Source organism: Pseudomonas mendocina (genome assembly GCF_003008615.1).
GTDB classification, from domain to species: Bacteria; Pseudomonadota; Gammaproteobacteria; order Pseudomonadales; family Pseudomonadaceae; genus Aquipseudomonas; species Aquipseudomonas mendocina_C.
In genome coordinates this window covers 1,977,824-2,089,292 of sequence record NZ_CP027657.1, presented here as the reverse complement: position 1 = coordinate 2,089,292, position 111,469 = coordinate 1,977,824, and the positions used below count along the sequence as shown (strand labels likewise).

At 63.7% G+C, this 111,469-nt stretch carries 109 protein-coding genes and 1 pseudogene (2 of these 110 cut by a window edge); 75 read left to right on the top strand and 35 right to left on the bottom strand.

Features of this window, described 5'->3' with window-relative positions:
- The 3 genes from C7A17_RS09700 to purE form a co-directional block, all read right to left on the bottom strand.
- Positions 1-170, bottom strand: the start of a protein-coding gene (locus C7A17_RS09700) for a substrate-binding periplasmic protein (RefSeq protein ID WP_106737842.1). Its footprint begins 598 nt before the window's first position; the window shows 170 of its 768 coding nt (coding positions 1-170); it begins with the start codon at positions 168-170; its stop codon lies beyond the left edge, outside the window.
- Between the two features lie 54 nt (positions 171-224).
- Positions 225-1,310: a 5-(carboxyamino)imidazole ribonucleotide synthase gene (locus C7A17_RS09695; RefSeq protein ID WP_106737841.1), complete on the bottom strand. Its 1,086-nt coding sequence runs from the start codon at positions 1,308-1,310 to the stop codon at positions 225-227.
- Positions 1,311-1,457: 147 nt separating this feature from the next.
- Complete coding sequence (gene purE / locus C7A17_RS09690) at positions 1,458-1,949, bottom strand: 5-(carboxyamino)imidazole ribonucleotide mutase (RefSeq protein ID WP_003242109.1); 492 nt, start codon at positions 1,947-1,949, stop codon at positions 1,458-1,460.
- Positions 1,950-2,225: 276 nt separating this feature from the next.
- On the opposite strand from purE, the gene adhP reads away from it, so the two are divergent.
- The 3 genes from adhP to C7A17_RS09675 all read left to right on the top strand — a co-directional run bounded on the left by adhP (position 2,226) and on the right by C7A17_RS09675 (position 5,234).
- Entirely contained in the window at positions 2,226-3,248 is a 1,023-nt protein-coding gene (gene adhP / locus C7A17_RS09685; protein ID WP_106737840.1) for an alcohol dehydrogenase AdhP, read from the top strand.
- Between the two features lie 118 nt (positions 3,249-3,366).
- Positions 3,367-4,161, top strand: a complete 795-nt coding sequence (locus tag C7A17_RS09680; RefSeq protein ID WP_106737839.1) for a hypothetical protein — start codon at positions 3,367-3,369, stop codon at positions 4,159-4,161.
- 80 nt (positions 4,162-4,241) lie between these two features.
- Entirely contained in the window at positions 4,242-5,234 is a 993-nt protein-coding gene (locus tag C7A17_RS09675; RefSeq protein ID WP_106737838.1) for an AraC family transcriptional regulator, read from the top strand.
- A gap of 268 nt (positions 5,235-5,502) precedes the next feature.
- Here the strand turns inward: C7A17_RS09675 and C7A17_RS09670 are convergent, their stop codons facing one another.
- From C7A17_RS09670 to C7A17_RS09650, 5 genes are read right to left on the bottom strand one after another with little or no spacing between them, the layout of a single operon-like run.
- Positions 5,503-7,539 (bottom strand): LTA synthase family protein, encoded by a 2,037-nt coding sequence (locus C7A17_RS09670; protein WP_106737837.1) that lies wholly within the window; start codon positions 7,537-7,539, stop codon positions 5,503-5,505.
- Positions 7,536-8,123: a hypothetical protein gene (locus C7A17_RS09665; protein WP_106737836.1), complete on the bottom strand. Its 588-nt coding sequence runs from the start codon at positions 8,121-8,123 to the stop codon at positions 7,536-7,538. Before C7A17_RS09665 ends, C7A17_RS09670 begins: the two co-directional genes overlap by 4 nt.
- The gene (locus C7A17_RS09660) at positions 8,116-9,396 is read right to left on the bottom strand and encodes a sialidase family protein (RefSeq protein ID WP_106737835.1); all 1,281 of its coding nucleotides are present in this window, start codon (positions 9,394-9,396) and stop codon (positions 8,116-8,118) included. The genes C7A17_RS09665 and C7A17_RS09660 overlap by 8 nt, the downstream gene beginning before the upstream one ends.
- 10 nt (positions 9,397-9,406) lie before the next feature.
- Positions 9,407-9,709, bottom strand: a complete 303-nt coding sequence (locus tag C7A17_RS09655; protein WP_106737834.1) for a PepSY domain-containing protein — start codon at positions 9,707-9,709, stop codon at positions 9,407-9,409.
- A 53-nt stretch (positions 9,710-9,762) separates the two neighbouring features.
- Entirely contained in the window at positions 9,763-10,032 is a 270-nt protein-coding gene (locus C7A17_RS09650; RefSeq protein WP_106737833.1) for a PepSY domain-containing protein, read from the bottom strand.
- Between the two features lie 212 nt (positions 10,033-10,244).
- Between C7A17_RS09650 and C7A17_RS09645 the strand changes: the two genes are divergently transcribed.
- On the top strand, positions 10,245-11,273 hold the full coding sequence (locus tag C7A17_RS09645) for a histone deacetylase family protein (protein WP_106737832.1): 1,029 nt from the start codon (positions 10,245-10,247) through the stop codon (positions 11,271-11,273).
- A gap of 64 nt (positions 11,274-11,337) precedes the next feature.
- Positions 11,338-12,432, top strand: a complete 1,095-nt coding sequence (locus C7A17_RS09640) for a polyamine ABC transporter substrate-binding protein (protein ID WP_106737831.1) — start codon at positions 11,338-11,340, stop codon at positions 12,430-12,432.
- A 116-nt stretch (positions 12,433-12,548) separates the two neighbouring features.
- Here the strand turns inward: C7A17_RS09640 and C7A17_RS09635 are convergent, their stop codons facing one another.
- Entirely contained in the window at positions 12,549-13,454 is a 906-nt protein-coding gene (locus tag C7A17_RS09635; RefSeq protein ID WP_106737830.1) for a LysR substrate-binding domain-containing protein, read from the bottom strand.
- Positions 13,455-13,632: 178 nt separating this feature from the next.
- Here C7A17_RS09635 and C7A17_RS09630 point away from each other — a divergent pair, with 178 nt between their 5' ends.
- Positions 13,633-15,057, top strand: a complete 1,425-nt coding sequence (locus C7A17_RS09630; protein WP_106737829.1) for an aspartate ammonia-lyase — start codon at positions 13,633-13,635, stop codon at positions 15,055-15,057.
- A gap of 11 nt (positions 15,058-15,068) precedes the next feature.
- Positions 15,069-15,197 (top strand): hypothetical protein, encoded by a 129-nt coding sequence (locus tag C7A17_RS27195; RefSeq protein ID WP_267895736.1) that lies wholly within the window; start codon positions 15,069-15,071, stop codon positions 15,195-15,197.
- 300 nt (positions 15,198-15,497) lie between these two features.
- Here the strand turns inward: C7A17_RS27195 and pdxR are convergent, their stop codons facing one another.
- The gene (pdxR, locus tag C7A17_RS09625; protein ID WP_106737828.1) at positions 15,498-16,964 is read right to left on the bottom strand and encodes a MocR-like pyridoxine biosynthesis transcription factor PdxR; all 1,467 of its coding nucleotides are present in this window, start codon (positions 16,962-16,964) and stop codon (positions 15,498-15,500) included.
- A 99-nt stretch (positions 16,965-17,063) separates the two neighbouring features.
- Here pdxR and C7A17_RS09620 point away from each other — a divergent pair, with 99 nt between their 5' ends.
- From C7A17_RS09620 to C7A17_RS09610, 3 genes and pseudogenes are all read left to right on the top strand, one after another.
- Entirely contained in the window at positions 17,064-17,696 is a 633-nt protein-coding gene (locus tag C7A17_RS09620) for an FMN-binding negative transcriptional regulator (RefSeq protein WP_106737827.1), read from the top strand.
- Positions 17,697-17,715: 19 nt separating this feature from the next.
- Positions 17,716-18,156 carry a GNAT family N-acetyltransferase gene (locus tag C7A17_RS09615; protein ID WP_106737826.1) on the top strand — a complete coding sequence of 147 codons (441 nt, stop codon included), beginning with the start codon at positions 17,716-17,718 and terminating at the stop codon, positions 18,154-18,156.
- Positions 18,156-18,830, top strand: a pseudogene (locus C7A17_RS09610) (GNAT family N-acetyltransferase). The gene C7A17_RS09615 and the pseudogene C7A17_RS09610 overlap by 1 nt, the downstream one beginning before the upstream one ends.
- Positions 18,831-18,884: 54 nt before the next feature.
- Here C7A17_RS09610 and C7A17_RS27385 read toward each other — a convergent pair.
- Positions 18,885-19,181, bottom strand: coding sequence for an alanine:cation symporter family protein (locus C7A17_RS27385; RefSeq protein ID WP_463604510.1), 297 nt, complete (start codon positions 19,179-19,181; stop codon positions 18,885-18,887).
- A 211-nt stretch (positions 19,182-19,392) separates the two neighbouring features.
- On the bottom strand, positions 19,393-20,211 hold the full coding sequence (locus C7A17_RS09600) for a helix-turn-helix domain-containing protein (RefSeq protein WP_106737825.1): 819 nt from the start codon (positions 20,209-20,211) through the stop codon (positions 19,393-19,395).
- Between the two features lie 161 nt (positions 20,212-20,372).
- Here C7A17_RS09600 and C7A17_RS09595 point away from each other — a divergent pair, with 161 nt between their 5' ends.
- The 8 genes from C7A17_RS09595 (at position 20,373) to C7A17_RS09560 (ending at position 28,850) form a co-directional block, all read left to right on the top strand.
- Positions 20,373-21,818 (top strand): alanine/glycine:cation symporter family protein, encoded by a 1,446-nt coding sequence (locus C7A17_RS09595; protein WP_106737824.1) that lies wholly within the window; start codon positions 20,373-20,375, stop codon positions 21,816-21,818.
- Between the two features lie 67 nt (positions 21,819-21,885).
- Complete coding sequence (locus C7A17_RS09590; RefSeq protein WP_106737823.1) at positions 21,886-22,875, top strand: asparaginase; 990 nt, start codon at positions 21,886-21,888, stop codon at positions 22,873-22,875.
- A 25-nt stretch (positions 22,876-22,900) separates the two neighbouring features.
- Positions 22,901-23,344: a GNAT family N-acetyltransferase gene (locus C7A17_RS09585; protein ID WP_106737822.1), complete on the top strand. Its 444-nt coding sequence runs from the start codon at positions 22,901-22,903 to the stop codon at positions 23,342-23,344.
- Between the two features lie 83 nt (positions 23,345-23,427).
- Positions 23,428-23,874, top strand: a complete 447-nt coding sequence (locus C7A17_RS09580; RefSeq protein ID WP_106737821.1) for an Lrp/AsnC family transcriptional regulator — start codon at positions 23,428-23,430, stop codon at positions 23,872-23,874.
- Positions 23,875-24,265: 391 nt separating this feature from the next.
- Complete coding sequence (locus C7A17_RS09575) at positions 24,266-25,372, top strand: TRAP transporter substrate-binding protein (RefSeq protein WP_106737820.1); 1,107 nt, start codon at positions 24,266-24,268, stop codon at positions 25,370-25,372.
- Positions 25,369-25,887 carry a TRAP transporter small permease subunit gene (locus C7A17_RS09570; RefSeq protein ID WP_106737819.1) on the top strand — a complete coding sequence of 173 codons (519 nt, stop codon included), beginning with the start codon at positions 25,369-25,371 and terminating at the stop codon, positions 25,885-25,887. Before C7A17_RS09575 ends, C7A17_RS09570 begins: the two co-directional genes overlap by 4 nt.
- Positions 25,884-27,209, top strand: coding sequence for a TRAP transporter large permease (locus tag C7A17_RS09565; RefSeq protein WP_106737818.1), 1,326 nt, complete (start codon positions 25,884-25,886; stop codon positions 27,207-27,209). The genes C7A17_RS09570 and C7A17_RS09565 overlap by 4 nt, the downstream gene beginning before the upstream one ends.
- Positions 27,210-27,266: 57 nt before the next feature.
- The gene (locus C7A17_RS09560; RefSeq protein ID WP_106737817.1) at positions 27,267-28,850 is read left to right on the top strand and encodes a gamma-glutamyltransferase family protein; all 1,584 of its coding nucleotides are present in this window, start codon (positions 27,267-27,269) and stop codon (positions 28,848-28,850) included.
- A gap of 36 nt (positions 28,851-28,886) precedes the next feature.
- On the opposite strand, the gene C7A17_RS09555 is transcribed toward C7A17_RS09560, so the two are convergent.
- Complete coding sequence (locus C7A17_RS09555; protein WP_106737816.1) at positions 28,887-29,282, bottom strand: RidA family protein; 396 nt, start codon at positions 29,280-29,282, stop codon at positions 28,887-28,889.
- A gap of 66 nt (positions 29,283-29,348) precedes the next feature.
- Positions 29,349-30,257: a glutaminase B gene (glsB, locus tag C7A17_RS09550; protein ID WP_106737815.1), complete on the bottom strand. Its 909-nt coding sequence runs from the start codon at positions 30,255-30,257 to the stop codon at positions 29,349-29,351.
- Between the two features lie 142 nt (positions 30,258-30,399).
- Between glsB and C7A17_RS09545 the strand changes: the two genes are divergently transcribed.
- Positions 30,400-31,329: an AEC family transporter gene (locus tag C7A17_RS09545; RefSeq protein ID WP_106737814.1), complete on the top strand. Its 930-nt coding sequence runs from the start codon at positions 30,400-30,402 to the stop codon at positions 31,327-31,329.
- Here C7A17_RS09545 and C7A17_RS09540 read toward each other — a convergent pair.
- Entirely contained in the window at positions 31,319-31,960 is a 642-nt protein-coding gene (locus C7A17_RS09540; protein ID WP_106737813.1) for a hypothetical protein, read from the bottom strand. The two genes, C7A17_RS09545 and C7A17_RS09540, sit on opposite strands and share 11 nt — an antisense overlap.
- A gap of 406 nt (positions 31,961-32,366) precedes the next feature.
- Here C7A17_RS09540 and coxB point away from each other — a divergent pair, with 406 nt between their 5' ends.
- From coxB to C7A17_RS09520, 4 genes are read left to right on the top strand one after another with little or no spacing between them, the layout of a single operon-like run.
- Positions 32,367-33,491, top strand: coding sequence for a cytochrome c oxidase subunit II (gene coxB, locus C7A17_RS09535; RefSeq protein ID WP_106737812.1), 1,125 nt, complete (start codon positions 32,367-32,369; stop codon positions 33,489-33,491).
- Between the two features lie 4 nt (positions 33,492-33,495).
- The gene (gene ctaD / locus C7A17_RS09530; RefSeq protein WP_106737811.1) at positions 33,496-35,079 is read left to right on the top strand and encodes a cytochrome c oxidase subunit I; all 1,584 of its coding nucleotides are present in this window, start codon (positions 33,496-33,498) and stop codon (positions 35,077-35,079) included.
- Positions 35,080-35,089: 10 nt separating this feature from the next.
- Positions 35,090-35,638: a cytochrome c oxidase assembly protein gene (locus C7A17_RS09525; RefSeq protein WP_106737810.1), complete on the top strand. Its 549-nt coding sequence runs from the start codon at positions 35,090-35,092 to the stop codon at positions 35,636-35,638.
- 11 nt (positions 35,639-35,649) lie between these two features.
- Positions 35,650-36,537, top strand: a complete 888-nt coding sequence (locus tag C7A17_RS09520) for a cytochrome c oxidase subunit 3 (protein WP_106737809.1) — start codon at positions 35,650-35,652, stop codon at positions 36,535-36,537.
- Between the two features lie 17 nt (positions 36,538-36,554).
- On the opposite strand, the gene C7A17_RS09515 is transcribed toward C7A17_RS09520, so the two are convergent.
- Positions 36,555-36,758: a twin transmembrane helix small protein gene (locus tag C7A17_RS09515; RefSeq protein ID WP_106737808.1), complete on the bottom strand. Its 204-nt coding sequence runs from the start codon at positions 36,756-36,758 to the stop codon at positions 36,555-36,557.
- Positions 36,759-36,828: 70 nt separating this feature from the next.
- Between C7A17_RS09515 and C7A17_RS09510 the strand changes: the two genes are divergently transcribed.
- From C7A17_RS09510 to C7A17_RS09490, 5 genes are read left to right on the top strand one after another with little or no spacing between them, the layout of a single operon-like run.
- Positions 36,829-37,557 carry an SURF1 family protein gene (locus C7A17_RS09510; RefSeq protein WP_106737807.1) on the top strand — a complete coding sequence of 243 codons (729 nt, stop codon included), beginning with the start codon at positions 36,829-36,831 and terminating at the stop codon, positions 37,555-37,557.
- Positions 37,532-38,110, top strand: a complete 579-nt coding sequence (locus C7A17_RS09505; protein WP_106737806.1) for a hypothetical protein — start codon at positions 37,532-37,534, stop codon at positions 38,108-38,110. The genes C7A17_RS09510 and C7A17_RS09505 overlap by 26 nt, the downstream gene beginning before the upstream one ends.
- 55 nt (positions 38,111-38,165) lie before the next feature.
- On the top strand, positions 38,166-39,233 hold the full coding sequence (locus C7A17_RS09500) for a COX15/CtaA family protein (RefSeq protein ID WP_106737805.1): 1,068 nt from the start codon (positions 38,166-38,168) through the stop codon (positions 39,231-39,233).
- A gap of 19 nt (positions 39,234-39,252) precedes the next feature.
- On the top strand, positions 39,253-40,152 hold the full coding sequence (cyoE, locus tag C7A17_RS09495) for a heme o synthase (RefSeq protein WP_106737804.1): 900 nt from the start codon (positions 39,253-39,255) through the stop codon (positions 40,150-40,152).
- Between the two features lie 12 nt (positions 40,153-40,164).
- The gene (locus C7A17_RS09490; RefSeq protein WP_106737803.1) at positions 40,165-40,797 is read left to right on the top strand and encodes an SCO family protein; all 633 of its coding nucleotides are present in this window, start codon (positions 40,165-40,167) and stop codon (positions 40,795-40,797) included.
- A 151-nt stretch (positions 40,798-40,948) separates the two neighbouring features.
- Here the strand turns inward: C7A17_RS09490 and C7A17_RS09485 are convergent, their stop codons facing one another.
- Together C7A17_RS09485 and C7A17_RS09480 are read right to left on the bottom strand one after the other, a co-directional pair.
- The gene (locus tag C7A17_RS09485; protein WP_106737802.1) at positions 40,949-41,899 is read right to left on the bottom strand and encodes a homoserine kinase; all 951 of its coding nucleotides are present in this window, start codon (positions 41,897-41,899) and stop codon (positions 40,949-40,951) included.
- Between the two features lie 16 nt (positions 41,900-41,915).
- Positions 41,916-42,200, bottom strand: a complete 285-nt coding sequence (locus C7A17_RS09480; RefSeq protein ID WP_045733646.1) for a DUF2782 domain-containing protein — start codon at positions 42,198-42,200, stop codon at positions 41,916-41,918.
- Positions 42,201-42,275: 75 nt separating this feature from the next.
- Here C7A17_RS09480 and polA point away from each other — a divergent pair, with 75 nt between their 5' ends.
- A complete protein-coding gene (gene polA, locus C7A17_RS09475; RefSeq protein WP_106737801.1) occupies positions 42,276-45,071 on the top strand; it encodes a DNA polymerase I in 2,796 nt (931 codons plus the stop codon).
- A 432-nt stretch (positions 45,072-45,503) separates the two neighbouring features.
- Here the strand turns inward: polA and yihA are convergent, their stop codons facing one another.
- The gene (yihA, locus tag C7A17_RS09470) at positions 45,504-46,151 is read right to left on the bottom strand and encodes a ribosome biogenesis GTP-binding protein YihA/YsxC (RefSeq protein WP_106737800.1); all 648 of its coding nucleotides are present in this window, start codon (positions 46,149-46,151) and stop codon (positions 45,504-45,506) included.
- A gap of 242 nt (positions 46,152-46,393) precedes the next feature.
- Between yihA and C7A17_RS09465 the strand changes: the two genes are divergently transcribed.
- The 5 genes from C7A17_RS09465 (at position 46,394) to C7A17_RS09445 (ending at position 51,057) form a co-directional block, all read left to right on the top strand.
- Complete coding sequence (locus tag C7A17_RS09465; protein ID WP_106737799.1) at positions 46,394-46,684, top strand: c-type cytochrome; 291 nt, start codon at positions 46,394-46,396, stop codon at positions 46,682-46,684.
- A 116-nt stretch (positions 46,685-46,800) separates the two neighbouring features.
- A complete protein-coding gene (locus C7A17_RS09460) occupies positions 46,801-47,406 on the top strand; it encodes a c-type cytochrome (RefSeq protein WP_106737798.1) in 606 nt (201 codons plus the stop codon).
- 280 nt (positions 47,407-47,686) lie between these two features.
- Complete coding sequence (locus C7A17_RS09455; protein ID WP_106737797.1) at positions 47,687-48,313, top strand: thiol:disulfide interchange protein DsbA/DsbL; 627 nt, start codon at positions 47,687-47,689, stop codon at positions 48,311-48,313.
- 18 nt (positions 48,314-48,331) lie between these two features.
- A complete protein-coding gene (locus C7A17_RS09450; protein ID WP_106737796.1) occupies positions 48,332-49,204 on the top strand; it encodes an endonuclease/exonuclease/phosphatase family protein in 873 nt (290 codons plus the stop codon).
- Between the two features lie 5 nt (positions 49,205-49,209).
- Positions 49,210-51,057: a GGDEF domain-containing protein gene (locus C7A17_RS09445; RefSeq protein ID WP_106737795.1), complete on the top strand. Its 1,848-nt coding sequence runs from the start codon at positions 49,210-49,212 to the stop codon at positions 51,055-51,057.
- A 78-nt stretch (positions 51,058-51,135) separates the two neighbouring features.
- On the opposite strand, the gene C7A17_RS09440 is transcribed toward C7A17_RS09445, so the two are convergent.
- A complete protein-coding gene (locus tag C7A17_RS09440) occupies positions 51,136-52,677 on the bottom strand; it encodes a nucleobase:cation symporter-2 family protein (protein WP_106737794.1) in 1,542 nt (513 codons plus the stop codon).
- A 259-nt stretch (positions 52,678-52,936) separates the two neighbouring features.
- Here C7A17_RS09440 and C7A17_RS09435 point away from each other — a divergent pair, with 259 nt between their 5' ends.
- The gene (locus C7A17_RS09435) at positions 52,937-53,527 is read left to right on the top strand and encodes a MarC family protein (RefSeq protein WP_106737793.1); all 591 of its coding nucleotides are present in this window, start codon (positions 52,937-52,939) and stop codon (positions 53,525-53,527) included.
- Positions 53,524-54,306, top strand: coding sequence for an N-acetylmuramoyl-L-alanine amidase (locus C7A17_RS09430; protein ID WP_106737792.1), 783 nt, complete (start codon positions 53,524-53,526; stop codon positions 54,304-54,306). The genes C7A17_RS09435 and C7A17_RS09430 overlap by 4 nt, the downstream gene beginning before the upstream one ends.
- Here the strand turns inward: C7A17_RS09430 and C7A17_RS09425 are convergent, their stop codons facing one another.
- Positions 54,307-54,972 (bottom strand): DUF3313 domain-containing protein, encoded by a 666-nt coding sequence (locus C7A17_RS09425; protein WP_106737791.1) that lies wholly within the window; start codon positions 54,970-54,972, stop codon positions 54,307-54,309. It lies immediately after the preceding gene.
- Positions 54,973-55,007: 35 nt separating this feature from the next.
- On the bottom strand, positions 55,008-55,415 hold the full coding sequence (locus C7A17_RS09420) for a response regulator (protein ID WP_106742835.1): 408 nt from the start codon (positions 55,413-55,415) through the stop codon (positions 55,008-55,010).
- A gap of 148 nt (positions 55,416-55,563) precedes the next feature.
- Here C7A17_RS09420 and C7A17_RS09415 point away from each other — a divergent pair, with 148 nt between their 5' ends.
- The 6 genes from C7A17_RS09415 to C7A17_RS09390 all read left to right on the top strand — a co-directional run bounded on the left by C7A17_RS09415 (position 55,564) and on the right by C7A17_RS09390 (position 62,318).
- Positions 55,564-59,037 (top strand): response regulator, encoded by a 3,474-nt coding sequence (locus tag C7A17_RS09415; protein WP_199796410.1) that lies wholly within the window; start codon positions 55,564-55,566, stop codon positions 59,035-59,037.
- Positions 59,037-59,846, top strand: coding sequence for a CheR family methyltransferase (locus C7A17_RS09410; protein WP_106737790.1), 810 nt, complete (start codon positions 59,037-59,039; stop codon positions 59,844-59,846). The genes C7A17_RS09415 and C7A17_RS09410 overlap by 1 nt, the downstream gene beginning before the upstream one ends.
- Positions 59,843-60,454: a chemotaxis protein CheB gene (locus C7A17_RS09405; RefSeq protein WP_106737789.1), complete on the top strand. Its 612-nt coding sequence runs from the start codon at positions 59,843-59,845 to the stop codon at positions 60,452-60,454. The genes C7A17_RS09410 and C7A17_RS09405 overlap by 4 nt, the downstream gene beginning before the upstream one ends.
- Entirely contained in the window at positions 60,448-61,635 is a 1,188-nt protein-coding gene (locus tag C7A17_RS09400) for a hybrid sensor histidine kinase/response regulator (RefSeq protein ID WP_106737788.1), read from the top strand. The genes C7A17_RS09405 and C7A17_RS09400 overlap by 7 nt, the downstream gene beginning before the upstream one ends.
- A gap of 176 nt (positions 61,636-61,811) precedes the next feature.
- Complete coding sequence (locus C7A17_RS09395; RefSeq protein ID WP_106737787.1) at positions 61,812-62,114, top strand: hypothetical protein; 303 nt, start codon at positions 61,812-61,814, stop codon at positions 62,112-62,114.
- An 18-nt stretch (positions 62,115-62,132) separates the two neighbouring features.
- Complete coding sequence (locus C7A17_RS09390; RefSeq protein ID WP_106737786.1) at positions 62,133-62,318, top strand: PA3371 family protein; 186 nt, start codon at positions 62,133-62,135, stop codon at positions 62,316-62,318.
- 147 nt (positions 62,319-62,465) lie between these two features.
- Here C7A17_RS09390 and C7A17_RS09385 read toward each other — a convergent pair whose 3' ends face one another.
- Complete coding sequence (locus tag C7A17_RS09385; RefSeq protein ID WP_106737785.1) at positions 62,466-64,262, bottom strand: ATP-binding protein; 1,797 nt, start codon at positions 64,260-64,262, stop codon at positions 62,466-62,468.
- 13 nt (positions 64,263-64,275) lie between these two features.
- Positions 64,276-65,628: a sigma-54-dependent response regulator transcription factor AlgB gene (gene algB, locus C7A17_RS09380; RefSeq protein WP_106737784.1), complete on the bottom strand. Its 1,353-nt coding sequence runs from the start codon at positions 65,626-65,628 to the stop codon at positions 64,276-64,278.
- A 210-nt stretch (positions 65,629-65,838) separates the two neighbouring features.
- On the opposite strand from algB, the gene C7A17_RS09375 reads away from it, so the two are divergent.
- The 17 genes from C7A17_RS09375 to C7A17_RS09295 all read left to right on the top strand — a co-directional run bounded on the left by C7A17_RS09375 (position 65,839) and on the right by C7A17_RS09295 (position 83,279).
- Complete coding sequence (locus C7A17_RS09375) at positions 65,839-66,669, top strand: BON domain-containing protein (RefSeq protein ID WP_106737783.1); 831 nt, start codon at positions 65,839-65,841, stop codon at positions 66,667-66,669.
- 65 nt (positions 66,670-66,734) lie between these two features.
- Positions 66,735-67,169 (top strand): PA2169 family four-helix-bundle protein, encoded by a 435-nt coding sequence (locus C7A17_RS09370; RefSeq protein ID WP_106737782.1) that lies wholly within the window; start codon positions 66,735-66,737, stop codon positions 67,167-67,169.
- A 549-nt stretch (positions 67,170-67,718) separates the two neighbouring features.
- The gene (locus C7A17_RS09365; protein ID WP_106737781.1) at positions 67,719-68,687 is read left to right on the top strand and encodes a PstS family phosphate ABC transporter substrate-binding protein; all 969 of its coding nucleotides are present in this window, start codon (positions 67,719-67,721) and stop codon (positions 68,685-68,687) included.
- A gap of 168 nt (positions 68,688-68,855) precedes the next feature.
- Positions 68,856-71,141, top strand: a complete 2,286-nt coding sequence (locus tag C7A17_RS09360; protein WP_106737780.1) for an ABC transporter permease subunit — start codon at positions 68,856-68,858, stop codon at positions 71,139-71,141.
- A 34-nt stretch (positions 71,142-71,175) separates the two neighbouring features.
- Positions 71,176-72,831, top strand: a complete 1,656-nt coding sequence (gene pstA, locus C7A17_RS09355; protein WP_394337070.1) for a phosphate ABC transporter permease PstA — start codon at positions 71,176-71,178, stop codon at positions 72,829-72,831.
- Between the two features lie 70 nt (positions 72,832-72,901).
- Positions 72,902-73,735: a phosphate ABC transporter ATP-binding protein PstB gene (gene pstB / locus C7A17_RS09350; protein WP_106737779.1), complete on the top strand. Its 834-nt coding sequence runs from the start codon at positions 72,902-72,904 to the stop codon at positions 73,733-73,735.
- Between the two features lie 99 nt (positions 73,736-73,834).
- Positions 73,835-74,563, top strand: a complete 729-nt coding sequence (phoU, locus tag C7A17_RS09345) for a phosphate signaling complex protein PhoU (protein ID WP_106737778.1) — start codon at positions 73,835-73,837, stop codon at positions 74,561-74,563.
- A 136-nt stretch (positions 74,564-74,699) separates the two neighbouring features.
- The gene (locus tag C7A17_RS09340; protein WP_106737777.1) at positions 74,700-75,602 is read left to right on the top strand and encodes a response regulator; all 903 of its coding nucleotides are present in this window, start codon (positions 74,700-74,702) and stop codon (positions 75,600-75,602) included.
- A gap of 270 nt (positions 75,603-75,872) precedes the next feature.
- Positions 75,873-76,769 (top strand): peptidoglycan DD-metalloendopeptidase family protein, encoded by an 897-nt coding sequence (locus C7A17_RS09335; RefSeq protein ID WP_106737776.1) that lies wholly within the window; start codon positions 75,873-75,875, stop codon positions 76,767-76,769.
- A gap of 375 nt (positions 76,770-77,144) precedes the next feature.
- Complete coding sequence (fliD, locus tag C7A17_RS09330; RefSeq protein WP_106737775.1) at positions 77,145-78,440, top strand: flagellar filament capping protein FliD; 1,296 nt, start codon at positions 77,145-77,147, stop codon at positions 78,438-78,440.
- On the top strand, positions 78,440-78,838 hold the full coding sequence (fliS, locus tag C7A17_RS09325; RefSeq protein ID WP_106737774.1) for a flagellar export chaperone FliS: 399 nt from the start codon (positions 78,440-78,442) through the stop codon (positions 78,836-78,838). The genes fliD and fliS overlap by 1 nt, the downstream gene beginning before the upstream one ends.
- A complete protein-coding gene (locus C7A17_RS09320) occupies positions 78,822-79,139 on the top strand; it encodes a hypothetical protein (protein ID WP_106737773.1) in 318 nt (105 codons plus the stop codon). Before fliS ends, C7A17_RS09320 begins: the two co-directional genes overlap by 17 nt.
- Positions 79,140-79,142: 3 nt before the next feature.
- Complete coding sequence (locus tag C7A17_RS09315) at positions 79,143-80,219, top strand: flagellar hook-length control protein FliK (protein ID WP_106737772.1); 1,077 nt, start codon at positions 79,143-79,145, stop codon at positions 80,217-80,219.
- Positions 80,220-80,245: 26 nt separating this feature from the next.
- Entirely contained in the window at positions 80,246-80,716 is a 471-nt protein-coding gene (locus C7A17_RS09310) for a flagellar basal body-associated FliL family protein (RefSeq protein ID WP_106737771.1), read from the top strand.
- A gap of 16 nt (positions 80,717-80,732) precedes the next feature.
- Complete coding sequence (locus tag C7A17_RS09305) at positions 80,733-81,467, top strand: FliA/WhiG family RNA polymerase sigma factor (protein WP_106737770.1); 735 nt, start codon at positions 80,733-80,735, stop codon at positions 81,465-81,467.
- Between the two features lies 1 nt (position 81,468).
- Entirely contained in the window at positions 81,469-82,341 is an 873-nt protein-coding gene (motA, locus tag C7A17_RS09300) for a flagellar motor stator protein MotA (protein ID WP_106737769.1), read from the top strand.
- Positions 82,338-83,279 (top strand): flagellar motor protein MotB, encoded by a 942-nt coding sequence (locus C7A17_RS09295; RefSeq protein ID WP_106737768.1) that lies wholly within the window; start codon positions 82,338-82,340, stop codon positions 83,277-83,279. Before motA ends, C7A17_RS09295 begins: the two co-directional genes overlap by 4 nt.
- Positions 83,280-83,286: 7 nt before the next feature.
- Here C7A17_RS09295 and C7A17_RS09290 read toward each other — a convergent pair whose 3' ends face one another.
- From C7A17_RS09290 to glcD, 10 genes are all read right to left on the bottom strand, one after another.
- Entirely contained in the window at positions 83,287-83,754 is a 468-nt protein-coding gene (locus C7A17_RS09290; RefSeq protein ID WP_106737767.1) for a hypothetical protein, read from the bottom strand.
- On the bottom strand, positions 83,751-84,587 hold the full coding sequence (locus C7A17_RS09285; protein ID WP_106737766.1) for a winged helix-turn-helix domain-containing protein: 837 nt from the start codon (positions 84,585-84,587) through the stop codon (positions 83,751-83,753). Before C7A17_RS09285 ends, C7A17_RS09290 begins: the two co-directional genes overlap by 4 nt.
- A gap of 337 nt (positions 84,588-84,924) precedes the next feature.
- Positions 84,925-85,824, bottom strand: a complete 900-nt coding sequence (gene lafA, locus C7A17_RS09280; RefSeq protein WP_106737765.1) for a lateral flagellin LafA — start codon at positions 85,822-85,824, stop codon at positions 84,925-84,927.
- A gap of 265 nt (positions 85,825-86,089) precedes the next feature.
- A complete protein-coding gene (locus C7A17_RS09275) occupies positions 86,090-86,257 on the bottom strand; it encodes a rubredoxin (RefSeq protein WP_003242223.1) in 168 nt (55 codons plus the stop codon).
- A gap of 113 nt (positions 86,258-86,370) precedes the next feature.
- Positions 86,371-88,071, bottom strand: a complete 1,701-nt coding sequence (locus C7A17_RS09270) for an L-lactate permease (RefSeq protein WP_106737764.1) — start codon at positions 88,069-88,071, stop codon at positions 86,371-86,373.
- A gap of 253 nt (positions 88,072-88,324) precedes the next feature.
- Complete coding sequence (locus tag C7A17_RS09265; protein WP_106737763.1) at positions 88,325-90,502, bottom strand: malate synthase G; 2,178 nt, start codon at positions 90,500-90,502, stop codon at positions 88,325-88,327.
- A 73-nt stretch (positions 90,503-90,575) separates the two neighbouring features.
- Positions 90,576-90,974 (bottom strand): heme-binding protein, encoded by a 399-nt coding sequence (locus C7A17_RS09260; protein ID WP_106737762.1) that lies wholly within the window; start codon positions 90,972-90,974, stop codon positions 90,576-90,578.
- A 74-nt stretch (positions 90,975-91,048) separates the two neighbouring features.
- Positions 91,049-92,266, bottom strand: a complete 1,218-nt coding sequence (glcF, locus tag C7A17_RS09255) for a glycolate oxidase subunit GlcF (protein WP_106737761.1) — start codon at positions 92,264-92,266, stop codon at positions 91,049-91,051.
- Between the two features lie 3 nt (positions 92,267-92,269).
- A complete protein-coding gene (gene glcE / locus C7A17_RS09250; protein WP_106737760.1) occupies positions 92,270-93,325 on the bottom strand; it encodes a glycolate oxidase subunit GlcE in 1,056 nt (351 codons plus the stop codon).
- Entirely contained in the window at positions 93,325-94,824 is a 1,500-nt protein-coding gene (gene glcD, locus C7A17_RS09245; RefSeq protein WP_106737759.1) for a glycolate oxidase subunit GlcD, read from the bottom strand. Before glcD ends, glcE begins: the two co-directional genes overlap by 1 nt.
- A 225-nt stretch (positions 94,825-95,049) precedes the next feature.
- Here glcD and glcC point away from each other — a divergent pair, with 225 nt between their 5' ends.
- On the top strand, positions 95,050-95,823 hold the full coding sequence (gene glcC / locus C7A17_RS09240; RefSeq protein ID WP_106737758.1) for a transcriptional regulator GlcC: 774 nt from the start codon (positions 95,050-95,052) through the stop codon (positions 95,821-95,823).
- Between the two features lie 194 nt (positions 95,824-96,017).
- Here the strand turns inward: glcC and flgA are convergent, their stop codons facing one another.
- On the bottom strand, positions 96,018-96,722 hold the full coding sequence (gene flgA, locus C7A17_RS09235) for a flagellar basal body P-ring formation chaperone FlgA (RefSeq protein WP_106742828.1): 705 nt from the start codon (positions 96,720-96,722) through the stop codon (positions 96,018-96,020).
- A 192-nt stretch (positions 96,723-96,914) separates the two neighbouring features.
- Here flgA and flgB point away from each other — a divergent pair, with 192 nt between their 5' ends.
- The 15 genes from flgB to mdcA form a co-directional block, all read left to right on the top strand.
- Positions 96,915-97,268, top strand: coding sequence for a flagellar basal body rod protein FlgB (gene flgB, locus C7A17_RS09230; RefSeq protein WP_106737757.1), 354 nt, complete (start codon positions 96,915-96,917; stop codon positions 97,266-97,268).
- Between the two features lie 2 nt (positions 97,269-97,270).
- The gene (gene flgC, locus C7A17_RS09225) at positions 97,271-97,699 is read left to right on the top strand and encodes a flagellar basal body rod protein FlgC (protein ID WP_106737756.1); all 429 of its coding nucleotides are present in this window, start codon (positions 97,271-97,273) and stop codon (positions 97,697-97,699) included.
- Entirely contained in the window at positions 97,699-98,376 is a 678-nt protein-coding gene (flgD, locus tag C7A17_RS09220) for a flagellar hook assembly protein FlgD (RefSeq protein WP_106737755.1), read from the top strand. The genes flgC and flgD overlap by 1 nt, the downstream gene beginning before the upstream one ends.
- A 36-nt stretch (positions 98,377-98,412) precedes the next feature.
- Complete coding sequence (gene flgE, locus C7A17_RS09215; RefSeq protein ID WP_106737754.1) at positions 98,413-99,600, top strand: flagellar hook protein FlgE; 1,188 nt, start codon at positions 98,413-98,415, stop codon at positions 99,598-99,600.
- 9 nt (positions 99,601-99,609) lie between these two features.
- Positions 99,610-100,341: a flagellar basal body rod protein FlgF gene (locus C7A17_RS09210; protein WP_106737753.1), complete on the top strand. Its 732-nt coding sequence runs from the start codon at positions 99,610-99,612 to the stop codon at positions 100,339-100,341.
- Between the two features lie 191 nt (positions 100,342-100,532).
- Positions 100,533-101,318 (top strand): flagellar basal-body rod protein FlgG, encoded by a 786-nt coding sequence (flgG, locus tag C7A17_RS09205; RefSeq protein WP_106737752.1) that lies wholly within the window; start codon positions 100,533-100,535, stop codon positions 101,316-101,318.
- 5 nt (positions 101,319-101,323) lie between these two features.
- Complete coding sequence (flgH, locus tag C7A17_RS09200) at positions 101,324-101,986, top strand: flagellar basal body L-ring protein FlgH (protein ID WP_106737751.1); 663 nt, start codon at positions 101,324-101,326, stop codon at positions 101,984-101,986.
- Positions 101,987-101,996: 10 nt separating this feature from the next.
- Positions 101,997-103,091: a flagellar basal body P-ring protein FlgI gene (locus C7A17_RS09195; protein ID WP_106737750.1), complete on the top strand. Its 1,095-nt coding sequence runs from the start codon at positions 101,997-101,999 to the stop codon at positions 103,089-103,091.
- Positions 103,092-103,094: 3 nt separating this feature from the next.
- Complete coding sequence (locus C7A17_RS09190; RefSeq protein ID WP_106737749.1) at positions 103,095-104,216, top strand: lytic transglycosylase domain-containing protein; 1,122 nt, start codon at positions 103,095-103,097, stop codon at positions 104,214-104,216.
- Between the two features lie 3 nt (positions 104,217-104,219).
- Positions 104,220-105,587, top strand: coding sequence for a flagellar hook-associated protein FlgK (gene flgK / locus C7A17_RS09185; protein ID WP_106737748.1), 1,368 nt, complete (start codon positions 104,220-104,222; stop codon positions 105,585-105,587).
- Between the two features lie 24 nt (positions 105,588-105,611).
- Entirely contained in the window at positions 105,612-106,529 is a 918-nt protein-coding gene (flgL, locus tag C7A17_RS09180) for a flagellar hook-associated protein FlgL (protein WP_106737747.1), read from the top strand.
- Between the two features lie 15 nt (positions 106,530-106,544).
- On the top strand, positions 106,545-107,573 hold the full coding sequence (locus C7A17_RS09175) for a hypothetical protein (protein WP_199796444.1): 1,029 nt from the start codon (positions 106,545-106,547) through the stop codon (positions 107,571-107,573).
- Between the two features lie 301 nt (positions 107,574-107,874).
- Positions 107,875-108,657: a type IV pili methyl-accepting chemotaxis transducer N-terminal domain-containing protein gene (locus C7A17_RS09170; protein WP_106737745.1), complete on the top strand. Its 783-nt coding sequence runs from the start codon at positions 107,875-107,877 to the stop codon at positions 108,655-108,657.
- A 77-nt stretch (positions 108,658-108,734) separates the two neighbouring features.
- Positions 108,735-109,706: a GGDEF domain-containing protein gene (locus C7A17_RS09165; protein WP_106737744.1), complete on the top strand. Its 972-nt coding sequence runs from the start codon at positions 108,735-108,737 to the stop codon at positions 109,704-109,706.
- Positions 109,707-109,811: 105 nt separating this feature from the next.
- A protein-coding gene (gene mdcA, locus C7A17_RS09160; protein ID WP_106737743.1) for a malonate decarboxylase subunit alpha crosses the window boundary here: on the top strand, positions 109,812-111,469 show its 5' portion. Its footprint extends 4 nt past the window's final position; the window shows 1,658 of its 1,662 coding nt (coding positions 1-1,658); it begins with the start codon at positions 109,812-109,814; the stop codon falls past the right edge of the window.

The window sequence follows — 111,469 nt, the reverse complement described above, 5'->3', positions numbered from 1 at the left end:
CCAAGGCGCTGTGCGGCGGTTTCCAGCACGCTGATCAGTGGGCCGCTGGGGATGCCATCGACGGCGCGCATCTCGGGAGGGCGCTCGCGAAAGTCCACCCGCAGCACGTCTTCGGCGCTGGCGCAGGTCAGGCTGAAGAGCAGGGGCAGTAACGCAAGCAGGCGTTTCATGAGGGGCTCTTGGACGACCACCGTCGTCCAAGAGCTTAGCTGCAAATCGCTGTATCAGCCCTTGGCGATCAGCGCCTGGACTGCTGCGATGGCTGTGTCGAGGCCAGCCCGGTCGGCACTGCGTACGGTGGCGTGACCCACCTTGCGCCCGGCCTTGAAGGCCTTGCCGTAGTGGTGCAGATGGCAATCGGCGATGCTGATCACCGCAGCCACCGGCGGTACTTCACCGATGAAGTTGAGCATGGCGCTTTCGCCCAGCTTGGCGGTGGAGCCCAGCGGCAGGCCGGCAACGGCGCGCAGGTGGTTCTCGAACTGGCTGCACTCGGCGCCTTCGATGGTCCAGTGCCCGGAGTTGTGCACACGTGGGGCGATCTCGTTGGCCTTGAGGCCGCCATCGACTTCGAAGAACTCGAAGGCCAGCACGCCGACGTAATCGAGCTTGTCCAGCACGCGGCCGACGTAGTCTTCGGCCAGCGCTTGCAGTGGGTGCTCAGTGCTGGCGATGGACAGGGCGAGGATGCCGCTGTCATGGGTGTTGTGCACCAGCGGATAGAAGCGGGTTTCGCCATCGCGTGCACGCACGGCGATCAGCGACACCTCGCCGGTGAAGGGCACGAAGCCTTCGAGGATGCACGGCACGCTGCCCAGCTCGGCGAAGGCGCCGGTGACGTCTTCCGGCTTGCGCAGCACCTTCTGGCCCTTGCCGTCATAGCCCAGGGTACGGGTCTTCATCACCGCCGGCAGGCCGATGCTGGCCACCGCGGCGTCCAGGTCTGCCTGCGACTGGATGTCGGCGAACTCGGGAGTAGGAATACCCAGCTCGCGGAACATGGATTTCTCGAACCAGCGGTCACGGGCGATACGCAGTGCTTCCGCGCTCGGGTAGACCGGCACGAACTGCGAGAGGAAGGCCACGGTTTCCGCCGGCACGCTCTCGAACTCGAAGGTCACCAGGTCGACTTCGTCGGCCAGCTGGCGCAGGTGATCCTGATCGCCGTAGTCGGCGCGGATGTGCTCGCCGAGGGCCTGGGCGCAGGCATCTGGCGCCGGATCGAGGAAAGCGAAGTTCATGCCCAGCGGGGTGCCCGCCAGCGCCATCATGCGGCCCAGCTGGCCGCCACCGATTACACCGATTTTCATAACAAAGCCCCTTTTCAGCAGGTGGCGAGACCAAGCAGTTGAACGTTGCCCGCAGCGCAGGAAGCGGAGTTTACGCCGGTAAATGAGCATTCCGAGCAGCGCACAGCGTTCAAGTGCGCCGTGTCGCAGCCCCTGATGGAATAGGCTTCAGGCCTCGCGCGGATCCGGGTTGCTCAGCACGGTATCGGTCTGTTCCTGGCGGAACTGTTTCAGCGCCGCGTGGAATTGCGGGTGCTGGTGACCGAGGATGCTGGCGGCCAGCAGGGCGGCGTTGACTGCGCCGGCCTTGCCGATGGCCAGGGTGGCGACCGGGATACCGGCCGGCATCTGCACGATCGACAGCAGCGAGTCGACGCCCGAGAGCATGGACGACTGCACCGGTACGCCGAGCACCGGCAGGTGGGTCTTGGCGGCGCACATGCCCGGCAGGTGGGCGGCGCCGCCGGCACCAGCGATGATCACCTGAATGCCGCGTGCTTCTGCCTCTTCGGCGTACTGGAACAGCAGGTCCGGGGTGCGGTGGGCAGAAACCACCTTGACCTCGTGGGGGATGCCCAGCTTGTCCAGCATCTCGGCGGTGTGGCTAAGGGTGGACCAATCGGACTTGGAGCCCATGATCACGCCAACCAGTGCGCTCATCGTCGTGCCTCTTCTCTCGGGCGCCTCGCGGCGCGTCAAAAACCAACAAGCCACGCGGGCGGGCCAGCGTGGCTTGTCATGATTCGTTGGCCGGGTGCTGCCGGCCGAAGGCCGCGGAGTATAACGCAAAGCCACTGCTGGCGGGCAGTGGCGACGACCGTTTGTCATACAAGGTGTGGCAGCCGGGTAAAACCGCCTAAACCTTGCTCTGGAGCAATGCCGGTGTGGGCTACGCGCGCACACTGGTCAAACACTCGCATGGAAGAGGAACAGCGCATGAACCAGACCATGAAAGCCGCAGTTGTCCACGCCTTTGGCGAACCCCTGCGTATCGAGGAGGTGAGAACCCCGCTACCTGGCCCCGGGCAGATCCTGGTGAAAATCGAAGCCTCGGGCGTCTGCCACACCGACTTGCACGCCGCCGAGGGCGACTGGCCGGTGAAACCGAGCCTGCCGTTCATTCCGGGCCACGAAGGCGTGGGTTACGTGGCGGCGGTCGGCAGCGGCGTCACCCGGGTCAAGGAAGGCGACCGCGTCGGCGTGCCCTGGCTGTACACCGCCTGCGGCTGCTGCGAACACTGCCTGACCGGCTGGGAAACCCTCTGCGAAAGCCAGCAGAACACCGGTTATTCGATCAATGGCGGCTACGCCGAATACGTGCTGGCTGACCCGAACTATGTCGGCATCCTGCCGAAAAATGTCGACTTCCTCGAGATCGCACCGATCCTTTGCGCCGGCGTGACGGTGTACAAGGGCCTCAAGGAAACCAAGGCACGCCCTGGCCAGTGGGTGGCGATCTCCGGCATCGGTGGCCTCGGTCACGTGGCCGTGCAATACGCCCGTGCCATGGGCCTGCACGTGATCGCGGTGGATGTCGACGACGCCAAGCTGGAGCTGGCGCGCAAGCTCGGCGCAAGCCTGACCATCAACGCCCGCAAGGAGAACCCGGCTGAGGTGGTGCAACGCGATATCGGCGGTGCTCACGGCGTACTGGTTACTGCCGTGTCCAACGCCGCCTTCGGTCAGGCCATCGGCATGGCGCGCCGGCATGGCACGGTGGCGCTGGTCGGGTTGCCGCCGGGCGATTTCCCCACGCCGATCTTCGACGTGGTGCTCAAGGCCATCACGATCACCGGTTCCATCGTCGGTACCCGCGCCGATCTGCAGGAGGCGCTGGACTTCGCCGGCGAGGGCTTGGTCAAGGCCACGGTGCACAGCGACAAGCTCGACAACATCAATGGCATCTTCGACCAGATGCGCGGTGGGCAGATCGAGGGACGCGTCGTACTGCAGTTCTGATTCGGGCACGGCCACGGACGGGCAACTTTCCTACAGAACGGACGCGGACGGGCGCACAGATCGATGCCAGACAGCTGGCTATACTGTGCGCCCTTCATCCATACAAGGACGTGTCGTCATGAAACAGTACGTTTCGCTCGTTGCCCTCTCCCTGCTCTCCCTTCAAGCCGCTGCGCTGGATCTGGCCAAGCATCCGCAGGTCTTCGATGCCGGTCAGGGCGTCAGCCTGGCGTTGGCCCCTTCTGCCGACGGTAAGCAGGCGCTGGTGCAGGTGCGCGGCATCAATCACCCGCTCGACGAAGTGGTGTTCCTCACCGATGTCCGCGAGCTGGGCAACGAGCAGCGCGACTACGGCATCCGCCTCGATGGCCGCGACTACAATCTGCTGAACAAGCGCCGTGCCTGGAGCGGCGAGAGCTACCAGCTGAATTTGCCGAATACTCAGGGCTTCGAACTCAGCTACAACGAGCAGAAGACCGCAGCACTCAAGCCCGGCGACCTCCTGGCGGTGTATCAGAAGCAGGAGAAAGACGGCCTGCAAGCACGTCTCGCCGCCTTCGATCGCAAGCAACGCGTGGCGGACTACAGCGCTCGCCTGCAGGAGATGGACGGCGAAGCCAGCAAGGCGTGTGGCGCCCCGCTGACGACCAAGGTGGACTGGAGCGCCATCAGCGACGAACAGTTGATCGGTCTCAGCGTGCCGAGCTACTGCGGCGAGGTGGTCAACCAGATGGCCTACCTGTGCGGCAAGGATGATCGTTACAAGGCCGAAGCCAAGACCCTCAAGGGTGTCGACTGCCGCTTCGGCGATGGCCTGAAACTGAACGAGAAAGACGGCCAGTTGCTGTTCACCACCCATCCGGATGAAGCCAACCAGGGCGACTTCATCAACGCCATTCTGCGCAATCGCTGACCCTCGGTGGCGGGCCTCGGCCCGCCACTCGCGGCATGTTTCTTGCGTTCCTTTGCCTATCTGCGCACACGGAACGCATCATGCTGCACGCCTCGCTGACCACTCTGCACGTGGTTTCCCTGATCCTGCAACGCTTCGCTGACCAGCCCGAGCTGCGCCCGCAATTGCTGGCCGGGAGCGGTATTGGTGCGGCTGATCTGGACAATGCCGACGCGCGCATCACCCGGGTGCAGGAGCTGCAAGTCTGTGCCAATGCCCTGGCCCTGCGTGCCGACATGGGGCTGGAGTTGGGACGCAGCCTGCATGTTTCCTCCTATGGGCTGTTGGGTTACGCCGCACTCTCGGCTGCCACCTTTGGTGACGCCTGGCGCCTGCTGTTGCAGTACCCGGCGTTGCTCGGCACCTATTTCCGTCTCGATATGCAGGTGGAAGGCGAGCTGGCCTGGATCTGCGCCAGCGGCTATCGCGATGCCGAGGCGCTGGAAGTGTTCAACGTGGAGATGTGCCTGGCTTCGCTGAAGCTGATCGGTGATGAACTGCTGCGCCAGCCGATGCCGCTGGAGGGGGCCGAGTTCACCTATGCCCAGCCGCGCTATATGAAGCGCTATGCAAAGAGTTTTCCCTGCCCGTTGCGCTTCGAGGCGCAGCGCAATGCCTTCGCCTTTCCCGCCGCGTTGCTGGAGCGCCGCTTGCCGCTGGCCGACAGCGTCACCCACAGTGACATGGTGGAGCGCTGCCGGCGCCTGAACGCTGAGTTCAGCAGCCGCCAGGCCTGGCTGGAACGGGTGCGCCAGTTGCTCGCCGCACAGTTGGCCGAGCCGCCGGGGCTGGAGAACCTGGCGCAGCAGATGCATTGCTCGCCGCGTACCCTGCGCCGCCATCTGCAGGAGCTAGGCACCAGCTATCAGGGCCTGCTCGACGAGTTGCGCTTCGAGCGCGCCAAGACGCTGCTCAGCGACGAGCAATGGCCGGTGTACCGCATCGCCGAGGTGCTCGGCTTCAGCGAGACCGCCAGCTTCCGCCATGCCTTCCAGCGCTGGAGCGGCGTGCCGCCGAGTCGCTTTCGCGCCTGAGACGAGCGATGGCATTCGCGGCTGAAGCGGAATGCCGCCCAGCCGCTCCTACAAGAGCGGCAACTCACACCCCCGTAGGAGCGGCTTCAGCCGCGATAAAAGCTCGCCGCTGAAGCGGCTCCTACAGGTCGGGCTCATTTCTTCGCTTGTACGTTGCGGTACATCTGCAGCGCGTCGCTCGGATGCATGCGGGCTACGGGCGATCACTGTGGGAGCGGCCTCAGCCGCGATAAAGGCTCGTCGCTAAAGCGCCTCCCACAGGGGGAACTCATTTCTCTGCTTGCACGTTGCGGTACATCTGCAAGCGCGCGGCTTCATGCAAGCCACGGCTCAGCGCCAGCAGGCGCTGGAACTCTTGCGGGTGCTGCTCGGCCACATTGTCGCGCGGCGTCAGCGAGCGCAGGTCGTGCAGGGTCGGCGAGCTGCCGTCGTGCTGCATTTGCACGAGGAAATCTCGGGTCACCGCGCCGATCACCGGGAAGGTGCCTTCCTGCAGCACCAGCGGCACCACGCGCTCGCCTTCCGGGGCAGGCAATTGCAGGTCGCGACCGAGGCCGCTGTTATCGAAGGGCACGCCGACCAGCCCGGCCACCGTCGGCAGCAGGTCGGCCAGGCCCACGGCCGCGTCGAACTCGCGCGGCGCCAGCCATTTCGGCGCGTGAATCAGCAGCGGCACGTTGTTGCTCTCCAGCCCCAGTTGCTCGAAGGCCGGCGCCATGTGCGGGATCTGGCTGATGCGGGTGTTGTGGTCGCCGAAGAAGACGAAAATGGTGTCGTCGTAGAAGCCCTGCTCCTTGGCCAGTTCCATCAGGCGACCGATGTTGAAGTCCAGCAGGCGCACGGCGTTGTACTGCTCGATGCTGCGCGAGCCGGCCTGCTGCACCTGTTCCAGCGGCAGGTCGAGCGGCTCGAAGCCATCGTTGTCCTTGGGGATGGTGAAGGGGCGGTGGTTGCCGGAGGTCTGCAGGTAGGCGAAGAACGGTTTGTCCTTGGGCAGGGCACCGAGGATGCGCGTGCTTTCCTTGAAGAAATCCAGGTCGGAAATGCCCCACACGTCCACCTGTGGCGACTGCCAGTGGCGTTCCTCGTAGAGCTGCACGCCGTCGATGCTCTGGCGGATCAGCGCATTGATATTGGCCCAGCCGGCGTTGCCGCCGATCATGTAGAACTTCTCATAGCCGTCGAGCGCATTGATCAGCGTGCGCTGACGGGCGATCAGCGGGTTGCGCGTCGCCGTCTCCTGGCGCGACACGTCGGGGATGCCGGTGATGCTCGCCCACACCGTCTTGGCGGTGCCGGTCACCGGTACGTAGAAGTGGCGGAAGAACCAGCTTTGCTGGGCCAGACGATCCAGGTTCGGCGTCGGGTTCAGCGGGTTGCCGTAGGCACCCACCGCACTGGTACCGAGGGATTCGAGCATGACGAAGACCACGTTGGGCTGGCGCTCGGCCTGGATGCGATGCGCCTGCAGCGGCTGGTGACGGAAGAAGTTCAACCCCTGCGCATCACGCTCGCTGACGCCCAGGTAATCGGCCACCACCTCGTAGTGCTCGCGCGTGGCTGCCTCGTCGAAGGCGGCAGGTTCGAGCTTGAGGGTGTCGAAGAGAAATAGCGCCGGGTTGAGGCCGAGCGCGCCGATCTGGCTATTGCCGCTGTAGAAGGCATCGCTCCAGCGCAGCGGCACCGGGTTCTCCAGGTTCAGCGCGCTGGCGCGGCCGAGCAGGCCGAAGAACACCAGCACGCTCACCAGCGCCGCGCCGCCAAGGGCCGGCAGCACGCCGACACTGCCGCTGGCGGGGCGATCCAGAGTGGCGCGCTCCAGGCGCAGCAGCGCCCATGCCCATAGGGCCACGCCCACTAGCCAGGCGATGGTTATCCACAGCACCGGGTAGGTCTGCCAGAGCATGCCGGCAGAGATCTGCGCATCGCCGGCAAAGCGCAGCACCGTGGCGTTGAGGCGCACGCCCAGGTAGGCGTAGTGACCGAAGTCGACTATGTACAGCAGGCCCAGCGTTGCTACGGCCAGCAGCAGGTAGCCGCGCAGCAGCCAGCGCACGGCGCGAAAGCGCGCCAGGCGCAGCTTGGGCAGTGCCAGCAGGATGCCCACCGGCAACATCAGCAGCAGGGCCAGGCGCAGGTCGAAGCGCAGGCCGATGCCGAGGGTGGGCAGCACGTCCGGGTCACCGATGCTGTCGACGGCGGAAAAACCCAGCAGAAAAAGCCCGCGCAAGGCGGCGAAGAGCACGAACAGCAGCGCCGTCAGGCCTGCCAGGTAGTGCAGGCGGCGGGATTTCAGCCAGCTCATGCGAGGTTCCTTGTTCGAATCAGCAGCCAGCGTCCGCCTGCCAGAAGCAGCGCACCGAGGCTATAGAGGGCCAGATAGGGATCGATCAGGTAGTCCCAGTAGTTTTCCGAGGCGCCCAGGCGCAGGGCGAAAGCCAGGGTCGCCAGCACCAGCGCGAGGGCGCCGAGCCAGCTGCGCTGGACGATCAGCACCGCGCATAGCAGGCCCAGCACTAGGAGCATGGGCCGGGGTTCGAAGCCGAGCTGGTAGGGGTCGGCATAACTCAGGCCCAGCGCCGCCGGGTAGAGCAACACGGCCAGGCCGGCGAACAGCGCCAGGCTGGCCAGGCGATCACGGGCACCGGCAAGTGGAACGCCGAAGCGGCTCAGCGTCGCCCATCCGAGCAGCACCAGGCTGGCCACGGACAGGTCGCCGATATAGGTGCGCAGGTGCAGCGCCAGGCTGATGCCCTGCACCGGCACCAGGCTAAGCAGCAGGCAGCTCGCCAGCAGGATGCCGCGTTGTGTCGTATTGCGCGTCAGTCGTGTGAGGATCAGGAAAACCAGCAGGGCGAAGGCCAGGTGCGGCAGCCAGAAGTCAGTCATGCGGGCGGCGCTCCGACAGCCAGGCCTCGTTGAAGGCCAGGTGCTTGATGAACATGTCGTTCCACGAATAGACGAGGTGGTAGTTACCCTCGCGGTCGCGGGTGAAGTAGGGGTACTCGTAGTCGAAGGTGCAGCCTTCGGCGCTGCACATGCGCGCCGTTACCTGTTCGAGAAAGCGCGCCTGCTGCTCGGGCTTGCCGCCGCTGGCGCGGTATTTCTCGCTGACCACGGCGGGGAATTCATCGCGCGGAATCGGCTCGCCCCAGGGGTTGGGCGTTTCATCCAGCTCGCCCAGGGTGCGCCAGTTGCCCAGGTTGGCATCGGTGGCATAGAGGGTCAGGCGAAAACGACCGTCCTCCAGGTCATTCATTGCCACCAGCAGGCTGCCGTCGGGGCGGCCGACCGCCGCCAGGGACGAGTTGGGGTTGCTCGGCTCCACCGGTTCTGGCCGGCTCCAGCTGCGCCCGGCGTCCTCGCTGTAGCTGGCCAGCACACGGTGATGCGCTTCGCCGGCATAACGTAGCAGGGCCACGGCGCGGCGCTCGTCCAGCGCCACCACGGTCGGTTGCAAGGAATAGCGGCCCTTGCCGATGCGGTACTTGCCCAGCACTTCGCCATTCGCGCTCAGGTGCAGGTACTCGGGAAACTTGCCGAGAAACTCGTGGTACACCGGCAGGCCGATGCTGCCGTCGGCATGGAACACCGGCGCGGCGCGCACCAGGGTGCTGATGTTGAGAAAGGGGCTGGTGACGAGCTGGCGTGGCGCCGACCAGGTTTCACCGAGGTCGTCGGAGACCATGGCGTTGACCGCGCTACCAGCCCAGCCGCCCAGCGACACCGAGACGTAGAACAGCCACAGGCGGTTGTCCGGCGCCAGGCTGATCACCGGGTTGCCCAGCTTGCGAATGTGCTTGCCGACGGCGCGCTGGGTCGACTCGCGACTGGCCAGCACGCGCTCGGCGCTCCACTGGCCGCTGGCGGCATCGAAGCGCGCGGCGCGGATCTGCACATCGGCGGCGCCTTCGCGCGTGCCGGCGAACCAGGCGGCCATCAGGTCGCCGCCGGGCAGGCCGGTGATCGAGGCGGAGTGGACGAAATCCTCCAGGTCGGAGGAGGCGAAGTGTGCGGCCAGGGCCGGTGCCGTGTTGGCTGCCGGTGGCGCTGGCTGGTTGGCGAAGGGGGCCAGCGCATGGGGCGCAGCGCCGAGCCAGGCGCAGGCGAACACCGTGGCCGCGCCCAGCAGCAGGGCGCAGGTCTTGAGGGTCGAGGTCATGGTCGCGGGTTCAGGGATGGCTGGGATGGGCCAGGTGCGAGCTGGCGACTTCTTCTACCGGACGGGCATCGACCGGGTCGTAATAGATCTCCAGCTTGCGTCCTGCGTCATCGAAGCCGTAGATCTCGTAGCAGTTGCCAGGGGTGATGCGGAACTTGGTGATCTGCACGCCCTGGCGCTTCATCCGCTCGCGAAACTGCGACTCGGGCATCCAGGCGCTGCGATCGGGGCGGGCACAATCGGTGTCGGCCAGCAGCGGCGTGGCTCCGAGCAGCAGCAGGCCGCCCAAGGCGGTGCGGGCTAAAAGGGACATGGCGGGGCTCTCGTCACGGGGCGCCGGCGGTCAGGGCCGGCGCCGGGCTGCGCTCAGTCGTCGATCTCGGTCTTCACGGCCTTGCCGCTGACCGGGTCGTGATAGATCTCGACCTTGCGGCCTTCCTTGTCGAAGCCGTAGATCTCGTAGCAGTTACCTTCGGTGACCTTGAACTTGTTGATCTTGTAGCCATCGGCTACCAGCTTGGCCTGGAACTGGTCGGGGTCTTGCCAGGTGGAGCGGTCGGCCGTGGTGCACTCGGTCTTGGCGAAGGCCGGCGCGGCGCAGGCGAGCAGGGCGGAAACGAGCAGTAGACGACGCATGGTGAGGCTCCTGATGGGATTCGGAGCCGCCACCTTCGGCGCACTGGCTTAACGAAAACTTAAGGCTCACACCCCGTTACATCTTGCCCGTGAGCATCCGGGTGGCAGCGCAATTTGGCCATTTCGATCCCCTTTTGGCCGTTGCCAGCGTTCTCGACGCTGGCCGAGCAGGCGAACAATGCAGGCACAACAACGAGCCTGGAGCGCTTTGCATGCTCACCTACTACAGCGACGACCACCACCTGCACCACGGCAAATGCGAGCTGATCGACGGGCAACTGATGCCCTGCTTCGAGAAGCCGCAGCGCGCCGACCATATCCTCGCCCGTGTGAACAATCGCCAGCTTGGCGAAGTACGTGCACCCAGGGATTTCGGCCTGGCTCCCATCGAACGCATCCACAGCAAGGCCTACCTGGAGTTCTTCCAGGGCGCCTGGGCGCGTTGGCAGGAACAGGGCGGCAAGGGCGACCTGCTGCCGTTCACCTGGCCGGCGCGCACCTTGCGCAGGATGATCCCCAATGACCTGCACGGCCAGCTCGGCTACTACAGTTTCGACGGCGGTGCGCCGATTACCGCCGGCACCTGGCAGGCCGCCTACAGCGCCGCACAGGTGGCGCTCAGCGCCCAGCAGGAGATCGCCAACGGCGCCCACAGCGCCTTCGCCCTGTGCCGTCCGCCAGGCCACCACGCCGCTGGCGATGTGATGGGTGGCTACTGCTACCTGAACAATGCCGCCATCGCCGCCCAGGCCTTCCTCGATCAGGGCCGCAAGAAAGTCGCCATCCTCGATGTCGACTACCACCACGGCAACGGCACCCAGGACATCTTCTACCAGCGCAGCGACGTGCTGTTCGCCTCGATCCACGGCGACCCGGCCGAGGAGTTCCCGTTCTTCCTCGGTTATGCCGACGAACTGGGCGAGGGCGCCGGCGAGGGCTACAACTTCAATTACCCGTTGCCCATGGGCAGCTCCTGGGAAACCTGGAGCGCGGCGCTGGAGCAGGCCTGCCAGCGCATCGCCGAATACGGCGCCGAGGTTGTGGTGGTGTCGCTGGGCGTGGACACCTACATGGAAGACCCGATCTCGCAGTTCAAGCTCGACAGCCCGGACTACCTGGCCATGGGCCGGCGTATCGCCGCGCTGGGCCTGCCGACGCTGTTCATCATGGAAGGCGGCTACGCGGTGGAGGCCATCGGCGTCAACGCGGTCAACGTACTGGAAGGGTTCGAGGGCGCCTGAGAGGCGCCTCTTCAGCAATCAGAAATCTGCCAAACAAGAGCAATATTTCAGGGGTGCTAGAACGATGAAAGCCATCAAACAGATGCTCGGCGCCGCCCTGTGCGGCGCCACCCTGCTCAGCGGCGCGGTACAGGCCAAGGAGCTGCGCGTGTACAACTGGGCGGACTACATTCTGCCGTCCGTGCCCAAGGACTTCCAGAAGGAGTCTGGCATCCAGATCACCTGGGACACCTTCGAGACCAATGAGGCGCTGGAAGCCAAGCTGCTCACCGGCAACTCTGGCTATGACCTGGTGATTCCGTCCAACCAGTTCCTCGAAACCCAGATCAAGGCCGGCGTGTTCGCCCCGCTGGACAAGTCAAAGCTGCCCAACTGGAAGAACCTCGACCCAGTGCTGCTCGGCCTGCTGGAGAAGAACGATCCGGGCAACCAGTACGGCGTGCCCTACATGTACGGCACCGTGCTGATCGGCTACAACCCGGACAAGGTCAAGGCCGCGCTCGGTGACGACGCGCCGGTAAACAGCTGGGATCTGGTGTTCAAGCCCGAGTACATGGAGAAGCTGAAATCCTGTGGCGTGGCCATGCTCGACTCGCCCAGCGAGATCATTCCCATCGCCCTGCACTACCTGGGCCTCGACCCCAACAGCACCAACCCGGCCGACTATGACAAGGTCACCGAACTGCTGCTCAAGGTGCGCCCGTACGTGGCCTACTTCCACTCCGCCAAGTACATGACCGATATCGCCAACGGCGACATCTGCGTGGCCATCGGCTACTCCGGCAGCTTCTACCAGTTCGCCAACCGCGCTAAGGAAGCTGGCAACGGCGTGAAGATCAACTGGCGCCTGCCCAAGGAAGGCGCGCCGATCTGGTTCGATACCTGGGCCATTCCGAAGAGCGCGCAGAACTCTGACGAAGCGCATGCCTTCATCAACCACCTGCTCGAACCCAAGGTGATCGCGCCGATCAGCGACTTCCTCGGCTACCCCAACCCCAACGTGCCGGGCATGCAACTGGTGGGTAAGGACATCGCCGACGACCACGACCTGACGCCGACGCCGGAGCTGCAGAAATCGTTGTACGTGGTGCAGCCGCTGCCGCAGAAGATCGAACGTGTGCGTACGCGGGCGTGGACGTCGATCAAGTCGGGCAAGTAAGGCTCAGCGATTTGACTCGACCTTAGAATTTCGCGGCTGAAGCCGCTCCTACAGAGAATCACATACCCCGTAGGAGCGGCTTCAGCCGCGAATGCCTTACCCGTAGGGTGCGTTACTCAGCCACCCACCTCGCCCGTCTCCAGCTTGCGCCACAGCAGGCGCACGGCCGCCTTGCGCGACATGCCCCAGCGGTACAGGCGAATCTCCAGCGGGATATGCCAGTGTTCCTTGCCGCATATCACCAGCTCGCCACGGGCCAGCTCGGGGCTCATCGACAGGCGCGGTACCCAGGCCACGCCCAGGCCTTGCAGGGCCATGGCTTTGAGGCTGTCGGCCATGGCGGTTTCGTGCACGGTGGTCGAGCGCAGGGCGCGCTGGCGCAGCAACAGGTTCACCGAACGGCCGAGAAAGGTGCCGGCGCTGTACGCCAGCAGCGGCACGCTCTGCCCGGAGTCCAGGTCGAACAGCGGCGCGCCGTTTTCGTCCACGGCGCAGACCGGCAGCATCTCGCTGTAGCCCAGGTGCAGCGACGGGAACATGTCCGGTGCCAGCTGCACGGCGGCGTCCTGGTCGTGGTAGGCGAGTATCAGGTCGCAAGTGCCTTCGCGCAGCGAGTGCACCGCTTCGCCGACGTTGGTCGCCACCAGGCGGGTGGTCAGCGGCAAGCCATCGCGGCGCAGGCGGGCGATCCATTCGGGAAAGAAGCCGAACACCAGCGAGTGGGCGGCGGCGATCTGCAGCGCCTCGCCCTGTTGGCCTTCGAGGTGATGCAGGTGACGCACCACCTCGCCCAGTTGCTCGACCATGCTGCGCGCGGTGAGCAGGAACAGCTGGCCGGATTCGGTCAGCTCCACCGGTGTGCGTGCGCGATTGACCAGGGTCAGCCCCAGCGCCGCCTCGAGGCTGCGGATGCGTCGGCTGAACGCGGGCTGTGTGACGAAGCGCTTCTGTGCCGCCTGGGAGAAGCTGCGGGTGGCGGCCAGGGTGACGAAGTCTTCCAGCCATTTGGTTTCCAGATTCACGGGCCATCCTCCGCTTGTGTCGGTGCCGTGCACACGTTTGGTGCGCGACTGTAGTCACACCTGCATTATGCCGATTGTGCATAGGTCAGCAAACAACAGCATTGGCCAGCGCTGCGCTGAAGCCCTTAATCTATAGGCATCGCGGCACTCGCCGTTCTTCCCGAGAGTCATCTCCATCATGTCCGCTGCTGCATCATCCCGCGTCGAAAAAGACCTGCTTGGCACCCTAGAAGTCCCTGCCGATGCCTATTACGGCATCCAGACCCTGCGTGCCGTGCAGAACTTCCGCCTGTCTGGTGTACCGCTGTCGCACTACCCGAAACTGGTGGTCGGCCTGGCGATGGTCAAGCAAGCCTCGGCCGACGCCAACCGCGAGCTGGGTCACCTCAGCGCGGCCAAGCACACGGCGATCAGCACCGCCTGTGCGCGCATCATTCAGGGCGAGTTCCACGACCAGTTCGTGGTCGACATGATCCAGGGCGGCGCCGGCACCTCGACCAACATGAACGCCAACGAGGTCATCGCCAACATCGCCCTGGAAGCCATGGGCCATGAGAAGGGCGAGTACCAGTACCTGCACCCGAACAACGACGTGAACATGGCGCAGTCGACCAACGACGCCTACCCGACCGCCATCCGCCTCGGTCTGCTGTTGGGCCATGACAGCCTGCTCAATGCCCTGGACAAGCTGATCCAGTCGCTGGCTGCCAAGGGGCTGGAGTTCGGCCATGTGCTGAAGATGGGCCGTACCCAGTTGCAGGACGCCGTGCCGATGACCCTCGGCCAGGAATTCCACGCCTTCGCCACCACTCTTGGCGAAGACCTGCAGCACCTGAAGATGCTCGCCCCGGCGCTGCTCACCGAAGTGAACCTGGGCGGCACCGCCATCGGCACCGGCATCAACGCCGACCCGAAATACCAGGCCCTGGCGGTCAAGCGTCTGGGCGTGATCAGCGGTCATCCGGTCAAGCCGGCGGCCGACCTGATCGAGGCCACCAGTGACATGGGCGCATTCGTGCTGTTCTCCGGCATGCTCAAGCGCACCGCGGTGAAGCTGTCGAAGATCTGTAACGACCTGCGCCTGCTGTCCAGCGGCCCGCGTACCGGCATCAACGAGATCAACCTGCCACCGCGTCAGCCGGGCAGCTCGATCATGCCGGGCAAGGTCAACCCGGTGATTCCGGAGGCAGTAAACATGGTCGCCTTCGAAGTGATCGGCAACGACCTGGCACTGACCCTCGCCGCTGAAGGTGGCCAGCTGCAGTTGAACGTGATGGAGCCGCTGATCGCTTACAAGATCTTCGACTCGATTCGCCTGCTGACCCGCGCCATGGACATGCTCCGCGAGCTGTGCATCGACGGCATCACCGCCAACGAAGCGCGCTGCCGCGAGCTGATGGAAAACTCCATTGGCCTGATCACCGCACTGAACCCCTACATCGGCTACGAAAACGCCACGCGCATCGCCAAGACCGCGCTGGAAAGCGGCCGCGGTGTACTGGAGCTGGTGCGTGAGGAGAAGCTGCTGGACGACGCCACTCTGGCCGACATCCTGCGCCCCGAGAACATGATTGCGCCGCGCCTCGTACCCCTGCAGCAGTAAGGAGAACGACCATGCAACCGTCCACAGCTCCCAGCGTCAGGTTCCTGTTCCGTACCCTGCACCCGCCGCGTCGCTTCTGGCCGGGTCTGGGCGGTTTCTACAGCGGTGCGAGCCAGGCTCAAGCCCGTCCGCGCAGCTGAAAACCCTTTCATAGGAGGCCTTCACCAGCCTCAACCCTCAGGGATGGCCTCGGCCATCCCTTTTTTTGCCTGCCATTCAAGGATGGCTAGCGTAGGGTGCGCCACGCGCAACGCCGGCTGGCCTGCCTTAGAGCGTGTTCAAAGTCTGCTGCGCGTCGGCCATGCAGCGTTGAAATCAAGCTGGAACGCCAGCCCGGTCAGAATGCTCATTTACAGCTCGTAAAGTCGAACGCGACTCCGAGCGTTCTTCGCTCGATTTCGCCTTGCCTGGCTCTAGCTCGCGAGACTTTGAACAGGCTCTTACAGCCTCCATGCCCGGCGTAGCGTTCGTACCGCCTCGACGATCTGCGCCTCGGGTACGGCGGCGAACCCTAGCACCAGCCCGGCGCGGGAATCCTGTGACTCCTCGCTGTCCTCCAGCCAGTAATCGCTCAGACCATTCATTTCCACTCCGGCGCCGCGCGCCGCCGTGATCAGCTCGCGTTCGCGCGCCAGGCTGTCGACCCGCACGCACAGGTGCAGGCCGGCCTCGACCGCCGGCAGCGGCGCACAGCCGGCAATCGCTTGCGGCCATTCACGCAGCAGGGTGTCGCGGCGTTGTCGTGCCGCCTGGCGCATGCGCCGCACGTGGCGCTGGAAATGCCCGGCGGCGATGAATTCGGCCATTACCGCCTGGGTGCCGACCTCCGAGTGACGCATATCCACGGCGCGGCGCTGGGCGAAGGGTTCGGCCAAGGCCGCTGGCAGCACCAGATAGCCCAGGCGCAGGGCCGGGAAGGCCAGCTTGCCGAAGGTGCCGACGTAGATCACCCGCTGCTGGCGATCCAGTGCGGCCAGCGGCGCCAGCGGCGTGCCGCTGTAGCGGTATTCGCCATCGTAGTCGTCCTCGACGATCCAGCCGCCCTGGCGCTCGGCCCATTCCAGCAACTCCAGGCGCCGTGCCAGTGACAGGGTCACGCCGGTCGGGTACTGGTGCGACGGGGTCACGTAGACCAGTCGGCAATCCTCGAGGCTCGCCAGGCGGGTCGTATCCATGCCGTCGCCATCGACCGGCACGCCGCACAGGCTTGCGCCTGCAAGGGCGAAGGCGTGGGCGGCGGCGCGATAGCCGGGGTTCTCCACCGCCACGCGGTCGCCGGGTTGCACCAGCAACTGGGCACAGAGGCTGATGGCCTGTTGTGCGCCGCAGGTGATGACGATCTGCTGCGGGTCGCAGCTCAGGCCGCGGCTGCTGCGCAGGTAGGCGGCGATCAGTTCGCGCAGCACGCGCTCGCCGGCCGGGTCGCCGTAGCCCAGGCGAGCGGGTGATGGCCGGCGCCAGAAGCGTGCCTGCAAGCGTGCCCAGGTCTCGAAGGGAAACAGGTCGAACGCCGGCACGCCGATGCGAAAGGCGCGCGGTGCGCCAGTGACCGGCGCTGGCAGGTGGTGCTGGCGCAGGCGTTGCTGCGCCACGCCCTGTACCGCAGTCGTCGACACAGGCGCCGTCTGCGGCCGGGCCAGCGCCAGGTCGGCCACATAGGTGCCGTCGCCCACCCGCCCCTCGATGTAGCCCTCGGCATACAACTGGTCGAAGGCGCGCGTCACCGTATTGCGCGAGACGCCGAGCAGCGCCGCCAGGTCGCGGCTGGCCGGCAGCCGCGTATTGCCTGCCAGGCGGCCGTCGAGGATGCGTTCGCGCAACGCCTGATAGAGCTGGCGTGCCAGCCCGCCGGAAGGTTCCAGGCGAATCCCGGACAGATCGACCGGCAAGGGTGGTGGGGTGGACATGGTGGCCTCCGATTGGCTCCATGAAACTGCTGGTAAATGGATCTTACAGCGAACCAATATCCTGCCTAGCATGGGGCCATCGAATCAGGAGTCGCCTCCATGTACTGCCCCGCCGCCTTTCGTCAGGATGACCTGCCAACCCTTCACCAGCAGATTCGTGGCAGCGGCCTGGCACTGCTCAGCACGGCCGGCAGCCAGGGTCTGCAAGCCAGTCACCTGCCGCTGTTGCTGGAAGCTGACGAAGGTGAGTTCGGCACGCTCTACGGACACTTCGCTCGCGCCAACGGGCATTGGCGTGACCTGGCCGAAGGCGTCGAGGCGCTGGTGGTGTTCAGCGGCCCCGATGCTTACATACACCCCGGCTGGTACCCGGCCAAGGCCGAGCACGGCAAGGTGGTGCCGACCTGGAACTACATCGCTGTGCACGCCTGGGGCCAGGCCGAGGTGTTCGACGAGCCCGAGCGCCTGCTGCAACTGGTCAGCCGCCTGAGCGATCAGCATGAGCGTTCCCAGGCCAGGCCCTGGTCGGTCAGCGATGCGCCCGGCGAATACATCGACGCGATGCTGCGCGCCATCGTCGGTTTCGCCCTGCCGATCCGCCGTATCGAGGGCAAGTGGAAGCTTGGCCAGAACCGTTCCAGTGCGGATCAGCACGGCGTGCGCGCCGGCCTGGCCGCTTCCGCCAACCCGCGTGACCGCGAACTGGCGGCGTGCATGAATCTCAACGACTGACTGCTGAAAGGAATCCCCCATGCTCGAAATCCGTCCGCTCACCGCTGCCGACCACGCCGCCTGGCTGCCGCTGTGGCAGGGCTATCAGCGCTTCTATCAGGCCGAGATTCCGGCCGAGACCAGCGCCGTCACCTGGCAGCGCTTCCTCGATCCGGCCGAACCGATGCATGCCGCGCTGGCCTGGCAGGACGGCGTGGCGGTCGGCCTGGTGCACTTCATCTACCACCGCAGTTGCTGGACGACCGGCGACTACTGCTACCTGCAGGATCTCTACGTTGCCGAGAACACGCGGGGTGCCGGCATCGGTCGCGCGCTGATCGAGCATGTCTACGCCACGGCGCGCGCCGCTGGTGCCAGCCGCGTGCACTGGCTGACCCAGGAGACCAACTACACCGGGCGCCAGTTGTACGACCGCATTGCTGACCGCTCCGGTTTCATCCAGTACAGGAAGCTTTTCTGATGAGCGTTGATCTCACCCACTGGCAGCCCTGCCCCGTGCCCGATCAACGTCCACTGACCGGGCGCTTCGTGCGGCTGGAGGCGCTTGATGTGGCGCGCCACGGCGATGACCTGTGGGCAGCCTTGCAGGGCCCTGATCCGGCGCTGTGGGACTACCTGCCCTACGGCCCGTTCACCGAGCGTGCGGCCTTCGATGCCTGGCTTGGCGGCAACGCCGACAGCCGCGATCCGCTGTTCTACGCGGTGATCGATCTGGCCAGCGGCCGCGCCCTGGGGCTGTTCAGCTACCTGCGCATCACGGCGCAGGACGGCAGCATCGAGATCGGCCACGTTGCCTTCGGCGCGCCGATGCAGCGCACGCCGGGCGCCACGGAGGCGGTCTACCTGCTGGCGCGGCATGCCTTCGACGAGCTGGGCTATCGCCGCCTGGAGTAGAAATGCGACGCCGCCAATGCCCGTTCCATGCGCGCCGCCGAGCGTTTCGGCTTCAGCCACGAAGGGCTGTTCCGCCAGCATATGGTGCGCAAGGGCAGGAACCGCGACACCGCCTGGTTCTCGATCATCGATGGGGAATGGCCGACGCGCCGGGAAGCCTTCGAGGCTTGGCTGGGCGCTGACAACTTCGACGAGGCCGGTCGGCAGAAGCAGCGTCTGGAGGCCTTCCGCCAGGCATGAAAAACCCCGCACCGGCTGGGCCGTTGCGGGGTTTCTGACGCTGCGCGAGCTGTATCAGTCGCGGGTTTCCTTGACCACGATGCCGGACAGCAACAGCAGGCCGATCAGGTTGGGCAGCGCCATCAGGCCGTGGGCGATGTCGGAGAAGATCCACACCACACCGCTGGGCGCCCGCGCAGGCGCACCATGCAGCGCTCGCCGTAATAGCACCAGCCGAGGATGGTGGTGAAGGCGTAGACCAGCACGCTGATGGTCACGGTGTTGTTCTGGCGCCCAGCCGGGGATAACGGCCGAGTGCGAGTCTGGCAGCAGGGTGCTGATGCCGGAACGGGTTACTGCAGCAGTCGCCATGGCCAGGTCGGTTGGGCGGCTGGATCGTCATCGTCGGCAGTCAGACTGAGCGACGACTTCGAAGCGCGCGATTGTGTCCAGGCAGGTTGCTGGACGACAACAAACATCCTTATTTACGCGGAATTAACAGGGAATACCCATGCCCTGGTTTGTGAGGCGGGTATTTCCCTGATGAATACGGTTTTTGCAGCCGTATTTCCGTTCTGCGGAGTCATTCCATCTCGAACAGACCTTCACGCAGCTTGGCGCCGGCGAGGCGCTCGCGGATGTCGTCGTCGATGCGCGGATCGTCCGGGGCGTAGAGCATCAACTGGCGGTAGGCGTTGACCCGGTTGATCTCATCGCCGAGGTAGTGCCAGACCACACGGGTGCAGGCTGGTGTGCGCCGATCACCGCTGGAAACGCCGGTCTTGATGCCATTGAGGCGGTTGATACGGCTCTTGAAGCTGGGGATCAGGATGGTCTGGCTGACCTCGTTGCCGGTGAGGCTCTCGTAGTCGACCAGGAACATCCGATCCTGCAGAAAGAACGCCGCGCCCAGGTAGCGACAACGCACCCAGTCCTCGCTTCCGCCACGTGTGCGCTCTTGTCGCTCCTGGCGTTCCTGGCGCTCGAACAGGTAGTTGCCGCGCTCCTCGCGCAGATGCACCAGCGACAGCAGGATATGCCCCGGTACCGACATGCAGTTGGCGTACTCGAAGTAGTAGCCACAATAGCGGCCCATCGGGCTGGCCTGCTGGCGCAGCGGTTCGAACAGATCCAGCAGGGGGTCGTTACCGCTCTGCACCGGACTGCTGGAGCTGCGCGCTCCGATCAGGCGGGCGAATTGATCGCCCGGCATTTCCAGCTCGTAGGGCTCGACGCCGAAAAAATCGCAGATGCGCTTGAGGTTGTGCGCGGTGGGTCGGCTCTGTCCGGCGAGGTAGCGATTGAACTGTGCGCGGTTGAGCGAAAGCTTGCGGCAGACCTCGGCAATGGAGCGGTAGTGGCTGCACAGCAGTTTCAGGTTGCTGCCGAAATGATCCGACATATGGCGTTCCGAAGGTGATGCGAGTGTCGCGATTCTAGCATCAGGTCGCGTCACTTAGACGCGATCCGCGAAATTGTCCGCTGCAGGTGTCATCGCCAACCATGCGCCAGCTGCCCGGCGGGGCCGCATCCTAACTTCAAGAACAAGAGAGATAGCCTCCCATGCTCGACCTCCTCAATGATTTCATCTGGAGCAAGCTGCTGATCGTGATGCTGATCGGCCTCGGCTTGTACTTCACCATCGCCTCACGGTTTGTCCAGTTTCGCTACTTCAGCAGCATGTTCCATATCTTTCGCGAGGCTTTTCAGCGCCAGCCTGGTCAGCTCAGTTCGTTTCAGGCACTGATGCTCTCGGTAGCCGGCCGTGTCGGTGCCGGCAACATCGCCGGGGTGTCCGTCGCGATCATGCTGGGTGGGCCCGGAGCGGTCTTCTGGATGTGGGTTGTGGCCTTGGTAGGCATGGCTACCAGCTATTTCGAATGCTCCCTGGCACAGCTGTACAAGCGTCGCGAGAGCGACGGTAGCTACCGCGGTGGCCCGGCGTTCTACATCCAACACGGCCTCGGCCAGCGTTGGCTGGGCATCGTAGTCTCGATCCTGCTGCTGGTGACCTTCGGTTTCGGCTTCAACGCTGTGCAGTCCTTCACCGTAGCTAGCTCGCTGCATGACACCTTCGGCCTGCCGACCCTGGCCAGCGGCCTGGCGCTGACCGTAGTCATGGGGCTGATCATCTTCGGTGGCATCAAGCGCATCGCCAGCATGGCGGATGTGCTGGTTCCAGTGATGGCGTTCTCCTACATCGGCATGGCGCTGGTGGTGATAGGCATGAACCTGTCCGAAGTACCTGCCGTGTTCACTCTCATCTTCAAGAGCGCCTTCGGCCTGGAACCGGCCTTTGCCGGAGGTATCGGTGCAGCCATCCTGATGGGCGTAAAGCGCGGTCTGTTCTCCAACGAAGCTGGCCTGGGCAGCGCGCCGAACGTGGCAGCTGTCGCCGAGGTAAAACACCCGGCCGCGCAGGGCATCGTGCAGTCGCTGAGCGTCTTTATCGACACCCTGCTGGTATGCACCAGCACCGCCCTGATCATCCTGCTGTCCGGTGTCTACCAGCCGGGTAGCGAAATGGCCGGTGTGGTTCTGACGCAGACTGCTCTGGCTGCCGTTGTGGGTGAATGGGGCCGCGTGTTCGTGAGCATCGCCCTGCTACTGTTCGTCTTCACCACCCTGATTTACAACTACTATCTGGGCGAGAACGCACTGGGCTTCTTCACCGAGAAGCGTGCACCCGTCATGGTTTACCGCGTGTTAGTGGTTTGCCTGGTGCTCTGGGGATCGGTACAGGATCTGGGTACCGTTTTCGCCTTCGCTGACGTGACCATGGGACTGTTGGCAATGTGTAACTTGGTTGCCGTGACCCTGCTGTTCAAGGTCGGCCTGCGCCTGATGCGTGATTACGACAGCCAGATCAAGGCTGGTATAAAGTCTCCGGTACTTGATCCCAAGCAGTACGCCGACTTGGATCTCGACCCCAAGGCCTGGAAAAGTTCGGCCGTGAGCGTCACCACCGAGAGCCCGGCTGAAATGGGCGAGCGCGTTTATCAGCGCTGATTTCGACCCGCTAGGAACAGGGGGCCTCGGCCCCCTTTTTCTTGCCTGAATTTCCTGAGGAGAGCTCATGGCTACCCCTGAAAAACTGCTGGTGCTCTACACCGGCGGCACCATCGGCATGCAGATGAGCGAGTCCGGCCTGGCCCCGGCTTCCGGATTCGAAGCCCGCATGCGCGAACAGCAGGCCATCGAGAACGATCCGGCGCTGCCGGCCTGGCAGTTTCGCGAACTGTTGCCGCTGATCGACAGCGCCAACATGAACCCCGGCCACTGGCTGGCCCTGCGCGATGTCATCGTGCAGGCCGTGGAACGTGACGGGCACGATGCCGTGCTGGTGCTGCACGGCACCGATACGCTGGCCTACAGCGCGGCGGCGCTGAGCTTTCTGTTGCTCGGCCTGAATGTCCCGGTAGTGCTCACGGGCTCCATGCAGCCGGCAGGCGTGCCAGGTGGCGATGCCTGGCCCAACCTGTTCGGTGCCTTGCGTGCGCTGCACCGCGGTGTCGCGGTGGGCGTGCATCTATACTTCAATGGCCAGCTCCTGCATGGCGCGCGTTGTTCCAAGTTGCGCAGCGATGCCTTCGACGCCTTTCAGGTGCTGCCGCGGCAGCGCCAGGCCGAGCATGTCGCGCTCAATGCGCGCATCGACTATCGCCAGGTACGCCAGCCGGTGAACCTGGCGGTCATGCCATTGCACCCTGCATTGCAGGCGAGCCATCTGCGTGCCTTGCTCGACAGCGGTGTCAAAGGCGTGCTGCTGGAGTGCTACGGCAGCGGTACCGGTCCTGCCGGCGACAGCGAGTTGATGGCGCTGCTGCATGAGGCGCATGTGCGGGGCGTGGTGCTGGCAGCGATCAGCCAGTGCCCGCAGGGGCATGTCGAGTTCGGCGTCTATGCGGCCGGGAGTCGCCTGGCCGAGGTGGGGCTGGTGTCCTGCGGCGGCATGACCCGCGAGGCGGCGCTGGGCAAGCTGTTCGCCCTGCTTGGCGCCGGTCTGACGCCTGCCGAAGTCGAGCACTGGTTGGCGCGCGATCTCTGTGGTGAGATGAGCGACTGACTCATCTGCCCCAGAGGAAGGATCGATGACCCTCGAAATCCGCCCCGTAGAAGCCGCTGATCATGAAGCCTGGCTGCCCTTGTGGCAGGGCTACCAGCGCTTCTACATGACCGAAATTCCTGCCGAAACCAGCGCTGTCACCTGGCAGCGCTTCCTCGATCCGAGCGAACCGATGGGCGCAGCGCTGGCCTGGCGTGACGGCGAAGCCGTCGGCCTGGTGCACTGGGTCATCCATCGTTCGACCTGGACGACCGGCGACTACTGCTACCTGCAGGATCTGTTCGTTGCCAAGGGCCAGCGCAGTGGCGGCGTGGGGCGGCAACTGCTGCAGTTCGCTTACGAGCAGGCGCGCGCAGCCGGCTGCTCGCGCGTGCACTGGTTGACCCACGAGAGCAACAGCCAGGCCATGCTGCTGTACGAGCGCATCGGCGAGCGTTCGGGTTTCGTGCAGTACCGCAAGCTGCTGTAAAAGGCTATCCGTCGCTGTCGAGAGAGGGAGGTTGGCATGCATCGCGCATCCGCCAATGCTCCCTCGCCTTCAAGCCCACGCTCATGAACAAGCTCGACAACGCTTTGCTGAATATCCTGATCAAGGATTCGCGTACTTCCTTTGCCGATATCGCCCGACAACTCAACATCTCCCGAGCACATGCGCGCACGCGTGTGCAGGCGTTGGTCGATACCGGCGTCATTGAGAAATTCACCGCCGTGGTGAATCCGGAGAAGCTCGGCAAGGGCATCTCCACCTTCGTCGATCTCACCGTTGCGCCGCATGCCATCGAGTCCGTCGCCGAGCGCCTTTCGGCCACTGTGGAGGTGGTCAGCCTGTACATCATGAGCGACCTGAAGAGCCTGCATATCCACACGCTCACCGACAGTTACGAGACCTTCGACGCCTTCGTCCGCCAGCACATTTTCAATCATCCGGAAATCCTCACGGTCGATTGCAAGGCGCTGATGACCCGGGTCAAGCACCGCCGTGGTGGCGCTCGTTTGTAACATGTTGATACAGATGGTCATTTTGCCAATTGGCGGGATTTTTGCGCCTTAAAAAAGCGCTCTGTGCGTTCTCGTGGTGCATAGCAGCCATTCGTCAGTGAGGGACGAGTCGATCCGACCGATTGGATGCACATGTCAACGCGCTGATGACAAATGTATCGAATGCGAGGGGCTGCCTGCCGTTTCGTCTTCTTCCGCTCATCCAAGATGCTTGTTTTTTGTGCGGCGGCATTTCGCCTCGAATGCTTTGAATTTTATTTTATTGCTTGTAAATCAATAGCTTATTTTGTTTTTCCTGCTGGCATGTGTGTTGCTCTAGGCCTTCCTGACCACTTTACATCCGATAGGCCGCCTCGCCGATTGGAGCCACTGTGTAACAGGAGACCGCCCCATGAGCCTTAACCGCCGTAAATTCCTGAGTAGCGGAGCCATTGCCGCAGGTGCCGGCCTGGCACTGGGTGCCTCGAGCATCGCCTCTGCCAACACCGGCAAGACCTTCAACTGGAAGATGACCAACGCCTACGCGCCGGGCTCGCCCTTCTACGTGCAGGGCCCGGGCAGCCCCACCGATTTCTGCAAGCGCGTCGAGGAGATGTCCGGTGGCCGCCTGAAGATCCAGCACTTCGCCGCTGGCGAGCTGATCCCGGCGTTGGAAGGCTTCGATGCGGTGTCCAGCGGCATGGTGGAAATGAACGCCGCCAACGCCTTCTTCTGGGCCGGCAAGATTCCTGCGGCGCAGTTCTTCACTGCCGTGCCGTTCGGCATGAATACCCAGGGCATGAACGCCTGGCTGTACAACGGCGGTGGCCTCAAACTGTGGGAAGAGCTCTACGAACCCCACGGCCTGGTGCCAATGCCCATGGGCAACACCGGCACACAGATGACCGGCTGGTTCCGCCAGCCCCTGGAAAACGTCGACAGCCTCAAGGGCCTGAAGATGCGCATCGCCGGCCTGGCCGGCAAGGTCTACAGCGAGCTGGGCGTGGCCGTGCGCCTGTTGCCGGGCGGTGAAATCTTCCCGGCGCTGGAGCGTGGCGTGATCGATGCCGCGGAGTTCGTCGGCCCCTATCAGGATCGCCGCATGGGCCTGCACAAGGCGGCCAAGAACTACTACACCACCGGCTGGCACGAGCCGACCAACGTCACCGAGCTGATCATCAACAAGCAGGCCTGGGACAGCCTGCCGGCCGATCTGCAGGCCATCGTGCGGTTCTGCGCCCAGGCCTGCAACACCGACAGCTGGTCGTGGTGCGACGCGGTCAACGCTGAGGCCATGCAGGATCTGGTGAACAACCAGGGCGTGATTGCCCGCCCGCTGCCGACCGACATCATCAAGCGTCTGCATGAAGTCACCCACGACACGCTGTCGAGCATGGCGGCCAGCGATCCGGCGACCAAGAAGATCTACGAGCACTTCTTCGCCTTCCGCAAGCAGTACATCTCCTGGGCTTCGGTGGGCGAGAAGGCCTTCATGGAAATCGGGATGGGCGAGTCATGATGTTCGTCGTCACTCGAATCGAACAACTGGTGGAAGCCCTGGGCGCGCTCGCACGCGCCTGCGTGCTGCTGCTGGTGCTGCTGGTGTCGTTCGACGTACTGATGCGCTACCTGTTCGACTTCAGCCCGGTGGCGTTGCAGGAGTTGGAGTGGTACCTGATCTCGCCGATCGCCCTGCTCGGCATCGCCTATACCCTCAAGCACCGCCAGGACGTGCGGGTGGATTTTCTCTACGAGAAATTCGGTGTGAAGACCAAGGCGGCCGTCGACCTGTTCAGCGGCATCGCCACCGCCGCCATCGGTTTCTACATTGCCCACTTGGCGTTCAAGTACACGATGCAGTCCTACAACATGGGCGAGGGCTCGCCCGATCCGGGCGGGCTGCCCTATCGCTTTCTGATCAAGGCCTTCCTGCCGCTGGGCTTCGCCCTGTTCGGCCTGCAGGGCCTGGCTGACAGCCTGCGGGCGCTGTGCACCCTGCTGCTGCCGGCTCGATTGCAGGAGGCTCGTCCATGACGCCCAATGAATGGCTGGCCATCAGCATGGTCATCGGCTTCTTCGCCATGATGATGGTGGGCGTGCCGGTGGCCATTTCCCTGGCCGTGTCCGGTTTCGTCGCCGGCATGATCGGCTTCGGCCCGATGCTCTTCGCCCTGCTGCCGGCACGCATGTTCGGCGTGGTCAGCAACTACACGCTGTTGGCGATACCACTGTTCACCTTCATGGGGGTGATGCTGGAGAAATCCCGGGTCGCCGAGGACATGCTCGACACCATCGGGCGTGCCATGGGTGGGCTGAACGGCGGCATGGGCCTGGCGATCATCCTCGTTGGCGTGCTGCTCGGCGCCTCCACCGGCATCGTCGGCGCCACGGTGGTGACCATCGGCCTGCTGACCCTGCCCACGCTGCTGCGCCGTGGCTACAACAAGACCGTGGCCTGCGGCACCATCTGCGCATCCGGCACCCTCGGGCAGATCATCCCGCCGAGCCTGGTGCTGATCCTGCTGGCGGACATCCTCGGTCAGTCGGTGGGTTCGATCTTCGCCGCGGCCTTCATCCCCAGCCTGGTGCTGGCGCTGATCTACGTCGCCTACATGCTGCTGCTCGGCTGGCTGCGGCCGGACTGGGTGCCGGCGATCCCGGCTGAAGAGCGCGCCCTGACCAGTCGCAAACAACTGCTCAAGGACATGGCGCGTAGCGTGCTGCCGCCGCTGCTGCTGGTGATGGCGGTGCTCGGCTCGATCATCGGTGGCGTCGCCGCGCCGACCGAGGCGGCCTCGATGGGCGCGCTCGGTGCGCTGGTCATCGCCGCCTGCGCACGGCGTCTGGACTGGAAGACCCTCAAGGCGACCCTGCATGGCACCCTGACCATCAGCGCGATGATCTTCCTCATCCTGCTCTGCTCGCAGCCGTTCTCCCTGGCCTTCCGCGGCCTGGGTGGCGAGGCGCTGGTGCATGAGCTGTTCACCATGCTGCCGGGCGGCGAGCTGGGGGCGATTCTGTTCCTGATGGCGGTGCTGTTCGTGCTCGGTTTCTTCCTGGAGTGGATCGAGATTTCCTACATCGCCCTGCCGATGTTTCTGCCGGTGTTCATCGCCTACGACACCAACCTGGTATGGCTGGGCATCCTGGTCGCGCTGAACCTGCAGATGTCGTTCCTCACGCCGCCGTTCGGCTGGGCGCTGTTCTTCCTCAAGGGCGTGGCGCCGCCGGGAATCTCGACCCGTGATATCTACATCGGCGCGTTGCCCTACGTGTTCCTGCAGATGCTCGCGGTAGCGGTGGTGTTCTGCTTCCCGCAACTGGCCACCTGGCTGCCGGCTGCGATCGGCTGGTGATGACCACAGCGGCCACGCCATCACCGGCGTGGTCGCCACGACAAGAAAGGAACTGTCATGCTGAAAACTACCCATGCCACCGGCGGCCTGTTCGTCGCCCCGCACCACCTGGCCGCGCAGGCCGGGCGCGATGTACTCAAGGCTGGCGGCAATGCCGTGGAAGCGATGGTCGCCGCCGCTGCCAGCATCGCCGTGGTCTATCCACATATGAATGCCATCGGCGGCGATGGCTTCTGGCTGATCCACGAGCCAGGCAAAAAGCCCATCGCCATCGATGCCTGTGGCAGCAGCGCGGCACTGGCTGATCGTGATTTCTACGCCGGCCATACGCAGATTCCCAGCCGTGGCCCACTGGCCGCATTGACCGTGGCGGGCACCGTCGGTGGCTGGGCCGAAGCCCTGGCACAGACCGCGCACTGGCAGTCGCAACTGACCTTGCCCGAGCTGCTTGCCGACGCCATCGGTCATGCTCGTCGCGGCATCGTGGTCAGCCGCAGCCAGGCGCATCTGACCCGCAGCAAACTGGCCGAACTGCAGGACGTGCCGGGCTTCGCCGAGGTCTACCTGCCCGGCGGCCAGCCGCCGTGCGAAGGCGACCTGCTGCGTCAGCCGGCCCTGGCCGACACCCTGCAGCGCCTGGCCGACGCCGGCCTGGACGACTTCTACCGGGGCGAGTTGGCAGAGCGCATGGCCGCCGACCTCGAACGCCTGGGCAGCCCGCTGCGCCTGGCCGACCTGCAGGGCTACCGCGCTCGTGCGGTCGAGCCGCTGAGCGTACGGTTGAACGATGCCATGCTGTACAACATGCCGCCGCCGACTCAGGGTTTGGCCTCGCTGCTGATCCTTGGCATCTTCGAAAAACTCGGGATCGAACAGGCCGAAGGCTTCGCCCATGTGCACGGGCTGGTCGAGTCGACCAAGCAGGCGTTCCTGATTCGCGACCGCGTGGTGACCGATCCGGCCCGCGTGCCGGAAGACCCGCAGAGCTTGCTGGCCGACGTCAATCTGCAGCGCCTGGCCGCCAATATCGATCCACAGCAGGCGCTGGCCTGGCCACAGCCGGCGCAGCCGGGCGACACCATCTGGATGGGCTGCATCGATGGCGAAGGGCGTGCGGTGAGTTTCATCCAGAGCGTGTACTGGGAGTTCGGTTCCGGCGTGGTGCTGCCCTCCACCGGTGTGGCCTGGCAGAACCGTGGCATCAGCTTTTCTCTCGATCCTGCCGCATTGCAGAGCCTGGAACCGGGGCGCAAGCCCTTCCATACCCTCAACCCGGCGTTGGCGCTGTTCGACGATGGCCGCACCCTGAGCTATGGCACCATGGGCGGTGAAGGCCAGCCGCAGACCCAGGCGGCGATCCTCAGTCGCTACCGCCTGGGCAGCGATCTACAGGCGGCGGTCAGTGCGCCGCGCTGGCTGCTCGGACGTACCTGGGGCGATGTCAGTACCACGCTGAAGCTGGAGAGCCGTTTCCCGGCCGAGCTGGTGGGACAACTGCGCCAGGCGGGGCATATCGTCGAGCTGCTGGACGAGGCTTTCAGCGACACCATGGGCCATGCCGGCGTGCTGCTGCGCCAGCCCAATGGCGTACTGGAAGGCGCCGCCGACCCGCGCAGCGACGGCAGCGTCTGCGGCTTGTGAAAAACGGCTGGGCCGGGCGCATCCGGCCCAGCGTGCTCACGGACGTCTGGCGATGAAATCGATCTCCACCAGGGCATGGCGCGCCAGGCCGGTGGTGCCGATGCAGGTGCGCGCCGGGCGTTTGCCTTCAGGGAAGTAGCTGGCGTAGATCGCATTGAAACGCTCGTAATCACCGTAGAAATCGGTGAGGAAAGCGCGCGCCGATACCACGTTTTCCAGGCCCAGGCCGAGCCCTTCGAGCACCACCAGCAGGTTGTCGAAGGTCTTGTGCGTCTGTGCCTCGATGCCTTCGGGCAGTGGCGCCGATTCGTTGCCCGGATCGATGGGCAACTGGCCGGTGATGAACACCCAGCCGTCGGCTTCGCAGGCATGGGAAAAGGGCGCGACCGGTGCGGGCGCACCGGCGAACATGTGGTATTCGGGCATCGACATGAGCACTCCTGGTCTCTGATGAACGCCAGTGCGGTTGCACGGCTTCAGTGACCATACCTCATCGCATCAGAATACCGACCAGCCAATTCGCTCACTGAGCAGCTCCAGCGCCGCCATGCCGGCCAGCGAGTTGCCAGCCTTGTTCAGCTCCGGTGACCACACGCAGATGGTGTATTGCCCTGGCACGATGGCGACGATGCCGCCCCCGACGCCGCTCTTGCCTGGCAGGCCGACGCGGTAGGCGAAGTTACCCGCTTCGTCGTACAGCCCGCTGGTGGCCATGATCGAGTTGACCTGCTGGGTCTGTCTGGCGCTGAGAATCTGCTCGCCGCTGTGCTTGCAGAAACCGTCATTGGCCAGGAAGCAGAAGGCCTTGGCCAGGTCGACGCAGTTCATGCTCAGGGCGCAGTAGCTGAAGTAGTTGCGCAGTACCGATTCGACGTCGTTGTGGAAGTTGCCGAAGGACTGCATCAGGTAGGCCATGGCCGCGTTGCGTGCACGGTGCTGGTACTCGGAGTCGGCGATACGCCGGTCGATCACGACATTGGCATTGCCTGACAGACGCCGGACGAAATCGCGCATCGACAGGGCTGGCGCGGCAAAGCGCGACTGGTTGATGTCGCTGATCACCAGCGCCCCGGCGTTGATGAAGGGATTGCGTGGCCGGCCGTTCTCCAGCTCCAGCTGCAGGAGCGAATTGAACGGTTGTCCGGATGGTTCGTGGCCGAGCCGTTCCCAGATCGTCTCGCCCGAATGCTGGATCGCCTGCACCAGGCTGAACACCTTGGAGATACTCTGGATCGAGAACGGGGTGCGCGCATCGCCGGCGGTGAACAGCTCGCCGTCGTTGCCATACACCGCGATGCCAAACTGGTTGGCCGACACGTCGGCGAGTGCCGGAATGTAATCGGCGACCTTGCCTTGGCCGATCAACGGACGGGCTGCATCGAGAATTTCGTTCAACAGGGCTTGCATGCTCTGGCTCGCGAGGGCGTCAGGTATTTGCCCGACAGGTTTGTGCTAGACGCCAGCAGAAACCTTCGAATCACAGCCGATGACTTGCTCTGCCTGGCGCCCGCCTCTAGTCTCGGCCTCTTCCCGTCGACGGCGTAGTCTGATGTCCACCGTTCTCAACGTGTTGTTGCCAATCTTCGGTCTGATTCTGATCGGCTACATCTGTCGACGCACCAACCGGCTGGGGCCGACTGCCGCTTCGGAGATGAACCGTTTCGTGGTCTGGCTCGGTTTGCCGGCGTTGTTGTTCAGCCTGACCGCCAAGGCCGACTGGGCGCAGATCTGGCAGCCTGGTTTCCTGCTGGCCTTCACCGGCGGAATGTTTGCTGTATACCTGATTACCTTGCTGTATCGCTGGAAGACCACCGGCAGTCTGGTGGATGCCAGCATCGATGGCCTCAGTGCCGGTTACGCCAACAGTGGTTACATCGGCATTCCGCTGTGCGTGCTGGTGCTGGGTGATGACGGCATGGCGCCGGCGTTGATCGCCTCGCTGATGGTGGTCTGCGTGTTGTTCGGCCTGGCGGTGGTGTGCATCGAGGTCGGCCTGCAGAGCAAGAAGGGAGTGAGCGGCGCGATCCTTCAGGTCGTCACTGCATTGCTGAAGAACCCGCTGGTAGTGGCGCCGCTGCTGGGCGCGGCCTGGTCGCAGGGTGGGCTGCAGATGCCTGCGGCGATGGATGAATTCCTGCGTCTGCTGGGGGCGGCGACCGTGCCCTGCGCGCTGGTATCGCTGGGCCTGTTTCTGGCGCAGCGACAGAGCGGGCCGAGCCAGGGCGTCTGGCCGCTGGTCGCGCTCAAGCTGGTGCTGCAACCGCTGATTACCTGGTTCATCGCCTTCGTGCTGCTCGACCTGCCGCCGCTCTGGGCGCATGCCGCGCTGCTGCTCAGTGCCCTGCCAACCGGCACCGGGCCCTTCATGCTCGCCGAGTACTACCAGCGCCAGGCGGCGCTGGTGTCACGGGCTATCCTGTTCTCCACGCTAGGCTCGCTGTTTACCCTGTCGCTGATCCTGTTGCTGATCACGCCTTGAGTTGCAGCTCCAGGCCCAACTGCTGCGACAGGCATGGCCAGCGGCGCCAGGCCGATGCGGTGTCCGGTGCTGCCAGGCGCTCGCGGTAGGCCTGCACCGACGGTTGGTCGAAGCTGGCGTCATCGAGCATGCCGGCCAGCGCATGATGCACCGCTTCGTCGAGCTGATTGGCGAAGGGTTCGCCGATCAACTGATGCGCGATCAGATTGGCGCGCGTGGTGTCCAGTGGGATCAGTGGCTGGCCGAGATGGGCGATGTAGCGGTCGTTGACCTCTTCCACCAGGCGGTGTGCCAGGTAGGCCTCGTCCAGCAACCCTTCGAGACCTTCATGGCCTGCCATCAGCTCGGGTGGCTGCAGGAAGAAGTGCTCGGCGATCTTCAGCACCGGCTTGATGGCGCTCTCGATACCCGCTTCACGTGCCACGGTGGCTGCGGCATCGAGTACGTCCGGCACCTCTTCGATGTAGGCGATGACGAAGCCGGTCAGCGCGCCTAGGGCATCATCCTCGGGCAGGCGGATCGACGGGTGCAGGCGTTCGAGCTGGGCCTGCAGAAACGCTGCAAGCGCGTGTTTGGCGGTTTCCTGCTGACGGGCCTGGGCAATCAATTGGCGAAGGGCGGCAGTGTTCATGACTACTCCTACATTTCAGGACATGGACGTGAACCTTAGCCGGCACTTTGGCCGGGCTAAGACGCGATTGTCATAATTTTTTCATACTTATGCGAGTCCGCTATATCCGCCTGTATCAGAACGGCTACACCCCGCGCCACTCGGGGCGTTTAGTGCAGGCCTCGAATCGTCCTGGCCATCGTCGTGCTCACGTTGCGGCCTGAAAGGTGCCGTCTATACTCGATTTCGAAAGGCAGTACCTGATGGAACCGGACGAGCTTTGGCACGGAAAGGTTCGACAGTAGTCGCCAGCAGTCAGGGGTGGTCATGCAGGCAGCGTGCGCCAGCAGCCAACTCCGTAGGCAGTCGATCCCTTAGCCGCAGGCTCAGCCGGCGGGATAACAAGAACAATCAAGGGGAACCCGCAATGATGCGACATCCACGAGTCTGGATGGGCCTCCTGCTGTGGCTGACATTAAGCTCGGCGCATGCCCAGTGGACGGTGAACATGGCGCCCGGTGTCACCGAGGTCAGCCGTTCCGTCTTCGACCTGCACATGACCATCTTCTGGATCTGCGTCGTGATCGGCGTGCTGGTGTTCGGCGCGATGTTCTGGTCGATGATCATGCACCGCCGCTCCACCGGCCAGCAGCCCGCGCATTTCCACGAGAGCACCACCGTCGAGATTCTCTGGACCGTGGTGCCCTTGGCCATCCTCATCGTGATGGCGATTCCGGCGACCAAGACGCTGATCGAGATCTACGACACCACCGAGTCCGAGCTGGATGTCCAGGTCACGGGCTACCAGTGGAAGTGGCATTACAAATACCTGGGTCAGGATGTCGAGTTCTTCAGCAACCTGACCACGCCGCGCGACCAGATCAACAACCGCGCCGCCAAGGGTGAGCACTACCTGCTGGAGGTGGATCAACCGCTGGTGGTGCCGGTGGGCACCAAGGTGCGCTTCCTGATCACTTCTGCCGACGTGATCCACTCCTGGTGGGTACCTGCCCTGGCAGTGAAGAAGGATGCCATTCCCGGTTTCATCAATGAATCCTGGACGCGTATCGACGAGCCCGGCGTCTACCGTGGCCAGTGCACCGAGCTGTGCGGCAAGGATCACGGCTTCATGCCTGTCGTGGTCGAAGCCAAGTCCAAGGAAGATTTCTCCGCCTGGATGGACGAGCGCAAGCAGGCCGCAGCCGCCGAACGTGAGCTGACCAGCAAGGAATGGACCAAGGAAGAGCTCATGGCACGCGGCGAGAAGGCCTACAACACCACCTGCGTCGCCTGCCACCAGGCCAATGGCGAAGGCCTGCCACCGATGTTCCCGGCGCTCAAGGGCTCGGCCATCGCCACCGGGCCGGCCAAGGGACATATCGACATCGTTTACCACGGCAAGCCGGGTACCTCGATGGCCGCCTTCGGCAAGCAACTGTCGCCGGTAGACCTGGCCGCCATCATCACCTACGAGCGCAACGCCTGGGGCAACAATGTCGGTGACATGGTCACGCCCAAGGACATTCTCGACTTCTCGAAGGCTCAGGAGTAAGGACATGAGTGCAGTGATCGACCACGGTCATACTGACCACCACCATGGCCCGGCCAAGGGCCTGATGCGCTGGGTGCTGACCACCAACCACAAGGACATCGGCACGATGTACCTGTGGTTCAGCTTCTGCATGTTCCTGCTCGGCGGCTCGATGGCGATGGTGATTCGCGCCGAGCTGTTCCAGCCGGGCCTGCAGATCGTACAGCCGGAATTCTTCAACCAGATGACCACCATGCACGGCCTGATCATGGTCTTCGGCGCGGTTATGCCAGCCTTCGTCGGCCTGGCCAACTGGATGATCCCGCTGATGATCGGCGCGCCGGACATGGCTCTGCCGCGGATGAACAACTTCAGCTTCTGGCTGCTGCCGGCGGCCTTCGGCCTGCTGGTCAGTACCTTGTTCATGGAGGGCGGAGGGCCGAACTTCGGTTGGACCTTCTATGCGCCGTTGTCGACGACCTACGGGCCGGAGAGCACGACCTTCTTCATCTTCGCCATCCACCTCATGGGCATCAGTTCGATCATGGGGGCGATCAACGTGGTCGCCACCATCCTCAACCTGCGTGCCCCCGGCATGACCCTGATGAAGATGCCGCTGTTCGTCTGGACTTGGCTGATCACTGCCTTCCTGCTGATCGCGGTGATGCCGGTACTGGCTGGCTGCGTGACCATGATGCTGATGGATATCCACTTCGGCACCAGCTTCTTCAACGCTGCTGGCGGCGGTGATCCGGTGCTGTTCCAGCACGTGTTCTGGTTTTTCGGTCACCCCGAGGTGTACATCATGATCCTGCCCGCGTTCGGCGCGGTCAGCTCGATCATTCCGGCCTTCGCGCGCAAGCCGCTGTTCGGCTACACCTCGATGGTCTACGCCACCGCGGCCATCGCCTTCCTCTCGTTCATCGTCTGGGCGCACCACATGTTCACCGTCGGCATTCCGCTGACCGGCGAGCTGTTCTTCATGTACGCCACCATGCTGATTGCCGTGCCCACCGGGGTGAAGGTGTTCAACTGGGCCAGCACCATGTGGCAGGGTTCGATGACCTTCGAGGCGCCGATGCTGTTCTCGGTGGCCTTCGTCATCCTGTTCACCATCGGCGGGTTCTCCGGGCTGATGCTGGCCATCGCCCCGGCGGACTTCCAGTACCACGACACCTACTTCGTAGTGGCGCACTTCCACTACGTGCTGGTACCCGGTGCGATCTTCGGCATCTTCGCTTCGGCCTATTACTGGCTGCCGAAGTGGACGGGCCACATGTACGACGAGACCCTGGCCAAGCTGCATTTCTGGATGAGCTTCATCGGCATGAACATGGCGTTCTTCCCGATGCACTTCGTCGGCTTGGCCGGCATGCCGCGGCGCATCCCGGACTACAACATGATGTTCGCCAACTTCAACATGATCTCGAGCATCGGCGCCTTCCTCTTCGGCGCGACCCAGCTGCTGTTCCTGTTCATCGTCATCAAGTGCATCCGTGGCGGCAAACCCGCCCCGGCCAAGCCTTGGGATGGCGCCGAAGGTCTGGAGTGGACGGTGCCGTCACCGGCGCCCTACCACACTTTCAGTACGCCACCGGAAGTGAAATAGGAGGTCTGCCGTGAGCGAGGTCATCGCGACTCGTCGCCTGGTTACCCGTCTGCTGATCGTGGTGGTGGTGATGTTCTGCTTCGGCATCTTCGTCCTGCCGCCGTTCTACGACGCCATGTGTCGGGTGTTCGGCATCAATGGCAAGACGGCAGGCGCCTACCAGGGCGAGCAGATGATCGACGTGGCTCGGGAGGTGCGCGTGCAGTTTCTCGCCACCAACTCGGCCGAGATGGTCTGGGAGTTCGGCCCGAAAGCGGACGAGATGATGGTTCACCCGGGCGAGCCGCGCGACATGCTGTTCGTGGCCTACAACCCCAGCGACCACCCGATGACGGCGCAGGCCATCCCCAGCGTCTCGCCATCGCGGGCGGCGGCCTTCTTCCACAAGACCGAGTGCTTCTGTTTCACCCAGCAGGTGCTGCAGCCGGGCGAGCGCATCGAGATGCCGGTGCGTTTCATCGTCGACCGTGACCTGCCGCAAGACGTGAAGCACCTGACGCTGGGCTACACGCTGTTCGATGTTACTGCGAGCAAACCGCCAGTGGCACAGGCTCCATAAGGAGAACAACAATGTCGAGTCACGAGCACTATTACGTTCCGGCCCAGAGCAAATGGCCGATCATCGCCACCTTAGGTCTGCTGGTCAGCGTCTTCGGGTTGGGCACCTGGTTCAACGACTTGTCGGCCAATCGTGCTGAATCCAACGGCCCGCTGATCTTCTTCGTCGGCGGCCTGATCCTCGCCTACATGCTGTTTGGCTGGTTCGGCAACGTGATCAAGGAGAGCCGCGGCGGCCTCTACAGTCCGCAAATGGATCGCTCGTTCCGCTGGGGCATGAGCTGGTTCATCTTCTCCGAGGTGATGTTCTTCGCCGCCTTCTTCGGCGCCCTGTTCTACATCCGCACCTGGGCGGGGCCGTGGCTTGGCGGAGAGGGCGACAAGGGCGTCAGCAACATGCTCTGGGAAGGTTTCGAATACACCTGGCCATTGCTGCAGAACCCGGATTCCAAGCTGTTCCCGCCGCCGTCCGGGGTGATCGATCCCTGGCACCTACCACTGCTCAACACCATCCTGCTGGTGTCATCGAGCGTCACCGTGACCCTGGCCCACCATGCGCTGAAGAAGAACAAGCGTGGCCCGCTCAAGGCCTGGCTGGCGGCGACCATTCTGCTCGGCGCAGCGTTCCTGTTCTTCCAGGTCGAGGAGTACATCGAGGCCTATACCGAACTGGGTCTGACCCTGGGTTCGGGCATCTACGGCGCGACCTTCTTCATGCTCACCGGCTTTCACGGCGCTCACGTGACCATGGGCGCGATCATCCTGACGGTGATGCTGGTGCGCATCATGCGCGGGCATTTCGACGCCGAGAAACACTTCGGTTTCGAGGCGGCGTCCTGGTACTGGCACTTTGTCGATGTGGTCTGGCTGGGGCTGTTCATCTTCGTCTACGTGTTGTGACGAATGATGAGCTCCAGCTACCAGGTGACATGGGGCACGATCTGCCCTGAGTAGAAGCCCCAGGCCACCAGGGAGACGGTGATGGCGGTCAATACCACCCGAACCGTCAGAGCGTTGACCACACGGGTACCGCGGCTGTCGTCCTTGACCAGGAAGAACAGGCCGCTGAACAGACTGGCGACGGTAGCCAGCAACATGAGGACGATCGCGGCCTTGAGCATGCGAGACTCCGGGGGAGTGGTTGATGCAAGGCAGTATAGTCAGCCCGCATGCGGTTCGCGGAGGCGCGCAATGAGCGGCTTCCGCCCTGGCTGGCTGCCCAGCGTTCTGGTGCTGCTGCTGTTGCCTGGACTGTTGAGCCTGGGGTTCTGGCAGTTGCAGCGCAGTGAAGAGAAGCAGGCGTTGCTGAGCAGTTACGAGTCGCGTCGCCAGGCTGCACCCATCGGTCTCGATCAGCTCGAACGCAGTAAGGATCCTGCCTATCGACGCATCCAGCTGCAGGGGCATTTCGATGCGGAACACAGTCTGCTGCTGGACAACCGCATCCGCGATGGGCGCGCGGGCGTGGAGTTGCTGCAACCTTTCTACGATCAGCACAGCGGGCTTTGGGTCTTGATCAATCGCGGCTGGCTGCCCTGGCCGGATCGCCGCACCCCGCCGCAATTCACGACACCTGACGATGCCCTGCAACTGCAGGCCTGGGTCTATGTCGCACCTGGTGGTGGCTTGCACCTGCAGGGCGGGGAAGCCTCGGGCTGGCCACGTTTAATCGCCGAGGTCGAGGCGCAAGGCCTGTGGCGCCATCTGGGGCGCGGTGGATTGCCCTTCGAGGCGCGTCTGGAGCCAGGGCCAGCCAGTTATCGCGTCGACTGGCCAATCGTGGCCATGAGCCCCAGCAAACACCTTGGCTATGCGGTGCAGTGGTTCGCCTTGGCGGCCGCATTGCTTGGCCTGTTTATCTATCTCGGAATTCACAATGCACGGGAGGGTCGCCATGAACCCAGCCATCGCCATGCCTGAAACGCCGCGCAAAGGGCGTGGGCGCTTGCAGTTTCTGCTCATCTTGGCCATCGCCATCGGCCCGATGTTTCTGGCCAGCGCCATGTACCAGTGGCGTTTCTGGGTACCGGAGACGCGCAGCTACCACGGTGTCCTGATCGGTGATGGACGCACGCTGGTCGATCTCGGTGTACAGGGCGAGGTGGAGCCGCTATGGCAGATTCTGGTGACGGCGTCTGGAGCGTGCGAGGCCGACTGCCAGCAGTTGGTTTACCTGGCGCGGCAGATCCAGATCGGCCTCAACCGCGAGACTTCACGCGCCAGTCACGGCCTGGCTCTGGCCGAACCGCTGTCTGCCGACTATGACGCCACCCTCAAGCGCGAGTACCCACAGCTCGGCCGTTACCAGCTCGATCTGCAAGCCTATGAGAAGGCCGCCGAAGCCGTGTCAGGCGCGCAGCTGTGGCTGGTCGACCCGCATGGCAACCTGGTGCTGCGCTATCCGGCGGGTAGCAACGGTAAGGCGATTCTCGATGATTTGCGCTACCTGCTGAAAATTTCCCTGATCGGTTGACGCTTTGCCCTGTCCATAACGACAGGGCGCCATGCCCCGTGCTCAAGGAGTCGACATGCACAAGCCCGGTTATCGTCTAGCGCTGTTCGCCACCCTGCTGACTGTCGTGGTGGTGTTGCTGGGGGCCTACACCCGTCTCACCCATGCCGGCTTGGGCTGCCCGGACTGGCCTGGCTGTTACGGTTTTCTCGGTGTGCCGATGAGCGAACACAAGCAGGCCATTGCCGAGGCGCGTTTCCCCGAGGCGCCGGTGGAAGTTGCCAAGGGCTGGTACGAGATGATCCACCGCTACTTCGCGGGCGCGCTGGGCCTGGTGATCCTCGCCATCGCCATTCAGGCCGTGCGTCGCCGTGAGGACGCGAGCCAGCCAGTGAAGCTGCCGCTGGCGATTCTCGCGCTGGTGATCCTGCAGGGCGCGTTCGGTATGTGGACGGTCACCCTGCAGCTGTGGCCGCAGGTGGTCACGGCGCACCTGCTCGGTGGTTTCGCCACGCTGAGCCTGCTGACGCTGCTCACCTTGCGCTTGTCCGGGCGCTTTGCGCCCATCCAGATGGCAGGGCGACTGCGCGCGCTGGCTGTCGCCGGTTTGCTGCTGGTGATCGGGCAGATCGTCCTGGGTGGCTGGGTCAGCTCCAACTATGCGGCGGTGGCCTGCGTCGACCTGCCGACCTGTCATGGCGAGTGGTGGCCGGCGATGGATTTCGGCAAGGGCTTTCACCTCACCCAGCACATCGGCCCTAACTATCTGGGTGGCCAGCTCGACAGCGATGCGCGTACGGCCATCCATATGAGTCATCGCATCGGTGCGCTACTCGTCACGCTGATGCTGTTGCTGCTCGGTTGGCGTCTGCACCGCGCCGGTCTGTCGCGCCTGGCCGGGCTGGTTCTGCTGGCTCTGGTGGTACAGGTCAGCCTGGGGATCAGCAACGTGATCTTCCATCTGCCACTGCTGGTAGCGGTGGCGCACAACGCCGGTGGTGCAGCTCTGCTGCTGACACTGGTGTTGGTCAACTATCGGCTGCGTGCAGTTTCTGCAGGCGCGAGTGCGGTGAGCGAACCTCTGCATGCAAGGGTTTCGCGAGCGGAACTTGCCCCTGCCGGGCTGGCGCGTTCCGGCAAATAACGAACCAAGGAGAAATGCCATGGCGACCATGCTGCGCGCTCACTCCGAACACCCCATCTGGCGTGACTATCTCGAGCTGACCAAACCTCGTGTGGTGATGTTGATGCTGATCACCTCGCTGGTCGGCATGTTCCTCGCTACCCGGGCCGGCGTGCCCTGGACGGTGTTGCTGTTCGGCAACCTCGGCATTGGCCTGTGCGCTGGCGCGGCGGCGGCGGTCAACCATGTGGTGGATCGGCGTATCGATTCGATCATGGCTCGTACGCACAAACGTCCCGTTACCGCCGGGCGCATCTCGCCAGTGGCGGCGCTGACCTTCGCCTTGCTGCTCGCACTAGCCGGCATGAGCCTGTTGCTGGTGTTCACCAACGAGCTGGCCGCCTGGCTGACCCTGGCGTCGTTGCTCGGCTATGCGGTGATCTACACCGGCTTTCTCAAGCGCGCCACGCCGCAGAACATCGTGATCGGTGGTCTGGCCGGCGCTGCCCCGCCGTTGCTGGGCTGGGTCGCCGTCACCGGGCACCTGAGTGCCGAACCTCTGCTGCTGGTGCTGATCATCTTCGCCTGGACGCCGCCGCACTTCTGGGCGCTGGCCATCCATCGCAAAGAGGAATACGCCAAGGCAGACATTCCCATGCTGCCGGTCACTCATGGCGAGCACTACACCAAGGTGCATATCCTGCTCTACACCCTGGCGATGTTTGCGGTGACCCTGCTGCCCTACGCCATCCACATGAGCGGGCCGCTCTATCTGGTATGCGCCCTGCTGTTGGGCGGCCGCTTCCTGCACTGGGCCTGGGTGCTGTACCGTGACAGCAAACCGCACGCAGCGATCAATACCTTCAAGTACAGTATCTGGTACCTGTTCCTGCTGTTCATCGCCTTGTTGGCGGATCACTACTTGCTGCTGAATATCTGACTAAGGGCCCTCATGACGCGTACCCACACAACGGTTTTCGTTCTTGTCGCTATCGTGGCCCTGGTGCTGGGGCTTACCGTCAACAAGGTACTCAGCAGCAAGGGCCAGGGCGATCCGGCCGCGTTGCTCGATGCCGGTATCGTGTTGTTGCCGCAGAACCGTAGCCTGCCGGCGCTGAGTCTGATCGATCAGGACGGCAAGGAGGTTGTGGTCGATCAGCTCAAGGGTGACTGGACATTGCTGTTCTTCGGCTACACCTTCTGCCCGGATATCTGCCCGGCCACCCTCGCCCAGCTGCGTCAACTACAGGGTCAACTGCCCGAGGAAACTCGCGCACGCCTGAACGTGGTGATGGTCAGCGTCGACCCTCATCGCGATACGCCGGAGCAACTGAGCAAGTACCTGAATTATTTCGACGCCGGTTTCAAAGGGCTGACCGGAGAGGAAGCGACGCTGCAGAAATTCGCCAACTCGGTGAGCATTCCCTATATCCCCGCCGACACCAGCAAGGAAAACTACACCGTCGATCACAGCGGCAACCTGGTGATCATTGGCCCGGACGGCACCCAGCGTGGTTTCATCCGCGCGCCGATCAACAACGCCAAGCTGGCGGCGCAGCTGCCGGGGCTGGTTTCGGGTAGCTGATCCGCTTGGGTGCGACTGCGAACCACCACCATCAAGGCTGTATGGCACAGCATTTCCCTACGGCCCCCATTTGGGGCTCGTAGAGTACGCCGCGCGCACCGGCGGGCGCTCAAAGGCATTGGTGCGCACGGCGCACCCTACGGGGCGTGTGCTAGAGCGCGAACGGCAGGGGCAGGTTGACTTGCTGGCGTTGTGCCAGGCGCCGCTGGAATTCACCCGGATCATGAATCAGCACTTCCTGCCCGGCGAACGACTCGGCAGCGATCAGTCGTGACAGCCAGAAGCGCACGCACGCCACGCGCAGCATAGACGGCCATAGTTCGGCCTCGGCGGCGCTGAAGGGCCGCTGCGCGGCATAGGCGCCGAGCAGTGCACGAGCGCGCGCGCCATCGAGGCTGCCATCTTCCTGCGAGCACCAGTCGTTCAGGGTGATGGCCAGGTCGTAGAGCATCGGCCCGGAGCAGGCGTTGTAGAAGTCGATTACCCCGGCCAGGTGATTACCGTCGAACAGTACGTTGTCGCGGAACAGGTCGGCATGCAGGTTGGCGCGCGGCAGGGCGAGGATGCGCGGCTTCAGCTCGGCGATCTCAGACAGCGCATCACGCAGCAGCGGTAACGCCTGTTCATCAAGCTTCAGCGCCTGACTCGGGCCTTCGGCCAACATCCAGTCCAGGCCACGGTCGCTGCGACGCTCCACCGGCTGTTCGCGAGTCGCCAGGTGAATGCGGGCGAGCAGGTTGCCGACCTCCTGACAGTGATGCGCATTGGCTTCACGCACATGTTTGCCGGACAGTCGTGGCTGCAGCAGCGCCGGTTTTTCCGCCAGGCTGCGGAGCGCCTCGCCATCCTGCGTACGCAGGGCGTAGGGCACCGGCAGGCCAGCATCATGGAGCACGTCGAGCAGTTCGATGAAGAACGGCAGGTCGGCCACCGGGCCGCGCTCGACCAGGGTCAGAACGTATTCGCCCTGCTCCAGGCTGACGAAGAAATTACTGTTTTCGCTGCCCGCAGCAATGCCCTGGAAGTCGCGCAACCGGCCAAGCCCATAGGGCGACAGGAAGACTTCGAGCTCATGACGCTCCAGGGGGGTGAATACCGACATATCAGACCTTAATGACTTACCAGCTAAAGATTTCCCAGGACGGGATCAGCATGTCCGGATCGTCCGAACGCACGAAGTTGCCGTCGCTGCCGTCGGCACGAACGAGGAAGTAGGGTTTACCGTTCTTCGGAATCACCTTGATGGCGTAGAGGAAGCCATTGACCCGGTATTCCTGAATGGTGCGGTCGCCATCCTGGCGAATGGTCACGTCGGGATCGGCGGAAACCGGATCCTCGGCTTGAGCGGCAAGCGGAAGACAGGCCATAAGGCCGACCAGCAACAGGCGATTCAGCGTACCCATGATAATCTTGTTCCTTTGTTTTTCACCGATGCAGCCATTCTACCGCTGCACCCGCCGAAAAGGTTGATCCCGCGCATGAGCCAAGCCCCCCTCGTTCTGGTCGACGGTTCCTCGTACCTGTACCGCGCCTTCCACGCCCTGCCGCCGCTGACCACTTCCAAGGGCCTGCCCACTGGAGCGGTGAAAGGCGTGCTGAACATGCTCAAGAGCCTGCGCAAGCAGTACCCGAACAGCCCCTTCGCCGTGGTCTTCGACGCCAAGGGCGGCACCTTCCGTGACGAGCTGTTCGCCGAGTACAAGGCCAATCGCCCGTCCATGCCCGACGAGTTGCGCGTCCAGGTCGAGCCGCTGCATGCCAGCGTGCGTGCCCTCGGCCTGCCGCTGCTGTGCGTCGAAGGCGTGGAAGCCGATGACGTGATCGGTACCCTGGCGCGCCAGGCGGCCGGGGAAAAGCGCGACGTGGTCATCTCCACCGGCGACAAGGACATGGCGCAGCTGGTCTGCCCGCACGTTACGCTGGTCAATACCATGACTGGAAGCGTCTACGACGCCGATGGCGTAAAGGAGAAATTCGGTGTCGGCCCTGAGCTGATCATCGACTACCTGGCGCTGATGGGCGACAAGGTCGACAACATCCCGGGCGTGCCTGGCGTCGGTGAAAAAACTGCCCTCGGCCTGTTGGTCGGTATCGGCGGTGGCCTCGACGTGCTCTACGCCAACCTCGACAAGGTGCCCGAGCTGCCGATCCGCGGCGCCAAGAGCTTGCCGGCCAAGCTCGAGGAACACCGCGAGATGGCCTACCTGTCTTATCAGTTGGCGACCATCAAGACCGATGTGCCGCTGAATATCGAAATCGAATCGCTGCACCCCGGTGAGCCGGATCAGGCGGCATTGGTCGAGTTGTACGGCCAGCTGGAATTCAAGAACTGGCTGGACGACCTGCTGCGCCAGAACAAGGCGCTGGCGGCCAAGGTGGTTGCACCGGCCGGCGACCTGTTCGCTGAGCCCGCTGGCGAAGCCAGCGAGGAAGTCGCCGAGCCAGCGCCGGTCAGCACCGGTGATTACCAGCTTGTGCTGGAGCAAACACAGTTCGATACCTGGCTGAAGAAACTGGAGCAGGCCGAGCTGATCGCCTTCGACAGTGAGACCACCAGCATCGACGCCCAGCAAGCGCAACTGGTCGGCTTGTCCTTCGCGGTCAAGGCCGGCGAAGCGGCCTATATCCCGCTGGCGCATTCCTACATGGGCGTGCCGCAGCAGCTCGACCGCGATGCGGTACTCAAGGCGCTCAAGCCGATCCTCGAAGACCCGGCCAAGGCCAAGGTCGGCCAGCATGCCAAGTACGACATCAACGTCCTGGCCAACGCCAGCACACCGATCACCGTGCAGGGCGTGGCCTTCGACACCATGCTCGAATCCTACGTGCTGGATTCCACCGCCACTCGCCACGACATGGACAGCCTGGCGCTGAAGTACCTGAACCACAGCACCATTCGCTTCGAGGACATCGCTGGCAAGGGCGCCAAGCAGCTGACCTTCGACCAGATCGCCCTGGAGCAGGCCGGCCCCTACGCCGCCGAAGACGCCGACGTGACCCTGCGCCTGCACCAGGAACTGTGGAGCCGGCTCGAAGCGGTGCCGTCCCTGGCCAAGGTGCTGCGCGACATCGAAATCCCACTGGTGCCGGTACTGGCACGCATCGAGCGCAACGGCGCCCTGGTCGATGCCAAACTGCTCGGCGAGCAGAGTGTCGAGCTGGGTGAAAAACTGGTGGAGCTGGAGCGCAAGGCGTTCGAGATCGCCGGCGAGGAATTCAACCTCGCTTCGCCCAAGCAGCTGGGCGTGATCCTCTACGAAAAACTCGGCTACCCGGTGATCAGCAAGACCGCCAAGGGCCAGCCATCGACCGCCGAGGCGGTGCTGGCCGAGCTGGCCGAGCAGGACTTCGAGCTGCCCAAGGTGCTGATGCAGTACCGCTCCTTGAGCAAGCTCAAGAGCACCTACACCGACAAGCTGCCGGAGCAGATCAACCCGCGCACCGGGCGGATTCACACCAGCTATCACCAGGCGGTGGCCGCCACTGGCCGCCTGTCGTCGAGCGACCCTAACCTGCAGAACATCCCGATCCGCACCGCCGAAGGAAGACGCATCCGCCAGGCCTTCGTTGCGCCCAAGGGTTACAAGCTGATGGCGGCGGACTACTCGCAGATCGAGCTGCGCATCATGGCCCACCTGGCCAAGGATGAAGGTCTGCTGGATGCCTTCCGCCATGACCTGGATGTGCACAAGGCCACGGCTGCCGAAGTGTTCGGCGTGCCGCTGGACGCAGTGACCAGCGATCAGCGGCGCAAGGCCAAGGCTATCAACTTCGGCCTGATCTACGGCATGAGCGCCTTCGGCCTGGCCAAGCAGATCGATGTCGAACGCAAGGAGGCGCAGGCCTACATCGACCGTTACTTCGCCCGCTATCCAGGTGTACTGACATACATGGAGAGCACCCGTGCCCAGGCTGCCGAGCAGGGCTATGTGGAGACGGTCTACGGCCGTCGCCTGTACCTACCGGAAATCCATGCGCAGAACCAGGCCATGCGCAAGGGCGCCGAGCGTGCGGCGATCAACGCGCCGATGCAGGGCACGGCAGCCGACATCATCAAGCGCGCCATGATCGCCGTGGACGGCTGGTTGCAGGACAGCGGCATCGATGCTCGCATCATCCTGCAGGTGCATGACGAACTGGTGCTGGAAGTGCGCGAGGAACTGATCGACGAGGTCAGTGCCAAACTCAAAAGCCTGATGAGTGGCGCCGCCGAACTGGAGGTGCCGTTGCTGGTTGAAGTGGGTGTCGGCGCCAATTGGGACGAAGCTCACTGATCCACCTGCGCCGCGGCGCCAAGCCGCGGCCGCTCTAGCTTTAGGGTTTCAGGGAATCAAAAAGCGCTTTCTTATGGCAAATGGTTTTTAAGAAGGTGATGAACTTTCCGCAAACCCACCCGGTCAGAGTTCATGAATGGCCGTTAAGCCCTTCAATGCTCCTTTGTTGTGTTAAGTGTTGGCAGACATCTGAACCCCGCCCTAGCGGTTCAGACCTTGAACCCCGAACTTCTCCCTCCCCATACGAAGCTCGGGGTTTTTTTTGCCTGCAGAAAAGTGCCGCTAGCTGCATTCTGACGACCCTCTACCGCTTGCGGGAGAGGGCTTCTCTGATGCGCTTTCAAGTCAAAACGGGCGGCTGCAGCTCCGTAGGGTACGCCGCGCGCACCGAATACTCCCTACGATCTCGGTGCGCACAGCGCACCCAACGACTCATTCCTCGGCGCCTTCTTCATCCTCTTCCGGCAACAGATCCAACCAGCCGGCCAGCACCATTTGCGCTTCTTCCACGCCCATGCGCTTGGGCGCCGAGAACAGCTGGATGCTGATGCCCTCGCCCCACTGTTTGTGAATGTCCTGGCGCACCTTGAGCAGCGCGTTCTTCGCCGCGCCAAAGGCCAGCTTGTCCGCTTTGGTCAGCAGGATGTGCAGCGGCATGCCGCTGGCCACCGACCAGTCCAGCATCATGCAGTCGAACTCGGTCAGCGGATGGCGGATATCCATCATCAGCACCAGGCCGCACAGACTCTCGCGGCTGCCCAGGTAGGCCTCCAGATGCTTCTGCCAGTGCTGTTTGAGTGGGATGGGTACCTTGGCATAGCCGTAGCCGGGCAGGTCGACCAGGCGGCGCTCATCGTCCAGGCGGAAGAAATTGAGCAGTTGCGTGCGTCCCGGTGTTTTCGAGGTGCGCGCCAGGCTGGCGTGGGTCAGGGTATTGAGCGCACTCGACTTGCCGGCGTTGGAGCGACCGGCGAAGGCGACCTCCAGACCGCTGTCCTCGGGGCACTGATCGACCTTGGCGGCACTGATGAGGAAGCTGGCCTGCTGGCACAGACCGATGATGGGATTCTTCGGGAGCATGGGGGTATCCGGTGGTTGCCTCGATCCGCTTCGACCGTTCGAGGGCTTGCGACATTTCCGCGCACCTGCTGCACGCCAGGTGGCGCGGCAAGCGGCGTCGTTTCCGTTTCAGCATTGCCAGTATATAATGCCGCAGATTTTGTGTGCGCTTTGTCCCACCCGCAGGAACCCGATTGTCGGGAGCGATTACATCTCTGCTCGATAGAAAGCAGGACGCTCCCTGCCCTGATGAGGTTGATCTGATGAAGAAAATGCTGCTCGCTGCTGCCGTTATGATGCTGTCTTTCAACGGCTATGCTGCTCAGGATCCGCAAGCTGTGTATGACCGCGCCTGTGGTGTATGCCACAACGGCCAGATTCCCACGGCGCCCAAGAAGGGTGACAAGGCCGCATGGGAACCGCGTCTGGCCAAGGGCATGGATACACTGGTGCAGAGCGTCACCAATGGTTTGAATGCCATGCCGCCGCGCGGTTTGTGCATGGATTGCACGGCCGAGGATTACCAGGCGGTCATCAAACTGATGACCGAATGAGTAAGTCCGGCCGATAGCAGGCCGTTGAAAAACGCAAGCGAGGCAGCAATGGCAACGCAGGTAGTTTTTCAACAACCTGATAACCCTTTCTCTTTTAGCCGTAATTGGATTAGCTGATGAACAAAGTACTCGTGAGTCTGCTGTTGACCCTGGGCCTCACTGGCGTGGCGCAGGCTGCTGGCGATGCCGAAGCCGGTCAGGGCAAAGTCGCTGTCTGTGGCGCCTGCCATGGCGCCGATGGCAACAGCCCCGCGCCAAACTTCCCCAAACTGGCCGGCCAGGGCGAGCGCTACTTGCTCAAGCAACTGCACGACATCAAGTCCGGTAACCGTCAGGTCGTTGAAATGACCGGCATGCTGGATAACCTCAGCGAGCAGGATATGGCTGATATCGCCGCCTACTTCTCCAGCCAGAAGATGAGCGTCGGTGCTGCCGATCCCAAGCTCGTCGAGCATGGTGAAGCGCTGTTCCGCGGCGGCAAGCTGGAAGAGGGCATGCCGGCCTGCATCGGTTGCCATTCGCCTGACGGCGCTGGCCTGGCGGCTGCCGGCTTCCCGCACCTGGGTGGCCAGCACGCTCAATACGTGGCCAAGCAGTTGACCGATTTCCGTGAAGGTAACCGCACCAACGACGGCGATGCGATGATCATGCGTGCCATCGCTGCCAAGCTGAGCAACAAGGATATTGAAGCCGTATCCAGCTTCATCCAGGGTCTGCACTGATAATTTGCTGCGCGTCGGCCCTGCGGCGTCAGAAACAGGATCGGAATGCTCATGTACAAAAGTACACTCCGCTTCCTCTCCTGTTTCTTCCTTGCAGGGCTCTAGCTCGCGAAATTTTCAAAAGACCAAGAGCTTGTTGCTTTTGGCAAGACAAAGGGTGGCTTCGGCCGCCCTTTTTCGTATGCGCCATGGCTACAATGGGCGGAACCGGCCCAATGGTAGTGAGTCATAGTCTCGAATCGCCACCAGGGCGACGCTTATCCAGTCAAGGAGTACCCCCATGCGTAACCTGATTTTCGGCGCCGCTCTGGCGATCAGCAGCCTGTTCGGCCTCACTGCCCATGCCGAACCAGTCGCCGGCCAGCAGTATGTCGAACTCAACAGTCCGGTGCCGGTGTCCAAGCCGGGCCAGGTCGAAGTGGTCGAGTTGTTCTGGTACGGCTGCCCGCATTGCTACCAGTTCGAATCCACGCTCAACCCCTGGGTCGAGAAGCTGCCGGACGACGTCAACTTCGTTCGCGTCCCGGCGCTGTTCGGCGGGGTTTGGAACGTGCACGGTCAGGCATTCCTCACACTGGAAGCCATGAAGGTCGAGCACAAGGTGCATGATGCCGTGTTCAACGCCATCCACCAGGAGAAGAAGAAGCTGGCATCGGCTGAAGAGTTCGCCGACTTCATTGCTACCCAGGGTGTGGATCGCGATGCCTTCCTCAAGACCTTCAACTCCTTCGCCATCAAAGGCCAGATGGAAAAGGCCAAGAAGCTGGCCATGGCCTACCAGGTCACTGGCGTACCGGTGATGATCGTCGGTGGCAAATATCGCTTCGACCTGGGCTCGTCCGGTGGCCCGCAGCAGACCCTCAAAGTTGCTGATTTTCTGATCGCCAAGGAGCGTGCCGCGCTCTAAGCGCGGTAGGCGCAAGACATGCTGCGCCGCTGGCGACAGACCCGTGCGGTTGGCCTGTGTGATCCACAGGTCAATCCGCACTGTCCGCCGAACGACGACTGGCCCGCCGACGGCCTGCTGCGTCTTCTCAGTTTCAACGTCCAGGTCGGTATCAATACTCAGCGTTACCACCACTACCTGACGCGCAGCTGGCAGCATGTGCTGCCGCATGCCGGACGTGTTGGCAATCTGCAACGCATCGGTGACCTGCTCGCCGACTTCGATCTGGTCGCCCTGCAGGAGGTCGATGGTGGCAGCCTGCGTTCGGGCTTCATCAATCAGGTGGAATACCTGGCCCAGCAAGGGGCTTTCCCCTACTGGTACCAGCAGCTCAATCGCAACCTTGGTCGTTTCGCCCAGCACAGCAACGGCGTGCTCAGCCGCTTGCGTCCGACTCTGCTGGAAGATCATCCTCTGCCAGGCCCGCCTGGCCGTGGTGCGATCTTCATGCGCCTCGGTGAAGGCGAACAGGCCCTAGGCGTGGTGATGATGCACCTGGCGCTGGGGGCGCGAACGCGCACCCGACAGTTGGCTTACATCCGTGAGCGGGTCAGTGAGTTTCGTCATCTGGTGCTGATGGGGGATATGAATACCCACGCCAACGACCTGCTGGAAAACTCCCCGTTGCGTGATCTGGGCCTGGTAGCGCCTCAGGTCGAGGCCACCTTTCCCAGTTGGCGACCGCAGCGCTGTCTCGATCATATTCTGCTCAGCCCGGAGCTCGAACTGGGCCGTGTCGATGTACTGAGCCAGCCTATCTCCGATCACCTACCAGTGGCTGTGGAAATCCGTCTGCCGAAGGCTCAAAGTAGTGGCCAAAAGCCCATATCGAACCCGCCTTCTCTCGGATAAGCCGCATGAGCGACGCAGCCCAACGCTGGAAAGACAAGTACCTGAGCGGCCTGGAGCACCAGGAAAAGCTTGAGCGACGCTGGGATCTGCGCCTGGATCTGTTGCGTCGTGGCCTGGTGCGCAGCAGCCTGGCGGCCGAGGGCACCGACAAGGCGGTGGATCAGTGCATGAAGGAAATGCGCGAAATCCTCCGGCGTGACGATATGGATGCGCCCCTGGGGGAGCTCATTCCTCGCCTGGAAAAGGCCGTGCTGGATTCCGAGCAGCGCCGCCAGCAGCGCGCTGGCGAAGCGCTGAGCGCGTTGCAGCAGATGGTCGCGCAACTCCAACGGCTGGAGCCTCCGCGCGAGGTGCGCAAGGCACTCAAGACCCTGAGCCGGCAGATGGAGGAGGCCACCAGCCATATCCACAAGCTCCCAGCGGTGCTCAGCCAGTTGAGTCAGCTGCAGGGGCAGACACTCGACCAGTTGCGTGCAGCGTCGCCTGAACAGCCGGGTTTGCTGCAACGCCTGTTCGGCACCCGAAGCGATGCCGCAGCGGCGACTGCTGCCGAGCCTGCAGTGGCCAGCGAGCCTACCGTCGCGACTGAGCTGGCGTTGCCGGTACCGGGGGAGTCGCTGCCGGGAGCCGCGACCCGGCTGGAGCCGGCGACCGCTGTCGCTGTTGCAGCATCGGTACCCGCCAGCCCTGTTGCCGTCGCCGCGAAGCCGGCAGCGCTGCTCGACAGCCTGCCGCTGCCGCCGGGCCTGCTGGGCGCCGACGAAGCGAATGCCGATGCGGCGTTCGCCCTGCCTGATCGCGAGCCGGGTTATAGCACCGTGGCGCCGCACATCGCCGAAAGCTTGCGCCTTCTGCTGGCCGAACTGGAGCTGCCACCGCGCCATCAGCCGCAAGGCGACGCCCTGCTGGAGCGTCTGCTCGGGCCATTGAACTGGTACGAACTGGTGCCCGTGCTGGATGATCTCGCGGTATTGGTGCTGGCCGTGACCGACAGCGGCCAGCGCGAATTCGCCGGTTATCTCAAGCAGCTCAACGAGCGCCTGGCCGCATTCATCGACACCCTCAGCGCAGCCAGCGAGGGCCACAGCGAGTCCGTCGAGCGTGCGCGCAGCTTCAATCAGGAGCTGCGCGAGCAGGTCACCGACCTGCAGTCCAGCGTGCAGGAGGCCGTGGATCTGGAAACGCTCAAGCAGGCTCTGGAGCAACGCCTCGACGGTCTCCTGCAGAGCGTCAGCGCTCATCAGCGCCAGCGTGACCAGCGTGAGGAAGAAGTGGGCGAGCGCCTGCAGGGGCTGGTGCAGCGCGTGGCCGACATGGAACGCGAAGCCCAGCAGTTTCGCGATCATATCGAGGAGCAGCGGCAGAAGTCCCTGCTCGACCCGCTGACCGGGTTGCCCAATCGCGCCGCCTGGGCTGAGCGTCTGGAGCTGGAGGTCGCGCGCCGCCAGCGCTATGGCGGGCAGTTGCTGCTGGCGGTGTTGGACATCGATCACTTCAAACGGATCAACGATGGTTACGGTCACCTGGCCGGCGACCGTGTGCTGAAGATCATCGCCGGTGAGCTGCAGAAGCGCCTGCGCAAGACCGACTTCATCGCGCGTTTCGGTGGCGAGGAGTTCGTTCTGCTGATCCCGGCAACGCCCTTGGAGAGTGGGCTGCAATTGCTCGAGGCATTGCGTACGGCAATCGAGGCCTGCCCCTTCCACTTCAAAGGTGAGCCGGTGACCATCACCTTTTCGGCGGGCATCGTTGAGTTCACTGATGGCGTGACCGCCGACGCCGTGTTCGAGCGCGCCGATCAGGCGCTGTATCGAGCCAAGGGTGCTGGTCGTAACCGGGTCGAACAGGCGTAACCCGCCTGGTCGATGGTGAGTTGCGCCGTACCCCTTGGTGCGGATGGCTGGGCCAACATGACAGACCGCTAACCTGCCCTACGACATGACCTGCTTCGTATCGGCGCTGCTCTGCACCGTTGCCTTGGAGGTCGCTCGCGCCGCCGGCGCGTGATCGTCCTCATCCTGCAGCGGTACCTCGTTGCCCTGGGCGTCATACAACTTGCCACCGACGAAGTGATCGCCCTCATGCAAGGCGGCGATGTCGCGATAACGCAGGCTGCGCTCGGTGCCGGCGACGAATACCGACTGCTGATCCGAGTTGCCGACTGTGAAGTGATTGAACAGCAGGTTGAGCAGGATCGCCATGATCGCCGCCGAGCTGATGCCCGAGTGGAAAATGGTTTCGAACCAGGCCGGGAAGTGGTGATAGAAGCTCGGCATGGCGATGGGAATCATGCCGAAGCCGATGGAGGTAGCGACGATCACCAGGTTCATGTTGTTGCGGTAATCGACCTTGGCCAGGGTGCGAATGCCGCTGGCCGCCACCGTGCCGAACAGCACGATACCGGCGCCACCGAGTACCGAGGTCGGCACTGCAGCGATCACGCGGCCCATGATCGGCAGCAGGCCGAGCGTCACCAGGATCAGGCCGCCGGTGGCTACCACGTAGCGACTCTTGACGCCGGTGACGGCTACCAGGCCGACGTTCTGGGCGAAGGCGCTCTGGGTGAAGGAGCCGAACAACGGTGCCACCACACTGGAGATCATGTCCGCGCGCAGGCCGTTGCCCAGGCGTTTGGAGTCGACCTTGGTGTCGATGATGTCGCCGACGGCGAGGATGTCTGCCGAGGTTTCCACCAGGATCACCATGACCACGATCAGCATCGAGATGATCGCGGCCACCTCGAACACCGGCATGCCGAAGTGCAGCGGCGTAGGGAAGGCCAGTACCGGGCCTTCGCCGATTCGCGAGAAGTCGGCCATGCCGAACGCCAGGGCGACCAGGGTGCCGATCACCATCGCCAGCAGAATCGACAAGCGCGAGATGGTCGCGCTACCGACCTTGCTCAGCAGCAACACGGTGGCCAGGGTAAAGGCTGCCAGGCCGATATTGGCCATGCTGCCGAAATCTTCTGCGCTGCTGTTGCCGCCCATGGCCCAGCGGGCCGCCACCGGCATCAGCGTCAGGCCGATGGTGGTGATGACGATGCCGGTCACCAATGGCGGGAAGAACTTGGTGATCTTGGAGAATATCGGCGTTATCAACAGGCCGATCAGCGCGGCACCTATCACTGCGCCAAACACCACCGGCAGACCCCCTTCACCGCCATTGGCACCGACTATCGCGACGATGGTCGCCACGCTGGCGAAGGACACGCCCTGCACCAGCGGCAACTGGCAGCCGAAGAATGGCAGGCCAAGCGTCTGCAGCAGGGTCGCCGCGCCGCCAACGAACAGGGATGCGGCAATCAGCAAGCCGATATCGGCGGACGACAGGCCTGCGGCCTGGCCGACGATCAGGGGTACCGCGACGATGCCGCCGTACATGGTCAGGACGTGCTGCAGGCCATAGAGCAGGTTGGCGCCCATGCCGAGGTTTTCATCCTCTGGGCGTGACGTGGTAGGGGTAGAGGTCATGCTGAATCTACTCGCTGTTGTTCTTGTGCGATCAATGTAGACACTTTATTGGCATTTTGGCTACTACTTTGTATACATTTTGATGGGTGGTGCTCTGCTGAACGAATGCACGAATTTCGGTCATGAAAAGCCTTCCTGCCCTTGTTTATGCCGAATATGACCTGCGTTCTGGCCTGGATCCGGGTCATGGCATCGAAACGCAAGGAACATGCCGGGCCAACCCGGTTAAACTAGCGGGCCCCGCACGTGGAGCCGCTTCATGGACATCTTCAGCATCGCCGTGCTGATCTTTTTGGTCACCGATCCTTTCGGCAATATCGCCATCTATATCGCTGCGCTGAAGAACGTCGAACCGCGCCGGCGTCTGTGGATCGCTGCGCGCGAACTGTTGTTCGCCCTGGCTCTGTTGCTGCTGTTTCTCACCTTTGGTGACAAATTCCTCAGCGGTCTGGGCTTGTCGCGGGAGGCAACGGCGATTGCCGGCGCTATCATCCTGTTCGTCATCGCCATGCGCCTGATCTTCCCCAGCCCGCAGGGCCTGCTCGGCGACGTGCCTGATGGCGAGCCGATGCTGGTGCCGCTGGCGACCCCGGCAGTGGCAGGGCCCTCTGCCCTGGCTGTGCTGATGACCCTGCGCAATACCCACACCGGGCCGCTCTGGGAGCTTTATCTGGCGCTGATCCTGGCCTGGGCGGCGACGGCATTCATCCTGTTGCAGGCATCGTTCCTGCAACGCTTTCTTGGAACCCGCGGGTTGACGGCGGTGGAGCGGCTGATGGGCATGCTGCTGATCATGCTCAGCGTCGACATGCTGCTCGACAACCTGCAAAGCGTATTCGGTCACGCATGAAATCGATCTGCCTTGCCCTCTTTCTCGTTCTGCTCGCTGGTTGTACCGGTGGCCTGCGCATCGATGACAGCTACACCGCCAGCGGCCAGAACAGCCGCGTGCAATATGTCGTGCTGCACTACACCTCTGCCGACTTGCAGCGTTCGCTGGGCCTGCTGACGCAGACCGAGGTGAGCAGCCACTACCTGATCGGCGATGCGCCGGCGACCGTCTACCGCCTGGTGGACGAGAACCGTCGGGCCTGGCACGTCGGTGTCAGCGAGTGGAAGGGGCGTACCTGGCTCAACAGCACCACGATCGGCATCGAGCTGGTCAACCAGGGTTATTACAACACCCCGGCCGGTCGCTATTGGCAGCCGTTCGCCCCGGATCAGATCGACACGCTGATCGTGTTGCTCAAGGACATCGTCAAGCGCCACCAGCTACCGCTGGGCTCGATCATTGCCCATAGCGACGTGGCGCCGCAGCGCAAGGTCGACCCAGGCCCGCTGTTCCCCTGGAAGCGCCTGGCCGACGAAGGCCTGGTGCCATGGCCGAACGAAACGGCGGTGGCGCGCCAGCAAGCGCTGTTCACCACCAGCCTGCCGAGCGTGCAGTGGTTCCAGGAGCAGTTGGCGCACCAGGGCTACACCGTGCCGCAGCATGGCGAGCTGGACGAGGCGACGCGTAACGTCATCGCCGCGTTCCAGATGAAATACCGCCCGGCCAACTACGATGGCCAGCCTGATGCCGAAACCGCTGCGCGCCTGCTGGTGCTCAATCTGCAGGCGGGCGTCTGATCACTGCAGTGCCGGGTGAAAGTCGCGCGCATCGCGTGCCCATGAATCAAGCACTGGTTTGAGGTCGTTCAGGCCGAGTTGTGCCGTGCTGTTTTCCAGCGCCAGACCATGCCCCTTGCGTACCACGCGCAGCACCGGTTCGCTGGTGCGTGCGTCGACGGCTTCCAGCTCGATGTAGATATCGGTGTTGCGGTCTCGCGTGCCGGCGGCCGTGCTGGCGGCGGCGATCAGTAGCGCCACGGGTATCACCTCGTAGGCCTTGAGCCCCTCGGTGGACACCGTCACGGCGGTAATCGCACTGCGTAGCACTAGGCTGTCCCGGTTCGGGGTGTCGACCAGTTTCATCCGGCCGCCCTGCATCTCACGCATCAATGCCTGGTGCAGGTAATCGCGCACCTGCTCCAGGGTCTGTGCACTGACCTGTTCACTGGGCGTGGGCTCGGGGTAGAACGAGGGCTTCTCGATATACAGCGACGGGTAGCGCTCGGCCTGGAAGTCTGGCGATATCCAGCGTAGAACCGGCGTGCCGCTTGCCGAGCGGGCGGGTTGCAACTGCGAGTAATCGGCGAGGTAGCCAGAGAACTGTTGCGGCTGGGTGGTCTGGCTGGCGCAGCCAGCCAACAGCAGGGCCGCACTCAGGCTGGCGGCGAGAGAGAGCGAGTGCATCGTCCTTGCTCCTGTGCAGGTGAGGCCTCTCCAGCCTAGACCTTGCCCGGGGCGCCCGCCAGTTCGCTCAGGCGCTGAGCCAGCAGTTTGAAATCGTAGGGTTTGACGATGCTGTCAGTGGCGGCAGCGGTGTCGCGGGCGCGCACCTCTTCGAGCAGTTCGCGCTCGTTGTAGCCACTGGCGAACAGTACCGGTAGGGTTGGCCGCAGTTGGCGTGCGGCCTTGACCAGTTCACGTCCGTCCATACCAGGCAGACCGATGTCGCTCATCAGCAGGTCGAACGGCTGATCGCTGCGCAGCAGTTCCAGCGTGCTGGCAGCGTCACGCAGGGCATGGACGCGGTAGCCGAACTCCTGCAGTACCTCCACGGTGAGGGTGCGAACGACGTCGTCGTCCTCGACCAGCAGGATGGTCTTTGCCGTGGTGGAGTCGGTCTCGGTCATGGGGCTCCCTGTTTCGGCGCGCAGAATACGCAAATGTTTGGCAAACTTCGGCGTCTGCGGGCTGTCAGTGTGCCACACGCCTCCCTCTATTAGATAAGAACAGCGAGACAATCATCGAATGGACGTCCCAGTGTCGAATGAGTCCGCCATGGACGAGAAAGGTTTTCGCCGAATTCTCAATCGTAATGTCGGGCTGCCGCTCGGCATCGGACTGGCCGGTGCCCTGATCTTTGCCGTGTTGATCAGCTACCTGCTCAATGTGGTGCGCTGGGTGGAGCACACGGATCAGGTGCTCAATCGGGCCAGCGAGGTTTACAAGCTGACCCTCGATATGGAAACCGGCATGCGCGGCTTCTTGCTCAGTGGCAAAGAGGAGTATCTCGCGCCCTATGAGCAGGCCCGCGGCAAGTTTCGTCCGCTGACCGAGCAACTCATCGAGACCGTGGCGGACAATCCGCCGCAGATACAGCGCCTTGATCGCCTGATGGCCCTGCAGGAACAGTGGGATCTGTACGCTCAGGAAGTGATCGCCAGTCGGCGCAATGGCGATAGCTTCCTCGACGATGTGGGCCGTGGCCGCGGCAAGAACCTTACGGACGGCATGCGCCGCGAGTTGGACAGCTTCATCAACAGCGAGCGCGAGCTGCGTCAGCAGCGTAATGCCGAGGCCAGCAGCACCACGACCTGGGGCGCTGGTACCTATCTTGTAGTGACCATCCTGTTCAGTGCGCTGCTGGCACTGTTTGGTCGTCGCGAGTTGCTCAACCTCTCGCAGACCTATTCGCAGGCCTTGGCCAAGCAGGCCGATTACGCCGATGAGCAGCGCCGCCGCGCCTGGCTTGGCAGTGGCCAGACCCTGCTGGCGGAGCGCTTGTTGGGCCAGCCGCGGGTGCAGGAACTGGCGGATCGCACGCTTGAGTTTCTCGCTGAATACCTTGGCTGCGTAGTGGCGGCGCTGTACCTGCGCGATGCTCAGACCGGCAACCTGCAGCGTGTCGCCGGCTACGGCTTTAGCGGCGATAACATGCAGGAGCAGTTCTACAAGGGAGAGGGCCTGGTCGGGCAGGCGGCTCAGGGCCGTCGCCTGGTCTGCCTGGATAGCCTGCCGGCAGACTATATCAAGGTCGCGTCCAGCCTTGGCGAAGGTCAACCCGTCAGTGTCGCCCTGGTGCCGCTGCAATCGGAGGAGCGCGTCAACGGCGTGATCGAGCTGGCGTTCATGCGGGCCCTGGAGCCGCGCGAGCGCGAGTTCCTCGAAGCCATCGCTGTCAATGTCGGCAATGCCCTGGAGGCAGCGCGCTATCGCCAGCGTCTGCAGGAAGTGCTGGGCAACACCCAGCAGCTCAACGAAGAACTGCAGACCCAGCAGGAAGAGTTGCGCGCGGCCAACGAAGAGTTGGAACAGCAGGCCCGCGTGCTCAAGGAGTCGCAGGCGCACCTGGAAACTCAGCAGGCCGAGCTGGAGCAGACCAACGAGAAGCTGTCCGAACAGGCTCAGGTGCTGGCCGACCAACGTGACGAGTTGAATCAGCGCAACACCACCCTCGGTCGCATCCAGGCGCAGTTGGAAGAGCGCGCCGAGGAGCTGCAGCGCGCCAGCCGCTACAAGTCCGAGTTCCTCGCCAACATGAGCCACGAGTTGCGCACGCCGCTGAACAGCTCACTGATCCTGGCCAAGCTGCTGGCGGAAAACGCCAAGGGCAACCTCGACGACGAGCAGGTGAAGTTCGCCGAGTCGATCTATTCAGCCGGCAATGATCTGCTCAACCTGATCAACGACATCCTTGATATCGCCAAGGTCGAGGCCGGCAAGCTCGAGGTTCGTCCCGAGCGCACGCCGCTGGCCAGCATGATCGAAGGCCTGCGCGACGTGTTCGAGCCATTGGCTCGTGAGCGCGGCCTGAGCTTCGACATCCAGCTGCAAGGCGGCTTGCCGGAGGTGCTGTTCACCGATCGCCAGCGCGCCGAGCAGATTCTGCGCAACCTGCTGTCCAACGCGTTCAAGTTCACCGACCGCGGCGGCGTGACCCTCAGCATTTCGCGCCACGACGAAAAGGCCCTGGCCTTCGCCGTGCGCGACAGTGGTATCGGTATCGCAGCCGATCAGCAGGAGGCGATTTTCCAGGCCTTCCGCCAGGCCGACGGCACCACCAACCGTCGCTACGGCGGCACGGGCCTGGGCCTGTCCATCTCCCGCGATCTGGCCGGGCTGCTCGGTGGCGCCATCGACGTCAGCAGCACGCCGGGGGAAGGCAGCACGTTCATCCTGCTGTTGCCCGAGCGGCTGGTGGACGGTGGCAGCCAGAGCAAGCCGGCCCCGTTCGTGGCGGCTCCGCTTCCTGTTCCTGCCGCACCCGTCGCCCCTGTGGCCGCTCCAGCGGCGCCGCGTCAGCCGGCACCTTTCGCCGATGACCGTGAGCACCTGGGCGAGCGCGGCGGGCGCCGGGTGCTGGTGGTGGAGGACGAAGTACGCTTCGCGCGCATCCTCTTCGATCTGGCCCACGAGCTGGGTTACGCCTGCCTGGTTGCCACCTGCGCCGATGAAGGCCTGGAGTTGGCGCGGCAGTTCCGCCCGGACGCCATCCTGCTCGACATGCGCCTGCCCGACGGCTCCGGCCTCGGTGTACTGCAGCGCCTGAAGGACGACCCGCAGACCCGCCATATCCCGGTTCATGTGGTCTCGGTGGAGGATCACAGCGAAGCGGCCCTGCACCTGGGAGCGGTCGGCTATGCGCTCAAACCCACCAGCCGTGATCAGCTCAAGGAGGTCTTCGGCAAGCTCGAGGCCAAGCTCAACCAGCAGGTCAAGCGCGTGCTACTGGTGGAGGACGACCCGCTGCAGCGCGACAGTGTCGCCCGCCTGATCGGCGACGAAGACATCGAGATCACCGCCGTGGCGTTGGCTGGCGAAGCGCTGGAGAAACTGCGCGACACGGTGTACGACTGCATGATCATCGACCTCAAGCTGCCCGACATGCTCGGCAACGAGCTGCTGCGGCGCATGGCCGAAGAAGACATTTGCTCGTTCCCGCCGGTGATCGTCTATACCGGGCGTAATCTGACCCGCGACGAAGAGGCCGAGCTGCTCAAGTACTCGCGCTCGATCATCATCAAGGGCGCGCGCTCGCCGGAGCGCCTGCTGGACGAGGTCACCCTGTTCCTGCACAAGGTCGAGGCCGAGCTGTCCAGCGAGCACCAGCGCATGCTCAAGACCGCACGCAGCCGCGACAAGCTGTTCGAAGGCCGGCGCCTTCTGCTGGTGGACGACGACGTGCGCAATATCTTCGCGCTCTCCAGTGCGTTGGAGCAAAAGGGGGCGGCGGTCGAGGTTGCCCGCAATGGCTTCGAAGCACTGGAAAAACTGCGTGAGCACGAGGATATCGACCTGGTGCTGATGGACGTGATGATGCCGGAGATGGATGGCTACGAAGCCACCCGGCAGATTCGCCTGGAAGATCGCTGGAAGAATCTGCCGATCATTGCGGTAACGGCCAAGGCAATGAAGGATGATCAGGAGCGCTGCCGCGAGGTCGGCGCCAATGATTACCTGGCCAAACCCATCGACCTGGATCGCCTGTTCTCCCTGATCCGCGTGTGGATGCCCAAGCTGGAGCGATTGTGATGCCCGATGAAATCGAGCTGCGCCTGCTGATCGAAGCGATCTATCTGCGCTACAGCTACGACTTTCGCGACTATTCGAAGGCTTCGCTGAAGCGGCGTATCCGGCAGGCGCAGACCCAGCTGGATTGCCCGACCATCTCGGCGCTGCAGGAGCGCATCCTGCACGAGCCGAAGGCCTTCATGCAGCTCTTGCAGTACCTCACCATCCCGGTCAGCGAGATGTTCCGCGACCCTGGCTACTTCCTGGCGCTGCGTGAGCAGGTGGTGCCGCTGCTGCATACCTATCCGTCGCTGAAGGTCTGGGTGGCCGGCTGCAGCACCGGCGAGGAGGTGTATTCGCTGGCTATCCTGCTGCATGAGGAAGGCCTGCTGGAACGCACCATGATCTATGCCACGGACATCAATCCGCACTCGCTGGAGAAGGCCGAGCAGGGCATCTTCGCCCTCGACAATCTGCGCACCTATACCCAGAACTATCAGCTGTCCGGCGGCAAGCGGGCGTTCTCCGACTATTACTCGGCAGCCTATGACCGGGTGTTGTTCGACAAGTCGCTGCGCGCCAACGTGACCTTCGCCGATCACAGCCTGGCCACCGACAGCGTGTTCGCCGAGACCCACCTGGTGTCCTGCCGCAACGTGCTGATCTATTTCAACCGTGACCTGCAGGATCGCGCCCTAGGCCTGTTCCACGACTCGCTTTGCCATCGGGGTTTCCTCGGTCTGGGCAGCAAGGAAAGCCTGGATTTCTCCGCTTACGCGCAGCAGTTCGAAGCCGTCTCGCGTCCCGAGCGGATCTTCCGCAAGCGATGAGCGAGCAACGGATCAATCTGCGCGGCCACTTCCGCGTCCCGCTGGAGGCGCTGGTGATCGGTGCCTCGGCTGGCGGCGTGGAGGCGCTGTTGCAACTGCTCGAAGACTTGCCGCTGGACTATCGCTTGCCGGTGGTGTGTCTGCTGCACGTGCCGGATCGCAACGACAGCCTGCTCGCCGACCTGCTCGCACGCCGCCTGATCCTGCCGGCCAAGGAGGCCGAGGACAAGGAGGGGCTGCGCGGTGGCGTGGTCTACGTGGCGCCGGCCGGCTACCACCTTTCCATCGAAACCGATCGCAGTTTCTCGCTCAGCCGCGAGGAACCACGGCATTTCTCACGGCCTTCGATCGACATCCTCTTCGAGTCCGCCGCTGATGCCTATGGCGAGCGGTTGGCCGGCGCGCTGCTCACCGGCGCCAACGAGGATGGTGCGGCTGGCCTGCTGGCAATCCAGCGCGCTGGCGGTCTGACTCTGGTGCAGGAGCCCTCCGACGCTCTGGTGCCCACCATGCCGGAGGCGGCGCTGGCGCTGCTGAAACCGGACTTTCTCCTGTCCATCGACGCCATGCGCGTGCTACTGACCGAACTGGATACCCTGCCATGCTGAGGAAGATTGAAGCCAAGGTGTTGATTGTCGACGACCTGCCAGAGAACCTGCTGGCCCTGCGCTCGTTGATTCAATGCGAGGATCGCACCGTATTCGAAGCCAGCAGCGCCGATGAAGCACTGTCATTGTTGCTCGAGCACGAATTCGCCTTGGCCATTCTTGATGTGAAGATGCCGGGCATGAATGGCTTCGAGCTGGCCGAGCTGATGCGCGGCACGGAGAAGACCAAGCACATCCCGATCATCTTCGTCAGCGCCGTCGGCCGTGACATGGACTACGCCTTCAGGGGGTACGAGAGCGGAGCGGTGGACTTCCTGCACAAGCCGCTATCGCCCTTCGAGGTACGCAGCAAGGTGGCGATGTTCGTCGACCTGTATCGCCACCGCAAGGCTTTGAGCATGCAGCTGGAAGTGGTGGAGGCTGCTCGTCGTGAACAGGAGGCGCTGCTCACCGAGTTGCGCGAGACCCAAGGCGAGTTGCAGAAGGCGGTGCAGATGCGTGACGTGTTCATGTCGATCGCCTCGCACGAACTGCGCACGCCGCTCAATGGCCTGATTCTCGATGTACAGCTGCGCAAGCTGCGCCTGGAACAGGGCCGCGACGACGCCTTCACCCCGGATAAGCTGCACGAGATGGTGGCTCGCGACGAGCGCCAGATCCGCAGTCTGAGCCGGTTGATCGACGACATGCTGGATGTCTCGCGGATCCGTACCGGCAAGCTCTCCGTGCGCCCGCAGCCGGGTGACCTGGGCGTGCTGGCGGGCAGCGTGGTGGAGAGCCTGGCCGCGCAGTTCACCAGCAAGGGCTGTCATGTCGAGTTGCAGGTGGACGGTCCGGCACCGGTGATGATGGACGAGTTCCGCATCGAACAGGTGCTTGCCAATCTGTTGACCAACGCCCTGCGCTACGGCGGCGGCAAGCCGGTGTCGGTACGGGTGACGGTGGAGCAAGACGTGGTGCGCGCCGAAGTGCGTGACCAGGGCATGGGTATTTCCGAAGCCGATCAGGGCCGGGTATTCGAGCAGTTCGAGCGGGTTGCGGGATCCAACGTGTCTCAGGGGCTGGGGCTCGGTCTGTTCATCAGCGAGCAGATCGTGCAAGCCCATGGTGGCCGTATCGAGCTGAGCAGCCGGCTTGGCGAAGGTTCTTGTTTCAGTGTGGTTCTGCCTCGCCACAATTGATCGTGCAAATTGCACGTGTCAGGGTTCGTGCATCTTGCAAAGTGCATGAAAAGCCCTTGTTTTATTTTTGGTTAAATCATTGATTTAAAAGGATTTTATTAGGTAATTCAGGTTGGCATGAGCGCTGCAACAGACAGTCATGTAAGTCCCCGACTGATCTGCTATGGAGAAGCGTCATGTACATCGTCCGACTGAGCCTGTTCTGCGCCGCTGCATTGCTGGTCAACGGGGCTTACGCCAAAGATTTCTCGGATACGGCCGGTGCCAGTGCCAAGACCGCCGAATTCACCGTTTCCACCCCACAGGTTCGGGACTATCGCGTCGGTACCCTACAGGGCGAGGCTGGTGAGCTGCGTCAGCAGACTTCTCGCGGTCTTCACGACGACGGTCAGTGGGTGCGCATCTCCGACCCCGCCGAGACCGAAACCGGCAACCGCGAGCCGCGCCCCGCTGACAGCACCCCGCGCTGGGTGTTCTGACCGACAAGGAGTCCTGCCATGTCCAGAAGTGCTGTGTTTCTGTTGATCATGACCCTCTTGAGCCTGTCTGCCCTGTGGCTGAATCCCGGCCTGGAAGGAACCCCAGCCCTGGCGCTCAAGTGTGCCAGCGGTTTCTTCGGCCTGGCCTTTCTGGGCGCGTGGATGGCCGGTCGCCGCTTCAAGTTCGATCCGGTGCTGCGCTGAAGCTGTGTTGATCTGAGTGGTGGGCTGAAGCCCACCCTACAGCAGCCTTTGCCCCATTCCTCTACGTTCCGCATTCCCCGAAGGGTGGTTTAGCCCGCCCGGCGGCAATCGCCGTTCTACCCTTTTGCCACTTCCCGTTCACTCTGCTCACACCGGTAGGTTGAAGTAGAAATTGGCGCCGTCGCCAGGGCGTGACTGGACGTCGAGCCGGCCGCCGTGCAACTGCACGATCTCCCGTGCCAACGCCAGTCCAAGCCCGACTCCGCCTTTGCGCCGACTGATCTGCACGAACGGCTCGAAAATGCGCGCCTGCTGCTCGAAGGGAATGCCTTCACCGTCGTCCTGCACGCTGAAGATCACCTGCTCGCCATGGCGTCGTACCTGCAGCCGCACATTACCGCCCGGATTGCTGTGGCGCAGGGCGTTGCTGATCAGGTTGTCGAGCAGGCGCTCCAGTTGTGCGGCGTCGACGGCGAGCTGGGGGAGCGGCTCGTGTGCTTCGCCGGTCAGGGTTATTTCACGCCCGACTGCTTCGCCAGCGAAGCGTACCTGGGCTCGTTCGACCAGTGCGGCCAGGTCGCATGGCTTGCGTTGCAGGGTCTGCAGGCCATTCTGGTAGCGAGAGAAGTCCAGCAGGTTGTCGATCAGTTGCACCAGACGGCGCATTTCTTCGTCGACGGTGCGCATCAGATCCTGTTCGCGTCCCTCCGTGGGCAGTTTGAGGCGCTCGCGCAACAGACTGAATGCCATGTGCATGCCGGTGATCGGTGTGCGCAGTTCGTGCGAGGCGCGCAGGACGAATTCGTTGCGTACACGCTCGAAGGCGCGTTGCTTGGTGACATCGCGCAACACCATCACCGCACCGACGCTGCCGCCTTCGCGCAATTGGATCGGGGTCAGCGCCCAGGCCAGCAGACGTACCTCGCCATCGCGTTCGATCTGCAGGTCCGCTGGCGGTTCGCGCAGCAGTTCACCGGCGAGTACCTGACGCAGGGCTTCGTCCACGGCATGATCGGGCAGCAGCGGGCCGATAGGCTGCTCCAGGATATCGGGAGTCCAGGACAGCTGGCGTAGCGCCACCGGGTTGGCGTGCTCGATCCGGCCCTGGGCATCGAGGATGATCAGGCCATCGTCAATGCTGTCGAGCACTGCTTTCAGGCGGCCTTCGCTGTTGAGCAACTGCTTGAGGTTGCTCGAGTGGTATTCGCGCAGGGCCTCGGTCATCAAACCGAAACGGCGGCTGAGTACCGCCAGTTCCACCACGGGTGAAACCGGCAGCACGACGTCGTAGTGGCCACGGCCGATCTGGTCGGCGGCTCGTGCCAGCATATCGATGGGCGCGCCGAAACGGCGGGCGATGCCGTGAGCGGTGAGTACGCCAATGGCCAGAACCGCAAGGCCGATGAAGGCGAGCAGTGCGGCAATCAGTTGCGAGCGCTCACCAGCGCCTTCCTCGGCTGCGATGACGCGGGCGACGACATCATCCTGCTCTTCCAGCAGGTGGTTGCGCAGGCGTTGGAAGGCATCGGTGAATGGCTTGTAGGACGCCAGGTTGTGGGGCGTTTGGCCGGCAGGCGTGCCACTGGCGGCTGCCTGCTCCATCTGATCGTAGAGTGTCGCGGCTTGCTCGAGGCCGCTCACGTAGCGATCCCCCAGGTTGGCTGTGATGCCTTCGGCAAGCGTCGCGCGGAAGTCTTCGCGAACCTGATCCAGGGCCTGCGGGTTGGGTTGCTGGTCGATCAGCACGATCAGCTCGTCACCCAGGTGCTGGCGTAGCTTCTGGCCAATCTGCACGGCGGTGAAGCCACGCTGGATCAGTTCGCTCTGGCCGCGCGCCATCTGGGTGACGCTGTATAGCCCGAGCAACAAGCCCAGCAGCGCCACGGTGATCAGCGCGGAAATGCTGAGGAACAGACGGGTGCGAAGCTTCATTGACAGCTTCATGGGGATTCCAGGCTCAGAGGTTGTATTGCTTGCGTTTGCGATAGAGGGTCGAGGTGTCGATGCCCAGGGTCTTGGCCGCCATGTCCAGGGTACTGCTGCTGGCCAGGACGGCGGCGATATGGGCTTTTTCCAGTTCTTCGAGGCTCATGGGGGCGCCCACACGAACAGCGTTGGTTGGCGCTTCGCTGCTGCCGCCGAGGCCAAGGTGGGTGATTTCTACCGCTTCCTGCTGACAGATGATGCTGGCGCGCTCGATGACGTTGCGCAGCTCGCGGATGTTGCCGGGCCAGTGATAAGCCTGCAGCGCTGCAGCGGCTTCTGGGCTGAAGCCGCAGGCGGGGCGGCCGTAATCGCTGACGAAGCGGGCGAGGAAGCGTTCGGCCAGGGACATCACGTCTTCGTGGCGCTCGCGCAGTGGCGGCAATTTGAGGGTGATCACGTTGAGGCGGTAGAGCAGATCCTCGCGGAAGCGGCCCGCACGTACCATCTCGTCCAGATCCAGGTTGGTGGCGGCGACGATGCGCACGTCAGCGCGGCGGGTGACCGGGTCGCCTACACGCTCGTATTCCTTGTCCTGGATGAAGCGCAGCAGCTTGGGCTGCAGCGCCAGTGGGAAGTCGCCGATCTCGTCGAGAAACAGGGTGCCGCCATCGGCCTGACTGACCCGGCCCTGAGTGCTTTCGCTGGCGCCGGTGAAGGAGCCGCGGGCATGGCCGAACAGCTCGCTTTCCATCAGTTCGGCGGTCAGCGACGGGCAGTTGATGGTCACGCAGGTGCGCTTGGCGCGGCGGCTCCAGCCGTGAATCGCGCGGGCCAACTCGCCCTTGCCGGTGCCCGACTCGCCGAGAATGAGGATGTTGGCGTCGGTGGCGGCGACCTGGCGGGCCGTCTCCAGGATCGCCATCATCGCCGGGCTGTGCGAGTCGAGCCCGTCCTTGGCCTTGCGCACCTCGCCCTCCAGTGCTTCCAGGCGTGCCGCCAGGGTACGCACTTCCAGCTGCTTGGCAGCCGCCAGGCGCAGTTGATCCGGCGAGCAGGGCTTGACCAGGTAATCGGCGGCGCCGGCCTGGATCGCATCGACGGCGGTGTCCACGGCCGAGTGCGCGGTGACGATCACCACCCGCATCCAGGGGGCCTGGATGCGCATCTGCGCCAGCAGATCCAGGCCATTGTCCTCGCCCAGGCGCAGGTCGAGGAAACACAGATCGAACACCTGACGATGCAGCAGTGCTTCGGCTTGCGCCGCACTGCTGGCGCCGGCGACGTCATAGCCCTCGTCTTCCAGGCAGTAACGGAAGGTACGCAGAATTGCCGCTTCGTCATCCACCAGCAGAATGCGTCCGCTGGTCTGCTCTGAATCTGCCATGAATGTGCTCCGTCTGACTGGTCGATGGAGGTTAGTCAGGGAAAAACCGTGCAAGTTGCACGGCCTGACTGCGCCGATGCTGCAGCCTGCATGGCGTCAGGTTGCCAGCATCGATCATAACCAGTTGTTTTTAAATGGATTTATTAAAAAAAGAAGCTGGCACGGGGCTTGCGATATTCCTTTTATCGTTTCACGAACAGGAGTGAATCCATGCCCCCGTTCAAACCCTTGTTGCTGGCCGCCGGTACCGCGATGATGCTCGGGCTGACGCCGTTGGCCAGCCATGCTGCCGAAGGCCAGCTGGCCTCGCAATTGGAGGCCGCGCGTCAGGAAGGCTCGATCTGGACGGCCTTCGCCCTCAACCGTCACCTGAATCCGTTCAAGCTCGATATCGACGTGGAAGATGGCCAGGCCACCCTGGCCGGCCAGGTCGAGAGCGAGGTGCAGAAGGAGCTGGCCGAGCAGGTGGCCCTGAGCATAGATGGCATCGAGTCGGTGGACAATCACATCGATGTCACTGGCGAAGCCGCCGAAGGCGACCCGCCTGGCCTGGTTCAGCGCCTGGAAGATGCCAGCCTGGCCGCCACGGTGAAATCCAAATTGCTGTGGAACAGCAACACCCGTGGCCTGGACATCCGCGTGCGTGCCGAGAATGGCGCGGTAACCCTCAGTGGTCATGCCCAGACGCCGGCTTCGAAAGAGCTGGCGGGTCAGCTGGCAGCCAACACCGATGGCGTTCGCGAGGTGTTCAACCATCTCAGCATCAGCACCGCCGACAGCAGTAGCAACGAAGTGCAGACGGCGGTGGAAGAGGCGCGCGAGAACATCAGCGACGGCTGGATCACCAGCAAGGTCAAGGCCAGCTTCCTCTACAGCCGCAATCTCGATGCGTTGAACATCGCCGTGACCACCGATGACGGCCTGGTCAACCTGCGTGGCAGCGTACTGAGCAATGCCGAGAAACGCCTGGCGGTGGAAATCGCCCGCAACATCCGCGGCGTGCGCGGTGTGGATGCCGACGCTTTGCGCGTCAGCAGCTGACCGCCGGCCCGAACACGTGCCGCTGGAACGCGGCCATTCACCACCCTGAGTCAAGGAGTCATTCCATGAGCAGCAAGACCGCACAACTGAACGAACTGATCGAAATCACTCGTGACGGCAAGCGCTTCTACGAGCATGCCCATGACGAGGTCAAGGACATCCGCCTGCAGACACTGTTCCGCGATATGGCGCGTGCCAAGACCGAGGTGATCGAGGCGCTGAGCGTCAAGGTCGCTGCCAATCAGAGCGAGCCGGCCACCGGCGGTACCATGCTGGGCAAGCTGCGCCAGTTCTACGCCGACACCCGTGCAACCCTGGCCAAGGATGAAGACGCCACCTACGTCGCGCAGCTGGAAGAGTCGGAAGACCGCATCCTGCATGCCTTCGAGGACGCCCTGGAAAGCGCCGACAATGATGTTCGCGTGCTGCTGGCGATGGAAATGCCCAAGGTACGTGCCTGCCATGACCGCATGCGGGCGTTGAAGCAGAACATGCAGTAACGCCAACTGCACTACCCGAGCCCCTGCACGTGATGCGTGCGGGGGCTTTCTATTTTGGGGGGCTGAAAACGTCATTCATCGTCACTCCCGCGAAGGCGGGAGTCCAGGAGTTCGCAGGTTCTGGATTCCCGCCTCCGCGGGAACGACGGTTTTTCGGTGTTTCCTTGGGTCTGAGCAGACCGGACTGGCAAGTTTGTGTGCGTATCGCTTACGGACTTAGCACTATCCGTTACCGCGTGCGCTGAGCGTTTGGGTTGCGCCCCTTACGGGCGCCACACCTTGATTCGCCCCTGAGGAGCGAAACCAAGACGAGAGATCGACACGCGAATGATCTTGGCCCAGAGATGAATAGCGCTGCGTACAGCACACACTTATTTGCCAGTCCGGTGCCACCCGTATGTTCCCCAAACCATCCGAAGCGCCTTTTCTCTGCCGCGACCGAAAGTCGCCTACGTTCATTTAACTGTCACATTCGTTTCATAGAGTGGTCATGTGGCCTATCGATACTGTGGCCCGTTCCACCAACACTATTCCTGCTAGGAGCAAGGCATGAAACTGAAGCGTTTGATGGCGGCCCTGACTTTCGCCGCCGCTGGCGTAAGCGCGGTATCCGCGGTTGCCGCCGTCGACCCGGCTCTGCCGAACTACGAGAAGACTTCCGGTGTATCGGGCAACCTCTCCAGTGTCGGTTCCGATTCGCTGGCCAACCTGATGACCCTCTGGGCTGAAGAGTTCAAGAAAAGCTACCCGAACGTGAACATTCAGATCCAGGCGGCCGGTTCCTCTACCGCTCCACCCGCGCTGACCGAAGGTACCGCCAATATCGGCCCGATGAGCCGTCCGATGAAAGACAGCGAAATCCAGGCCTTCGAAGAGAAATACGGCTACAAGCCGACCGCCGTTCCGGTGGCTATCGACGCCCTGGCGGTGTTCGTGCACAAGGACAACCCGATCAAGAGCCTGGACATGGCTCAGGTCGACGCCATCTTCTCCAGCACCCGCCTGTGCGGTGGCGAGAAGGACATCAAGACCTGGGGTGACCTGGGCCTGACCGGTGAGTGGGCTTCCAAGCCGATCCAGCTGTTCGGTCGCAACTCGGTGTCCGGCACCTATGGCTACTTCAAGGAAGAAGCTCTGTGCAAAGGTGACTACAAGTCCAACGTCAACGAGCAGCCGGGTTCCGCTTCGGTGGTGCAGTCGATCTCCAGCACCCTGAACGCCATCGGTTACTCGGGCATCGGCTACAAGACCTCTAGCGTGAAGACCGTGCCGCTGTCGAAGAAAGGCGGTGAAGCCTTCGACGCCAACGAAGCCAACGCCCTGGCTGGCAAGTTCCCGCTGGCGCGCTTCTTCTACGTCTACGTCAACAAGGCGCCGAACAAGCCGCTGAGCCCGCTGGATGCCGAGTTCCTGAAACTCGTTCTGTCCAAGCAAGGCCAGGAAGTCGTGGTCAAGGATGGCTACATCCCGCTGCCGAAGAAAGTCGTCGACAAGACCCTGAAAGAACTGGGTATGTAACGACCGCTTCAAGCTGCACACACGAAGCCCGCTTCTCTATGTAGAGGCGGGCTTTGCTACGTCACCGTGCTGTAACTTTTCTGTCATACGAAACCGCTAAATTGGCCGGGCTCGTGAAATAGACGAAAAATGCGGCGCGCTCATGGCCGCGCAGAGACGCTCTCAATCATGAATGACCTGGCTAGTGAAACCATGACCGCCTCCCCAAATTCCCTCGGGCTGGACTTCAACACTCCGGCTCTGCAACGCAAACGCCGCATGCGCGCGTTCAAGGATCGCCTGGCTCGCTGGGGCGTATCCGTCGGTGGCCTTGCCGTACTCGGCGCCATCACCCTGATCTTCTTCTACCTGGCCTATGTCGTGCTGCCGATGTTCCAGGGCGCCGACCTGGAGCAGCGCAAGCCGGTGCAGCCGGCCTGGCTGGCCGAGGCTGGCGCGCCGCTTTTGATGGCGCTAGAAGAGCAGAATCAGGTCGGCATGCGCCTGTCCAAGTCCGGCAACATCCAGTTCTTCGATGCCAAGAGCATGGCGGCGATGAATGCGGTGGCACTGCCGCTGCCAGCCGGCAGCGAAGTGACTTCGGTCGGTGAGGATCAGCCGGGCAGCAACCGCGTAGCCCTGGGGCTTTCCAATGGCCAGGTGCTGGTGTTCGAGCACAGCTACCGGGTGTCCTACCCCAATGACGTCAAGACCATCACCCCGGTGGTCACCTACCCCTTCGGTGAAGCGCCGCTGACCCTCGACCCGCAAGGTCGTCCGCTGGAGCACATGGGCATCAGCCTTGCCAGCGGTACGCTACTGGTCGCCGCTTCCGTGGGTAGCGAGTTGCACGCAGTGAGCCTGAGCCGCGAAGAGAACCTGATGACCGGCGAGGTCAGCACCAACGAGGAGCGTCTGGCGCTGCCGCAGATCGCCGAGCCGATCAAGGAGCTGATCATCGATCCGCGCCAGCAGTGGCTGTACGTGATAAACGGCCGTGCCACTGCCGATGTCTTCGACCTGCGTCGCAACGCCCTCAACGGCCGCTACAAGCTGCTCAGCGACGGCGCTACCGACGTGACCTACGCGACCTCGCTGCTCGGCGGCATCTCGCTGCTGATCGGTGACAGCAAGGGCGGTATCGCGCAGTGGTTCATGGTGCGTGAAGAAGACGGCAAGGCTTCGCTGAAGCTGGTGCGCGACTTCAAGATGGCCGGCCAGCCGATTGCCCAGATCATCTCCGAGCAACGCCGCAAGGGCTTCATCGCCCTGGATACTGCCGGCAACCTGGGTATCTTCCACAGCACTGCGCACCGCACCCTGCTGGTCGAGCCGGTCGCCGAAGGCTTCACCATGGCCGCCCTGTCGCCACGCGCCAACCGCGTGCTGGTGGAGAGCAACGGTCAGCTCGAGCGCCTGCTGATCGACAACCCGCACCCGGAGATTTCCTTCAGCGCGCTGTGGGGCAAGGTCTGGTACGAAAACTACGACAAGCCGGCGTACGTCTGGCAGTCCACCTCCGCCAGCACCGACGCCGAGCCTAAGCTGAGCCTCGCGCCGCTGGCCTTCGGTACCCTGAAAGCGGCGTTCTACGCCATGTTGCTGGCTGCGCCGCTGGCCATCGCCGCGGCGATCTACACCGCCTACTTCATGGCCCCGGCCATGCGCGGCAAGGTCAAGCCGGTGATCGAGCTGATGGAAGCGCTGCCGACGGTGATCCTCGGCTTCTTCGCCGGCCTGTTCCTGGCGCCCTATGTCGAGGGGCATCTACCCGGCATCTTCAGCCTGTTGATCTTCACCCCCATCGGCATCCTCCTGGCCGGCTTCATCTGGAGTCGCCTGCCGGAGTCCGTGCGTCTGCGCGTGCCGGATGGCTGGGAAGCGGCGCTGCTGATCCCGGTGATCCTGCTGGTCGGCTTCATCTCCCTGAGCATGAGCGGGCACGTGGAGAACTGGCTGTTCGACGGCAACATGCGTCAGTGGCTGAGCAACGACCTGGGCATTCCGTTCGACCAGCGCAACGCCCTGGTGGTCGGCCTGGCCATGGGCTTCGCGGTGATCCCGAACATCTACTCGATCGCCGAAGACGCCGTGTTCAGCGTGCCCAAGAGCCTGACCTTCGGTTCCCTGGCGCTCGGTGCCACGCCGTGGCAGACCCTGACCCGCGTGGTGATCCTGACCGCCAGTCCGGGCATCTTCTCGGCGGTGATGATCGGCATGGGCCGCGCCGTCGGCGAGACCATGATCGTGCTGATGGCCACCGGCAACACGCCGATCATGGACATGAACATCTTCGAAGGCCTGCGCACCCTGGCCGCCAACGTGGCGGTGGAAATGCCGGAGTCGGAAGTCGGCGGTACGCACTACCGGATTCTGTTCCTCTCGGCGCTGGTGCTGCTGTCGTTCACCTTCGTCATGAACACCCTGGCCGAGCTGGTGCGTCAGCGCCTGCGCGTCAAGTACGCTTCGCTCTGAGGACTGCAAGACTATGTCCGTGAAACAGAACAACATGAAATCCTGGTTCAAGAGCGGCTCGCCCTGGATCTGGATGAACGCCGGCGCAGTGTCCATCGCCATCATCATGGTCATCGGTTTGCTGGCGGTGATCACGGTGCGCGGCCTGGCGCACTTCTGGCCGGCCGACATCATCGAAGCCACCTACCAGGTGCCGGGCCAGGAAGCCAAGCTGATGGCCGGTGCCGTGGTGCAGATCGAGGAAATTCCACGTGCGCGTCTGGCGGCTTCCGGCTTGCCGGTGGATGTGGAAGGCGGCGAGTTCATGACCCGCGAGCTGATCAAGGTGGGCAACCGCGACCTGTACGGCGCGGATTTCACCTGGGTGGTCGGGGAGTGGCTGAGCGACCAGCACAAGCCGGTGGATATCACCGCCTTCGAGCGTCGCGAGTGGGGCAACTTCTACGGCTACCTGGTCAACGTCAAGGAAAACGGCCAACTGGTCGCCGAGGGCGATGCGGCCTGGCCGGAGCTGCAGAAGCGCCTGGCACGAGTGGATGACCTGCACGCGCAGATCGTCAAGATCGAGAAGGCCGATATCGGCCGTATCAACGCCGGCCTCGAGCGCGTGCGTCTGAAGACCCGTAAGCTGGAACTCAACGGTGAGCTGAGCGCCGCCGCGCAGGCCGACCTGGCCGCCGAGCGCGCGCAGTGGGACGCCGAGTACAAGGTGCTGGAAGCCGAACTCAGCTCGCGTTACGAACAGTTCAACCGCGACAGCATGACCGTGCGTTCGGCCGATGGCCGCGAGCAGCAGATCAGCCTCGGCAAGGTGGTGCGCGCGTATCGCCCGAATGCCATGTCGACCATGGACAAGCTCGGTTTCTACGGCAGCAAGGTGTGGGAATTCGTCAGCGACGACCCGCGTGAGGCCAACACCGAAGGCGGTATCTTCCCGGCGATCTTCGGCACCATCATGATGACCCTGATCATGGCGGTGATCGTCACCCCGTTCGGTGTGATCGCCGCCATCTACCTGCGCGAGTACGCCAAGCAGGGCCCGCTGACCCGGGTGATCCGCATTGCGGTGAACAACCTGGCCGGTGTTCCGGCAATCGTTTACGGCGTGTTCGGCCTGGGCTTCTTCGTCTACGTGCTGGGTGGCTCGATCGACCGCCTGTTCTTCCCGGAAGCCGCGCCGGCACCGACCTTCGGTACGCCCGGCCTGCTGTGGGCCTCGCTGACCCTGGCGCTGCTCGCCGTGCCGGTGGTGATCGTCGCCACCGAGGAAGGTCTGGCGCGTATCCCGCGGGCGCTGCGTGAAGGCTCGCTGGCGCTCGGTGCGACCAAGGTCGAGACCCTGTGGCGCGTGGTGCTGCCGATGGCCAGCCCGGCGATGATGACCGGCCTGATCCTTGCCGTGGCCCGTGCCGCTGGTGAGGTGGCGCCGCTGATGCTGGTGGGCGTGGTGAAACTTGCACCGAGCCTGCCCGTCGACGGTAACTACCCTTACCTGCACCTGGATCAGAAGATCATGCACCTGGGCTTCCACATCTACGACGTCGGCTTCCAGAGCCCCAACGTCGAGGCCGCGCGGCCACTGGTTTACGCGACCGCGCTGCTGCTGGTACTGGTGATCGCGATTCTCAACCTGACGGCCATCTACCTGCGCAACCGCCTGCGCGAGAAGTACAAGGCCCTGGATCATTGATTGGAGCGGCAAGCCCTGCGGGGCTTGCAGCCTGTAGCTTGCAGCCTGGCGCTGCGAACGGAGTGAGCACATGCAACACGAAAACGCTACCCACGGTATCGACATCTCGGCCCTGGGCCGTGACAAGCAGAGCCTGAACCTGGCCAACGAGACCGTGGCCATCGAAGTACCTGGCCTGAACCTCTACTACGGCGACAAGCAGGCGCTGTACGACGTCAAGATGAACATCCCCAAGCAGCGTGTGACGGCCTTCATCGGCCCGTCCGGCTGCGGCAAGTCGACCCTCCTGCGTACCTTCAACCGCATGAACGACCTGGTCGACGGTTGCCGCGTGGAAGGTGAGATCAACATCGACGGCCGCAACATCTACCGCAAGGGCGAGGATGTCGCCGAGCTGCGTCGTCGCGTCGGCATGGTGTTCCAGAAGCCCAACCCGTTCCCCAAGAGCATCTACGAGAACGTGGTCTACGGCCTGCGCATCCAGGGCATCAACCAGAAGCGCATCCTCGACGAGGCTGTGGAATGGGGCCTGAAGAGCGCCGCGCTGTGGGATGAAGTGAAAGACCGTCTGCACGATTCCGCGCTGGGTCTGTCCGGCGGTCAGCAGCAGCGTCTGGTGATCGCCCGTACCGTGGCGGTACAGCCCGAAGTGCTGCTGCTCGACGAGCCCTGCTCGGCACTCGACCCGATCTCCACGCTGAAGGTCGAAGAGCTGATCTATGAACTGAAATCCAAGTACACCATCGTCATCGTGACCCACAACATGCAGCAGGCGGCACGTGTCTCCGACTACACCGCCTTCATGTACATGGGCAAGCTGATCGAGTTCGGCGATACCGACACGCTCTTCACCAACCCGGAGAAGAAGCAGACAGAGGACTACATCACCGGTCGTTACGGTTAAGTGGATTCCGTAGGGTGCGCGGAGCTGCCAGGGCTTTGCGCACCACTGGGCCGGTGCGCACGGCGCACCCTACACACAGCGTTTGCGGAGCGAATTGCAATGATCAACAAAGACAGCCTCACCCATCACATTTCCCAGCAGTTCAACGCCGAGCTGGAAGAAGTCCGCAGCCACCTGCTGGCCATGGGCGGCCTGGTGGAAAAGCAGGTCAACGACTCGGTGACCGCGCTGATCGAGGCCGACTCCGGCCTGGCCCAGCAGGTGCGCGAGATCGATGACCAGATCAATCAGATGGAGCGCAACATCGACGAGGAGTGCATCCGCATTCTCGCCCGCCGCCAGCCAGCCGCTTCCGATCTGCGTCTGATCATCAGCATCTCCAAGTCGGTGATCGACCTGGAACGCATCGGCGACGAGTCGACCAAGATCGCCAAGCGCGCCATCCTCCTCAGCGAGGAAGGTGAGGCGCCCAAGGGGTACGTCGAGATTCGTCACATCGGCGACCAGGTGCGCAAGATGGTGCAGGACGCCCTCGACGCGTTCGCCCGCTTCGACGCCGATCTGGCCCTGGCCGTGGCCCAGCACGACAAGACCGTCGACCGCGAATACAAGACCGCGCTGCGCGAGCTGGTCACCTACATGATGGAAGACCCGCGTTCGATCTCGCGCGTGCTCAACGTGATCTGGGCGCTGCGCTCGCTGGAACGCATCGGCGATCATGCGCGCAACATCGCCGAACTGGTGATCTACCTGGTACGTGGCACCGACGTTCGCCACATCGGCCTGACGCGCATGCGCGAAGAGGTCGAGGGCAAGTCCAACGACTGATGGCTACCGTGCCGCTAACGGCCCGGGATTTCCCGGGCCGTTTCGTTTGCGCGATTTGTTGTGCGGCCGACGTTTTCCGTTGGCCTTTGGCGACTGGCCATGACTATGCTTATCGTCATTCGTACAGGAGTGGCCGATGAGCAAAGTCAGTGTGCTGGTGGTGGACGACGCGACCTTTATCCGTGATCTGGTCAAGAAAGGGCTGCGCGATCACTTTCCCGGCGTACAGATCGAAGAAGCGATCAACGGCCGCAAGGCGCAGCAGATGCTGAGCCGCCAGGAGGTCGACCTGATCCTCTGCGATTGGGAAATGCCGGAGATGTCCGGCCTCGAGCTGCTGACCTGGTGCCGCGAGCAGGACAATCTGAAAACCACGCCTTTCATCATGGTCACCAGCCGCGGTGACAAGGAGAACGTGGTGCAGGCTATCCAGGCCGGCGTCTCCGACTACATCGGCAAGCCCTTCTCCAACGAACAGCTGGTGACCAAGGTGAAGAAGGCCTTGAGTCGCGCCGGCAAGCTGCAGGCCCTGGCGGCCAGCGCGCCACCGAAGATGCTCAGCACGGGCGGTTTCGCCAACGATTCGCTGGCGGCGCTGACCGGCGGCAAGGCCGAGGTGGTCAAGCCCAGTGCACCCGCTCCGGCACCCGCCGCGCCTGTTACTGCAGCAGCGCAACCGGCGGTGGCGGCCAAGCCGCCCAGCGGCCGTGGTCAGGGGCAGTTGCGTTTGCCGGCCGGTAGCATGGCCTGCGTGATCAAGGCGCTGAGCCTCAAGGAAGCGCTGCTGGTGGTCAAACGTACCGAGCTGTTGCCGCAGGTGTTGGAGAGTGCGGTGCTCGACCTGGAGCAGGGCGAAGCGGCGGAAACCGCGCGGCTCAATGGCTATCTGCACGCAGTGGCGGCGTTCGAGCCAAAGCCTGACAGCGAGTGGCTGCAGTTGACCTTTCGTTTCGTCGATCGCGATCCGCAGAAGCTCGACTACCTGTCGCGCCTGATCGCCCGGGGCACTGCGCAGAAGCACTTCGTTCCCGGCGCGTAGCGGATCACATGCCGGGGTAGGGTGCGCCATGCGCACCTGAAGATCGACGCCGCTGCTATGGCTGTGCACAGGCCCCACGACACTCTACGCCAAGACGCCGTTCTACTCCTGGCCTTAACGCCACTCGCTTCGCCAGCCCAATACAGAGCAGATGGCCGATCGATGGCGGTGCGCCGGTTCACAGCCTGACGGTCGGTCGCTCGCAGGCGTCGCGATGCACTGCTAGTCTTGCTAACCCGGATATCGAAAAGCCATAAGATCCGAGTCGTTATGCTAGGGCGTCTGATTTTCTTCTGCAGCCTGCTGGTTCTCAGTAGCCAAGCCGCTGCCCTGACCATCTACAAGTACGTCGACAAGAACGGCGTGGTGACCTATAGCGACCAGGCCGCGCCTGGCGCGCAGGTATTCGTGTTCAACGACCGCATGGTCGAGCGCCTGGACAACCAGGTGAAGCTGGAAACCAAGAAGCACGAAGCCGGCGAGACCCTGCTGATCCGCAACGACCTCTTCGCGCCGGTGGAAATCGAACTGAAGCTCGAACAGGTGGAAAACGCCATCGGCGCGCCGGACAAGCCGATCCGCTGGGTATTGCCGCCGCGCAGCAATATCCGCCTGGCCACCCTGACCGCGCAGGACGCTTCCAAGCCGCTGCGCTACAAGCCCAGGCTGCGTTACGCCCTCGGCGATCCGCGTCTGCAGCCGAGCATTCACCGCTATCCGCTGCCCTGGCGCGGCGGCCCATTCCGTCAGACCCAGGGTGCCAACGGCACCTACAGCCACTTCACCGCCAAGGGGCGCTACGCGGTGGACATCGCGATGCCCGAAGGCACGCCCATCGTCGCCGCGCGCGCCGGGGTGGTGGTGAAGACCGAGAACCAGCAGAGCGGACGCGGCAACAACCCGGCCGGCAACTTCGTGCGTATCCTGCATGACGACGGCACCATGGGCGTCTATCTGCACCTGATGAAAGGCTCGGTCGGCGTGCGTGAAGGCCAGCGGGTGGAAACCGGCAGCCTGCTGGCGCGCTCGGGCAACACCGGCAACAGCACCGGCCCGCACCTGCATTTCGTGGTGCAGCGCAACGTCGGGCTGGCGGTGGAATCCATCCCTTTCAATTTCCGCCAGCCGGTCAACAGCCTGCCCAACTTCGCCGTCGGTGGTGAATAGCCCGCTGCCAACGCCTGCCTGAATATCCCTTCCTGAACCTGTCGCGTGTTCACCCGCCGTTCACGTTCTCGCTGTGATACGGCGCCATCGGTGCGCGTGGCGCCCCCTACGGATTTTGGCCATGCGTAGGGTGCGCTGTGCGCACCGCGATCTTCACGCCTATTTGCCTTAAGCCAGACCTTCCTGATGTCGCCTGTGTAAGGAGCACGTCCGCCTGCTGCGCGACACAGGCGGAAGTCGCCCTTCCGCCTGTCTTCCGTAGTCGCGCGAGCGGAAAGGATCTTTCACCTGGCGGTTTGCTGGAAGCCCTCTAAATCGTGGGTTTCAGCTGTTGGCACCGCTATTGCTATCACACAGGAAAACGGGTGTCCGACTATGGCTATCGATTCAGATTACGTTCAAAGCATGGCGACCCAACTGGCCCAGTACGAAGTGCAGGGCCAGTTGGCCAAGGCCAATCGCAACCAGGCTGCCTACAAGTCGCAGCTGGGTGCGCTGACTGCGCTCGATACCGCGCTGAAGACCTTCAAGACGGCCGCCAGCGGGCTCAAGCTCGCCGGCAGCAGCATGCTGGTCAACAGCGCCACCTTCAGCCAGGAGGGCTATGCCAACGCTACGGTTGGCAGCAAGGCAGTACCCGGCAGCTATGACTTCTTCGTTCAGCAACTGGCCAGCAAGAGTCAGGTTGCCCTGCAAGGGTTGCAGGGGAGTGACCTGGGCAGTGGCAGCCTGACGATTGGCCAGGGCAGTGACTCCTTCAATGTCGATCTGGGCGCGGTGAGCACCCTCGACGAATTGGCCGCCGCGATCAACGGGGCCAGCGACAACAAGGGTGTCAAGGCGACTCTGGTGCGCAGCAATGGCCAGGTCAACCTGGTACTGACCAGCGAGAAGAGCGGCGCCGATCAGGCCATCAGTCTGACGGCCAGTGGCAATGCCGCGTTCGAGAGTGCTGTCGCCGGACGCCAGGAGCTGTCCGTGGCGCGCGACGCCATCGTGCGTCTGGGCGGTGAGAACGGCATCGAGCTGACCAGTAGTAGCAACACCTTCGACAACATCATCGACGGCGTCAGCCTGACCTTCAACAAGGCCCACAAGAGCGGCGATACCCCGGTCACCATCGACATCGGCCAGGATCAGAAAGCCACCAAGGAGAAGGCACAGGCTTTCGTCAGTGCCTTCAACGCATTGATGGGCAGCTTCGACTCGCTTACCGCCAGTGGCGGCGAGAGCGGTACGCGTGGTGCCCTGGCTGGCGATGCCAGCGTGCGAGCCATCGAGAGCATGCTCAATCAGCTGGTGCGCACGTCCTTCGGCGGGGTGAGCCTGACCGAGTTCGGCATCGTCGCCGACCGCAACGGCAAGCTGACCATCGACAACGCCCGCTTCGAGAAGGCCGTGGCGGCCAACCCGGAAGGTTTCGAGAAGCTGTTCACCGACAAGGGCAACCTGCTCGACACCCTGGACAAGAATCTGGCGGTCTACACCAGCAGCGCCGGTGGCCTGCTGACCAACCGCAAGGACACCCTCAACAGTCAGCTGCGTCGTGTCGATCAACAGTTCGACACCATCCAGAAGCAATATGACTCCTACTACAGCCGCTATCTCCGTCAGTACACCGGTCTCATGCAGACCATGGCGGCGATGGAGCAGACCTACGGAATGTTCTGATGAGTGCCTACAACCTCAACGAAAGTTACGACAGCTATCGCACCGTGGATCTCGAGGCGCGCGCCGCTGCCGCCTCGCCCTACGAACTGGTGCTGGTGCTGTTCGACGGTCTGCTCGACGAGCTGGCGCGTGCCCGTGGCCACATCGAGGCCAAGCGCTACCAGCAGAAGGGCCAGTCGCTGGAGAAGTGCCTGAACATCCTCAATGGCCTCAATGGCGCCCTCGACTACGAGAACGGTGGCGAGCTGGTGCAGGGTCTGGCGCGGCTTTACGACTACTGCATCTACCGTCTTTCCGACGTCAGCGTCAGCCTGTCGCTGGAGGGCCTGGACGAAGTGGTGGGCCTGCTCGGCGTGCTGCGTGAAGGCTGGGAAGGCGTGAATGCAACGCGCAAGTGAACTGCGTGCCCTGCAGCAGCTGCATGACCAGTTGGCCGAAGCGCTGGAGCAGGGCGACTGGCCGCGTATCGGCGAGATCGACTCGGTGATCCGTTCGTGCCTGCAGCTGCTTGCCGGGTTGCCTCGCCTCAGCGATGAGGTGCGCGAGGCCAAGCGGCGCCTGCAGCAGTTGCACGGGCAGGCGCGTATCGCCTGTGCCGAGGAGTGCGAGCGACTGCGCCGGCTGTTGTTGACGCATCTGGAATATGCCGAGGGCCGCAGCGCCTACATGCGCGTCGACCTGTATCAGGGTGGGAGATAAAGGATGCTGCAAGCGATCAATCCGAACGCTCAGGTCAGCCTGACGGGTTCTGGCACCGAAGCCTTGCCGGCCGGCTTCGCCCAGGCGCAGGGCGCCGAGGGCGACACGCCGGCGTTCGACCTGCAACTGGCGCTGCGCGGTTTTGCCGCCGCCGAGGCGCAACAGCCGTTGTCACAGAGCAGCACGCCGGTTCAGGTAACCGTCACCGAGGCGGATGCCGAGCAGTGGCTGGCCAGCATGCTGGGTCAGCAGGCCGTGCGTGTCGAGGCGCGCGAGGTCGCCGCGCAGGAGGAGCAGGAACCGGCTGATGAGCCGAGTGAAGTGATCGCTTCGCCTGCACACGCCGACCCGTCGCTGGCGCCGCCGGTCGTGATGACGCCAGCGGCCGGCAGCAGCGCGCCGGCGGTGGATGCAGAGTTGCCGGTTGCCTCGCGTCAGGCGCCAGTGGCCGCGCTGCAGAACGCTTCCCTGAACCTGCCGATGGAGCCGGAGCGCGCTGCGTCGACACAGGTTCTACCGACCCTCGATGCGCCTGATGCCACGCTTCTCGAGCGCTTGCCAGCGAGTGCCGCCGAGGGCGACAAGGTTGCGCCCGCCACGTCCGCCAACCAGCAGACGGCAGCGCAGCCGCTTGCCGCCGAGCGCCCGCTCAAGCTGCATGCACCGCAGGCGCAGTGGGGCGAGCAGATGCTGCAGAGCCTGCGCGAGCACGTCGACCTGCAGATCAATCAACGCATCCAGAACGCCACGATCCGTCTCGATCCCCCCGAGCTGGGCAGCCTGGAAATCTATCTGAGCCACGAGTCCGGCCGCCTCAGCGTGCAGTTGTCGGCGGCCAACGCCGATGTCGTGCGCCTGCTGCAACAGACCAGCGAGCGCCTGCGCCAGGAGCTGGTCGGACAGAACTTCGTGCAGGTCAACGTGCAGGTTTCCGCCGATGCGCAGGGCGGCCGCCAGCAGGGGCAGGCGCAGCATCAGGCCTGGCTCGGCGAGGAGTCGGTACGGGCCGCGCACATCAACGGGGCCGATGACGGTCGCCACAACCCGGATTCGACCAGCGACGTGCTGGTCACCGTCTAACCCTTGCGAGTGAATCGAGAAGTCTCATGACAATGCCGCGGATCATCCTGCTGCTGCTTATCTTCAACACCCTGGTGGTGATCGGCAGCACCGTCTTCAACTACGCCACGTTGCGCTCGATGCAGTCGGGGCAGCCGGTGTTCGGCCTGTCCAGCACCAGCGAGGAGGAGGAAGAGGCCACCAGCGAATACCGTTTCTTCCCCATCGAGAAGGTCATCGTCAGCCTCAAGGGCGATAGCCGCGAGCATTACTTCGTGCTCGATCTGGTGCTGCAGGCCGAGCTCGAAACCGATCCGAAGAAGCTCGAACAGATCGACCCGATGGTGCGCAATTCGGTGGTCGCCCACCTGTCTGCGATGACCTTCGAGAAGCTGCGCGGCATGCCCATCACCGAGTTGCAGAGCACGCTGGAAAGCGCGCTGTTCGATGACTTCGCCAGCAAGAAGCTGGCGATGCCATTCGCCAACGTGCTGGTCAGCAAGCTGATCGTCCAGTAGAGAGCAGACCCTGCCCATGAACGCCACCTGCGCCATCGACTACCGCTATGCCGCCGAACAGGGCGGTGCCGCGCTGTTCGCTCCCGGAGCCGAGCAGAAGTGGCTGTTGCAGTACCTGCCTCTGGTCAAACGCATCGTCAGCCAGCTGGCGCTGCAGGCCAACCAGGTGCTCGACCGCGAGGACATGGAGCAGATCGGCCTGATGGGCCTGCTCGACAGCCTGCGCCGCTATGGCACGCCGGACGAGCAGTTCGGTCGTTTCGCCGCCCTGCGGGTACGCGGCGCCATCCTCGACGAGCTGCGCCGCCAGGACTGGCGCCCGCGCCAGGTGCGCCAGCAGACCCACAAGATTCGCGATGCCATCCGCCAACTGGCGCGGCAACTGGGGCGCGTGCCGCAGGAGGAGGAAATCCTTCAGGCGGCCGGGATCAGCGCCAAGGATTACCAGGAGTTCCTCCAGGCCGACGCCTGCGAGGCCATCGAGAGCCTCGACGAGCTGCTGCAGAACGGTCACGAGGGCTTCGCCTGTGGCGCCAGTGGCGTCGAGGATCGTGTGCTCAAGGAGCGTCTGCTGGCCCAGGCACTGAGTCAGCTCAGCGAGCGCGAGCGCCTGGTGCTGACCCTTTACTACCAACACGAACTGAGCCTCAAGGAAATCGCCCTGGTGCTGGAGCTGAGTGACGCCCGCGTCTGCCAGTTGAGCAAGCAGGCGATCGCCAAGGCCAGTCGTTACCTGAACGAGAGAGGCTAGGGTGCAGAAGTTATTAGGTGCATTGATCATCGTGGCCTGCGTGCTCGGTGGATACGTCATGGCCCATGGTGAACTGGCCATGCTCTGGCAGCCGGCCGAGGTGATCATCATCGTCGGTGCGGGTTTTGGCGCTCTGGTAGTCGCCAACCCCAAGGACGTACTGATCGAGATGCTTCACCAGATCAAGGGTGTGTTCGTCTACAAGAAGCGCGGCGAGGAGTTCCAGCGCCAGTTGCTGATGCTGCTCTATGAGCTGCTGGAAATGGTCGACGTCGGTGGTCTCAAGGTGCTCGATGCGCACATCGAGGAGCCGGAGCAGAGCGATCTGTTCGCCAAGTACCCGCTGATCCGTCAGGAAAAGAACCTGATGGCCTTCATCGCCGACAACTTCCGTCTGATGGCCATGGGCAAGATCAGCGCGCATGAGCTCGAGGGCTTCCTCGAACAGGAGCTCGAAGCCATGGAGCATGTGCTGATGCAGCCGTCGCGCTCGCTACACAAGATCGGCGAAGCCATGCCGGGCTTCGGCATTCTCGCGGCGATCCTCGGCATCGTCATCACCATGGGCAACATCGGTGGTTCGGTGGCCGAAATCGGTGCCCACGTGGCGGCGGCACTGGTGGGGACATTCCTCGGCATCTTCATGTGCTACTGCGTGATGGAGCCGCTTTCCAGTGCCATGGGCCAGCGCATCAAGACCGAGATGTCGGCGCTCGAATGCGTGCGCACCACGCTGGTCGCTCACGTCGCCGGCAAGCCCACGCTGCTGGCGGTGGATGCCGGGCGCAAGCTGATCGAGCAGGACGTCAAGCCGGCGTTCAAGCAGCTGGAAATCTGGGTCAACCGTTACGAAGATGAAAGGGACGCGGCATGAGACCGCGCGGCGGTGACGGCCACGAGATCATCATCAAGCGGCGTGGCAAGAAGGGCGGTCACGACGAGCATGGTGGTGCCTGGAAGGTGGCGTTCGCTGACTTCACCATGGCCATGATGGCGCTGTTCATGGTGCTGTGGATCATCCAGCCGCAGACCCAGGAAGCCAGCCGCGCCAATGCCGACATGATGAACAACCCACTGGTCGATGGTGGTGCCGGTATCTTCGACGGCACCAGCACCACGCCGCTGGATCTCGACGGTGTGCCGGTGCAGGTCAGCCCGCGTCAGGATCGCATCAACCAGGCGCGCACTCCGCAGGAAGATCCGGGGGCCACACTGGGCGAAGGCCAGCCGGGTGAGCCGCGTCGCCCGCACTATGCCGAGCCGGCGCAGATGCAGGAGCTGGCCAAGCTGATGGAACAGCTGGCGCTGCAACTCGATGCCGAGGCCAATATCGAGGTGCAGGTGGTGCCACAAGGGCTGCGCATCCTGATCAAGGACGATGCCCAGCGCTTCATGTTCAGCCGTGGCAGCGCGCGTCTCGATCCGCATTTCGCCACCTTGCTGCAACGCCTGGCGGGCATTCTGGCCAAGGTCGAGAACCACCTGATCATCAGTGGCCATACCGATGCCACGCCCTATCGGGGTGTGGTCGGTGGCTACAACAACTGGAACCTGTCCGGGGATCGTGCGCTGCGCGCGCGCAACGTGATGGTCGAGGCCGGTCTGCCGACCGATAGCGTGCTGCAGGTCACCGCGCAGGCTGACGGCATGCCGCTGTTGCCGAATGACCGGGAGAACGGTGCCAATCGCCGTATCGAACTGCTGCTGCTGACCAGCCAGGCGGAGAGCCTGTATCGCGAGTTGTTCGGTGAGGCGCAGGCGCGGGTGGAATATCGAACCGAAGGTGCCAAGTTCAATGCGCCGGATTCGTAGGGCGGCCTTACAAACCTTGGGCGGGGCAGTAGATCTGGCGGGTTTCCAGGGCGTAGAGGCAGCCTTCGAAACGGGTCAGGCGAATGGTCGAGCCCTTGTGCCGGCCATAGAGCAGATTGAACACCAGCTCGTCATCGGTCTCGCTGGCCAACCCGGTGATCTGGCCGCTTTCGACGCGCAGGCGATAGTTGCCGAGAAAGCCGTAATCCACCACGCCCGAGGTTTCCAGAATGCTGGCGCCCTGGCGGGTCATGGCGTAGAAGCGTCCGTCGCTGACCTGCAGGCTGTGGCTGATATCCAGCACCTGGCCGTTGCTCAGTTGCACCTGGCCGCTGGATTGATAACGACCGTTGAGTTCGGCACTGGAGAGGAAGCTCAGCCACAGCCCGAGCATGCTCAACAGCATGAGTACGGCTGCGGCCAGGACGGCCAGCAGCCAGCCCCGGCTGAGCCCGTTTTGCATGCACTGGCTCATGGCAGGCACCTGCTCAGTTGGGCGTCCGCCACCTGGTTGAGCTGGCTTTCGTGGAGCATCAGCGAGCGCACCGTGCCGTTGTTCTGTAGGCACAGCAGCTCGTAGAAATCACCGCGCAGGCTCAGCACCAGGTTGGCCGGCTTGTCGGCCAGCGCTGTCAGGCGGCTGGTCAGGCCGTGTGTTTGCAGGATCAGCTGTTGCAGTCGTTGCGGCTGCTGGTCGATGTAGCGCACGTTGAGCGTGCCCAGGTTCATCTCGCTGCTGTGCAGGTCTTCCGGCTGGCTGATCTGGTACAGGAAGAAGAACTGCACGATGCCGATCACGCTGAACAGCGAGAGGAGGATGACCCAGGAGGCACGTTGGCGACCATGACGGCGCAGGAAGGCTGGTTGGGGAGCGCTCGACTCGACCTGCTCGGTCACGTCATCGATGTCGTCGATGCTCGTCGGGTAGACCAGGTGGTTGGGGTTGAGCAGGTAGCCGCGGCGGGGCAGGGTCTGGATGATCTCGCGGTTCTTCTCGTCTCCGAGCACCTGGCGCAAGGTGTAGATCTGCTGATTCAGACTGCCCTGGCCGACGACCCGATCAGCCCAGGCATGGCTCATCAGTTCCTCCCGCGACACCACCTCGCCAGGTTTCTGCAGCAGTCGCTCGAGCAGGCGGCTGCCGGAGTAGCCCAGGTCGATCTTCTCCTCGATACCGTTCTTCACCAGCGTGAGTTGATACAGCGCCGGATAGAAGTGCGCATAGCAGTCGCTGCGCCCAGTCTTGATGACCGGACAGGCGTTGCTGCTTCCCGACTCGGCGGGCGGCATATCGGGGCTGGAGTTCATGCGATCCTTGAAACGAACGGTATTCCCGTGGGGAACATTCCGGGGCGATAAGTGGTCGGCATTCTGGCGCCAGGGAAATTCAGTGGCAAGTCTTGTGCCAGCGTAGCGCGGCTCTCGTCACGATGCCGAATGTGCTATCGGCTGATACTTGCCGTTCTGTATGGCACTTTGACGAGTGCAGTGAGTATCAGCGTAGCCGCCCGATCATGCGCGGTGAAGACGACGGTTGATCAGCGGTCCGATGCAGGGCGGGGTGGCCGAGCGGCCATGCAAAACGCCCCGCAGAGGCGGGGCGTTGAGGGGGTGGCGCAATCCGTTGCGCCTGGATGACGCGGGATCAGCCCAGCAGGGACATGACCATGCCCGGCATCTGACCGGCTTGCTTGAGCATGGAGATGCCCGACTGCATCAGCATGGAGTTCTTGCTCATGTTGGCGCTTTCCTTGGCGAAGTCAGCATCCATGATGCGACCTTTGGCCATGTCGGTGTTGTCCTTCATGTTGTTCAGGTTGTTGGCGGTGTGGTTCAGGCGGTTGATGTTTGCACCGAACTGGGCGCGCAGTTCACCGATGCTGTCCAGTGCATCGCTCAGGGTGTCGATCATGCCATTGGCAGCGCTACCGTCGGCGCCAGCGATCTCGGTACCCGGAGTGGTGCTGTCCGGAGTGGCGTACTGAGCGGACAGGCCGTCCAGAGCGGTGGCCAGGTCGGTCAGCGGAGTGCTGACGTCCAGGGTCAGGGTTTCAGCGGCGCTGGCGCCGATCTGGAAGTCCATGGCAGCGCCGAACTTGCCGGCAGAACCGTCGGTGGTGGTGCCGTCGCTGAACAGGTTCTCGCCAGCGTACTTGGTGTTCTTGACGATATTGCCCAGTTCCTGACCCAGTTGGTCGTATTCGGACTGCATCGCGTCGCGATCTTTTTCGCTGGCAGTGGCGTTGGCCGCTTGGGTGGCCAGGTCTTTCATGCGCTGGACGATGTCGGTCATCTCGGTCAGCGCGCCTTCGGCGGTCTGCAGCAGGGAGATGGAATCACCGGTGTTGCGGATGGCTACGTCCATACCACGCGATTGAGCGTTCAGACGGGTAGCGATCTGCAGGCCGGCGGCGTCGTCGGCAGCGGAGTTGATGCGAAAGCCAGTGCCCAGGCGCTGCTGGTTGGTGCCCAGTGCATTGTTGGTCTTGGACAGGTTGGTCTGAGTGATCAGCGAGGAGTAGTTGGTATGAATCGACAGAGCCATGATGGTATTCCTTCAGTTGAGTGAAGCTGGCTGTGATTGCCTGCTGTAAGTGAAGGGCGACCGGCTTCTGGCGCTGATTAAATGGCGTTGGCAGAATTTTTTGCTGCACCTGCGGCGATGGTACGGACTGCCATGCGTAGGGTGCGCTGTGCTCACCGGCTGTTGTACTGGCGACTCGTGGTGCGCGCGGCGCACCCTGCGGGGCGTCGCGCCAAACAAAAACGGCGACCCTAGGGTCGCCGTTTTTGCTGGAAACGAAGCGTGATCAGCCGATCTCGATCATCTCGAAATCCATCTTGCCAACGCCACAGTCGGGGCACAGCCAGTCTTCTGGCACGTCTTCCCAGCGGGTGCCCGGGGCGATGCCGTCATCCGGCCAGCCCTGGCTCTCGTCGTAAATCAGTCCACAGACCACGCATTGCCACTTCTTCATATAACCCTCAGGCGTATCTCACGGTAGTGCGCGACGAACGCTACCGTAATTGAACCGGTGCGCCAAGCGGGCGGGCGACGATCGTCACCCGCCAGGGGCCAACCAAAGTCGGGTCAGCCAGCGCCCATCAGCGGATCGCTGACGCCCATCACGTACATGGCGAACAGCGCGATGCAACCCGCCATGATCAGGTAGTAGAGGGTCGGCAGGATGGTCTTGCGCAGGGTGATGCCTTCACGCCCGAGCAGGCCGACCGTGGCCGAGGCGGCCACCACGTTATGGATGGCGATCATGTTGCCTGCCGCCGCGCCGACCGACTGCACCGCTACCATCATCGCTCCGGATACGCCGATCAGTTCCGCCGCATTGAACTGGAACTGCGACAGCATCAGGTTGGACACGGTGTTGGAGCCGGCGATGAAGGCGCCCAGTGCGCCCACGGCCGGGGCGAAGAAGGGATAGACGCTGCCGACGCTGTCGGCCACCAGCTGCGCCATGGCCACCGGCATCGACACCAGGTCGCTGCCATTGACCCCTGAGTTGATCAGGATACGCACCATGGGAATGGTGAAAATGAGTACGAAGCCGGCGCCGAGCAGGGTCTTGCTCGATTCGCCGACTGCCGCCTTGAGCTCGGAGAAGCGCATGCGATGCAGGAAGAAGGTGATCAGCACCACGATGCACAGAATGCCGCCCGGCAGGTACAGCGGCTCGATGGTGCCGGATACGCCGGTTTCACCGAGGATGTTGCTCCAGCCGAAGCTCAGGCCGAGCATCGCCGCCTTGACCTCCGGGAAGGTACGCGACACCACCAGGAAGATCGCCAGCAGCAGATAGGGCGCCCAGGCCATGGGCACCGAGATGGGCGCCTTGCCGGCTACCTCCTCGAGCTTCATCTCGATCTTGCCCATCCACTCGGCGGGCCAGTCTTTGGCGTCGGCGAAGTCCCAGGTTTCCTTGGGCAGCAGGAAGCCGGCCTTGGCGGCAGGAATGACAATGGCCAGACCGACCAGGGCGCCAATGATCGAAGGGAATTCCGGGCCGAGGAATACGCCGGCCGCCATGTACGGCAGGGAGAAGGCGAAGGCGGTGAAAATGGCGAACGGCGCGATGGCCAGGCCTTCCTTCCAGCTTTGATTCTTGCCGAAGAAGCGCGTCATGATCATCACCATGATCAGCGGCATCAACAGGCCGATCAGGCCGTGGGTGATCGCCACCCGCGAATAGATCAGATGGAAGAAGGTGTCCCAGGTGCTGCCGGTGGCCGCCAGTTGCGCGGTGAGCCCGCTCTTGTCCAGGCCTGCGCCAACGCCGACCAGAATCGGCGTGCCGACCGCGCCGAAGGATACCGGCGTCGATTGCACCAGCATGCCCAGCACTACTGCGGCCAGCGCCGGGAAGCCCAGGGCGACCAGCAACGGCGCAGCGACTGCTGCCGGAGTACCGAAGCCCGAAGCGCCTTCGATGAAGCAGCCGAACAGCCAGGCGACGATCAGGGCCTGGACTCGGCGGTCAGGGCTGATATTGGCAAAACCACGGCGAATCGCGGTGATGCCGCCGGAATGCTTGAGCGTATTGAGCAACAGAATGGCGCCGAAGATGATCCACAGGATCGCGGCGGTGAGGATCAGTCCCTGCAAGCTGGAGGCAATGACTCGGTTGAGCGACATGTCCCAGGCCAGCAGGCCGATCAGGGCGGTGAGAACGAACACCAGCGGCATTGCGTACTTGGCCGGCCAACGAAAGCCGATCAGCAGCACACCCGCAAGCACCAGTGGCACGAAGGCCAGGATGGACAGCAGCGTTTGACTCATGGGTTGGTTCCTTCTTTTTCTTGTGAACCAGAATTTTCCGGGGGTAACCCGGCGCCACGCATCTGGAAGGGCCGGGCGCCACGGCACCGACCTTTCCGCGAGCAGCGGCGGCAGGGATCACCCACCGCCACGCTCATGCTCGAAAGCCCCGACGGCTAGAAACCGTCAGGGCTTGTTACTGCTCAGTGGGAGGGGCTTTAGCCGCGAGCTTTTTGTAGTTGGTTTGTCGCGGCTAAAGCCCCTCCCACATTACTTAGGCCTCCTGCTTGAAGCGCAGTCGCCAGGCATGCAGCAGCGGCTCGGTATAGCCGGACGGCTGCTCGCGGCCCTTGAACACCAGATCACTGGCGGCGCGGAAGGCGTGTGATTGTTCGAAGTTCGGTGCCATCGGGCGGTAGGCCGGATCGCCGGCGTTCTGCTCGTCGACCACCTGTGCCATGCGTTGCAAGGTCTCGCGCACCTGGGCCTCGTTGACCACACCGTGGTGCAGCCAGTTGGCGATATGCTGAGCCGAAATGCGCAGGGTGGCGCGGTCTTCCATCAGGCCGACGTTGTGGATATCCGGCACCTTGGAGCAACCCACGCCCTGCTCGACCCAGCGCACCACATAACCGAGGATGCCCTGGCAGTTGTTATCCAGTTCCTGCTGGATGTCGCTGGCGCTCCACGGCCGCTCGGCGCTGACCGGCACGCTGAGCAGGTCATTGAGCAGGCTGTCGCGCTGGCTGGTCAGGTCGATCAGTTCCAGTTCGCTTTGTACCGTCTGTACGTCGATCTGGTGGTAGTGCAGGGCGTGCAGCACGGCGGCGGTCGGCGAGGGTACCCAAGCGGTGTTGGCACCGGCTTTCGGGTGGCCGATCTTCTGCTCGAGCATGGCTGCCATCAGATCCGGCATGGCCCACATGCCCTTGCCGATCTGCGCCTTGCCGCGCAGGCCGCAGGCCAGGCCGATCAGCACGTTGTTGCGCTCGTAGGCCTGGATCCAGGCGCTGGATTTCATGTCGCCCTTGCGCAGCATGGCGCCGGCTTCCATCGCCGTGTGCATTTCGTCGCCAGTGCGGTCGAGAAAGCCCGTGTTGATGAAGGCGACCCGCGCGCTGGCGGCTTCGATGCAGGCCTTGAGGTTGACGCTGGTGCGCCGCTCCTCGTCCATGATGCCCATCTTCAGGGTATTGGCCGGCATGCCCAGTAGTTGCTCGACGCGGCCGAACAGTTCGTCGGCGAAGGCGACTTCGAAGTGGCCGTGCATCTTCGGTTTGACGATGTAGACACTGCCGGTGCGCGAGTTGCCGCGTCGCTGCAGATCGTGCATGGCGATCAGACTGGTGACCACCGCATCGAGGATGCCCTCGGGAATCTCATGGCCCTCGCCGTCGATGATCGCCGGGTTGCTCATCAGGTGCCCAACGTTGCGAATGAACAGCAGTGAACGACCGTGCAGGGTCAGCTCGCTGCCATCGGCGGCGGTGTAGGCGCGATCAGGATTGAGGCGGCGGACGATGCGCTTGCCGCCCTTCTCCAGTTCCTCGGCCAGATCGCCTTTCATCAGGCCCAGCCAGTTGCGGTAGACCACCACCTTGTCGGCGGCGTCGACGGCCGCCACGGAGTCCTCGCAGTCCATGATGGTCGACAATGCCGCTTCCATCAGCACGTCCTTGACGCCCGCCGCATCGGTGCGGCCGATGGGGCTGCTGGCGTCGATCTGGATCTCGAAATGCAGGCCGTTGTTCTTCAGCAGCACGGCCGATGGGGCGCTGGCACTGCCCTGGTAGCCGATGAATTTCTCCGGCTGTGCCAGGGCGGTCTGCGCGCCGCTGCCCAGCGTCACCTGCAACTGGCCGGCGACCACGGCATAGGCGCTGGCCTCGGCGTGTGAGCCCTTGGCCAGCGGCGCGGCCTGATCAAGAAAGGCTCGGGCGAAGGCGATCACCTTGGCGCCGCGCACCTCGTTGTAGCCCGGCCCTTTGCTCGCGCCACCCTCTTCGCTGATCGCATCGGTGCCATACAGGGCGTCGTACAGCGAGCCCCAGCGTGCGTTGGCAGCGTTCAACGCGTAGCGTGCGTTCATCACCGGCACCACCAACTGCGGGCCTGCCTGGCTGGTGATCTCGCTGTCGACGTTGGCGGTGCTCGCTCTGACCTGCTCTGGCTGTGGCACCAGGTAGCCGATGGTGCCGAGGAAGGCGCGGTAAGCGTTCATGTCGCGGATCGGGCCGGGATGGGCACGATGCCAGGCATCCAGCTCGGCCTGCAGGCGGTCGCGTTCGGCCAGCAGCGCACGGTTGCGTGGCGCCAGGTCATGCACCAGTGCATCGAAACCGCTCCAGAAGGCGCTGGCTTCGATACCACTGCCGGGCAGCACTTCGCTCTCGATGAATTGCTTGAGTTCGGCGGCCACCTGCAGGCGCTGACATTGCACGCGTTCGGTCATTTCCTGTTCTCCTGTCTGTTCGCTTCCGTCTCCCTTTGGGAGAGGGTCATCTGTTGGCGGCTACGCCGCATGTTCAAAGGGCTGCGATGCCTGCCTTGGCCACCTGTGCGTCCTGGTCGGCCTTGACCCCGGAAACGCCGACGGCGCCGATCACCTGGCCGTCCACCAGCACCGGCACACCGCCTTCCAGCGAGGTCAGTAGCGGCGCGCTGACGAAGGCGGTACGACCGCCGTTGACCATGTCCTCGTAGCCCTTGGTTTCGCGGCGGCCGATGGCGGCGCTGCGGGCCTTCTCGGTGGCGATGTAGGCGCCGATCGGCGCGCAACCGTCGAGACGTTCCAGGGCCAGTGGGTGGCCGCCGTCATCGACCACGGCGATGGCCACGGCCCAGCCCTGTTGCTGCGCTTCGCTACGGGCCGCCTGGAGGATCTGGCTGACTTCGCTTTGGCTGAGTACGGCTTTGTGTTGCATGGCATACCTCGTGTTCTTGGTTTTCTCCCCTCTCCTATTTATGGGAGAGGGGCCGGGGGAGAGGGTTCAGGCTTTTACGCCATCGCCTCCTCGACGATTTCGATCCAGTGCCGCACTGGCGTACGTCCGGCGCTGTCCAGATGGGTCTGGCAACCGATATTGGCGGTGACGATGGCATCTGGTTTACCGCTTTCCAGGGCATTGAGCTTGTTGTCGCGCAGTTGCCTGGACAGCTCTGGCTGAGTCAGTGAATAGGTGCCGGCCGAGCCGCAGCAGAGGTGGCCATCCGGCACCGCCGTGAGGCCGAAGCCGAGGCGCGTCAGCACGCCTTCAACCGCGCCGCCGAGTTTCTGTGCGTGCTGCAGGGTGCAGGGGCAATGGAAGGCCAGGCGTTGTTCGGCGCGCACCTGCAGCTGTTCCAGGGCCTCGCCCTGCAGCACCTCGACCAGATCCTTGGCCAGGGCGCTGACTCGTGCCGCCTTGCTGGCGTAGGCCGGATCGCCGGCCAGCAGGTGGCCGTAGTCCTTGACGAAGGCGCCGCAGCCGCTGGCGGTCTGCACGATGGCCTCAATGCCGGCTTCGATGGCCGGCCACCAGGCGTCGATGTTCTGACGTGCACGTTGCAGGCCGGCTTCCTGGGCATTGAGGTGATAGTCCACGGCGCCGCAGCAGCCGGCCTCGTGAATCGGCGTGACGCTGATGCCGAGGCGGTCGAGCACGCGTGCGGTGGCGGCGTTGGTATTGGGCGACAGCCCTGGCTGCACGCAGCCTTCGAGCATCAGCACACGGCGTGCATGCTGTGTGGTCGGGCGTGGCTTGGTCGGGCGGATCTCGCGCGGCAGCTTGGCCTTAAGGGCGCCCGGCAACAGCGGGCGCAGGGCCATGCCGGCCTGGGTCAGCGCCTTGAACAGCGCCGGGCGCGGCACCACGGCGCGTAGACCCTGGCGCAGCAGGCGCTCGTTCAGCGGCCGCGGCACTGCCTGCTCGACCACTTCGCGGCCGATATCCAGCAGGTTGTGGTACTGCACGCCGGACGGGCAGGTGGTTTCGCAGTTGCGGCAGGTCAGGCAGCGATCCAGGTGCTGTTGGGTCTTGGCCGTGACCTCGTTGCCTTCGAGCATCTGCTTGATCAGGTAGATGCGCCCGCGTGGGCCGTCCAGCTCGTCGCCGAGCAGTTGATAGGTCGGGCAGGTGGCATTACAGAAGCCACAGTGCACGCAGGAGCGCAGGATGCGTTCGGCTTCCTCGGCGCGCGGCAGGCGCTTGGCCTGTTCACTCAGATTGGTCTGCACGTCTTATACCTCGGCGTACATGCGGCCAGGGTTGAAGATGCCCTGGGGGTCGAGCTGGTTCTTCAACTGGCGCTGGTAGCGCAGCAGCATTGCTGCCAGCGGCTGGAAGGGTTGGGCGTGACCAGCGGCGAAGCAGGTGGCGTGGCCGCCGAGCTTGGCCGTCACGCGCTGGATCAGCTCGCCATCGGCGTCGGATTTCAGCCAGCGCTGCGCGCCGCCCCAGTCGATCAGCTGGCGGCCGGGCAGGTCGAGCAGGCCGCTATTGGCCGGCAGCGACAGGCGCCACAGCGTGCCGCTGGCGCTGAAGAACGGCAGGCGTTGCTCGCGCAGCTCATGCCAGTAAGCGTTATCGATCTCTTCGCCACCCAGGCGTTGGCGCGCTGCTTGTACCGAGCCTTCGCCCCCTTCCAGGCGCAGGTGCAGCGCCGCACCGTCATGGCTGGCGGCGCTGATCGGCAGCGGCTGCTGACCCCATTCGGCGAGTTTGTTCAGCGCGTGCAGGGCATCCACCTCCAGGCGCAGGCTCAGTGATTGGCGCGGCTTGGGCAGCACCTTGAGCGACACCTCGGTGAGCAGGCCGAGGCAACCGAAGCTGCCAGCCATCAGGCGCGACAGGTCGTAGCCGGCGACGTTCTTCATCACCTCGCCGCCGAAGCGCAGCAGCTTGCCCTGGCCGGTGATCACGCGGGTGCCGAGCACCTGGTCACGCACCGAGCCGGCCCAGGGGCGGCGCGGGCCGGACAGCCCGGCCGCGACCATGCCGCCGAGGGTGGCGCCATCGCCCAGGTGCGGCGGCTCGCATGGCAGCATCTGATTGTTCGCCTCCAGCGCCGCCTCGATCTCGGCCAGCGGCGTACCGGCGCGGGCGCTGAGTACCAGCTCGGTGGGGTCGTAGCTGACGATGCCGCGGTGCTGGCGGGTATCGAGCACCTCGCCGGGCGTGGCGCGACCCAGATGGGCCTTGCTGCCGCTGCCCTGGATGCGCAGCGGGGTGGCGCTGTTCAGCGCGTGGTTGACCTGTTCCAGCAATGCGGCGCTGGCGTCGAAATCATGCGACATCAGAAACGCTCCAGTTCCGGGAAGGGCAGTTGGCCGTGGTGCACGTGCATGGCGCCGAACTCGGCGCAGCGGTGCAGGGTGGGGATGTTCTTGCCCGGGTTGAGCAGGCCACTCGGGTCGAACGCCGCCTTCACCGCATGGAACAGGGTGATCTCGTCGCTGTTGAACTGCGCGCACATCTGGTTGATCTTCTCGCGGCCCACGCCGTGCTCGCCGGTGATGCTGCCGCCGACCTTGACGCACAGCTCGAGGATCTTGCCGCCGATGGCTTCGGCGCGCTCCAGCTCGCCGGGCACGTTGGCATCGAAGAGGATCAAGGGGTGCATGTTGCCGTCGCCGGCGTGGAACACGTTGGCCACGCGCAGGCCGTATTCTTCGGACAGCTCGGCGATGCCGCGCAAAACGCCGGGTAGCTCGCGGCGCGGGATGGTGCCGTCCATGCAGTAATAGTCCGGCGAGATGCGACCGACTGCGGGGAAGGCGTTCTTGCGCCCGGCCCAGAATTTCACCCGCTCGGCCTCGTCGCGGGCCAGGCGTACTTCGGTGGCGCCGGCCTTTTCCAGTACGCCGCGCACGCGCTCGCAGTCGTCGGCCACGTCGGCTTCCACGCCGTCCAGTTCGCACAGCAGGATGGCCTCGGCCTCCACCGGGTAGCCGGCGTGAATGAAGTCCTCCGCCGCTCTGATCGCCAGGTTGTCCATCATCTCCAGGCCGCCAGGGATGATGCCGGCGGCGATGATGTCACCCACGGCGCGGCCGGCCTTTTCCACCGAGTCGAAGGCCGCCAGCAGCACCTTGGCTACCTGCGGCTTGGGCAGCAGCTTGACTGTCACCTCGGTGACGATGCCGAGCATGCCCTCGGAGCCGGTGAACAGCGCCAGCAGGTCGAAACCGGGGGCGTCCAGGGCATCGCTGCCGAGGGTCATGAACTCGCCCTCGACGGTGAGGATGTCCACCTTGAGCAGGTTGTGCACGGTCAGTCCGTACTTCAGGCAGTGCACGCCACCGGCGTTCTCGGCGACGTTGCCGCCGATGGAACAGGCGATCTGCGAGGACGGGTCGGGGGCGTAGTAGAGGTCGAAGGGGGCGGCGGCCTGGGAAATCGCCAGGTTGCGCACGCCGGGCTGGACGCGGGCGAAGCGGGCCTCGCGATTGATCTCGAGAATCTGGTTGAAGCGCGCCATCACCAGCAGGATGCCCTGCTCCAGTGGCAACGCACCGCCGGACAGGCCGGTGCCGGCGCCGCGTGCTACCACCGGCACGCCACGAGCGTGGCAGAGCTTGAGCAACTGCTGCACCTGCTCGATGCGTTCGGGCAGCACCACCAGCATCGGCGTGGTGCGGTAGGCGGAAAGGCCGTCGCACTCGTAGGGCTTGAGGTCTTCGTGGGTGTGCAGGATGTCGAGGTCGGGCAGGCGCTGGCGCAGCTCGGCGAGCAGCGCGTCCTTGTCGACCCTGGGCAGCGCGCCGTCGACACGCTCGTCATACAGAATGCTCATGGCAGGCTCATGGCTCGTGTTGTTGTTATGGAGACTCAGGCTGCGACCATGGGCTGCACGCGCATCTGCGTCCACCCTATTCGGTGCTGGTATGACCAGTTTCTTTCACCAGGCTTTCACACGCTTTCAGCCGAAAGGCTTATGCTCTGTGGCCTAAGTTGCCTTGATCAGGCGAACTGAGGGGCAGTTGAAGAACTGGTACGACCAGTTGGTGGAGGAGGCAAAATGGCGGTTAATCCGGAAACTGCACGGCGACAGGTCAGCGACGTGGTGGCCGAGCGCATCGAGCGGCTGATCGTCGACGGTGTGCTCAAGGTAGGCCAGCCATTGCCGTCGGAACGGCGCCTGTGCGAGAAGTTGGGCATCTCCCGCTCGGCCTTGCGCGAGGGGCTCAAGGTGCTGCGTGGGCGCGGCATCATCGAGACCGCGCAGGGGCGTGATTCGCGAGTGGCCAAGCTCAGCGGCGAGCGTGACGCCAGCCCGCTGATGCACCTGTTCAACTCGCAGCCGCGCACCCTCTATGACCTGCTGGAGGTGCGTGGCCTGCTCGAAGGCGAGTCGGCGCGCCTGGCCGCCCTGCGTGGCACCGATGCGGATTTCGTCCTGCTCACCCGGCGCTACGAGGAAATGCTCGCGGCCCATGCCCAGCAGACACCGGTCGATCCGCGCGAGCACGCGCGCCTCGACCATGCGTTCCACCTGGCCATCTGCGAGGCTTCGCACAACCCGGTGCTGGTGCACACCCTGCAGTCGCTGACCGACCTGATGCTCAGCACCGTATTCGCCTCGGTGAACAACCTCTACCACCGCCCCGCGCAGAAACGGCAGATCGACCGTCAGCATTCGCGCCTATACCACGCCGTGATCGAACGTCTGCCGGAACAGGCCCAGCGCGCGGCACGTGATCACATCAACAGCATCCGCGACAACCTGCAGGAGATCGAGCAGGAAGAGCAGCGCCTGGTGCGCGCCACCATGCGCCTGGAAGGTTGGGCGTAGGGCGGGTGAAACCCGCCTGATGATGGGTGGCGGGTTGCACCCGCCCTACAAACCGGCGCATTGGTGTGCGCGGCGCGCCCTACTGGGCCTGACGTAGGGTGCGCCGTGCGCACCGAATGGTTGTCATGGTGCATGCAGGCTCGGTTACCGCTTGGTGCGCATGGCGCACCCTACGCAGCTACGTCTCGGTGCAATTACCTGAAGGTGCTGGTCACCACCCCTTCTTCCACCACCTGCGCCTCGATCACCTTCTGGCTGCCGAGGTTGCGCACGCGGATCACTTCGCCCTCACGGCCGTTGGCCAGCGCCTCGCCGGTGGCCGAGGCGGAGATGCCGTCCTGGCTGGCGACGATGGTCACCTGCTGGCCGCGGCGGATCAGCAGCGGTGCGGTGAGCAGGTTCGGCGCGATCAGCTGGCCGGCGCGTACGCGGCGCTTGGCGCCCTGGTCGAGCACCTCGTCGAAGCTGTTGTAGAAGCCTCGCGGCGCCTTGCCGATGTTCACTTCCTGCAATTGCAGCTGCTCGCGACTGATGGTCTGGCCACGCTCGATCACCCGCGCGGCATGTACCACCGGCAGGAACACGCTGGCCTGCACCAGCGCCGTGACGTTCCAGCCGGAAGCATCGGCGCAGCTCACGTCCAGACGCTGGCGTGAGAGGGGGGAGGGGTCGTCACTGCTGACCGTCACGTTCAGCGCCTGTGTGCAGGTCGGCAGGCGTTCGGCGCTGTTGAGCAGGGTGACGTTGAGGCTGTGGCGCTGCCCCTGCCAGGCCTGGCGTCTGGCTTCCTCGGCCAGCTTCTGCTGCATGTGCGCGGCGATGGCCTGGTCGATCTGGCTGGCGGCATCCGTCTCGGCCTGCGCAGTCACCGATGACAGCGCGGCGAAGAGGAAAAGCAGCGACGCGCAGGCGGAAAAAGCCTTTCCGCTTTTCCTCCCAACGTCAGGACGATGCGGAAAAAGGGCGACGTAAAGCTCCCGGAAAATTCTGATAAATCCCTGATAAATCAATGCAATACGGCTCTCTTTGAGGTTGGGCACGCTTTGTGCTCAAGGCACCTGGGCACAACCTTGGGTGAAGGGTACCGGTGAATGAGTATACGGATTGATGACGTGGTGGGCCTGCATTCGCGAGCGCTGGAACTGCGCATGCAACGCAGCGAAATCCTCGCCGCCAACCTGGCTAACGAAGATACGCCGGGCTTTCTCGCTCGCGACATCGATTTCGCCGGCGAGATGCAGCGGCTCGATCCGCAGCAGGGTTTGACCGCCAGCACGGCGGATCTCAAGTACCGCGTACCGACCCAGCCGTCGCAGGACGGCAATAGCGTCGAGCTGAGTGTGGAGCAGGCTGCGTTCTCCAAGAACAGCATGGACTTCCAGACCAGCCTGACCTTTCTCAGCATGAAATTCCGCGGCCTGAAACAGGCCATCGAGGGACGCTGATCATGGCTTTCGATTCCATCTACCGCATCGCCGGCTCGTCGATGAACGCGCAGACCGTGCGCCTCAATACCGTGGCCAGCAACCTGGCCAACGCCGACTCGGCCGCGGCCAGCGCCGAGGATGTGTACCAGGCGCGCAAGCCGGTGTTCGCCGCCGTCTACAACAACGACCAACTGACCCGCAGCGCCGGCATGGGCGGCGCCCATGTGCAGGTACTCGATGTGGTCAGCGCCGGGCGCGAGCCGGTGCGCCGTTACGAGCCGGATAACCCGCTGGCCGACGATCAGGGCTACGTGTTCTACGCCGACATCGACCAGATCGAAGAGATGACCGACATGATGTCGGCCACTCGCAGCTTCGAGACCAGCGTCGAAGTGCTCAACCGCCTGAAAAGCATGCAGCAAGGTCTGCTCAAGCTCGGAGAATCCTGATGGCCGCGGTCAGCAACAACAGCCAGAACACTTCCGCCTACAGCATCGACGAGGCGGTGAAGCAGTCGGTCAACGTCAGTGACGCGACCCAGCTGGAAAACAACTTCCTCACCCTCATGGTCGCGCAGATCCAGAATCAGGATCCAACCAAGCCGGTGGACAGTACCGAGTTCCTCAACCAGTTCGCCGCCATGAGCCAGGTCAAGAGCCTGGAAAACATGGCCTCGCTGAGCAAGAGCAACCTGGTACTGCTGGACAACCTGCAGACCCTCACCGCCGCCGGCCTGGTCGGCCAGGAAGTGAAGGTCGCCACCGAGCAGCTGGAACTGGGTGCGGACAAGGTCAAGGGCGAGATCAACCTGGAGCATGCCGCCGGCAAGCTGGCGTTGGTGGTCACCGATAGCAACGGCGTGAAGAAGGAAATCGACCTCGGCACCCAGGCGCCGGGTCGCGTGCCTTTCGAGCTGGATCCCAAGGCGCTGGGTCTGGCGCCGGGCAGTTACAAGGTCGAGGTCAAGAGCGACAGCGGCGAGTACCCCAAGGTCGAGGTGGCGGGTCGCGTCACCCAGGTGCGCGTCAGCGCCGAGGGGCCGGTGCTGGAAGTCATCGGCGTCGGCTCCGTGCCCTTCTACAACATCACCGAATTCGGCCAGACGCAGACCGCCGGTCTGCTCTGAACCTTCCCACTCGTTCAATTCAAGGGTCCAGTCGCCATGAGTTTCAACATCGCCATGACCGGCCTCAGCGCCGTCAACGAACAGCTCAACACCATCAGCCACAACATCGCCAACGCCGGTACCACCGGCTTCAAGTCCTCGCGTACCGAGTTCGGCAGCATCTACGCCGACAGCCAGGCGATGGGCGTGGAGGTGCTGGCCACCACCCAGAGCATCAGCCAGGGCGGCTCTCTGGTCACCACCGGGCGTAGCCTGGATCTGGCCATCTCCGGCGGCGGCTTCTTCGTCACCCGCGACACCAACGGCGACCTGAGCTACACGCGCGCCGGCGTGTTCGGCGCCGACAAGAACAACAACATCGTCAATGCGGCCGGGCAGACCTTGCAGGGCTATCCGGTGGATGCGGCGGGCAACCTGCTGGTCGGCGCCATGGGCGATCTGCAACTGCAGAACGCCAACCTGCCGGCACGCGCCACCGACACCCTGGCCTTCGTGATGAACCTGGATTCCAACCAGACCGTACCGGCCACCGCGCCGTTCGATCCGGCGGACGTGAACACCTACAACTCCACCTACACCACCAAGGTGTTCGACTCCCAGGGCAAGGAACACACCCTTACCCAGTACTTCGTGAAGACCGGCGACAACACCTGGGATGCCCACTACTACCAGGGCAACACCGCCGTCGGTGGCCCGCAGGCGCTGACCTTCGGCACCAATGGCGCGCTGGCCACACCGGCCGGCCCGGTCAACGTTGGCTTCGCCCTGCCGGGTGTCGACCCGATGGCAATCGCCATCGACTACAGCAATTCCAGCCAGTACGGCTCCGACTTCGTCGTCACCACCAACCGCGCCAGCGGCTATGCGGCGGGTGAGCAGACCGGCCTGTCGGTGGAGAAGGACGGCATGGTCTACGCCAACTACAGCAACGGTCAGCGCATGCTCCAGGGCCAGGTGGCGCTGGCCACCTTCGCCAATGCCGGCGGCCTGAAGAACATCAGCGGTACTGCTTGGGTGGAGACCGCCGATTCCGGTGCCGCGCTGATCGGCGTGCCCGGTGTCGGCCCGTTCGGTGCACTGGTGGCCGGCTCGCTGGAGAACTCCAACGTCGACCTGACCCAGCAGTTGGTCGGCCTGATGGAGGGCCAGCGCAACTACCAGGCCAACACCAAGGTGCTGACCACCAACAAGGAACTCACCCAAGTGCTGTTCGGCGCGATCTGAGGCTGACCCATGGACCGTCTCGGCTACACCGCAATGACCGCCGCCAGCCGCACCATGAGCTCGCTCACCGTGCGTGCCAACAACCTGGCCAACGTCAACACGCCCGGCTTCCGGGCCGACCTGGAGCAGGCCCAGGCCGTCGCCGTAGAAGGCTACGGCTACGACAGCCGGCACCTGGCGCGCGTGAAGAACAACGGCGTCAACCTGGCGCCTGGCGAGCTGATGGCCACCGGCCGCGACCTCGATGTGGCGATCCAGGGCCGTGGCCTGTTCGCCGTCGAAGGTGATGACGGCGCCGAGCGCTACACCCGCAACGGTGCGCTGCAGGTCGATGCCGAGCTGCGCCTGACCCTCAATGGCCGCGCCGTGATGGGCGAGGGTGGCCCTATCGTGCTGCCCGAGTACGACAGCCTGCACATCGGCCGTGACGGCACCGTCTCGGTGATCCCGCGCGGCGATTTCGTCACCGCCGAGGTCGATCGCATCCGCGTCGTGGACGTCGATGCTGCCGACCTGAGCAAGGACGCCAGCGGCCTGCTGACGCGCACCGACGGTCAACCGGCCGAGGACATGGAAACACCGGTGCTGGTCTCCGGTTATCTGGAAGCGAGCAACGTCGGCGCCATCGATCAGTTGGTGGCGACCATGAGCCTGAACCGTCTGTTCGAGACCCAGGTGAAGATGATGAAGGCCGCCGAGGATCTGTCCGAAGCCGGCAACCGGATGATTCGCGGCAGTTGATGGGACTGGACGTAGGGTGGGCTTCAGCCCACCTGACTTGCTCTGCAATGGTGGGCTGAAACGGATCGCCGCCCGGCCCACCCTACAGCGGCCCGCCCTACGGTTGAAAGAACACGACGAGTAGCCCGGATGTAATCCGGGAACCATTTCCCCGGATTGCATCCGGGCTACCAGTACAAAGGAGACAGCACATGAGTTCCGCACTTTGGGTCAGCAAGACCGGCCTGGCCGCCCAGGACAAGGCGATGAGCGCCGTGGCCAACAACCTGGCCAACGTCAACACCAACGGCTTCAAGAGTGACCGCGTGGTGTTCGAGGATTTGTTCTACGCCATCGAGAAACAGCCGGGCGCACAGGCCGATGAGGTCAATACCGTGCCGTCGGGCATCCAGCTCGGCAGCGGCGTGCGCGTGGCCGGCACGCAGAAGGTGTTCACCGAAGGCAGCATCCAGACCACCGGCCAGCCGATGGATCTGGCCATCGTTGGCGCCGGCTTCTTCCAGGTCGAGGCGCCCAATGGCGATATCTACTACACCGAGAACGGCCAGTTGCAGCTCAATGCCGAAGGCATGATCGTCAATTCCCAGGGCCTGCCGCTGACGCCTGCCATCGAAGTGCCGGCCGGCAGCAGCCGCTTCACCGTGGGCAGCGACGGCATCGTCACCGCCGTGCTGGCCGGTGACAACCTGCCTTCGGAGCTGGGCCAGATCACCCTGGTCAACTTCACCAATCCGGGTGGTCTGGAAGCCCTCGGCGGCAACCTCTACCGCGAGACCGTGGCCAGCGGCGAGCCGGTCGAAGGCGTACCGGGCGAAGAGGGCCTGGGCAACCTCAAGCAGGGCGTGCTGGAAGGCTCCAACGTGCAGGTGGTCGAGGCCATGGTGGCGATGATCTCCATCCAGCGCGCCTACGAGGCCAACGCCAAGGTGCTCGACGCCGCGTCGGGCATGCAGCAGTTCCTCAACCAGACCGTGTGACCGCCATGAAGCGCCTGATCCCGCTCGCTCTGCTGCTGACTCTGGGTGGTTGTGCCAGCTTCAACGAGATGCTGCCCGACGAAGACTCGAGCCATTACGAACCCTTGCAACTCGACTACAGCGTGCCGCCGAGCACCGGTGGCGGGCTGTTCCGCAGTGGCTACAGCGGCTCGTTGATCGGCGACAAGCGCGCGGTGCGGGTCGGCGACATCCTCACCGTGGTGCTCGACGAGTCCACCCAGTCGAGCAAGAGCGCCGGCACCAGCTTCGGCAAGACCTCCAGTGCCGCCATCGGCATCCCCACCGTGCTGGGCAAGACCTACGACCGTCTGGAAAGCTCCGCCGAGGCCGAGCGCGACTTCAACGGTTCGGCGCGTAGTTCGCAGCAGAACACCCTGCGTGGCTCCATCGCCGTGACCGTGCACCAGGTGCTGCCCAACGGCACCCTGCTGATCAAGGGCGAGAAGGCCCTGCGTCTGAACCAGGGCGACGAGTACATCCGCCTGGTCGGCCTGGTGCGCATGGACGACATCAATCGCGCCAATCAGGTGTCCTCGCAGAACGTGGCCAACGCACGGATTTCCTACGCCGGCCGTGGCGTGCTCAGCGACAGCAATTCGGCGGGTTGGCTGACGCGCTTCTTCACCAGTCCGCTGTTCCCGCTCTGAGGCCTGGATCATGATCAAACGCTCACTCGTCGCCCTGCTCCTGACCTGGCCGCTGTCGACCAAGGCCGTGCCGCTGATGGATCTGGTGGACATCGAAGGCATTCGCGGCAACCAGCTGATCGGCTATGGCCTGGTGGTTGGCCTGGACGGCACCGGTGACAAGAACCAGGTGCGCTTCACCAGCCAGTCGGTGGCCAACATGATCAAACAGTTCGGCATCAACCTGCCGCCGAACGTCGATCCCAAGCTGAAGAACGTCGCGGCGGTGACCGTGACCGCGGAAATTCCGCCGTCCTACAGCCCGGGGCAGACCGTGGACATCACCGTCGCTTCGCTGGGCGATGCCAAGAGCCTGCGCGGCGGCCAGTTGCTGATGACGCCGCTGCAAGGCGTCGACGGCGAAACCTATGCCCTGGCCCAGGGCGCCATTGTCGTCGGCGGCCTGAATGCCACCGGGCAGAGCGGCTCCAGCGTGGCGATCAACTCCGCCAACAGCGGCCGCGTACCCAATGGCGCCACGGTCGAGCGGATGATCCCCAGCGATTTCAGTACGCGTGACGAGGTCATGCTCAACCTGCGCCAGCCCAGCTTCCAGACCGCTGCCAAGGTGGTCGAGGCAGTCAACGGCCGCTTCGGCAGCGGTACCGCCAGCGCCTTGAACTCGACCAAAATTTCCATTCGCGCGCCGATTACCAGCACCCAGCGCATCGGCTTCATGGCCATGCTCGAAGGCCTGGAGGTGGAAGAGGGCCGCGAACGACCACGCGTGGTGTTCAACAGCCGCACCGGTACCGTGGTGGTCGGCCAGGGCGTGCGCGTGAAGGCCGCGGCCGTGGCCCATGGCACCCTGACCGTGACCATCAGCGAAAACCCGCAGGTCAGCCAGCCCAATGCCTTCTCCGGTGGCCAGACCGCCGTGGTGCCGCGCTCCGACGTCGCCGTCAGCCAGGACAAGAACGCCATGTTCAAGTGGCCCGACGGCGCCAGCCTGGACAGCATCATCAACACCGTGAACAGCCTCGGCGCTACCCCGGACGATGTCATGAGCATCCTCCAGGCGCTGGAGCAGGCCGGTGCCCTCAATGCCGAACTGATCGTGATCTGAGCCATGAGCATCGTTTCCCTCGCCCACCACATGAACAGCCACCGCGGCAGCGCCGACGGTATTGGCACCGCCCGCGAACAGCAGCTGCAGGCCGCGGCCGAGCAGTTCGAGGCGCTGTTCCTGCAGCAGATCCTCAAGCAGATGCGCAAGGCCAGCGACGTGCTCGCCGAAGGCAACCCGATGCGCAGCCGCGAGATGGACACCATGCGCGACTTCTACGACGAGGTACTGGCCGAGACCCTGGCCGGGCGCAAGCAGACCGGTATCGCCGACATGCTGGTCAAGCAGCTGTCCGGGGGCGCGGGTGAGGCGCCGGATCTGCAGGGCGCAGCGCTGGCAGCGCAGTCGGCCGAGCTGCCGCAGCGTTCCGGCGGTAGCTTGCTGGAGCCGCTGCGCGCGACCTGGCAGCGTGGCGTCGATGGTCTGGGCAAGGTCTGGGACAAGGGCTCGGCGGGCTTTCTCGCCCTGGTCGACAAGGTCATCCAGCAGGAGTCGGCCGGACGCGTCGATGCCGTGTCGCCCAAGGGCGCGCGTGGCCTGATGCAGCTGATGCCGGACACCGCGCGGGAGATGGCCGCCGAACTCGGTCTGCCGTTCGATGAGGCGCGCCTGACCACCGATGCCAGCTACAACAAGCGTCTCGGTAGCGCCTACCTGGACAAGATGCTGCAGCGTTACGACGGCCACCAGGCCCTCGCGCTGGCGGCCTACAACGCCGGCCCCGGGCGCGTCGACGAGTGGCTGAAGGTCAATGGCGACCCGCGCAGCGGCGAGATCGGCACCGGTGCCTGGATCGAGCGCATTCCTTTCCAGGAAACCCGCGATTACACGCGCAAGATTCTCGGCGATCTGGCCAGCCGCGAGGCGCCGGCCAAGGACGAGGTGCAGCAGACCTCGCTCAGTGCGCAGACCCGCCAGCAACTGGCCAGCGCCCTGAGTGCCGACAGCGGCCTGCTGCTCGGTGCGGTCGCAGGCAAACAGGTATTGGCGCGTGACGAATTTAAGTCCGCCGAGGATTCCGTCGCCCTGTCTTCAGTAACAGCCCAATTCGCTGCCGACGACGCCCGTACCCCGCGTCTGGCGGCCTTCGCTCAGCCCATGCGCTTCGAGCGTCAGGAGTCCTGATTCGTGAGCATCCTCAACCAGATCGCCTACAGCGGTGTGCGTGCCAGCCAGGTGGCCCTGGCCACCACCGGGCAGAACATCGCCAACGTCAACACACCGGGTTTCAGTCGCCTGCAGACCATCACCGGGTCGCTGGCCGGGCAGGGCGGCCTGAGCGTCGGCGGCGGCGTCGAGGTGATCAGCATCCGCCGCATGACCAACGAATTCCACAACCAGCAGCTGTGGCGCGCGACCACCGAGCAGAACTTCTATGGCGCCTCGCAGCAGTACCTGACCGCGCTGGAAGCGCTGATGTCGGGCACCGGTTCGAGCATCAGCGCCGGCCTCGACCAGTTCTTCGCAGCCTTGAGCGAAGCCAGCGCCACGCCAGGCTCCATCGCCTTGCGTCAGCAGATCATCAGCGAGGCCGGCAACCTGGCGCAGCGCTTCAACGGTCTGAGCAGCAACATCGACGCGCAGGTCAAGGCGCTGCAGGAGCAGCGCACGGCCATGGCCACCGAGATCAATGGCCTGACCGAGAACATCGCGCTGCTGAACAAGAAGATCGTCGAGACCGAGTCGGTCAAGGGTGACAGCACCGCGCTGCGCGACCACCGCGAAAGCCTGATCGGCCAGCTCAGCCAGTTCGCCAAGCTGCGCATCAACGAAGTGCCGGATGGCTCGGTCAGCGTTGCCCTGTCCAACGGCCAGCCGCTGGTGGCCGGTCCCACTGCCGGCCAGCTCAAGGTGGCGATGACCGCGACGGGTGAGCAGGAGGTCAGCCTGGCCTTTGCCGGTACCAGCTTCCCGCTGCGTCAGGATGGTTTCGGCGGCGCTTTCGGTGGCCTGTATGACGTCGAGTACAACAGCCTGCGGCCGAACCAGGAGGCCCTGCACGACATGGCTAGCCAGCTGGCGCAGATGGTCAACGACGTGCTCGCCACCGGCTTCGACCTGGCTGGCAACCCCGGTCAGCCGCTGTTCGTCTATGACCCCACCAGTACTACCGCACTGCTGCGCGTGCAGCCGTTGAGCGCCGAGCAACTGGCGTTTTCCTCGGCAGCGGGCGAGACCGGCAACAACGAGGTGCTGCTCGATCTACTCGACCTGAAGAACCAGCCCATCAGCCTGGGTGGCAGTCAGGTCACCCTCAACGATGCATACGCCGGTCTGCTCGGTCAGGTCGCCAGCGACAGCCGGCAGAACCAGGCTGACCTCAAGTCCGCCACTGCCGTGACCCAGCAGGCCAAGTCGCAGCGCGACAGCGTCAGCGCCGTCAGCCTGGATGAAGAGGCAGTCAACCTGATGACCTATCAGCAGGCTTACCAGGCCAACATGAAAGTGATCAGCACCGCCAACCAGTTGTTCGACGACATGCTTTCCGCGTTCTGACGCGGCTTTCAGAGAGATTCCACCATGATGCGCATCACCAACTCGCAGATCACTTCGATGATGCACAGCTCGATGAACGCCAGTTCCGCCGAGTTGGGCAAGCTGATGCAGCAGATGGCCACCGGCAAGCGCATCCTGCTGCCGTCGGACGATCCCATCGCCAGCGTACGGGTGCTGCGCGTGCAGCGTGAGGAAGCGAGCCTGGAGCAGTTCCGCAAGAACATCGCCAACGTCTCCGGCAGCCTGTCGACTCAGGAGGCCAACCTCAAGTCCAGCTCCGACGCCATGCTCAACGTGCGCGATCTGCTGCTGTGGGCGGCCAACGGCTCCAACACCAGCGAAGACCTGTCCGCCATGGCTGGCGAGCTGTCGATCATCGAAGACACCATCTTCAGCTTCGCCAACGTGCGCGACGAAGAGGGACGCTACCTGTTCTCCGGCACCCTCAGCGACACCCCGGCGCTGAGTTTCGATGCTGCGACCCAGACCTACAGCGTCACCGGCAACGACAAGCACCGTCAGGCTGCTGTGGCCAACGGCGTGCTGGTCGACGAGAACGTCACCGCCGCCAGCGTCTACGGCGCCGGCGTGGGCATGCTCAATCAGTTGCGTGACCTGATCAACACCCTGCAGGACCCGGCACTGGACGTCACCGATCCTGCCGTGCGCCAGCAGATCACGACGACCCTCGATGCCCTCGACGAGACCCACGGCCGCGTACTCGGCTCGATCACCGAGCTCGGTGGTCGGCAGAACGCCCTGACCCTGCTGACCGACAGCAACGAGGACGTGTCGCTGGTCAACCAGAAGATCGAAGGCGAGCTGTCGCGGCTCGACTACGCCGGCGCCACCATCGACCTGAACGATTACCAGCTGGCGCTGGGTGCGACGCAGAAGACCTACCTGAAGATCAACCAGATGTCGTTGTTCAGCCTGCTGTAAGGAGTGGCGTTGGTGATCAAGGTCGATAAACAGCTACCGGTCGTCACGGTTCTCGACCCCCAGGCGCGCCGCCCCGTGCAGGGCGAGCAGGCGCCGCAGCGCGTGCGCAAGGCGGCGCCGAGCAACGAGCAGGCGCAGGTTCAGCCGCGCGGCAAGAGTGCCACCTTCAACCTGCAGCTCAACCAGCAACTAACCTCGATGCAGGCCGCCGACAGCTACCTGGGCGAATTGGCCGGGCGTCTGGGGCAGCTCAAGCTCAGCCTCAGCCGCGAGCTGAGCAATGCCCAGGCTGGCGAGCGTGACGGTCTCAAGCGCGAGCTGGAGCAGGTGCGCAAGCTGCTCGCCGAGCGCGGCCAGCGTTCCGGCGAGGCGCTGGATGCCAGTTTCAAGCTGCGCCTCAACGAACCGGTACGCAGCCGTTTCAGCCTGCAGGGCCTGGACTCCATCGCTGCGGTACAGCAGGCCGGCAAGGAAACCCTGTTGTTCAGCGCCGGGCGCAAGCTGGCCGAGCCGCTGGCGGTGGTGCTCGACGAGGGCCTTAGCGAGCAGCAGATTCTCCGCCGCTTCAATGCCGGCCTCGGCCCGGCGGGTATTCGCGCCGAGGTCGATAACGGTGGTGCGCTCAAGTTCAGCGCCCGTGAAAGCGAATGGCAGCAACTCAAGGGCGAGCTGCGCATGCAGGGCGAGGGCAAGCTGGCGCCGCCGAGCGCCGCGCCGCTGGCCAGCCAGGAAGAACAACTGCTGCGCCTGCCTGACGCTGCACGTATGGACGGTGCACGCGAGTTACGCCGGGCGTTGGATGAAGTGGTCGCCGCGCTGGACAAGATCGGTGCGCTGCGCGAACAGCTCAGCCATCGCCAGGAAGAGATCCGCGAGTTTCTTGCCCGCCATGCCGAGCAGAACGAGCGCGAGTGGGCGCGCGATTTTGCCGGCGAAGTATTCAACCTGATGCGCCGCAGCCCCAGCAGCTATGCCGCCGTGACCCAGACCGTGGTGGCCCAGGCCAATATCAGTCGCTCCAGCGTGGTCAGCCTGCTGTCCTGATCGCCGGGGCTTCGACTCCTCAGCCGTCAGTCGCTTTCCCCCTTGTTTCATGGCGACTGGCGGCTTTTTTATTCGTTGTCGCTGTAGAGAGGGCGACCAGTCGTCCGCTTCATGACTGGTCGCACAGAATGATGGCGTTTTAGCAGCTATCATCGCGCCCTTTTCCGCAGCATCCGGGCCTCGCGCCCTTCGAATCTGCCCCCCGCATTCCAATAAAAACCCCGTATTCAAGGGTTCAACCCGTTACCGGTAGCGCGTGCTCCCGGTGCATTGCCTTGTTCTCGAATTTTGGAGTACCGACGTGTTGAAGAAGTACCTGACCCTCCTCCTGCTTGCCTGCACCACGCTGGTCAGCATGCCCAGCCTGGCACAGTTGACCGATTCCGAAGCGATGAACATGGCCGGTCTGCAGCGCTCGCTGACTCAGCGCATGGCCAAGAGCTACCTGATGCTTGGCGCTGACGTGCGTGTGGACACTGCCCAGCGTCAGCTGCAGGAAACCATCCAGCGTTTCGATGCCAGCCACAAGGCGCTGACCGCCTACGCGCCCAACGCCGAGATCAAGGCGGCGCTGAGCAAGGTCGACGGCCTCTGGGCCACCTTCCGCCCGCAGCTCGAAGCCAAGCCGGAGCAGGCCAAGGCCGCGGAAATGCTCGCCACCAGCGAGCAACTGCTGCAGCAGACGCAGAACGTGACCGACCTGATGGCCAACCACCTGGGTGCCATGGGCGCGTCGGTCAACCGCACCGGTTGGGCGCGTGTGCAGACTCAGCGCATCGCCATGCTCTACATGGCCAAGGCCTGGCGGGTGCAGGCGCCTGATCTGGACGCCAAGCTGGATAAATCGGTGAGCGATTTCGAGGTCATTCTCAAGGAACTGGAAGCCGCCGGCACGCCGAACGAGGAAATCGCCAACGCCCAGCGCCGCGCCCGCGCCCACTGGGGTTTCACCCTCAAGGGCATTGACCTGCACGCCTCGCAGGACTTCGTGCCGACCGTCATCACCGTCAGCACCGATTCGCTGTTCCGCCAGCTCAACGAGCTGACTCGCCTGTACGCCGGCCTGAAAGCCAGCGAGTCCTGATAGCCATTCGCCGGCTCGTCACCTTGGCTACTCACTTTTGCGCTATAACCAAGCGCTAGTCGGCAGAGGTGGCGGGCATGAGCGAAGTAACTGATCAGGCGGTGTACAAGACCCTGCTGGAGTCCACCCGGGCGATTCCCTGGAAGATCGACTGGAAGAGCATGACCTTCGCCTACATCGGCCCGCAGATCGAGACGCTGCTGGGCTGGTCGCAGGCCAGCTGGATCAGCGCCGAGGACTGGGCGACGCGCATGCACCCGGACGACCGCGAGAAGGTGGTGGAATTCTGCATCTCGCAGTCGCAGAACGGCGTCGACCACGAAGCCGACTACCGTGCGCTGACCGCTGCCGGCGATTACGTGTGGATTCGCGACGTGGTGCACGTGGTACGCGACGACAATGGCGAGGTGGACTCGCTGATCGGTTTCATGTTCGACATCAGCGAGCGCAAGAAGACCGAGGAGCAGCTGCTGACCCTGCAGAAGCAGCTGGAGGAATACTCCTACAAGGACGGCCTCACCGGCGTCGCCAACCGGCGCATGTTCGACAGCGTGCTGGCCACCGAATGGGCCAACGCCCAGCGCACTCAGCAACCGCTATCGCTGATCCTGCTGGATATCGATCACTTCAAGCAGTTCAACGACCACTACGGCCATATCCAGGGCGACGACTGCCTGAAGAGCGTCGGCCAGGCCTTGAGCCGCGCGGCCAGCCGGCCACGGGATTTCGTCGGGCGCTTCGGCGGCGAGGAGTTCGTACTGGTGCTGCCGGAGACCGACGAGGCCGCCGCTCGCCATATCGCCGAGCGTTGCCGGCAGCAGGTGCGCCAGCAGCGCATTGCCCACGAGCGCTCTGCCGTATCTTCCCTGCTCACCATCAGCCTCGGTGTCGGCACCATCGTGCCGGGCGCGCACGACCGCCCGTTGGACTTCCTCAACGCCGTGGACAAGCTGCTTTACCAAGCCAAGCAACGCGGTCGTGATCGGCTGGAAGTGGCCAAGGCCCCCGCACGCGCGACTCTCGACGATGCCGCGGATGCCCGTGTTTGAGCAATCGTTAACCTGGGCGTAACGATTGCGCTGGCTGCTTGATTGATGACCAGAGGGTCACGCTCCTAATGTGCCTCCACGACAGCGGAACTCGTGGAGTCTTCAATGACAACAACAATATCCCCACCGCCGCAGTGGTCGCGTCGTCGCGCTGAAAAAGCCCGGCGACTCGATCAGGTGCGCAACCTCGCCGATGGCGTGGTACTGCCCAGCGACAAGATCGTCGCGGCCCTCGAGGCCTTGATCGCCCCCGGCGATCGTGTGGTGCTCGAAGGCAACAACCAGAAGCAGGCGGATTTCCTTTCCCGCTCGCTGGCCAAGGCCGACCCCGGCCGTCTGCATGACCTGCACATGATCATGCCCAGCGTCAGCCGTGCCGAGCACCTCGATCTGTTCGAGCGTGGCATCGCGCGCAAGCTCGACTTCTCCTTCGCTGGCCCACAGAGCCTGCGCATCGGCCAACTGCTCGAAGACGGGCAGATGGAAGTCGGCGCTATCCACACCTACATCGAGCTGTACTCACGCCTGCTGGTGGATCTGATCCCCAACGTCGCGCTGGTCGCCGGTTTCCAGGCTGACCGCCACGGCAACATCTACACCGGCCCGAGCACCGAGGACACCCCGGCGCTGGTCGAGCCCACCGCGTTCTCCGACGGCATCGTGATCTTCCAGGTCAACGAGATCGTCGACGAGCTGCCGCGGGTGGACATTCCCGCCTCCTGGGTCGACTTCGTGGTGGTGGCCGACAAGCCGTTCTACATCGAGCCGCTGTTTACCCGTGACCCGCGCCATATCAAGCCGGTGCACGTGCTGATGGCGATGATGGCGATCCGTGGCATCTACGAAAAACACAACGTGCAGTCGCTCAACCATGGCATCGGCTTCAACACCGCCGCCATCGAGTTGATCCTGCCGACCTACGGTGAATCGCTGGGCCTGAAGGGCAAGATCTGCCGCAACTGGACGCTCAACCCGCACCCGACGCTGATCCCGGCCATCGAGACCGGTTGGGTGGAGAGCGTGCACTGCTTCGGCACCGAGCTGGGCATGGAGAACTACATCGCCCAGCGCCCGGACATTTTCTTCACCGGCCGCGACGGCTCCATGCGCTCCAACCGCATGATGTGCCAGCTGGCTGGGCAGTACGCGGTCGACCTGTTTATCGGCGCCACCCTGCAGGTGGACGGCGATGGCCATTCCTCCACCGTCACCCGCGGCCGCCTGGCCGGTTTCGGCGGCGCGCCGAACATGGGCCATGACCCGCGCGGACGGCGTCACTCGACACCCGCCTGGCTGGACATGCGCCCAGGCGACAGCGACGCGCCGCTGCTCGAACGCGGCAAGAAGCTGGTGGTGCAGATGGTCGAGACCTTCCAGGAGGGCGGCAAACCCACCTTCGTCGAGCAGCTCGATGCGGTGGACGTGGCGAAGAAGGTCGGCATGCCGCTGGCACCGATCATGATCTACGGCGACGACGTCACTCACCTGCTCACCGAAGAAGGCATCGCCTATCTGTACAAGGCACGCACCCTGGAAGAGCGCCAGGCAATGATCGCCGCGGTCGCCGGTGTCACCGCCATTGGCCTGCGCCATGACCCGAAAGAAACCGCACGCATGCGCCGTGAAGGGCTGATCGCGCTGCCCGAGGATCTCGGCATCCGCCGCACCGATGCCAGCCGCGAACTGCTCGCGGCCAAGAGCATCGCCGAGCTGGTCGAGTGGTCGGGCGGTCTGTACAACCCGCCCGCCAAGTTCAGGAGCTG

Excerpts from the sequence above, each read along its gene's own strand:
- C7A17_RS09695 (WP_106737841.1), bottom strand. The coding sequence starts at position 1,310 with ATGAAAATCGGTGTAATCGGTGGCGGCCAGCTGGGCCGCATGATGGCG.
- purE (WP_003242109.1), bottom strand. The coding sequence starts at position 1,949 with ATGAGCGCACTGGTTGGCGTGATCATGGGCTCCAAGTCCGATTGGTCC.
- adhP (WP_106737840.1), top strand. The coding sequence starts at position 2,226 with ATGAACCAGACCATGAAAGCCGCAGTTGTCCACGCCTTTGGCGAACCC.
- C7A17_RS09680 (WP_106737839.1), top strand. The coding sequence starts at position 3,367 with ATGAAACAGTACGTTTCGCTCGTTGCCCTCTCCCTGCTCTCCCTTCAA.
- C7A17_RS09675 (WP_106737838.1), top strand. The coding sequence starts at position 4,242 with ATGCTGCACGCCTCGCTGACCACTCTGCACGTGGTTTCCCTGATCCTG.
- C7A17_RS09670 (WP_106737837.1), bottom strand. The coding sequence starts at position 7,539 with ATGAGCTGGCTGAAATCCCGCCGCCTGCACTACCTGGCAGGCCTGACG.
- C7A17_RS09665 (WP_106737836.1), bottom strand. The coding sequence starts at position 8,123 with ATGACTGACTTCTGGCTGCCGCACCTGGCCTTCGCCCTGCTGGTTTTC.
- C7A17_RS09660 (WP_106737835.1), bottom strand. The coding sequence starts at position 9,396 with ATGACCTCGACCCTCAAGACCTGCGCCCTGCTGCTGGGCGCGGCCACG.
- C7A17_RS09655 (WP_106737834.1), bottom strand. The coding sequence starts at position 9,709 with ATGTCCCTTTTAGCCCGCACCGCCTTGGGCGGCCTGCTGCTGCTCGGA.
- C7A17_RS09650 (WP_106737833.1), bottom strand. The coding sequence starts at position 10,032 with ATGCGTCGTCTACTGCTCGTTTCCGCCCTGCTCGCCTGCGCCGCGCCG.
- C7A17_RS09645 (WP_106737832.1), top strand. The coding sequence starts at position 10,245 with ATGCTCACCTACTACAGCGACGACCACCACCTGCACCACGGCAAATGC.
- C7A17_RS09640 (WP_106737831.1), top strand. The coding sequence starts at position 11,338 with ATGAAAGCCATCAAACAGATGCTCGGCGCCGCCCTGTGCGGCGCCACC.
- C7A17_RS09630 (WP_106737829.1), top strand. The coding sequence starts at position 13,633 with ATGTCCGCTGCTGCATCATCCCGCGTCGAAAAAGACCTGCTTGGCACC.
- C7A17_RS27195 (WP_267895736.1), top strand. The coding sequence starts at position 15,069 with ATGCAACCGTCCACAGCTCCCAGCGTCAGGTTCCTGTTCCGTACCCTG.
- pdxR (WP_106737828.1), bottom strand. The coding sequence starts at position 16,964 with ATGTCCACCCCACCACCCTTGCCGGTCGATCTGTCCGGGATTCGCCTG.
- C7A17_RS09620 (WP_106737827.1), top strand. The coding sequence starts at position 17,064 with ATGTACTGCCCCGCCGCCTTTCGTCAGGATGACCTGCCAACCCTTCAC.
- C7A17_RS09615 (WP_106737826.1), top strand. The coding sequence starts at position 17,716 with ATGCTCGAAATCCGTCCGCTCACCGCTGCCGACCACGCCGCCTGGCTG.
- C7A17_RS27385 (WP_463604510.1), bottom strand. The coding sequence starts at position 19,181 with ATGGCGACTGCTGCAGTAACCCGTTCCGGCATCAGCACCCTGCTGCCA.
- C7A17_RS09600 (WP_106737825.1), bottom strand. The coding sequence starts at position 20,211 with ATGTCGGATCATTTCGGCAGCAACCTGAAACTGCTGTGCAGCCACTAC.
- C7A17_RS09595 (WP_106737824.1), top strand. The coding sequence starts at position 20,373 with ATGCTCGACCTCCTCAATGATTTCATCTGGAGCAAGCTGCTGATCGTG.
- C7A17_RS09590 (WP_106737823.1), top strand. The coding sequence starts at position 21,886 with ATGGCTACCCCTGAAAAACTGCTGGTGCTCTACACCGGCGGCACCATC.
- C7A17_RS09585 (WP_106737822.1), top strand. The coding sequence starts at position 22,901 with ATGACCCTCGAAATCCGCCCCGTAGAAGCCGCTGATCATGAAGCCTGG.
- C7A17_RS09580 (WP_106737821.1), top strand. The coding sequence starts at position 23,428 with ATGAACAAGCTCGACAACGCTTTGCTGAATATCCTGATCAAGGATTCG.
- C7A17_RS09575 (WP_106737820.1), top strand. The coding sequence starts at position 24,266 with ATGAGCCTTAACCGCCGTAAATTCCTGAGTAGCGGAGCCATTGCCGCA.
- C7A17_RS09570 (WP_106737819.1), top strand. The coding sequence starts at position 25,369 with ATGATGTTCGTCGTCACTCGAATCGAACAACTGGTGGAAGCCCTGGGC.
- C7A17_RS09565 (WP_106737818.1), top strand. The coding sequence starts at position 25,884 with ATGACGCCCAATGAATGGCTGGCCATCAGCATGGTCATCGGCTTCTTC.
- C7A17_RS09560 (WP_106737817.1), top strand. The coding sequence starts at position 27,267 with ATGCTGAAAACTACCCATGCCACCGGCGGCCTGTTCGTCGCCCCGCAC.
- C7A17_RS09555 (WP_106737816.1), bottom strand. The coding sequence starts at position 29,282 with ATGTCGATGCCCGAATACCACATGTTCGCCGGTGCGCCCGCACCGGTC.
- glsB (WP_106737815.1), bottom strand. The coding sequence starts at position 30,257 with ATGCAAGCCCTGTTGAACGAAATTCTCGATGCAGCCCGTCCGTTGATC.
- C7A17_RS09545 (WP_106737814.1), top strand. The coding sequence starts at position 30,400 with ATGTCCACCGTTCTCAACGTGTTGTTGCCAATCTTCGGTCTGATTCTG.
- C7A17_RS09540 (WP_106737813.1), bottom strand. The coding sequence starts at position 31,960 with ATGAACACTGCCGCCCTTCGCCAATTGATTGCCCAGGCCCGTCAGCAG.
- coxB (WP_106737812.1), top strand. The coding sequence starts at position 32,367 with ATGATGCGACATCCACGAGTCTGGATGGGCCTCCTGCTGTGGCTGACA.
- ctaD (WP_106737811.1), top strand. The coding sequence starts at position 33,496 with ATGAGTGCAGTGATCGACCACGGTCATACTGACCACCACCATGGCCCG.
- C7A17_RS09520 (WP_106737809.1), top strand. The coding sequence starts at position 35,650 with ATGTCGAGTCACGAGCACTATTACGTTCCGGCCCAGAGCAAATGGCCG.
- C7A17_RS09515 (WP_106737808.1), bottom strand. The coding sequence starts at position 36,758 with ATGCTCAAGGCCGCGATCGTCCTCATGTTGCTGGCTACCGTCGCCAGT.
- C7A17_RS09510 (WP_106737807.1), top strand. The coding sequence starts at position 36,829 with ATGAGCGGCTTCCGCCCTGGCTGGCTGCCCAGCGTTCTGGTGCTGCTG.
- C7A17_RS09505 (WP_106737806.1), top strand. The coding sequence starts at position 37,532 with ATGAACCCAGCCATCGCCATGCCTGAAACGCCGCGCAAAGGGCGTGGG.
- C7A17_RS09500 (WP_106737805.1), top strand. The coding sequence starts at position 38,166 with ATGCACAAGCCCGGTTATCGTCTAGCGCTGTTCGCCACCCTGCTGACT.
- cyoE (WP_106737804.1), top strand. The coding sequence starts at position 39,253 with ATGGCGACCATGCTGCGCGCTCACTCCGAACACCCCATCTGGCGTGAC.
- C7A17_RS09490 (WP_106737803.1), top strand. The coding sequence starts at position 40,165 with ATGACGCGTACCCACACAACGGTTTTCGTTCTTGTCGCTATCGTGGCC.
- C7A17_RS09485 (WP_106737802.1), bottom strand. The coding sequence starts at position 41,899 with ATGTCGGTATTCACCCCCCTGGAGCGTCATGAGCTCGAAGTCTTCCTG.
- C7A17_RS09480 (WP_045733646.1), bottom strand. The coding sequence starts at position 42,200 with ATGGGTACGCTGAATCGCCTGTTGCTGGTCGGCCTTATGGCCTGTCTT.
- polA (WP_106737801.1), top strand. The coding sequence starts at position 42,276 with ATGAGCCAAGCCCCCCTCGTTCTGGTCGACGGTTCCTCGTACCTGTAC.
- yihA (WP_106737800.1), bottom strand. The coding sequence starts at position 46,151 with ATGCTCCCGAAGAATCCCATCATCGGTCTGTGCCAGCAGGCCAGCTTC.
- C7A17_RS09465 (WP_106737799.1), top strand. The coding sequence starts at position 46,394 with ATGAAGAAAATGCTGCTCGCTGCTGCCGTTATGATGCTGTCTTTCAAC.
- C7A17_RS09460 (WP_106737798.1), top strand. The coding sequence starts at position 46,801 with ATGAACAAAGTACTCGTGAGTCTGCTGTTGACCCTGGGCCTCACTGGC.
- C7A17_RS09455 (WP_106737797.1), top strand. The coding sequence starts at position 47,687 with ATGCGTAACCTGATTTTCGGCGCCGCTCTGGCGATCAGCAGCCTGTTC.
- C7A17_RS09450 (WP_106737796.1), top strand. The coding sequence starts at position 48,332 with ATGCTGCGCCGCTGGCGACAGACCCGTGCGGTTGGCCTGTGTGATCCA.
- C7A17_RS09445 (WP_106737795.1), top strand. The coding sequence starts at position 49,210 with ATGAGCGACGCAGCCCAACGCTGGAAAGACAAGTACCTGAGCGGCCTG.
- C7A17_RS09440 (WP_106737794.1), bottom strand. The coding sequence starts at position 52,677 with ATGACCTCTACCCCTACCACGTCACGCCCAGAGGATGAAAACCTCGGC.
- C7A17_RS09435 (WP_106737793.1), top strand. The coding sequence starts at position 52,937 with ATGGACATCTTCAGCATCGCCGTGCTGATCTTTTTGGTCACCGATCCT.
- C7A17_RS09430 (WP_106737792.1), top strand. The coding sequence starts at position 53,524 with ATGAAATCGATCTGCCTTGCCCTCTTTCTCGTTCTGCTCGCTGGTTGT.
- C7A17_RS09425 (WP_106737791.1), bottom strand. The coding sequence starts at position 54,972 with ATGCACTCGCTCTCTCTCGCCGCCAGCCTGAGTGCGGCCCTGCTGTTG.
- C7A17_RS09420 (WP_106742835.1), bottom strand. The coding sequence starts at position 55,415 with ATGACCGAGACCGACTCCACCACGGCAAAGACCATCCTGCTGGTCGAG.
- C7A17_RS09415 (WP_199796410.1), top strand. The coding sequence starts at position 55,564 with ATGGACGAGAAAGGTTTTCGCCGAATTCTCAATCGTAATGTCGGGCTG.
- C7A17_RS09410 (WP_106737790.1), top strand. The coding sequence starts at position 59,037 with ATGCCCGATGAAATCGAGCTGCGCCTGCTGATCGAAGCGATCTATCTG.
- C7A17_RS09405 (WP_106737789.1), top strand. The coding sequence starts at position 59,843 with ATGAGCGAGCAACGGATCAATCTGCGCGGCCACTTCCGCGTCCCGCTG.
- C7A17_RS09400 (WP_106737788.1), top strand. The coding sequence starts at position 60,448 with ATGCTGAGGAAGATTGAAGCCAAGGTGTTGATTGTCGACGACCTGCCA.
- C7A17_RS09395 (WP_106737787.1), top strand. The coding sequence starts at position 61,812 with ATGTACATCGTCCGACTGAGCCTGTTCTGCGCCGCTGCATTGCTGGTC.
- C7A17_RS09390 (WP_106737786.1), top strand. The coding sequence starts at position 62,133 with ATGTCCAGAAGTGCTGTGTTTCTGTTGATCATGACCCTCTTGAGCCTG.
- C7A17_RS09385 (WP_106737785.1), bottom strand. The coding sequence starts at position 64,262 with ATGAAGCTGTCAATGAAGCTTCGCACCCGTCTGTTCCTCAGCATTTCC.
- algB (WP_106737784.1), bottom strand. The coding sequence starts at position 65,628 with ATGGCAGATTCAGAGCAGACCAGCGGACGCATTCTGCTGGTGGATGAC.
- C7A17_RS09375 (WP_106737783.1), top strand. The coding sequence starts at position 65,839 with ATGCCCCCGTTCAAACCCTTGTTGCTGGCCGCCGGTACCGCGATGATG.
- C7A17_RS09370 (WP_106737782.1), top strand. The coding sequence starts at position 66,735 with ATGAGCAGCAAGACCGCACAACTGAACGAACTGATCGAAATCACTCGT.
- C7A17_RS09365 (WP_106737781.1), top strand. The coding sequence starts at position 67,719 with ATGAAACTGAAGCGTTTGATGGCGGCCCTGACTTTCGCCGCCGCTGGC.
- C7A17_RS09360 (WP_106737780.1), top strand. The coding sequence starts at position 68,856 with ATGAATGACCTGGCTAGTGAAACCATGACCGCCTCCCCAAATTCCCTC.
- pstA (WP_394337070.1), top strand. The coding sequence starts at position 71,176 with ATGAAATCCTGGTTCAAGAGCGGCTCGCCCTGGATCTGGATGAACGCC.
- pstB (WP_106737779.1), top strand. The coding sequence starts at position 72,902 with ATGCAACACGAAAACGCTACCCACGGTATCGACATCTCGGCCCTGGGC.
- phoU (WP_106737778.1), top strand. The coding sequence starts at position 73,835 with ATGATCAACAAAGACAGCCTCACCCATCACATTTCCCAGCAGTTCAAC.
- C7A17_RS09340 (WP_106737777.1), top strand. The coding sequence starts at position 74,700 with ATGAGCAAAGTCAGTGTGCTGGTGGTGGACGACGCGACCTTTATCCGT.
- C7A17_RS09335 (WP_106737776.1), top strand. The coding sequence starts at position 75,873 with ATGCTAGGGCGTCTGATTTTCTTCTGCAGCCTGCTGGTTCTCAGTAGC.
- fliD (WP_106737775.1), top strand. The coding sequence starts at position 77,145 with ATGGCTATCGATTCAGATTACGTTCAAAGCATGGCGACCCAACTGGCC.
- fliS (WP_106737774.1), top strand. The coding sequence starts at position 78,440 with ATGAGTGCCTACAACCTCAACGAAAGTTACGACAGCTATCGCACCGTG.
- C7A17_RS09320 (WP_106737773.1), top strand. The coding sequence starts at position 78,822 with ATGCAACGCGCAAGTGAACTGCGTGCCCTGCAGCAGCTGCATGACCAG.
- C7A17_RS09315 (WP_106737772.1), top strand. The coding sequence starts at position 79,143 with ATGCTGCAAGCGATCAATCCGAACGCTCAGGTCAGCCTGACGGGTTCT.
- C7A17_RS09310 (WP_106737771.1), top strand. The coding sequence starts at position 80,246 with ATGACAATGCCGCGGATCATCCTGCTGCTGCTTATCTTCAACACCCTG.
- C7A17_RS09305 (WP_106737770.1), top strand. The coding sequence starts at position 80,733 with ATGAACGCCACCTGCGCCATCGACTACCGCTATGCCGCCGAACAGGGC.
- C7A17_RS09295 (WP_106737768.1), top strand. The coding sequence starts at position 82,338 with ATGAGACCGCGCGGCGGTGACGGCCACGAGATCATCATCAAGCGGCGT.
- C7A17_RS09290 (WP_106737767.1), bottom strand. The coding sequence starts at position 83,754 with ATGAGCCAGTGCATGCAAAACGGGCTCAGCCGGGGCTGGCTGCTGGCC.
- C7A17_RS09285 (WP_106737766.1), bottom strand. The coding sequence starts at position 84,587 with ATGAACTCCAGCCCCGATATGCCGCCCGCCGAGTCGGGAAGCAGCAAC.
- lafA (WP_106737765.1), bottom strand. The coding sequence starts at position 85,824 with ATGGCTCTGTCGATTCATACCAACTACTCCTCGCTGATCACTCAGACC.
- C7A17_RS09275 (WP_003242223.1), bottom strand. The coding sequence starts at position 86,257 with ATGAAGAAGTGGCAATGCGTGGTCTGTGGACTGATTTACGACGAGAGC.
- C7A17_RS09270 (WP_106737764.1), bottom strand. The coding sequence starts at position 88,071 with ATGAGTCAAACGCTGCTGTCCATCCTGGCCTTCGTGCCACTGGTGCTT.
- C7A17_RS09265 (WP_106737763.1), bottom strand. The coding sequence starts at position 90,502 with ATGACCGAACGCGTGCAATGTCAGCGCCTGCAGGTGGCCGCCGAACTC.
- C7A17_RS09260 (WP_106737762.1), bottom strand. The coding sequence starts at position 90,974 with ATGCAACACAAAGCCGTACTCAGCCAAAGCGAAGTCAGCCAGATCCTC.
- glcE (WP_106737760.1), bottom strand. The coding sequence starts at position 93,325 with ATGTCGCATGATTTCGACGCCAGCGCCGCATTGCTGGAACAGGTCAAC.
- glcD (WP_106737759.1), bottom strand. The coding sequence starts at position 94,824 with ATGAGCATTCTGTATGACGAGCGTGTCGACGGCGCGCTGCCCAGGGTC.
- glcC (WP_106737758.1), top strand. The coding sequence starts at position 95,050 with ATGGCGGTTAATCCGGAAACTGCACGGCGACAGGTCAGCGACGTGGTG.
- flgB (WP_106737757.1), top strand. The coding sequence starts at position 96,915 with ATGAGTATACGGATTGATGACGTGGTGGGCCTGCATTCGCGAGCGCTG.
- flgC (WP_106737756.1), top strand. The coding sequence starts at position 97,271 with ATGGCTTTCGATTCCATCTACCGCATCGCCGGCTCGTCGATGAACGCG.
- flgD (WP_106737755.1), top strand. The coding sequence starts at position 97,699 with ATGGCCGCGGTCAGCAACAACAGCCAGAACACTTCCGCCTACAGCATC.
- flgE (WP_106737754.1), top strand. The coding sequence starts at position 98,413 with ATGAGTTTCAACATCGCCATGACCGGCCTCAGCGCCGTCAACGAACAG.
- C7A17_RS09210 (WP_106737753.1), top strand. The coding sequence starts at position 99,610 with ATGGACCGTCTCGGCTACACCGCAATGACCGCCGCCAGCCGCACCATG.
- flgG (WP_106737752.1), top strand. The coding sequence starts at position 100,533 with ATGAGTTCCGCACTTTGGGTCAGCAAGACCGGCCTGGCCGCCCAGGAC.
- flgH (WP_106737751.1), top strand. The coding sequence starts at position 101,324 with ATGAAGCGCCTGATCCCGCTCGCTCTGCTGCTGACTCTGGGTGGTTGT.
- C7A17_RS09195 (WP_106737750.1), top strand. The coding sequence starts at position 101,997 with ATGATCAAACGCTCACTCGTCGCCCTGCTCCTGACCTGGCCGCTGTCG.
- C7A17_RS09190 (WP_106737749.1), top strand. The coding sequence starts at position 103,095 with ATGAGCATCGTTTCCCTCGCCCACCACATGAACAGCCACCGCGGCAGC.
- flgL (WP_106737747.1), top strand. The coding sequence starts at position 105,612 with ATGATGCGCATCACCAACTCGCAGATCACTTCGATGATGCACAGCTCG.
- C7A17_RS09165 (WP_106737744.1), top strand. The coding sequence starts at position 108,735 with ATGAGCGAAGTAACTGATCAGGCGGTGTACAAGACCCTGCTGGAGTCC.